The following is a 112,094-nucleotide window of genomic DNA, read 5'->3' on the forward strand; positions in this document are numbered from 1 at the left end:
AGGACGGGGCGACAATTGCGGAGACGAAAATGACCCAGAAAATCGCCATCCTCGGGGCTTCGGGCTACACCGGAGCCGAGCTTGCCCGCATCATCGCGACCCATCCCGAAATGGAGATCGTCGCGCTTTCGGGCGACCGAAAGGCCGGGATGCGCATGGGCGAGGTGTTTCCGCATCTGCGCCACATGGGGCTGCCCGATCTGGTGAAGATCGAGGATATCGATTTTTCCGCCGTCGATCTCGCTTTCTGCGCGCTTCCGCATGCGACCTCGCAGGCGGTGATTGCCGAGCTGCCGCGCGATCTGAAGGTGGTGGACCTTTCCGCCGACTTCCGGCTGCGCGACGCGGCGGAATATGAAAAGTGGTATGGCAAGCCGCATGCGGCGATGGATCTGCAGGCCGAGGCGGTCTACGGGCTGACCGAGTTCTACCGCGAAGAGCTGAAAACCGCCCGGCTCTGCGCGGGCACGGGCTGCAACGCGGCGGCGGGGCAATATGCGATCCGCCCGCTGATCGAGGCGGGGGTGATCGACCTTGATGAAATCGTCATCGACCTGAAGGCGGGCGTTTCCGGTGCCGGGCGCTCGCTGAAGGAAAACCTTTTGCATGCGGAGCTTGCGGGCGGCACGATGCCCTATTCGGCGGGTGGCAAGCACCGGCACCTGGGCGAATTCGATCAGGAGTTTTCCAAAGTCGCGGGCCGCGAGGTGCGGGTGCAGTTCACGCCGCATCTGATGCCCTTCAATCGCGGGATTCTTGCCACCGTCTATGTCCGCGGCACGCCCGCCGACATCCACGCCGCGCTGGCCAAGCGCTATGAAAACGAGGTGTTCCTCGAGGTGCTGCCCTTTGGCCAGCTCGCCTCGACCCGCTCGATCGCCGGGTCGAACTTCGTCCATGTCGGCGTGATCGGCGACCGGCTGCCGGGCCGCGCCCTCGTGACCGTGGCGCTTGACAACCTCACCAAGGGCTCCTCGGGGCAGGCGATCCAGAACGCCAACCTGATGCTCGGGCTGCCCGAAACCATGGGGCTGATGCTGGCCCCGGTCTTCCCGTAACTTAGGGCCAGGACGATGAAGAACCTGAAAAAAACGCGGCGCATCCAGATTCTGGCGGTGGCGGGGGTGGCCCTGGCGCTTTCGACCGCGCTGATCGGCTATGGCATGCGCGACGGCATCAACTTCTTCCGCGCGCCGAGCCAGGTTCTAGCCGAGCCGCCGAAACCGGGCGAGGTCTTCCGTCTGGGCGGTCTGGTCGAAACCGGGACGCTGGTGCGCGGGCAGGGCGAGGACATCACCTTCAAGGTCACCGATGGCGGGGCCTCGGTTCCGGTCAAGTTCACCGGCGTGCTGCCCGACCTCTTTGGCGAAGGCAAGGGCATGGTCGGCACCGGCGAGATGCAGGGCGATACCTTCATCGCCAGGGAAATCCTGGCCAAGCATGACGAAAACTACATGCCCAAGGAAGTGACCGACGCGCTGAAGGCGCAGGGCGTCTATCGCGACCCGGCCAAGCCCGAGGGCTGAGCGCGCCCGCTTGCGCCGCCGTTAACCTGATTTCGCGAGGCTTTCCCCGGCAGCCAAGGGGAGAGCCATGAAATCGGTGACTGACATTGCCCGCGAAATCGTCGCCCGTGAGGGTGGCTATGTGAACGACCCCTCCGACCCCGGGGGGGCGACGAAATACGGGGTGACGCTCGCGACGCTGCGCGGGCTGGGCCTTGATCTGAACCGCGACGGGGTGGTGAGCGCGCGCGACTTGCAGCTGCTGACCTCCGATCAGGCGGCCGAGATCTTTGTCTCGCAGTATTTCAAGGCGCCGAAACTCGATCAGCTGCCCGCGGCGCTGCAGGCCTCGGTCTTCGACATGCAGGTGAATGCGGGGGCGCATGCGATCCGCATCCTGCAGGAGTTGCTGGGCCGGATGGGGCATGCGGTGGCGGTCGATGGCGTGCTGGGGCCGCAGACGATCGCGGCGGCGCAGGCGGCGGCTGCGGGGGATCCGCAACTCTTTGCCGATGCCTACGGGATTGCGCGGCGCAACTATTACTACGATCTGGCCGACCGCCGCCCGGCCAGCCGCAAATATGCGACGACGCGGGCGGGCACCAAGGGCGGCTGGATCCTGCGTGCCGAGGAGTTCATCTCGCCCCGCTTTCATCTGAGCGCGGCGCAGCACCGGGCGCGGGTGGCGAAATGGGGCTGATCGGGGCGCTTCTGGGCTCGCCCGCGGCGACGGGGGCGATCGGCACGGCGGTGACCTCGATGGCCGAGGTCTTCACCCCCAATGCGACGAAGAAGATGGAGGCCGATGCAGCGGTTTGGCAGGCGGCGCTCGCGGAACACGGGAGCGAGTTTCAAACTGCACAGCCGGGGCTGTTCGATCGCGTCGTCAACGGCCTTAACCGTTTGCCACGGCCGATGCTGGCCTTGGGCACGCTCGGGCTCTTCGTTTATGCGATGATCGATCCGGCGGGGTTCGAGGATCGGATGGTGGGGCTGAATGCCGTGCCCGAGCCGCTCTGGTGGCTTCTCGGCGCCATCGTCAGCTTTTACTTCGGCGCGCGGGAGTTTCACTACAGCCGCGCGCAGGCGGCCTCCGCCCCGGTTCCGGTTGCGGCGCTCCCGGCACCCGATGAGAATGGCGCCCTGACCGAGTTGCTGGCGAAAGGCGCCGCCGGGGCCGCGCCCGCCACGTGATCAATGCATCCGGGTGGGCCGGTCGAAGACCTTCCGGCCCATCAGCGAGGCGACCAGATCGACCATCAGCTCGGCCGTCCGCCCGCGCTCGTCGAGAAACGGGTTCAGCTCGACGAGATCGAGCGAGCTGACCAGCCCCGACTCGTGCAGAAGCTCCATCACCAGATGCGCTTCCCGGAACGTGGTGCCGCCCGGAACCGTGGTGCCCACCGCGGGCGCGATCGAGGGGTCGAGAAAATCGACATCCAGCGAGACATGCAGCAGCCCGTTCTCGGCCCGGACCTTGGCCAGAAATTCGCGCAGGGGGGCACCGATGCCGCGCTCATCCAGCACCCGCATGTCGGCAATCTCGATCTCGGCCGGGATCAGCGCGGCTTCCTCGGCATCATCGACGGAGCGGATGCCAAGCATGCAGATGCGGTGATGCGCCACCGGCGCAGGGAAGGGCGGGAAGGCATCGAAGCCGGGCCGCCCGGCGATATAGGCGACCGGGGTGCCATGCAGATTGCCCGATTGCGTGCTCTCAAGTGTGTGGAAATCGGTATGGGCATCGAGCCACAAAAGGAAGAGCGGTCGCCCGACGCTTGCCGCATGTGCTGCGACACCCGCGACCGAGCCGAGCGAGAGCGAATGATCCCCGCCCAGAAAGATCGGAAAGCCCTCGGCCGCGGCAGCTTGGCCTGCCTGCGCCAAGGCTTCGGTCCAGCCGACGGTCTCGGCCAGATGATGCACCGCCGGGTTCGGATGCGGCATCGGCGGATGGGCGACGGGCGCGACATCGCCGCGGTCGATCACCTGATGACCCAGCCCGGTGATCGCTTCGGCCAGCCCCGCGACGCGATAGGCGGCCGGGCCCATCAGACAGCCCGCACGCTTCTGCCCGGTATCAACGGGGGCGCCGATCAGGATCACTTTCTGGGACATGGCGGGTTCCTTTCGATGCGAAGGCGAAGGGGGCTGTCTGCCCCCTCTTCGGGCTGCGCCCGAATTCACCCCCGAGGATATTTCAAGCAAGATAAAGGACGATGACTTTATCTTGCCAAAAATATCCCGGGGGAGCCCCGAAGGGGCGGGGGCAGCGCCCCCGTCTTACTCCCGCCGACCGGCGAAGCGTTTCGCCCAGTCTTCGCGCTCTTCGTCGGTGATCTTGCGGAAGAGGTTCTCCGGCACCGTGAAGGCATGGCCCGCGGGCAGAACCGTCAGCGCGGCGTCGAGATCCTCGGGCCAGGCCCAGTCTTCGCAGTCGAGCGATGCCATGATCGCTTGCGCCGCATCCGGGATGAAGGGGCGCGATAGCACCGCGTAAAGCCGGATCAGATGCAGCGCGAAGGCGATGATGCCGCGCGCGGCTTCCTCGTCGGTCTTCACCACGCTCCAGGGCGCGGCGGCTTGCAGATATTCGTTGCCAAGCACCCAGAGCGCGCGCAACTCCTCGGCGGCGCGGCGGACGTGGATTTCATCCATCGCCTTTTCGTAAGCCGCCAGACCTTCGCGGAACTGCGCCATCAGCGCGGTCTCGCGTTCGGTCATCACCACCGCGGCGGGCACTTCGGTGCCGAATTTCGAATTGCAGAACTTCGTCACCCGGCTGACGAGGTTGCCCAGAACGTCGGCCAGATCCTTGTTCACCGAAGCCTGGAAATTCTCCCAGGTGAATTCGGCATCCGCGCTTTCGGGCGCGTGCGACAGCAGCCACCAGCGCCAGTAATCCGAGGGCAGGATGCCCAGCGCCTGATCCATGAACACGCCGCGCCCGCGCGAGGTCGAGAACTGGCCGCCGTCATAGTTCAGATAGTTGAAGGACTTGATGTAATCGACGAGCTTCCACGGCTCGGCCGAGCCAAGGATGGTCGAGGGGAAGCTGAGCGTGTGGAAGGGCACGTTGTCCTTGCCCATGAACTGGGTATAGGTCACGTCGCCCGCGCCCTGATCGAGCCGCCACCAGCGCGCCCAGTCGCCGCCGGTCTTCTCGGCCCATTCCTGCGTGCCCGCGATATATTCGATCGGCGCGTCGAACCAGACGTAGAAGACCTTGCCATCCATGCCCTGCCACGGCGCACCGTCGAATTGCGCCGGAACGCCCCAGCTCAGATCGCGGGTGATGCCGCGGTCCTGCAGCCCCTCGCCATCGAACAGCCATTTCTTCGCGATCGAGGTCGAAAGCACCGGCCAGTCGGTCTTGCTGTCGATCCAGGCGGCCAGCTTGTCCTTCATCGCCGATTGGCGCAGGAACAGGTGCTTCGTCTCGCGCATCTCCAGATCGGTCGAACCCGAAATCACCGAGCGCGGGTTGATCAGATCGACCGGGTCGAGCTGCTTCGTGCAATTGTCGCATTGATCGCCGCGGGCGCTTTCGAAGCCACAGTTCGGGCAGGTGCCCTCGATGTAGCGGTCGGGCAGGAAGCGGCCGTCGGTCACCGAATACATCTGTTTCTCGGTGACTTCGCGGATCAGCCCCTGATCGGCCAGCACCTTCGCGAAATGCTGGGTCAGGGCGCGGTTCTGCGGGCTCGACGAGCGGCCGAAGTGATCGAAGCTCAGCCGGAAGCCGCCCGCGATCGCCGCCTGCACGTCATGCATTTCCGCGCAATAGTCGGCGACGGGCTTGCCCGCCTTCGCCGCGGCGAGTTCCGCGGGCGTGCCATGTTCGTCCGTCGCACAGATGAACATCACCTCATGGCCGCGCCCGCGCAAATAGCGCGCGTAAAGATCGGCCTGCAGCTGGCTGCCCACGAGGTTGCCCAGATGCTTGATGCCGTTGATATAGGGAATCGCCGAGGTGATGAGATGACGCGCCATGACCCTTGCCCGCTTGCCGCAACTGCAGCCCTTTAGCGTGGCAGGCCGTCGCTGGCCAGAGGCTTTCGCCCTTTGGTCAGCGGAAGCTGCGACAGTCCGTCAGACAAAAAGACACAATCTCGTGCTTGCGCAACTGAACGAAGCAGTGCACAACTGAAGCGTGTGACGGCCCCTCCCCGTTACCATGCAGCGGACTCCAGAATGGACTATTCCTGGCCTACCCGCGGGGCGCCGGAAGATGGCGTCGTCGCAATCGATGCGCAAGGCCGTATCGATTACCTCAACGGTGCTGCGGCAGCGTTGTTCGGATATGACCATGGCGTCCTGCTTGGACAGGCGCTGGAGGTGCTGATCCCGCGGCGCCAGGTGCAATTGCACATGCAATTGCGGCGTGCCTTTGACGCGGGAAAGGTGCCGCTGGCCATCGGCCGGATGCGCTCGGTCACGGGGCTGCGGCGCGATGGCACGGAGATTGCGTTGCAGGTGATGCTCAAGCGCGATGCCGATGCCGGGCGGGTCTTCGCCTTCCTGCATCCGCTCGATCGTCCGGGGGCATCGCGCCATGAAAGCCGCGAGCCGGGAGAGGATGCGCTGACCGGCCTGCCCGATCGCCGCGCGCTGCGCTTTGATCTGGATGCGCTCTTGACCCGGGTCGATCCGGCGCAGGGGCGGGTCTGTCTTCTGTTCGTCGAGATCGATCCTTTCGCGGGCAATCGTGCGGCCTTTGAACCGGCGCATCATGATGCGCTGATCCGGGCCTGCGCTGATCGGCTGGAGGGGCTCGAATCCGATGATGTCCGGCTCTACCGGTCCGGCGAGGATGGCTTCGTCTTCCTGATGATGCAGGGCGCCGAACCCATGGTGCCGGGTCCGCAGCTTGCCCGGGTGATGACTCTGTTGCGCGCGCCCTTCGAGATCGGGGGCCATCCCCTGCATCTCGAATTCGGCATCGGCCATGCCTCGGCGCCCGAGCACGGAGCCCATGCCGGAGAGCTGATCGCCAATGCGGCGCTGGCGCTCGCAGCCTCCAAGGTGGCGTTCAACCGGCCCACGGGCTATGACGAAAGCCTGCGCAACCGGGTCGAACACCGGCACAGGCTGTTGCGGGATCTGCGCGCGGCGGTTGAGCGGCGTGAGTTCGAGCTTTATTATCAGCCGCAGGTTGATCTGGTGAGCGGCCGGATCGTGGCGCTGGAGGCGCTTCTGCGCTGGAGACATCCCGAATGGGGGTTGCTTCTGCCGGGGGCCTTCATGGAGGTTCTCAGCTCTTCCGAGCTCTCGCTGGCGGTTGGGGATTGGGTGCTGCGCGAGGCCTGCGCGCAGGTGGCGATCTGGAACATGAGCCGCGAAGCTCCCCTGACGGTGGCGGTGAATGTCTTTCCGCGCCAGTTCGACCGGGACATTCTGCCCGCTTCGATCACCCGGGCTCTGGCCGAGAGCGGCCTTCCTCCGGCGCTGCTCGAGATCGAGATCACCGAAAACATCGTGATCGACCCCGCTGCCCACAGTTCCGAAGTCTTTGAAGCCTTGCATGCGCTGGGGGTCGGTCTGGTTCTGGATGACTTCGGCACCGGCTATGCCTCGCTCACCTGCCTTGCCCGCCATCCGGTGCAGAAGCTCAAGATCGACAAGAGTTTCGTTGCGGGGATCGACACTGGCCCGGGATATCGGGCGATCCTGAAATCCCTGCAGGCGTTGGCGCGTGCCCTGGGGTTGGGCACCGTGGTCGAGGGGGTCGAGACCGAGGATATCGCGGCGCTGATGCGCGAATTCGGTTTTGAGATCGGTCAGGGGTTCCTCTGGAGCAAGCCGATCCCGCGCGAGGATTGTGCGCGGGTGCTTGGTCTGATCGGACGCGTCTCTTGCTCAGAAAGAAGCGTTTAATTGATTGGCCGATCAAAAACGACTTTTTGACTAGCAAAAGCGACTATGTTCTTGATGTTTCCCGATGGGTGCCACAACGTGCCCGCGAATTTGATTCGATCCACAGAGTGTCGGAGGAAGGTCTCGGGATGCACACGGACGCGATTGCTCGCAGCTACAAGCGCTGGGCGCCGATCTATGACAGAACCTTTGGCAAGATCACCCATGCGGGGCGCCACCATGCGGCGCGGGAAGTGAATTCGGCGGGCGGGGCCGTGCTGGAGGTGGGGATCGGCACCGGGCTGGCGCTCGATCTCTATGAGCCTTCGAAAGTGGCGGTCACCGGCATTGATCTGTCGCCTGACATGCTGGCCAAGGCGCAGGCCCGGGCCGAGGCGCAGGGGCTGCGCAATGTCGCCGGGCTGCACATCATGGATGCGCGCGAGCTGGCCTTCGAGGATGAGAGCTTCGATCATGTCGTCGCGCTGCACATCATGTCGGTGGTGCCCGAGCCGCGCCGGGTGATGGCCGAGATGGCGCGGGTCTGTCGTGTCGGCGGTACGGTGCTGATCACCAACCACTTCGCCCGGGAAAAGGGGGGCTGGGGTGTGGCCGCGAAGCTTGCCGCGCCGATGGCCGATGCTCTGGGCTGGCATTCCGACTTCGCCCGTGACGAGGTGATGTCCGAGCCGCGGCTGAAACTGGTCGAGGAAACTCGCCTGCCACCTTTCGGCCTGATGACCTATCTGCGTTTCCGCCGCGTCGCGTGAATCACCGGCCCTGCTTTCAGGGCAGGGCCAGGATCACATGGCTCGATTTGATCAGGGCCGTGGTCTCGTTACCGGGGCGCAGCTCCAGCATCTCGGCGCTGTCGCGGGTGATCGTCGCGGTGATCGTTTTGCCGCCGCCCAGATCCAGCGTCACCTCGCTGGAAAGCGGTGCGTCGATCCGGTCGATCACCCGGCCCTTCAGTCGGTTGCGCACCGAAAGGCGCTCGGGCACGCCCGCGCCCGCCAGCATGACGAAATTCGATTTCACCAGCGCCAGAACCTCGGACCCCGGCGCCAGCCGCATCTCGGCAGCCGAGCGCGCGGTGATCACCGCCGTCAGATCCTGTCCCTCGCTCAGATGCATCCGCACCTGTGCGGCAACATCATCGGCGGCCACGGACCACACCTTGCACAGCCAGGCATTCCGCGCCGAGGTCCGCAGCGTCAGCCCGCGCAGCACTTCGGCCGGATCGAGGTTCAGGCTTTTCTCGAAACTCGCCAGCAGCTTCGCGACGCCCTCCTCCATCGCGCTATAGGCGGCGATCAGTTTTTCGCCTGTGGGGGTCAGGACCGCGCCGCCGCCCGCCTTGCCGCCTGGCGCCGCGGTGACGACGGGGGTCGAGAACAGGTTGTTCATCGCCTGCACCCCGTCCCAGGCCGCCTTGTAGGACAGCCCCACCTCGCGCGCCGCCGCCGAGATCGAGCCGGTGCGCCCGACCGCTGCCAGAAGCGCCACCCGCTCGGCGCCCATGCGCGAGCCTGTCCGTTCCAGCACCAGTGCCCCGCGTAGCCCGTCCGTCATTTTTGCCTCCGTTTTCCCCGTCGCCATTGTGGCGCAATTCGGCCCCGGCGACCACCTCCGCCTGCGCGAAGACGACTCATGTGACGGTGCGAAAGGGCCAAAATTGTTCCTTTGGCGCCTTTGTATTGGGCAATGTTCCGAAAACAGCTCAATTCGGCGCCACTTGGCATGGGATGTGAAGTCGTAGGTGATAACGGGCGCCAATGCGACCGATAAGCCTCTGCCGCTCTTGAGAAAGCGGCGCTATTAGCGTTACATACATAACGAACCGCTTCGAGACCCGCCATGAACGAACAACCCCTCACCGCCGCCCTGAGCCTGCAGCGTGCCGGTGCGCCGCGGGTGGGCGGCGACCGGATCCGTTTGCTGGAGGCGATCGCCCGTCACGGAACCATCGCGGGTGCCGCGCGCGAGGTCGGGCTGTCCTACAAAACCGCCTGGGATTCGGTCGGCACGCTCAACAACCTGTTTGAGCAGCCGCTGGTCGAGGCTGCTCCGGGCGGACGCACGGGCGGCAATGCCCGTGTGACCGAAGCGGGGCATGCGTTGATCGCGGGGTTCGATTTGCTGGAAGCGGCGCTTGGCAAGGCGCTCGGCGTGCTGGAAGGCGGCGTCGCGGCCCCCGAGAAAGCCCTCAACACGCTTTGGAGTCTGACGATGCGCACGTCGAACCGCAACACCCTGCGCTGCACCGTCACCCGCGTCACCCTTGGCGCGGTGAATGCCGAGGTGGAACTGGCGCTGACCGATGGCCACAGCCTGACCGCCGTCATCACCGAACGCTCGGCCACCGAAATGGGCCTCGCCCCGGGCGTCGAGGTCTTCGCACTGATCAAGGCCAGTTTTGTCATGCTGGCGGCTGGGGGGGATCCGGGCCGGATTTCCGCCTGCAACCGTCTGACCGGCATCGTCGCTGCCCGCACCGACGGGCCGGTGAACACCGAGATCATCCTTGATCTGGGCAATTGCAAATCGATCACCGCCGTCATCACCCACACCAGCGCCGATGCGTTGGGGCTGGCTCCCGGTGTGCCCGCGACCGCGCTTTTCAAGGCCAGCCACATCATTCTGGCAATGCCCTGAGCCCTCTTCCCTGACAGAAAGGATCCCGACATGACCAAGTTCTCGCAAACCCTGCGCGCAGGATCGACCGCGCTTGCTCTCGTGATGGCGCTTGCCCTGCCCGCCGCCGCGGGCGAGGTGATCGCCGCCGTCGCCGCCAACTTCACTGAACCGGCGAAGGAAATCGGCGCGCTCTTCACGCAAAAAACCGGCCACACCGTCACCTATACCTTCGGCCCCTCGGGCCAGTTCTACACCCAGATCAGCCAAGGAGCCCCCTTCGAGGTCTTCCTGTCGGCCGATGCCTCGCGTCCGAAGAAGGCGATCGAGGAAGGCTATGCGGTCAAGGGCACCGATTTCACCTATGCGGTGGGCAAGCTTGTGCTCTGGTCGGCCGATCCGGCCAAGGTCGATGACAAGGGCGATGTGCTGAAAACCGATCTCGACCATGTGGCGATCGCCGATCCGAAAGCGGCCCCCTATGGCGCGGCCGCGATCGAGGTGATGCAGAAGCTCGGCGTTTACGAGACGCTTGAACCGAAGCTGGTCACCGGCAAAAGCATCACGCAAGCTTACGAATTTGCCGCCACCGGCAATGCGCCCGTGGGCTTCGTCGCCTATTCGCAGGTGATCGGCAAAGAGGGCGGCTCGATCTGGATGGTGCCGCAAGATCTCTACAAACCGATCAAGCAAGACGCGGTGCTGCTGAAGACCGGCGCCGAGGATGAGGCGGCAAAAGCCTATCTCGACTTCCTGAAATCGCCGGAAGCCCTCGAAATCATCAAGAAATACGGCTACGTCACCGAATAAGGCTGATGACGGAGGGGATTCTGTTCGACGCGGCAATGTTCGAAACACTGGCGCTGACGTTGAAACTGGCGACGGTGACGACAGTGCTGCTTCTGGCTGTGGGAACCCCTCTGGCCTGGTGGCTTTCGCGTGGCGGCGGTCTTTGGAAAGAGATCGTCGCCACGCTTGTCTCGCTGCCGATCGTGCTGCCACCGACGGTGCTGGGCTTTTATCTGCTGATCGCGATGGGGCCGAGTTCGCCGCTGACGGCGCTTTTGGGTTTCAAGCTGTCCTTCACCTTCGCGGGGCTTGTCGTCGGCTCGGTTGTCTATTCGCTGCCCTTCGTGGTGAACCCGATCCGCAATGCCTTCACCGCGATGGGGTCGCGCCCGATGGAGGTGGCCGCGACCTTGCGCGCCTCGCCACTGGACGCGTTCGTCACCGTCGCACTGCCGCAGGCGCTGCCCGGGCTGATCACCGGGGCGATCCTTGGTTTTGCCCATACGGTCGGCGAATTCGGTGTCGTGCTGATGATCGGCGGCGGCATTCCGGGACGGACCAAGGTGCTCTCGGTCACCATCTTCGACTATGTCGAGACGCTCGAATGGGACAAGGCGCATGTGCTCGCTGGCGGGATGCTCACGATGTCCTTCGTGGTGATCCTTGCGATGATGCTGATCGAGCGCCGCTTCGGCACCGGGGCGCGGCGATGATCTCGGCGCATTTCACCGGGCGGCAGGGCGATTTCACCCTCGATGCGGCCTTCGAGGTGCCGGGGCAGGGGGTGACGGCCCTCTTTGGCCCCTCGGGCTGCGGCAAGACGACGGTGCTGCGCTGCATGGCGGGGCTGGCGCGGTTGCCGGGGGGGCATCTTGTCGTGAACGGGGTTACCTGGCAGCAGGGGCGCCAGATCACCCCGCCGCATCGCCGCGCCGTCGGCTATGTGTTTCAGGAGGCGAGCCTTTTCACCCATCTTTCGGTGCGCGAAAACCTGATCTACGGGCTCAAGCGCGCCCGCGGCCCGCTGCGGATTTCCGAGGAGGAGGTGACGCATCTGCTGGGCATCGATCCGCTTCTGCGCCGCCCCACCGCCACGCTGTCCGGGGGGGAACGCCAGCGCGTCGCCATCGGCCGGGCGCTTCTGTCGCAACCGGAACTTCTCTTGATGGACGAGCCGCTGTCCGCGCTGGACCGGATCTCGCGCGACGAGATCCTGCCCTATCTCGAACGTCTGCATGCGAGTTTGCAGATGCCGGTGATGCTGGTCAGTCATGACCTGTCCGAGGTCGAACGGTTGGCCGATACGCTGGTTCTGATGGAGGCGGGCCGGGTCCGGGCCGCCGGTCCCATCGCCGCGATGCAGGCCGACCCGAGCCTGCCGCTCATTCATCGCCCCGACCTTGCCGCAGTGATCGAGGGGGTGGTGGTCACGCTTGACCCCGCTTATGGGCTGAGCACCTTGCAGGTGCCGGGCGGGCAGATCGTCGTGCCGGGCAATCTTGGCCCGGTCGGCATGCTGCGGCGGCTGCGCGTGCCTGCGACCGATGTCAGCCTGGGCCGCCATGCGCCCTCCGATACCACGATTCTGAACGCCCTGCCCGCGGTGATCCTTGGCGCCGAGGCTGCCGAGGGCTATCAGATCACCGTGCGGCTGGCGCTGGGGGCTGCGGGCGAGGGGGCGAGTCTTCTGGCCCGGGTGTCGCGCAAGTCCTGGGACGGGCTTGCGTTTCAGCCCGGCGAAAAGGTGGTGGCGCGGCTCAAGGCGATGGCGCTGAGCGCGCCTGCGCAGACCGGAGGGTAAGGGATGTTCCTGATCGACGACACCGCGCTGATGGCGCTCATTCGCGAAGACGTGCCCGCGGGCGATCTGACGACGCGCAGTCTGGGGCTGGCCACCGAGGCGGGCGAGCTGACGATGCGGGCGCGGGGCCCGATGACCGTCGCCTGTTCGGAAGAGGCCGTGCGGATCCTGCAGCTTCTGGGCGCCGAGGCCTGGATCGCCACCGCCTCGGGCCGCGCGGTCGAGGGCGGCGAGATGCTGCTTTTCGCGCGCGGTCAGGTCGAGGCGCTGCTGGCGGGCTGGAAAGTGGCGCAAAACCTGATCGAATGGGCCTCGGGGCTGGCCAGTTCGGCGGCAGAGATCGTCGCGGCGGCGACGGCGGTGAACCCCGCGGTGACCATCGCCTGTACCCGCAAATCGGTGCCGGGCACGCGGGCTCTGTCGCTGCGTGCGGTCACTTTGGGCGGGGCGACGGTGCATCGCACCGGCCTGTCGGACAGCGTTCTTTTGTTTGCCGAACACCGCGCCTTTGGGGGCGAGGACGCCTTGGCGGCGCAGATCGCCCGGCTGCGCGCGACATGCCCCGAGCGCAAGGTGGTCGTGGAAGTTGCCAATGTCGCCGAGGCGCTGGCGGCGGCACAGGCCGGGGCCGAGGTGCTGCAGCTGGAAAAATTCCCGCCCGCGCAGGTGGCGGACGTTGTCGCCGGTCTTGGCCCGAACTGGCGCGGGCACATCGCGGCGGCGGGGGGCATCACGGCGGCAAACGCCGCTGCCTATGCGGCCGCGGGGGCGCAGGTTCTGGTCACCTCCGCCCCCTTCGCGGCACCGCCGCGCGATGTTGCGGTCTGGATCGGCCCGGCCTGATCCTCAGGCGCTCTGGGCTTGTTTCTGGGCCATTTTTTCGCGGTAGAGGGCGAGGACGGCGGGCTCGATGTAGTCGTGCGCCCAATCGTCTCTGGCGGTGATGCCGGTGGCGGCGAGGCCCTCGCGCGGGCAGTCGCCGATCTTCGCCACCAGAACCGTGTCGATGCCGTCGAGCGTCGCGATCACGCGCTCAAGCCGGTCCTCCTCGCCGCCGCCATCGACGCAATAGTTGTCGCAGCGGCGGTGGAAGGCGAAGCGCACGCCCGTCGCGTCGGCCTCGAAGACCTGGAATTCCGTCGCATGGCCGAAGTGCTGGTTGATCCGCCCGCCGCCCTGCGTCGTCACCGCGACGAGGAGTTTCGGCGAGCTCGCCGCCACCGCGGCTTCGGTCGCGGCTTGCGCGGCTTCGGCCGCGGCACGGCGGTCTTCGCGTTCGGCCACGACCCAGTCGCGATAGGTTTCGCGCGCGGCACCGTCATAGACCGGGGCCTCGGGCACGAGGTCGAGGGTGAATTCCTGACCGCGATCCTCGCCAAGCAACCCCACCGCATCGGCGCGGCATTGGCGGCAATGCTTCATCAGATTGGCCCCCCCCGCGCAGGCCTCCTGCACCGCCAGAAGCTCGGCCGCGGTGGGCCCGCGTTGCCCGGTCAGGCCGAAATGCGTGCCGTGCTCGGGCGCGGAAATCAGCGGCATGATGTTGTGCAGGAACGCGCCGCGGCGTTTGACTTCCTTGTTCACCTCCAAGAGATGCGCGTCGTTGATCCCCGGGATCAGCACCGAGTTCACCTTGACGAGGATGCCGCGGGCCACCAACCCATCCAGCGCCTCCATCTGCCGTTCATGCAGGATCCGGCTCGCCTCGACGCCATAGATCCGTTTGCGGTTATAGAAGATCCAGGGGTAGATCTGCGCCCCCACCTCGGGGTCGATCATGTTGATGGTGATCGTGACGTGATCGACATTCATCTCGACCAGTTCATCCAGATGATCGGGCAGCGCGAGACCGTTCGACGACAGACACAGCTTGATGTCGGGGATCTGCTCGGTCACCAGCCGGAAGGTCTCTTTCGTCTTCAGCCAATCATAGGCGCTGTCGCCCGGCCCGGCGATGCCCAGAACCGAAAGCTGCGGCACCTCGTTCGCCACCGCAATCACCTTGCGCGCGGCCTCGACCGGCGTCAGCCGTTCCGACACGACGCCGGGGCGGCTTTCGTTCGAGCAGTCGTATTTGCGGTTGCAGTAATTGCACTGGATGTTGCAGGCGGGCGCCACGGACACATGCATGCGCGCGAAATAATGATGCGCTTCCTCGGAATAGCAGGGGTGATCCTTCACCTTGGCCCAGGTCGCCGGGTCCATGTCTTCGGGTTTTTCCTTGGAGCCACAACCGGTTGCCGATGTGGTCGAGGAACAGCCGCCGGAGGCCAGCGCGGCCGAGAGGCTCTCCTTCGAGCCGATCGAAAGGGTGCCAAGGGCCACGACATTGTCCGACATGCTGCTCTCCATGCTCTGCCCGTTCGGGGGGTCATGGGGGATGCAGCAAGAACCGTGCCAGCCGCGTGGCGGGGCGATTGGCACAAACCCTGCGCTTTTGTCGGGAATGCGACACGGGTCGACAGGGGGGGGGCCAAAACAAAGACCCCGGCCGAGGCCGGGGCCAGTCTCCGCGTCCAACCGCCGTCAGATCTTGCGCACCTCGATCTCGAATTTCTGCAAAGCATAGGCGATCTGGCGCGGCGTCATGCCCAAAAGCCGCGCCGCTTTCGCCTGCACCCAGCCTGCACTTTCCATCACCCGCACCAGTTCCTCGCGGCTCAGCTGCGCGGTCTTGGTGCGCAGCTGCACCTCGTCCTTCGCGAGCGGCTCGGGCTCTGGCATCGGCTCGGGCGCCACCGCCGCGGGCGGCTCGACCGGCGGCGCAGAAACGCGCACGGTGGGGGTGATCATCCGCCCGACGGCCAGGCCACCGATCGGCGACGCCCCGTCCTGCAGCCGGAAAAGTTCGGCCGAAAGGCACGCGCCCTGCCGACAGGCCAGCTCTTCGGCCAGAACCACCACACCATCCGAGAGCGCCGCGGCCCGGTTCACGCAATTCTCCAGCTCGCGGACATTGCCCGGAAACTGGCAGCGGCAGATCTGGTCAAAGGCATCGCTGGCGAATTTGACGTTGGTGCCGTTCTGCTTGTTGAAGCGATCGAGGAAGAGCTGCGCCAGAGGCTTGATGTCGCTTTTGCGGTTGCGAAGCGGCGGCAGGACGATCGGCACGACGCAGATGCGGAAATAAAGATCGGCGCGGAACTGGCCGCGCGCGACGGCATCTTCCAGATCGCGGTTTGTCGCGGCGACGATGCGGGTGTCGACCTTGATCGTCTTCGCGCCGCCGACGCGCTCGAACTCGCCCTCCTGCAGCACGCGCAGCAGTTTCGACTGGAACGCCGGGCTGATCTCGCCGATCTCGTCCAGGAAAAGGGTGCCGCCATCGGCCAGTTCGAACCGGCCCTTCTTCAGCGCATTGGCGCCGGTGAAGGCGCCTTTCTCATGGCCGAAAAGTTCCGATTCCAGAAGGGTTTCCGAGAGCGCCGCGCAGTTGACGCGGATGAACGGGCCCTTGGCGCGGGGCGACTGGGCGTGGACCGCGCGGGCGAAGAGTTCCTTGCCGGTGCCGCTTTCGCCGCGCAGCAAAACCGGCATCCGCGTGCTGGCGACGCGCTTGATCTGGGCGATCACCTCGGCGATGGCGGGGCTGGAGCCGACGATGCCATCCAGGCTGACCGGGATCGCCGGGCCGCGGCTTTCCGCGACGGTTTGCAGCATGCGCCGTGTGTCTTCGAGCGCGCGTTCGCGGTCGCGCGCGATGCGGCGGCGGAAGCGCAGCGCCTGTTCGAGGAGCGAGGCGACCATGGTCAGCACCCGCACATCGGCATCGGAAAAGCCGGAGCGGTTGTGGTCGTGGCTGCGATAGGCGGCCAGAACGCCGAGCACGAAATGGCTGCGCTCGGGGTCGCGCAGCGGCACGGCGATGAGGGTCTGGCCCGCATCGCGCAACCGCTTCGGCACGGCGGTCTCGCCGAATTCGGCGGCAAGATCGAAGCTGACAAAGGGCACACCGGAGCGAAACACGATCCGCGCCACGGCATCGGGGATGACCTCCGACGCGGGCGCCTCGGGCGAGCGCTGAAAGGCGGTGGCGGCGATGACGTAGGGATTGACGCCGACCCCCTCGCCCGGTTCGGCGAGCAGGGCAAGCACGCCATGGCGCAGGTCGAGAAACGACGACAGCACGTTGAAAATCTGCGGAACCTCCGCCACAGGATCCGGCGCCGAGGCAAACGTCTTCGCAATCTCGTAAAGCGCGTCCAAAGCCAGACGGTCGGCCGTGGCCCGCGCCGAACGATGCTTTTCCTGCGGCTTGGGGACGAGACGTTCCCGAATGTCGATCATCACTGTTCTCCCTCGCTGGCCGAGGCACCGGGGCGTCGAAAACGACATTCACCCCCTCCCATGGGGTGCCGCAGTCTTCGCTGCGTGGATCGTCTTGGGCGCAAGTGGGTGCCGTGGCGGACACTTCGAGACTTGGTCAAGCTTGCGCCCGGATGCACGGCGCAAACAGCCACAAGTGCCAATATGTCGCGACTTTGGGGTGATTGAGAAACCGTTAAGCACAACTTCAGGGCGATACCGCCCGGAGTGCCGAAAAAAATGGCGCTTCCGGTGCGGCAAAGGTCGGTTTTGACAGACTCAGCGCGCGGCGGCGGCGCGACGGCGCTCGTAAGACGAGGCGAGGCCGAGCGTCGAGCGATATTTGGCCACCGTCCGGCGAGCGATGCGCAGCCCGGCGCGCTCGGCCAGCGACACGATCGCATCGTCCGAGAGCGGGTTTTGCGGGTCTTCGCCGCCCACCGTGCGCTGCACGAAATCAAGGGCGCTGTCGCGCGAGACCGCCTCGCCGCCGCCCTGGGTCGAGACTGCCCGCGAGAAGAAGGCGCGCAGCGGCAGCGCCCGGGTCTGGGTCTGGATCATCCGCCCCGACACCGCGCGCGAGATCGTCGAGGCATGCAGGCCAAGTTCCGAGGCCACGTCTTCGAGCGTCAGCGGCACAAGGAATGCTGGCCCCTTGTCGAGGAAGGCGGATTGCCGGGCGACAAGCACAGCCGCGGTGCGCAAGAGCGTATCCCCGCGGCGTTCGAGGGCCTGCGCCAGCGCGCGGGCTTCGGCCAGCGCCTTGCGCCGTTCCGCGCGGGCTTTCGCATCGGCGGTGCCATCCGCGAAACGGTCCTCGCGCACGGTGATGGTGGGCGAGGTGGCGCGATTGAGTTCCACCGTCCAGCCCTCGGCGCCGCGCACGGCGATCAGATCGGGCGGGAAGACCGGCGTCGGCTGATGATCGAAGGCAAGACCCGGCTTCGGGTTCAAGTGCCGGATCTGCTTGAGAATATCGGGAATGTCGGTGACGTCGCAATCGCACAGGTCCGCCAGATCCGCGAGCCGGTTTTCGGCGATCAGCGGAATGTTGCGGATCAGTGTTTCGACTTCCCAGGTCAGGATGTCGGCCTCGCGCGCCTGCAGGATCAGACAATCCGACAGATCGCGGGCGAAAAGGCCGGTGGGCTCGAAGCCCTGCAGGACGGCGAGCACCGTTTCGGCGCGGGTCATGTTCACGCCCGCCGCCAGCGCGATGCTCTCGACGGTCTGACCCAGCCAGCCGCTCGGCTCCAGCGCCTCGGCAAAGCGCAGCGCCAGCAGACGGTCGGTGCTTTCGGCGAATGCCATCTCGATCTGATCGACGACATGGGCCATCAGGCTCGGCTTGTGCGCCGCGACCGCGGCCACGGCGTCGAAATCCTCGCCGCCGCGGGCGATGAAGGCGGGTGGGGCGCGATAGGTCAGGAAGGGGTTCGACGTCGCCTGTTCGGTCAGATGCTCGGACAAATCCTGTGACGACATTCCAAGGATGGCGAGGGAATGGAGCATCTGCCCCGCCATCTGCATCGTCTGTCTTTGGGAAAGCGTCTGCGCGAGTTCCATGGGGACAACCTATCTCAAACTCGGGTCATTGCGTGGGGCGGCAGGGCGCCGCAGGGCGAAAAAGGGGTCGGTGCCGAAATCTGCGCCGCGCCACCCTGGGTTGTGCCGTGTTTTTGGGCGGAGCGGCGGGCGTTCATCTCAGTGCCGGATCTCGGGGACCACCCGGACCGGGCGGCCAAGGGTTTCGATGAGCTGGTGCTGCACCGTCGAGAGCGTGCGCGCCGACATCATGCAGCCCGCGCAGCTGCCCGAGAGCCGCACCTGCACGGCATTGCCGGTGATGCCGACCAATTCGATGTCGCCGCCGTCGCGCTGAAACATCGGGCGCATCTCGGCGATCAGATCGGCGACCACCTCGGGTTCTTCCTCGGGCGAAAAGAGCGGTTTGGCCGGAGTTTTCGGCGCGGCGATCTCGCCGATCTTGACGAAGTTGGCCAGAAAGGCCGCGGTGTCGGGGGCCGCGCCGCCCGCGGCCTGGCGCGCGGCAAGGGCGGCGGCAGCCGGGGGGGCGGCGGGGCGTTGCGGCGCCGGGGCGGAGGCGAGCGCGCGGGTTTCGTCGAGCAGATCCTTCATCGCATCCCCCTCAGCAGATTGACTTTTCAAAGACAAAGCGGGCTCCCGCGACCGAGGCGACGAAATCGACTTTCGTGCCCGCGAGATGGGGGCGGGTCTCGGGATCGATCAGCAGGGTCACGTCGCCGAAAGTCAGGGTTTCGTCCGCGGGATCGGCCTTGCGCTCGACCAGCATGCCGTAGGTTGGCCCGGCGCGACCGCCCGTTTCGACCAGCAGCCGCAAACCGGCCACCGGTTGCCCTGCATTGGCGATGGCGGACCGGATCGCATCCTTGGCGGGCTGGGTGATCTCGATCATGACGCTCTCCTGCTTGGTTGAGGCTTCATGAATGTCCCAGCAAGAAGCGTGCCAAGCGTTTCGGCCGCTTCCTGCAAGCTTCGGGCCGACATTGGGGGGATTTGCGACAGACATTGTTGTAAATGACGGATTTGCCCTGTTCCGACAGGTCGAGGCCCGGTTGCGACGCCGGGAATACGAAAAAAGCCGGCAGCCAAAGCTGCCGGCCCAGGTCGAGGGAGTGTCTTTGCCTCAGCGGGTGAGGTCGAAGCTGATGTCGGTCTTGCCCCATTCACCGGCGCGGGTGTCGGCCTTGACGAAGATCGCGTCGAGGATCTTCACCAGAACCGTCAGGCCGCCCTGATAGCCCCAGGTCGGGAAGCGGTGGTGGTGGTGACGGTCGAAGATCGGGAAGGTCAGACGGATCAGCGGGATGCCGGTGTCGCGTTCCAGATATTTGCCGTAGGACGAGCCGATCAGGAAATCGGTCGGTTCGGTCATCAGGAACGAGCGCATGTGCCACAGGTCCTTGCCCGCCCAGACCTGACCTTGCTTGCCGAAGGGCGAAGCGGCCAGAACGGCTTTCATCTGCTCGGCCCATTTCTTCGAGCCGTTGGTGGCGAGGCAGTGCACCGGTTCGCCGCCCATCTCCATGATGAACTTCGCCATGCCCAGAACGAAGTCCGGGTCGCCGAAGATCGAGAAGGTTTTGCCGTGCAGATAGGCCTGGCTGTCGGCGATGGCGTCGACCAGACGGCCGCGTTCCAGCTTGATGCTGTCCGGGATCGCCTTGCCGGTCAGCTCCGAGACTTTCATCAGGAAGCTGTCGGTGGCGCCAACGCCCATCGGGTAGTTGAAGGTGGCGGTTTCCTGCCCGGTGGTCGCGACATATTCCAGCGTCTTCGGCGAGCAGTATTCCTGCATCGAGAGCGTCGCCTTGGCGTTCACCGCGGCTTTCGCGTCTTCGAGTTTGGTGCCGCCCGCATACATGCGGTAGTGGCCGTCCGAGGGGGTGTCATAGACGTCCGACACATCCGACAGGAAGGTGAAGCCGACGCCCATCGTATCAAGCAGGCGCTTGATTTCGCGGTTGTTCGCCACGGCATAGCCGTCGAAACCCGGGATGATGTTCAGGGTCTCGTTGGCAACGCGCTCGGCACCGGCCCAGAACAGCGACAGGATGCCTTTTTGCGTGTTGTCGTAGCCGTCCACATGGCTACCGACAAAGGCCGGGGTGTGGGCGAAGGGCACCGGGAAATCGACCGGCACGCTTTCCGCCTCTTTCGCCTTGATGATGAACGAGCTGAGGTCGTCCCCGATGACTTCGGCCATGCAGGTGGTCGAAACGGCGATCATCTTCGGCTTGTAAAGCGCATAGGCGTTGGCAAGGCCCTCGACCATGTTGGTCAGACCGCCGAACACGGCCGCATCTTCGGTCATCGAGGACGAGACCGCCGCCGAAGGCTCCTTGAAGTGGCGCGACAGGTGCGAGCGGTAGTAAGCGACGCAGCCTTGCGAGCCATGCACGAAGGGCAGGGTGCCTTCATAGCCTTGCGCGGCAAAGACGGCGCCGACGGGCTGGCAGGCTTTCGCCGGGTTCACGGTCAGGGCTTCGCGGGCGAGGTTCTTTTCGCGATAGTCCCACGAGGCCGTCCAGTCACCGATCTGGGCGAGGGTTTCGGCAGAATGGCCGCATTCGAAAGTGGCCTTCTTGTTCGCGAGCATTTCCTTGTATTCGGGCTCGAAGAACAGCTTGGAGTGGTCGAGCACCTTGTCAGCCGACTGGGGCATGGGTCAAATCCTTGTCATAGGCCGTCCGCATTCCGGGACGCACCGACGGGGGGAAGGGGAGGTTGGGGGCGGCAGCGCACCGCCCCCGGAGGACTCACTCGGCGGCGATGGGGGCCTTTTCCCAGGGCGCGTCGAACAGGCCCCAGACGGGGTTGTTGATCGCCATGTCCATGTCGCGCGCGAAGATCGCGAAGCCGTCGTAGCCGTGATAGGGGCCCGAGTAGTCCCACGAGTGCATCTGACGGAACGGAATGCCCATCTTCTGCACCGGATACTTCTCCTTGATGCCCGAGCCGACGAGGTCGGGACGGATCTTCTCGATGAACTTCTCCAGCTCGTAGCCGGTGACGTCGTCGTAGATCAGCGTGCCTTCCTTGACGTAATGGCCGGTGCGTTTGTAGTCGTCGTTATGGGCGAATTCGTAGCCCGTCCCGGCGATTTCCATGCCCAGATCGTCATAGGCGGTGACGACGTGGCGCGGACGCAGGCCGCCGACGTAGAGCATCACGCGCTTGCCTTCGAGCCGCGGCTTGTATTTCGCCAGCACGCCATCGACCAGCGGACGATACTTGGCGATGACTTTTTCGACATTCGCCTGGATCGTTTCGTCGAACTTCGCCCCGATGGCGCGCAAGCTGGCTTCGATCTGCGTCGGCCCGAAGAAGTTGTATTCCATCCAGCCGATCGAATACTTTTCTTCCATGTAACGGCAGATGTAGTTCATCGACCGGTAGCAGTGGATCAGGTTCAGCTTGGCTTTCGGAGCGCGCTCCATCTCGGCCAGCGTCGCATCGCCCGACCAGCAGCCGATCACGTTCAGACCGATTTCTTCCAGCAGGATGCGCGAAGCCCAGGCGTCGCCACCGATGTTGTAGTCGCCGATGATGTTGACATCATAGGGACCCGGCTCGAAAGCCTTGGTGTTTTCGCTTTCCGGCTGTTCGAAGATCCAGTCGCGCACGGCGTCGTTGGCGATGTGGTGGCCGAGCGACTGCGACACGCCGCGGAACCCTTCGCAGCGCACCGGAACGATGGTCTTGTTGATTTCCTTGTTCTTCTTCTTCGAGACGGCTTCGATGTCGTCACCGATCAGACCGATCGGGCATTCCGACTGGATGGTGATGCCGTTCGCCAGCGGGAAGAGCGTGTTGATCTCGTCGATCGTCTTTTCCAGCTTCTTGTCGCCGCCGAAGACGATGTCCTTTTCCTGGAAGTCGGTGGTGAACTGCATCGTCACGAAGCTGTCCACGCCGGTTTTCCCGGTGTAGTAGTTGCGGCGCTGGCTCCACGAATAGTGACCGCAGCCGACCGGACCGTGCGAGATGTGCACCATGTCCTTGATCGGACCCCAGACCACGCCTTTCGAACCGGCATAGGCGCAACCACGGATGGTCATGACGCCCGGGACCGACTTGATGTTCGATTTGACGGTGTCGCATTTCGACGCGATGCCGGTGACCGCATCCGCGTCATCCTCGGTGGCACCGGCCACCGACAGGTGCTTGACGCGCTTCTTCTGAGCTTTCGCCGGATAGGCTTCAAGAACTTCCTTGATGATGTTCTCGAGGTCTTCCGGACCGCCCGCGTGATCTTTGGCCATTCTTTTGGCTCCCTCACTTCAGCGTTTGGATCAAGGTGGGCAAGCTGCCCACCCGCAAGTTCGGAAGGCCTCAGGCCTTCATCGCGGCTTCCATCTCGGCGATCTGCTTTTCGCGATCTTCTTCCGATTGCATGATGCCGAAGTCCATGAGCATCTCTTCGAGCTCTTCCATCGTGATCGGGGTCGGGATCACGCCTTTGCCCGAGTTCTCGTGGATCTTGCGGGCAAGTTCGCGGTATTCCTGCGCTTGGCTGCAGTTCGGATCGTATTGGATCACGGTTTCGCGGCGCAGTTCGGCGTGTTGCACGACGTTGTTGCGCGGCACGAAGTGGATCATCTTGCAGCCGAGCTTGGCGGCCAGCGCTTCGGCGAGTTCGAGTTCGCGGTCGGTTTTGCGCTCGTTGCAGATCAGCCCGCCCAGACGCACGCCGCCCGAGTTCGCATATTTCAGGATGCCCTTGGCGATGTTGTTGGCGGCGTAAAGCGCCATCATCTCGCCCGACATGACGATGTAGATTTCCTGGGCCTTGTTTTCACGGATCGGCATCGCGAAGCCGCCGCAGACCACGTCGCCGAGCACGTCGTAGGACACATAGTCCACGTCGTCATAGGCGCCGTTTTCTTCGAGGAAGTTGATCGCGGTGATAACGCCACGGCCTGCGCAGCCAACCCCCGGCTCCGGACCACCGGCTTCGGTGCATTTGATGCCCTTGTAGCCGATCTTCACAACGTCTTCGACTTCCAGATCTTCGACCGAACCGGCTTCGGCGGCGAGGTGCAGCACGGTGTCCTGCAGCTTGGTGTTCAGGATCAGGCGGGTCGAGTCAGCTTTCGGGTCGCAGCCGACGATGAGGATCTTCTGACCCATCTCGACCAGCGCGGCCAGGGTGTTCTGCGAGGTGGTCGACTTGCCGATACCACCTTTGCCGTAGAAGGCGATCTGACGGAGTTTGCCCATGTGTGGCTCCCTTGGGGGTTGGTGCTTCACGAATATCGAGACGGTTCGTAACCGGGCTCACAGCTTCTACAGCAGCCTTCGTGCCAACTGCTTTTTTCCTGAATATTCATTCAAAAACAGAAACTTGCAGATTTTGTTCGAAATGGAACACTCCCGACAAATTGTAGGGCCTCCGGCGCGGGGCGCGGTTTTGTCGGGGCCGCATTGTCGGGACGGCCTGTCCGACAGACATGAAAAAACCCCGCCGACGCGCGGCGGGGTTTCGGGGTATGGGGCGATCTCAGACCGAGCCGCCGGGGGTGCCGGTGAAATGCACCATCACGTCTTCGTCGCGCGGGATGAACTGGCAGGCGAGACGGAACTTCGGCGGCACGTCGCTGACTTCGGCGGCTTCGATCTCCTCAGGGGTGATCATCTGCAGCTCTTTCAGACGCGCCTTCTCTTTCTCGGTCAGCATCATCGCCATCGCGGGCTTCTTGTCGAGATGGGTGACCTCGATCAGGCAGGACGCACAGTCGCCGTCACCGCATTCGAACGGGATCTGGATCGCGTGTTCCTTGGCCAGCGCGAGGATCGTCGCGGTGTTGCCCGCCACCGCGTAGATCGTCTTGTCTTTCTTCATGATGGGCGAAGTGAAGGTGATGTTCGGCATCGCAGTCCTCTTGGTTGTCGTTGAGGGAAAGGTCCCGCAAGCTGCGCAGCAAGGGCCATGCCAGTGCCGCCGGGCGGGCTTGCCGGGGGGCGGGCAGGGGCCTAGCCTTGCGCTGTTGTCCTTTGCACCAAAGCCCGATGCCCCCGCCTCCGCCCGCCTCATCCGACTGGATTTCCCGCCTCGAAGGCGGTCTGCGCCGCCGTTACGGCGCGGGCGAGATGATTGCCCGGCCCGATGCGCCTTCGGATCGGCTGATCCTGATCGAAAGCGGCACGGTGCGGTTGAGCCTGACCGGGGCCGGGCGCGAGGTGACGCTGGCGCATCTGCGCGCGGGCGGGCTTTTCGTCACCCATACGCGGGTCTGGGTCGAGGCGGTCGAGCCCGCGCAGGTGCTCAGCTGGCCGGTGGCCGAGATGCTCGAACTGGTGACGCGGCACCCGGAACTGGGCGTCGCCGCCTTTCGCGAGGTGGGGCAGATCCTGCGCGGGGCACTGGATCTGATCGAGGATCTGGCCTTCCGCCCGGTTGAGGCGCGGCTCGCCCGCCATCTTCTGACCGAATTACAGGCGCAGGGACGCGACACGATCCGGCTCGTCGGCCCGACCGAAGCGCTGGCAACCGCGCTTGGCACGACGCGGCAGACCCTTTCGACGCTGATCAACCGGCTGATCCGCGAGGGCGTGCTGTCGCGGCCGGGGCGGCAGCTGATCTGTGTGCACGATCCGGGCCATCTGGCGCGGCTGGCCGAAGTGTCGTCCAGCTGACAGAAATTGCGCCGCTCCGCCCCTATGACACGACGGAAGACAGCCGAGGAACCCCGCGATGAACGACCAGACCCCCGACCGTTACGTGACCTTCATGGGCATCGCCTGCGACACCAATGCCGACCGTCTGTGCGAGATGCTGGCGGCGCGGATGGCGGGCAATGACTCGCGCTGGGTCGCCTATTTCGAAAAGAAACTGGCCGAGAATGCGCAGATGGGCCATGACCGGCTGCGCTTCATCGGCGCGCAGGTGAATGCGCTGATGTCCTTCTTCGAGGAAGAAGAGGATGAAGAGGCGCTCGCCCTGCTGTGGCACATCGAGCACCACTGCCTCTGACGCCCCTTCGTTCGCGCCGGATCAGAACAGCAGCTTGTAGGTGTTGCCGTGCGTGTCGGTCACGGTGCCGGTGCCGCTTTGCGTGCCCGAGCCCATGATGAACGTGCCCTGCAGACGGGTGCCGTCCTTGCAGACCGCATAGACCTCGCCGGTGTTCACGCCGCCCACGTCCTTGGTCGAATTCTTGTAACTGCCGCCAAGGTCGCGCAGCTTGAGCGAAAGACCGCGCTCATGCGTTTTCTCGCGCGGCTGCAGGCTCGACCAGGTGCCGCTGCATTTCGTCTTGTTGGGCTTGGGCAGCTTGAACCAGATCTGGCCCGAGGTTTCGCTGTCTTCCGTGATCGAGATCGGAATCGACTGCGCCGGGTTCTGATCCGCGATCGGCCCGCTCAGCGGATAAAGCCGGAACGTGTTGTCTGCACCGCAAGCGGTCAGGGCGGCAGTGGCGAGAAGGGCGAGCACAAGGCGCGAGGTCACGAGGTTCACTCCAGAGGCGAGCGACCGGGCAGGGGCGGCTGCCGCTGCGGATCGGTCATGTCTTCCATCGCAAGGCGGGCAACCGAAACGCCTGACGGAATGCGGCTGCCGACCGCGCGCCTTAGAAAGGATTTGGCCGCAGCCGTCAACCCGGCATCTGCCGGGCAGACGGTCTGGTGCGATCACACGTTGACGAGCGTGCCAAGTTCCACCACGCGCGAGGCCGGGATGCGGAAGTAATCCGACGACCGTGTGGCGTTGCGGGCGAGGTAGAAGAAGAACAGGCTTTGCCAGGCGGGCATCCGGCGTTGCCCCGAGAGTTTCAGCGAGCGTTGCGACAGGATGAACGAGGTTGCCATGATGTCGAACTTCCAGCCCAGCTTGCGGCACTGAAGCAGCGCCTTCGGCACGTCGGGTTCCTCGGCATAGCCGAAGCGCAGCTCGACCCGGCGGAAGCGCTCGTTCAGCTCTTCCATCATCACCCGGTTTTCGTTCGGCACCCGCGGCACGTCCTCGGTGACGATGGTCAGGATCACGATATGCTCGTGCAGCGCCTTGAAGTGCTTGAGGCTGTGCAGCATCGCCGCCGGAACCATGTCGGGCGTGCCGGTCAGATAGATCGCCGTGCCGGGCACGGTCGAGATCGATTTCGAATCCATCTGCCGGAAGATCATGTCGAGCGGCACGTCGTTTTCGCGTTCGAGCTTGAGGATGATCGCCGCCCCGCGCCGCCAGGTCCACATCAGGAGGATCATGCCCGCGGCAATTGCCAGCGAGACATAACCGCCCGAGAAGATCTTCATCGAGTTCGCCCCGAAGAACACCAGATCGAGGGCCAGGAAGGGCAGCATCATCGCCACGGCAAGCAGCAGCGGCATCTTCCAAAGCTTGTGCGCCACCACCATGACCAGGATCGAGGTGATGCACATCTCGCCGGTGACCGAGATCCCGTAGGCTGCGGCCAGTGCCGAGGACGAGCCGAAGATCACGATCAGCATCAGCACGCCGAGCATAAGCCAGAAGTTCACCTCGGGCATGTAGATCTGCCCCTGCTGGGTTTCAGAGGTCTGGCGGATCCGCAGCCGCGGGATCAGACGCAGCTGCACGCCCTGTTGCGTCAGCGAATAGGCGCCCGAAATCACCGCCTGCGACGCGATCACGGTCGCTGCGGCGGCCAGAACGATCATCGGCAGAAGTGCCCATTCCGGGTAAAGCCGGAAGAACGGGTTTTCGATCGAGGCGGGGTTGCTCATCACCAGCGCCCCCTGCCCGTAGTAGTTCAACAGCAGCGAGGGCATCACGACAAAGAGCCACGAGACGCGGATCGGCGTGCGTCCGAAATGACCAAGGTCGGCATAAAGCGCCTCGGCCCCGGTCACGGCAAGAAAGGCGGCGCCAAGGATCGCGAGGCCGAGCGGCCCGTTCGAGACCACCAGTTCCGCCGCGCGGATCGGGTTCAGCGCTTCAAGCACCACTGGCGCCTGAATGAGATTCATCACCCCGCCCACAGCCAGACAGGTGAACCAGACCATCATCACCGGGCCGAAGAACTTCGCCACCGCCGAGGTGCCCTTGCTCTGAAAGATGAACAAGACCACGATGATCACGACCGCAAGCGGCACGATGAAGGGCTCGAAGGCGGGGGTCACCAGCTTCAGACCCTCGATCGCGCCCAAAACCGACACGGCGGGTGTCACCGCGGCGTCGCCGTAAAACAGCCCCGCCCCCAGCATGCCGAGCGCCAGGATGATCGGCGTCGGCCGTCCCATGGCGCGCTGCACCAGCGCCAGAAGCGAAAACGTCCCGCCCTCGCCGTCATTGTCGGCCAGCATCAGGATGATGACGTATTTGATCGTGACGACGATGATCAGCGCCCAGGTGATCACGGAGAGAACGCCCAGAACATGCTCTGGGTCGACTCCACCGCCATGCGCACCCGACGCCACCATCGCTTCGCGATAGGCGTAAAGCGGAGAGGTGCCGATATCGCCATAGACGACACCGATCGCGGCAAGGGAGGTCATCACGAGGCCACTCTTGCCGTGGCCCTGATTGTGATCTCCCTGGTCGGGGATCTCGGATTCGTTTTTGGTCATGCAGTTGTGACTCGGGTCACCGGAACGTGATCTCCGGCCTAGGCTTATTAACGCTGCGCGGCGGCATGCGCCACCGGATTCGTATCTGCCCCCACGTCGCCCGAAAACCGGTGCGCGAAAAAATGGAAAAAATGTCGCACCTGGGGGGTTGAAGTCTCTCTGGACGGTTCCAAGATATGGGGAGCGGGCCGGGCCCCTCTGGCGTCGGAAGTTCCTCCAAGCTTCCACGTGATGTCGGACCGCATCGACACCCGCTCGATGGTCATGCCCGGCAGACGGTCTGTAGTCAGCCGGGCGACCAGACGGCGGCAAACCGCAAGAGGTCGCCCGTGGAACTGCTTCTCCTCTCCTTTCTTGGCCAGCCGCTGTGGATGTGGCTTGTCTTCGTCGGTCTTGTCCTGACCCTCCTCGCGCTCGATCTGGGCGTGCTCAACAAGGACGATCATGAGATCGGCATCGCCGAGAGCCTGAAGCTCTCGGCGATGTATATTGCGCTTGGCCTTGGCTTCGCCGGCTTCGTCTTCTGGCAGATGGGGGCGACGGCGACCGCGCAATATCTGACCGCCTTCGTGGTCGAGAAATCGCTCTCGATCGACAACATCTTCGTCATCGCGCTGATCTTCGGCTTCTTCGCGGTGCCGCGGCAATATCAGCGCCGGGTGCTGTTCTGGGGCATTCTGGGCGTGATCGTGCTGCGCGGGCTTATGATCGGCCTTGGCGCGACGCTCGTTGCCGAATACCACTGGCTGCTTTACGTTTTCGCCGCCTTCCTGATCGTGACCGGCATCAAGATGCTGTTTTCGGCCGACAAGGACCACGAAATCACCGAAAACGGCCTGATCCGGTTCCTGCGCCGCGCCCTGCGCGTGACCGACGGCCCGCGCGGCCATGCCTTCTTCGTGACCGAACCCGACACCAAATCCGGTCGTCTGGTCCGTCATGCGACGCCACTTTTCCTTGCGCTGGTGATGATCGAACTGGCCGACCTCGTGTTCGCGGTCGACTCGGTTCCCGCGGTCTTCACCATCACCACCGATCCCTACATCGTCTACACCTCGAACATCTTCGCGATCCTCGGCCTGCGGGCGCTCTACTTCGCGCTTTCGGCAATCCTCGCCCGCTTCGCCTATCTGAAATACGCGCTTTCGGTGCTTCTGGTGTTCATCGGCTCCAAGGTCTTCGTGGCCGAGGCGATGGATTGGGACAAGTTTCCTCCGGCCTGGTCGCTTGGCATCACCTTTGCCATCCTTGCCGCAGGTATCCTTTTCTCGCTGTGGAAGACGGGCACAGCGGGGGGGCCGGCTCATCCGGCTGAATGAAGACGTCCCCGTCAATCCTCCAAAACTGAGAACGCGGTGCCCCGATCCTCCGGTCGGGGCATCGCACTTTCGGGGCCATCCGTCGCCTTGATCCGGCCGGGTCTTGCCGCACATTAAGGGGCATCAGGTTTTCCCGAGGTTCCCGTTGCGCCATCCCCGCCGCCATCTTGCCACCTTCGCCCTTGCCCTGTTGCTGATCCTGACCTCGGTCTTCATGCTGGAGCGCGACCGGGCGGGGCTCGTCATCCGCGATTTCAGCGTCGGCGTGACCCCGGTGACGCTCTATGAACAGCCCGGCGCCACCGGCCCGGCCGTCGTCATCGCGCATGGCTTTGCCGGGTCACGGCAGATCATGCAGGCCTATTCCTTGCGTCTGGCACAGGCGGGCTATCGGGTGCTGGCGTTTGATTGCGAGGGCCACGGCCGCAACCCGCAGCCGATGCGGGGGGATGTGACGAAGATCGACGGCACGACGGTGTTTCTGGTGGCCGAGGTGCGCCGGGTGATCGCGGCCGCTCGCGCGCTGCCCGGAGTGACCGGCGTTTCGCTGCTCGGTCATTCGATGGCGACCGACATTCTGGTGCGTGCCGCCAATCAGGAGGCCGCGACCGGGCATCCGGTCGATGCCGTCGTGGCGATCTCGATGTTCTCGCAGGCGGTCACCGCCACCGAGCCGCCGCGGCTGCTGGTGATTTCCGGCGAATGGGAGGGTGGCCTGCGTGGCTTTGCGCTCAACTATGTGCATCAGGTCGATCCGACGAAGGGCGAGGGCGAGCTGGCCACGGCCGGGCCGGTCGAGCGCATGGCCGTCGTCGCCCCGCATGTCGAGCATGTCGGCGTGCTCTACAGCCCGACCGCGGTCAAGGCCGCGCGCGACTGGCTCGATGCCATTTATCACCGCGTTTCGGGCGGCGACGTGTCCTCGATGGGCGTCTGGATTCTGGTGCTGCTGATCGGCATCGTGCTGGCGGTGCATCCGCTGGCGGTGCTGCAACCGAAACGCGCCGATCCCGCGTCGGTGCCGGTGGGGCGGTTCCTGCTCGCCTCGATCCTGCCCGCGGTGATCGTGCCGGTCGTGCTGACGCGGTTTCGCATCGACTTTCTGCCGGTGCTGGTCGCCGATTACCTGATGGTGCATCTGGCCTGTTACGGCGTCTTGCAGATCACGCTGTTGCGTGGCTGGCGCAGCCTGCGGGACGGGCTCTCGATCACGCCGGTGGTGCTGTTCCTGATCTGGGGGCTCGGCGCTTTTGGCATCGCCCTCGACCGTTACGCCGCCAGCTACTGGCCCTCGCCCGAGCGTCTGGTCCTGATCGCCGTTCTGGCCCTTGGCACCGTCCCCGCGCTGATCGCCGATGCGCAGCTGACCGAGGCCGGGCATGCGAAGCTCTGGCGTCGGGTGGTGGGACGGTTCTTCCTGTTCGGGTCGTTCGCTCTGGCCGCGGCGCTCGACTTCGACCGGCTGATGTTCCTTTTGATCGCGCTGCCGCTGTTGCTGCTGTTCTTCTCGGTCCACGGGCTGATGGGCCGCTGGATCGCGCGGCGGTCCGGGGCGACGGTGGCGGGCCTTGGTCTTGGCCTCTGCCTCGCCTGGGTGCTGGGCGTCTGCTTCCCGCTGTTCAGCCCGTAACGCTCAGCCCCGCCGCGCCAGATAGGCTTCGAAGGCCTTCAGCGTCGCCTCGGACACATGATGTTCCAGCCCCTCTGCGTCGATCTCGGCGGTTTCGGGCGGCACGCCCACGGCGATCAGCAGATCGACCACGACGCGGTGGCGCATCCGCACCCGCGCTGCCATCTCGGCGCCAAGCTCGGTCAGGAACACGCCGCGATAGGGGCGCGAGACCGCCAGCCCCTCGCGCTTGAGCCGCGCCACCGCCTTCGTCGCGGTCGGATGCGTCACCCCCATCCGCGCCGCAATGTCGGTGATCCGCGCCTCGCCCATCTGCTTCGCCAGATCGTCGATCATCTCGGCGTAATCTTCGAGCACCGCCATGCTCTGCGCCTCCCTTGCCCGGGAAAAGCGCATCGTCGTCAGATCGGCAGGGGCGGTGTCTTCGGGCATCGAGGGTCCTTTTGCCGCCATTTTAGCGCCTTGGGCCAGATTTGGAAACGCCCCGCAGCGCGCGCAGCCAAGCCTGCTTCACTTTGTCGGCAAGCCGCTTGACAGAAATGTAGCCAGGGCTACACTTTGCAGCAAGAGGTTCCGAGGCCAGAGCATGATCCAGGAAAATTCCATGTCGGGGCGGACGCGCGCGACGATGGCGGCGGTGATCGGCGGCGAGCGGCGCGGCCCGCTGGCGATGCTGGCTTTCGTCGGCCCCGCGGTGATCGCCTCGGTCGCCTACATGGACCCGGGCAATTACGCGACGAACATTCAGGCGGGGGCGGGCTATGGCTATGCGCTGCTGTGGGTCGTGCTCGTCGCGAACCTGATCGCGATGCTGTTTCAGGCGCTCTCGGCGCGGCTTGGTATTGTCACCGGGCGCAATCTGGCGGAGCTGAGCCGCGATCACCTGCCGCGCCCGCTCGTCTTTTGCATGTGGGCGGTCAGCGAGGTGGCCGCGATGGCCACCGATCTCGCCGAATTTCTGGGCGGCGCCATCGGGCTGTCGCTGCTTCTGGGCATTCCGCTGATGTGGGGCATGGCGCTGACCGCGGTGATCACCTATGCGATCCTGCTGTTCGAGGCACAGGGCTTCCGGCCGATGGAGATTGCCATCGGCACGATGGTCGGCATCATCGGCCTGAGCTATCTGGCCGAAGTCCTCATCGCGCCCATTGACTGGGGTCAGGCCATCGGCGGCCTCACCAGCCCGAGCCTGCCCGATCAGGGCGCGCTGACTATCGCCGTCGGCATCATCGGCGCCACCGTGATGCCCCATGCGATCTTCCTGCATTCCGGCCTGACACAGAACCGCGCCATCCTTGGCAATGACGCCGAGCGGCGGCGCATGGTCCGGTTTTCCAACGTCGAGGTGGTGGTCGCGCTGGCGGGGGCGGGGCTGATCAACATGGCGATGGTGATGATGGCGGCCTCGGCCTTCCACAACGGCCATGCCGAGGTGGCGGAAATCGAGACCGCCTATCACACGCTGACGCCGCTTCTGGGCGGCTTCGCGGCGGCGGCCTTCCTGCTGTCGCTGATCGCGTCCGGGATTTCTTCCTCGGTGGTCGGCACGATGGCGGGGCAGATGATCATGCAGGGCTTCCTGCGCGTCGGCCTGCCGCTCTGGCTGCGCCGGGCGGTGACGATGGCGCCCGCCTTCATCGTCGTCGCGATGGGCGCCAATGCCACCGATGCGCTGGTGATGAGCCAGGTCGTGCTGTCGATCGCGCTGCCGGTGCCGATGCTCGCGCTCTTGTGGCTGATCCGCAAACCCGAGGTGATGGGCGATTTCGTTCCCAAACAAACCACACGGGCCGCCGCAGCGATTGGCGCGGGCCTCGTGCTGTCGCTCAACATGGTCCTGCTTCTCGGCGCCTTCGGGGTCGAGATGCCCTTCCTGTCCTAACTGCCCCGTTTCTTGCGTGTCTTCGGGGCGGCCACGGGCACGGGCGGCATCCAGCCCAGCCCGGCTGTCGTCGTCAGCTTCGGCGTATAATCCGCACTCACCCAGCCCGCATAGCCCGCGGCTTCGAGGCGGCTCAGGAACCCGGTGACGTCCCAGCCATCCGATCCCGGCTCCGCCCGATCCGGTACTGAGGCCAGCGAGACATGGCGCAGATCGGCGCCGAACCGTTCCAGCACCGCCTCGGGCGTGCTGCCCAAGGCCGCCGCTGTCGCCGTATCAAGGCATAGGCCCAGATTGTCCGCCCCGACCTCCGCCAGCACCTCGGCCAGCTGATCGTAGCTTTGCAGAAAACTGCCCTCGGGGCGCGGGGCGAGGGTGAAAAGGCGCTTTGGCGCCTCGGCCGTCGCCCACCGCAGGTTGCGCAGCAGAGTTTCGGGATCGCCCTCGGGGCCGGTCAGAATTTCGATCGCCCCGGGCTTGAGCACATCAGCGTAGCGCAACATGCGCTTGAAATCGCGCTGAAACCGATCCTCGCCGCCCGTCGTCGCGGCAAAACCCTGTGGTGCGCCGGTGTAATTCGGTGGCGGCGCCACCATCGCCGCAAAGGAAAGTCCCGACAGCACCAGCCGGTCGCGCAGCTCCTGCACCGGCCCGTCATAGGGCGAGACCAGGCTCACCCCCGCAAAGCCCGCCGCCTGCGCCGCCGAAAACCGTGCCGCAAGAGGCAGTTCCTGAAACAGGGTCGTCAGATCGGCGGCCAGTTTGATCATGAAATCTCCGCCATGCGCTGGATCGGAAAGAACACCCCGCCCGAGCGCAGCCCGAGCCATGCTTCGCCCGCATGCTCCTCGGGTTTGGCCAGATCGACAAGCCGGTAGAAGGTCTTGCGGTCGATCCGCGCCTCAAGGCCGCGGCGCACATGCAGATAGGGGCGCGGCTCGCCATCTTTGGCGATCTGCACCCGGATCGGGTGCTCCGGCCCCGCCACGACCGTATCGCCCACATTGGTCACGAAGCGCAGATCCCCCGCCTCGGCCGTGCAATCGACGGCGATGAAGGGCGCGTCCTGCACGCGGATGCCCACCTTCTCGACCGGGGTGACCAGATAGAACTTGCCGTCTTCGCGCTTCAGCACCGATGCGAAGAGCCGCACCAGCGCCTCGCGTCCGATCGGCGTGCCGAGATAAAACCACGTCCCGTCGCGGCGGATCTCGATGTCCAGATCGCCACAAAACGGCGGATTCCACAGATGCACCGGCGGCGGCCCCTTGGCCCCCGCCTGTCTCACGGCTGCGGCGATCCCCCTCGGCCGTCGTCGGCTTCACGGCGATTTGTGGCGCGGCTTTCTCGGTCATCTTCTCTTTGCGGTTGGGCTGCGGCGGTTTATCTGTTTCTCTACCCGTATAACGCGCAACCGGAGCCCTGTCATGACCGAGACCGACACCCTGCTGACCGAGATCGAGCGGCTGGGCACGAAACTGGGCGCGGCCCGTGCCTCGGTGAACCGCCGGTTCATCGGGCAGGAGCGCGTGGTCGAGCTGACCTTGGCGGCGCTTTTGTCGGGCGGTCATGCGCTCTTGGTGGGCCTGCCGGGTCTGGGCAAGACGATGCTTGTTGACACGCTGGCGACCGTGATGGGCTTGGCGCCTGCGCGGATCCAGTTCACGCCCGATCTGATGCCCGCCGATATCCTCGGCTCCGAGGTGCTGGAAACCGCCGCCGATGGCACGCGGGCGTTTCGCTTCCTTGAAGGGCCGATCTTCTGCCAGCTCCTGATGGCCGATGAAATCAACCGCGCCAGCCCGCGCACGCAATCGGCGCTCTTGCAGGCGATGCAGGAGCGCGAAGTGACGGTGGCGGGCGTGCATCGTCCGCTTGGACCGCCCTTCCATGTGCTCGCGACGCAAAACCCGATCGAGCAGGAGGGGACCTATCCGCTGCCCGAGGCGCAGCTCGACCGGTTCCTCGTGCAGGTCGATGTCGAGTATCCGACCCGCGCGACGGAACGCGACATTCTTCTGGCGACGACCGGGATCGAGGCCGCCAATGCCATCGCCGTCTTCACCCCGGCCGAGCTGATCGCGGCGCAGCAGCTTGTCCGCCGCATGCCGGTCGGCGATCGCGTGGTCGAGGCGATCCTTGATCTGGTCCGCGCCTGCCGCCCCGGCGAGCCCGAGGCGCTGCCCGTCGTCCGCGACAGCCTCGCCTGGGGCCCCGGTCCGCGCGCGGCGCAGGCGCTGATGCTGACGGTGCGGGCCCGCGCGCTGCTCAACGGTCGGCTTGCCCCCGGCATCGATGATGTGGCCGCGCTCGCCCGTCCGGTGCTCAGCCACCGCATGGCGCTGACCTTCGCCGCGCGCGCCCGCGGTGAAACCCTGTCGGCGATCATCGCCCGCGCCGTGACCGAGGTTCTTGGCACGGATGCCGAGGCCGCCGCGTGAGCGAAGCCCGTCCCGACGAGGCGGCGCGCGATCTGCGCCGGGCGGCCGAGGCGGAAGCCGCGGCGCTGCCCGCACTTTTGATCGCGGCCGAACATCTCGCCAACACCGTGCAGATGGGCGGCCATGGGCGTCGACGCGCGGGCGCGGGCGAGGAATTCTGGCAATACCGCCCGGCCCATTCCGGCGATGCCGCCCGCTTCGTCGACTGGCGCCGCTCGGCCCGCTCCGACAGCCAATTCGTCCGAGAACGCGAGGCGCAGCTGGCGCAATCTCTCTGCCTTTGGGTCGATCCGGCGGCCTCGATGCGCTTTTCTGGCGCCGAGACCGGCCGCAAGGCCCGCCCCGAGAAATTAGCCCGCGCCCGGCTTCTGGCGCTGTCGCTGGCCATTTCCGCGCTGCGGGCCGGGGAACGGGTTGGGCTGACGAGCCCGCTCGCCCCGCCGCGTCCGGGCAAGGCGCAGCTTCTGACCCTTGCGCAGGCGCTGATGGCCGAAAGCTCGGCACTCGATTACGCCGCCCCCGATCTGTCTGCCGTCGCCCCGCAGGCGCGGGTGGTGGTGCTCTCCGATTTCTTCGCCGATCCTGCCGGGCTGGAAACCGCGCTTCTCGGCGCGGCCGAGCGCGGCGTGAGCGGCGTGCTGCTGCAAGTGCTCGATCCTGCCGAGGAAGACTTTCCCTATGACGGTCGCACCGTCTTCACCTCGATGGCGGGCGGGCTGCGCTTTGAAACCCGCGAGGCGGGCGATCTGCGCGCCCGCTATCGCGCCCGGCTGGCGGAACGACGCGACCGCATCGCCCGCATCGCCGAGCGCGCGGGCTTCGCCTTTTCGAGCCATCACACCGGCGTTCCCGCACAGACCGCGCTTTTGTGGCTGCACGGCGCCCTTGCGGGGGGCTGGCGATGACGATGCTTGGCCCGCTTGGCTTCAACGCGCCGTGGTTGCTGCTTGGCCTCGTCGCCCTGCCGCTGCTGTGGTGGTTGCTGCGCGCCACCCCGCCCGCGCCGATCCGGCGCCGCTTCCCCGGGGTCGCGCTGCTTCTGGGCCTCGCCGATGAAACGGTGCAGGCCGAGCGCACGCCCTGGTGGCTCTTGGCCCTGCGGATGCTGGCGCTCGCCGCTGCGATCCTTGGGTTTGCCGGGCCGATCCTGAACCCCGAGCCGGTCGTTCCCGGGCGCGGGCCGCTTCTGATCGTTGAGGATGGCAGCTGGGCCTCGGCCGCCGATTGGCCGCGCCGGATCGAGCGGCTCACCCGCGCGCTGACCGAGGCGAGCGCCGCGGGCCGTCCGGTCGCGCTTATTTCGCTCGCCGATCCGCCGCCCGCGGCCCCGCCTTTCACCGAGGCCGCCGATCTGATCGACACCCTGCCCGGGGTGCAGCCGAAGCCCTGGGAGCCCTCAATCGACCTTGATCCGGCAAAGCTTCTGCCCGCGGGGCGCTATGACACGCTTTGGCTTTCGGATGGGCTTGACCGTGCAAGCCGCGCGCCGCTGGTGAAGGCGGTGCAGGCGCATGGCACGCTGAAAGTCTGGCAGCCTGCGGTGCCGGTGCTGGCGCTCGGCTCGGCCACGGTCGACGGCGCAAAGTTGAAGCTGCCGCTCTCAGCCTCGGCGCCGCTCAGTCGCACCTTTGAAGTCGCCGCGCTGGGCGCCGATCCCTCGGGGCTCGAACGCGAACTCGCCCGTCAACCCGTCACCCTGAAGGACGCCGCGCAGGCCGAGGCGATCTTCGATCTGCCCCCCGAATTGCGCAACCGCATCACCCGCTTCGAGATCTCCGGCCTGCGTTCGGCCGGGGCCGTCAGCCTGACCGACGATGCGCTGAAGCGGCGCAAGGTGGCGCTGATTTCCGCCAGCTCCGCCCGCGAGGGGCTCGAGCTGCTCGCCCCCACCCATTACCTGCATCAGGCGCTTGCCCCCTCGGCCGATCTGATCGAGGCGACCCTGGCCGATGCCCTGCCGGTGAAGCCCGATGTGATCATTCTGGCTGATGTGGGCGAGGTCGCGGAAAGCGCCGAGTTGCAGGACTGGGTCGAAAAGGGCGGCATGCTGATCCGGTTTGCCGGGCCGCGGCTGGCGGCGGTCGACACTTCGGCCGATCCGCTGCTGCCGGTGCGTCTGCGGCAGGGCGGCCGCTCGGTCGGTGGCACGATGAGCTGGGGCGAGCCGCGCAAGCTGGCGCCCTTTGCCGAGACCTCGCCCTTTGCCGGGCTGGTGGTCCCCGACGAGGTCACCGTTCGCGAACAGGTTCTGGCCGAACCCGACCCCGATCTGGGCGCGCGCACGATTGCGGCGCTGGCCGATGGCACGCCCCTGGTTACCCGCAAGACGATGGGGCAGGGGGCAGTCGTGCTTTTCCACGTCACGGCGAATGCCGAATGGTCGAATCTGCCGCTCTCGGGGCTTTTTCCGCAGATGCTGGAGCGGCTTTCGGTCTCCGCCCGTCCCGCCGCCCCCTCGGCCGAGGATCTGGCCGGGCAGACCTTTACGCCTTTGAAACGCCTCGACGGCTTTGGCCTTTTGACCGCGACCGAGGCGGAAGCGGGCGTCAAGGGCGAGGATCTGGCCGAAGGCCCCCCCGGCCCCGATCTGCCGCCCGGGCTTTACGGCACCGAAGATCAGGTTCTGGCGCTGAACACCCTGCCGCGCGGGCGCCAGCTGACCCCTGCGCTCTGGCCCGCAGGTGTGGCGATCGAGGGCGAGGCCGCGCCGAAGCAGATGTCGCTCGCCGGGTTTGCGTTGGCTGCCGCGCTCGTCGCTTTGCTGCTCGACATTCTAGCGACGCTCGCGCTTTCGGGGCGCTTGCGCGGCCCGCGCGCGGCGGCGGTGATTGCGCTGGCCGCGCTGCTGATGCCGAGTCCACCGCAGGCCGAGACCATGCCCGAGGCCCGGGCGATCGAGGCCGCCTCGAACGTCGTCTTTGCCTATGTGCCGACGGGCGATGCCGCGATCGATCAGGTCTCGATGGCCGGGCTGCGCGGCCTGAGCCAGACCTTGACCCGCCGCACCACGGTCGAGCCGTCCGAGCCGATGCAGCTTGATCTGGCAACCGATGATCTGGCGCTGTTCACCCTGATCTACTGGCCGGTCTCCGAAACCTCGCCCACGCCCTCGCCCGCGGCTTACGTCAAGCTCAACCGCTATCTGCGCGGCGGCGGCATGATCCTGTTTGACACCCGCGACGCCGATCTCGCGGGTATGGGCGCGGCCACCGAAACCGGGCGGCGGTTGCAGGCGCTGGCCGCGCCGCTTGATATTCCGCCGCTCGAACCCCTGCCGCGCGATCATGTGCTGACGCGCAGCTTCTATCTGCTGCAGACCATGCCCGGCCGCTACGATGGCCCGATCTGGGTCGAGGCCGCGCCCGCCGATGCCGAACAGGCCGAGGGGATGCCGTTTCGCAACCTCAATGACGGCGTGACCCCGATGGTGATCGGCGGCAACGACTGGGCCTCGGCCTGGGCGGTCGATGACGTGGGCCAGCCGATGTTTCCGATCGGCCGCGGTCAGGCGGGCGAGCGCCAGCGCGAGATTGCCGATCGGTTCGGGGTCAATCTGGTCATGCATGTGCTGACCGGGAATTACAAATCCGATCAGGTGCATGTGCCTGCGCTTCTGGAAAGGCTCGGGCAATGAACGGGGTCTCGGTCGTTTTCGCGCCGCTCTTGCCCTGGCCGGTGCTGGCTGTCTTGGCCGCTCTCGCAGCGCTGCTGATCGCAGTTGCGCTTTGGCGCGGGCTGCGGGGCTGGGCCCTGCGCGGGCTGGCGGCTTTGGCGCTTTTGGGCGGGTTGGCGCAGCCCTCGGTCCAGCACGAGGAAAAGACGCCGCTCTCGGATATCGTGCTGCTGGTCGATGACCGCTCCGCCTCGCAGACGCTGTCGGACCGCACCGCGCAGACCGATGCGGCGCTGACCAAGCTTTCGGCCGAGATTACCGCGCTGCCCAATACCGAGCTGCGCCGCGCCACCGTGCCGGATGGGGCGAAGAACGCGGGAACACAGCTTGGCGCGGTGCTGTCGGAAGCGCTGGCGGCCGAGCCGCGCGGGCGCGTCGCGGGGGTGATCGTGCTCTCGGATGGCCGCTTGCACGACCCCGAAACGCTGCCCGATCTGCCCGCGCCGCTGCATCTTCTGCGCACCGGCCATGCGCGCGACTGGGATCGTCGGCTTCTGATCGAGACCGCCCCGGCCTTTGGCATCATCGGCGAGGAAACGGTGCTCCGCCTGAAGGTCGAGGATACGGGTGCCGTTCCGGCCGCGGCGGGATCGACGGCGCGGCTGTCGATCTCGATCGATGGCGAGGTGCCGCAGGACTATCCGGTGACGGTCGGGCAGGATCTGGAGCTGCCGCTGAAGCTGGAGCACGGCGGGCAGAATGTCGTGCAGTTCCGTCTGGACCCCGCGCCGGGGCAGCTGACCGCCCGCAATGACAGCGCCATCGTCAGCATCAACGGCGTGCGCGATCGGCTGCGGGTGCTTCTGGTCTCGGGCCAGCCGCATGCGGGCGAGCGGACCTGGCGCAACCTGCTGAAATCCGATGCCGGGGTGGATCTGGTGCATTTCACCATCCTGCGGCCGCCGGAGAAACAGGATGGCACGCCTGTCTCGGAACTGTCGCTGATCGCCTTTCCGACGCAGGAGCTTTTCCTCGACAAGATCGACGAATTCGACCTGATCATCTTCGACCGCTATGCCGAGCGCGGCATTCTTCCGGCCGGGTATTTCGAGAATATCCGCGATTATGTCGAACGCGGCGGGGCGGTGCTGGTCTCGGCCGGGCCGGAATTTGCCACGGTGGAAAGCCTGTGGCAGACGCCCTTGGGTGACATCCTGCCCGCGCGGCCGACGGGGCGGGTGCTGTCCGAAGCCTATCTGCCGCGCCCGACCGAGCTTGGCCTGCGCCATCCGGTGACGGCGGGGCTTGAAGGGGCGCCGCCGCCCGAGGGCGATGCGGGCGTGACCCATTGGGGCCGCTGGCTGCGGCAGATCGAGCTGACCGGCGCGCGCGGCGAGGTGGTGATGAAAGGCGCGCAAAACGCGCCGCTGTTGATTCTTGACCGGGCGGGCAAGGGGCGGGTGGCGCTTCTGGCGTCCGATCACGCCTGGCTTTGGGATCGCGGCTACGAGGGCGGCGGGCCGCAACTCGAGCTTTTGCGCCGCATCGCGCATTGGGCGATGAAGGAACCCGACCTTGAGGAAGAAGCGCTGCAGGCCGAGGTCGATCCGGGCAGTCTGTCGGTCACGATCACCCGGCGCACGATGAAGGACACGGCAAGCCCGGTGCAGATCACCCGGCCCGATGGCACGGTCGAAAGTCTGACCCTGCCGCAGGTCGAGCCGGGGCGGTTCGCGCAAAGCTGGACCGCGCCCGCCGAGGGGCTTTATCGGCTGAAACAGGACGATCTGGAGCGCGTGATGGCGCTGGGGCCTGCGAGCCCGCGCGAATATGAAACCCCGGTTGCCTCGGGCGAGGCTCTGGCGCCCGTGATCGCCGCCTCGGGCGGGTCGGAACAGGCGCTGGAGGACGGCATTCCTGATATCCGGCAAGTGCGCCCGGGCCGTGTGGCCGCGGGCCGGGGCTGGATCGGCGTCACCCCGCGCGAGGTTTCGGCCACGACCGACATCCGGCTGAGCGCGCTTTTGCCGGGCTGGGCCTGGCTTCTCGCCGTCGCGGCGCTGGCCCTCGCCGCCTGGCTGATCGAGGGACGGCGGCGGGGCGCTCAGCCGAGCTGATCGGCAAGGCAGCGCAGGAACAGGGCCGCGCCGACCGGGATCAGGCTGTCGGGGAAATCGTAATCGGAATTGTGCAGCCGGGGGCTATCCTCGCCCGCGCCCAGAAGCAGCATCGCCGAAGCGGCGACCGCGTCGAAACGGCCGAAATCCTCTGACGCCCGCATCGGCACTTCGGTCTCGGCCTCGGGGATCGCCTCGGCCGCCATCGCCGCGCGCAGGATCGCCACCGCTTCGGGCGCATTGGTGCAGGCGGTGAAGATGTCGTGATAGCTGATCGCAACGCCGAGGCCCGTGGCGGCCTCGGCCACCGCGCCCTCGGTTGCGGCCACAAGCGCCGCCATGCCCGCGTCGGTCTGCGTGCGCAGCGTCGCCCAAAGCTCGGCCTCGGCGGGGGCGATGCCGAAGGCGGGCTCGCCCAGCCGGGCATGGGTGATGGTCACCAGCGAAAACGCCGGGTCGGTGACCGGGCCGCCTTTGCCCAGAGGCGGCAGGCGCTCGATCAGCCGCGCAAGGGCGGGGGCGGGGGAGAGCCCCGTCTCTGGCTGCGCGGCATGGGCGGTCCGGCCGGTGAGCCGGATCCTGATCCCGCGCGAGGCGCAATTGGCAGGTCCCGGCTGCACCACGCCGTGGCCAAGCGCGAGGCCCGGATAATTGTGCAGCGACAGCGCGATGTCGGGGCGGATCTGGGCAAAGCGCGGATCGGCGATCACCGCCGCCGCCCCCGATCCGTCTTCTTCGGCGGGTTGGAACAGCAACACCGCACGGCCCCGCTGCGGTTTCTGCCGCGCAAGCCCGCGGGCCACCCCCGCCAGAATTGCCATATGGCCATCGTGGCCGCACAGATGCGCCTTGCCCGGCACCTCCGAGCGATGCGCGACGGTTCCGGTTTCGACGATCGGCAGCGCGTCGAGTTCGCAGCGGACCAGCACCGTCGGCCCGGGCTCGCCCCCCTCCCAGATCGCGGCGACGCCGTGACCGCCAAGGCCGGTCAAGAGCCGGTCGGGGCGGGAGGCCGTCAGTTCCGTCACGACGGCCTGCGCCGTCTGCGCCTCCTCGCCCGAAACCTCGGGGACGCGGTGCAGCGCCCGGCGCCAGGCGGTCAGTTCGATCACATCGGCATTGCTCAGGCGCGTCTGCATCAGCGCAACCCGATTTCGGCGAGCGCGGCCTGCAGATCGCGGGGCAGGGGGTCTTCGCGCTCGCGCCCGGCAACCAGATCGTGCGGCACATCGGCGGCGGCGAAGTAGCGCCAGCCCTGAAACGGCCGACGCGGCATCGCCTCGGTGCGGATCACTGCATTCTCCAGCACCAGCGCACAGCGCGAAATACCGTCGCTGCCAGTCACCTGCTGCAGGTCCAGAATCCGCTGCCGCGCCAAGATCACGCCCTTGATCACCCAATACAGCGATCCGCCCGCCAGCACTTCCTCGGCCCGTTTCGGCCACATCCGCGTGACATGCTGTGCCGGACCTGAGCCGAAATGCACCCGCTGCCAATCGATCAGATCCTCGACGCTTTCCGCGCCGACACAAAGCTTGAGGATATGCAGCGGTTGTGTCATTGCCTTCTTTCCTGTCCACAGCGCTTGGACCATTTGGTCGAAAATCGCTATAAGTGGTCTTCCGTTTCCTGTCATGCCACAATATAGAGTGCTTCGCTCGAGGGCAACGCGGTTGACCCGATGTTCTCGTCAACGTATCTTTAACCCTCTTCCCGCCCCCCTGCCGCTGCCAAAGGATATCTCATGACCCGTTTTGCCGCCCCCATTGCCGAACAGATCTGGGACATGAAATACCGCCTGAAAGACGGTAATGGTGCGCCTCTGGATGCGACGGTCGAAGACAGCTGGCGGCGGGTAGCGCGCGATCTGGCCTCGGTCGAGGCGGATCCCTCGCATTGGGAGCCGCGCTTTTACGCCGCGCTCGAAGATTTCAAATTCCTGCCCGCGGGGCGGATTCTGGCGGGCGCGGGCACCGGCCGGGCGGTGACGCTCTTCAACTGCTTCGTCATGGGGACGATCCCCGATTCGATGGGCGGCATCTTCGACATGCTGAAGGAAGCCGCGCTGACGATGCAGCAGGGCGGCGGCATCGGCTATGATTTCTCGACGATCCGGCCGCGCGGCGCGGCGGTGAAGGGGGTGGCGGCCGATGCCTCGGGGCCGCTCTCGTTCATGGATGTCTGGGATGCGATGTGCCGCACGATCATGTCGGCCGGGTCGCGGCGCGGTGCGATGATGGCGACGATGCGCTGCGACCACCCCGATATCGAGGCCTTCATCACCGCCAAGCAGGACTCGGCCCGGCTGCGGATGTTCAACCTGTCGGTGCTGATCACCGATGCCTTCATGGAAGCGGTAAAGGCCGACGGCCCGTGGGAGCTGGTCTTTGACGGCAAGGTCTATCACACGCTGAACGCCCGTGATCTGTGGAACAAGATCATGCGCGCGACCTATGATTTCGCGGAACCCGGCGTGATTTTCATCGACCGGATCAATGCGATGAACAACCTTGCGTATCTGGAGCAGATCGCGGCGACGAACCCCTGTGGCGAGCAACCGCTGCCGCCCTATGGCGCCTGCCTGCTCGGCTCGGTCAACCTTGCCCGGCTGGTTACGGCGCCCTTCACCGACAAGGCTGCGCTGGATCTGGCGGCTTTGGATGAACTCGTGCGCACCTCGGTGCGGATGATGGACAATGTCGTTGATGCGAGCCGCTTCCCGCTGCCGCAGCAGGAGGCGGAGGCGACGAACAAGCGCCGGATCGGGCTGGGGGTGACGGGTCTGGCCGATGCGCTTCTGATGCTGGGCCTGCGCTATGGCGACGACAAGGCCGCGGCGCAGACCGAAGCCTGGATGAAGGCGATTGCGCGGGCCGCCTATCTCGCCTCGGTCGATCTGGCGAAGGAAAAGGGCGCTTTCCCGCTGTTTGACGCCGAGAAATATCTGAACAGTGGCAACATGTTGCAGATGGACGAGGACGTGCGTCAGGCGATCGCCACGCATGGGATCCGCAATGCGCTGCTCACCTCGATCGCGCCGACCGGGACGATCTCGCTTTATGCGGGCAACGTGTCTTCGGGCATCGAGCCGGTCTTTGCCTATGCCTACACCCGCAAGGTGCTGCAAAAGGACGGCTCGCGGACCGAGGAAGAAGTGGTCGATTACGCGGTGAAGCTGTGGCGCGACATGAAGGGCGACGTGGCTCTGCCCGCGTATTTCGTCAATGCCCAGACGCTGGCGCCGATGGATCACGTCAAGATGCAGGCGGCGGCGCAGAAATGGATCGACTCGTCGATCTCGAAGACGATCAACTGCCCGGTGGACATTTCCTTTGACGACTTCAAGGACGTCTACATGGCGGCCTTCGAGAGTGGCTGCAAGGGCTGCACCACCTATCGGCCGAACGATGTGACGGGTTCGGTGCTGACTGTCTCCGAGACCTCGGAAAAGACCCCCGAAACCGACAAGGGCGCCGAGGTGGTCTATCTGACCGAACCGCTCGATCGGCCCGCGGCGCTCGAAGGGGCGACCTACAAGCTGAAATGGCCGGGATCGGAACATGCGATCTACATCACGGTGAACGACATCGTGCAGGGTGGGCATCGCCGCCCGTTCGAGGTCTTCATCAACTCGAAGAACATGGAGCATTACGCCTGGACGGTGGCGCTGACGCGGATGATCTCGGCGGTGTTCCGGCGCGGTGGCGATGTGAGCTTCGTGGTAGGCGAGTTGAAGGCGGTCTTCGACCCGCGCGGCGGGGCGTGGATGGCAGGGCAATACATCCCCTCGATCCTCGCCGCGATCGGCGGCGTGATCGAGCGCCATCTGGTGGCGACAGGCTTCATTGCGGGCGAGGGAATGGGGCTGAAAAGTGATCCCCGGGCCGAGGTGATGGAGATGGGTGAGGCCCCGCGGGGCGAGTCCTGCCCGTCGTGTGGAAGCTATGCGATGCGCAAGGTGGAAGGCTGCCAGACCTGTGCGGACTGCGGTCATTCCAAGTGTTCCGGCTGAACAGGGACGCGGTGCTGCGGGCGATGAAGGATCATCCGATCTCTCAACGCCGTGCCTGCGTCCTGATCGGTGTCGATCCGAAGACGGTGCGGCGCGAGAGGCCGCCCGATAACCCGGAAATCCGTGATCTTCAGGCGCTGCGCAGCCGACGCAATATCGCTCCAGTCATGCATGGGTACGTAAATCGGTGTGGCGCCAGTCAGCAAGCCATCGATGAAAGATCGCCCGGCCTGAATATCCCAAAGCGGCTTGTGCCCGGCCCCGCCCAGGGTCGGCGCAAAATATCCGTCCTGTCGCAGCAGGTCGAACTGTGACCGTGAGATCGAGAGCTTCTCACGCAATTCCGGGGCATTCGCCCCGGAGCGGAACGAGCGGATGGCGGTGGTGGAGGCAGATGGTCGCCGGGCGAAGCATCCAGTGGCCGCGGAGGGCCATGGCCTCAGGGGCGGGACCGTCGGCGCTCTCCGAGTCCTGGCGCAGGCAAATCGGACACCCGCGCACCGTGGTTTCTTTCACGGCCTTGAGGGCATTGCGGGAGATGGCTATCTGTTCGAGGTGACCGGAGCCTTCGTAGAGGGCGGTTTGCCGACGGCGATGTTGCGACATTGCACCCGCGGCAATCTGCGATAGCCGCTATTGGTGGATCTAATGGTGGACGACGCAACGCGCAATTTGCGGACATCGCGCATTGGAAGACGCGCTCAAAGCGACTCTATGAGCTCGGCCAACGCGGAAGATCCGCCGCCGCTGTTCGTCCTGCCTAACCTGCCGTTGACGCAAATCGCAGCGGTGTGATCGAGCACGCAAATTGTCTCGATTTGCAACGTGGTCAGATTTCGATGGCGGGGTTGCGCAAACGATGCATTTGCCCTGGGGGGCGCCATGTGTGCTCTGCTTCCTCGGGCAATTTTGCAAAGCTGTAACGCCTTGGTTAACGCGCTGTCACAGTTCGGTCGCAGGGTCCGCGCAACCTTGCAACCGGAGTGACCCATGTTCAGAACCGCTTCCTTCGTCACCCTGCTGACCGCGCTCGGCACGACCACGGCCTTGGCCCAGACCGAAATCACTTGGTGGCACGGCATGGGCGGGCGCAATGGCGAAGTGATCAACGAAGTTGCGCAGAAGTTCAACGATGCGCAAACCGCCTGCCACCTGACGCCGCTCTCGAAAGGCACCTACGAGGAAGCGCTGGCCGCCGGCATTGCCGCCTTCCGCTCGCGCGAGCAGCCCGACATCCTGCAGGTCTTCGATGCGGGCGCCGCCACGATCATCGCCGCCAAGGGCGCCACCATCCCGGCCGAGGATCTGCTGACCCAGGCTGGCAAGCCCTTTGACCGCAACGCCTTCATCCCCGGTGTGCGCAGCTTCTATGCCGACGCCTCGGGCAAGTTCATCGGCATGCCGTTCAACTCCTCGGCGCCGATCATGTATGTCAACACCGATGCTCTGGCCAAGGCGGGTGTCACCGCGCCGAAAACCTGGGAAGAGTTCGAGCTGATCGCGCCAAAGCTGAAGGAGGCGGGTTACATTCCGCTGACCGCCTCGCAGCTGACCTGGCAATTCGTCGAGAATTTCAAGTCGCGCAACAACCAGCAGTTTGCCAGCAACGGCAACGGCTATGACGCGACCGAGGGCACCGAGATCATTGTCGATGACGCCAATACGGTGATGATGTTCGACAAGCTCAAGGCCTGGGCCGATGCGGGCTATTTCGGCTTTTACGGCGCGGGCTGGGCGGATAACCAGAAGCCCTTCGAGGAAGGCAAGGCCGCGCTTTGGATCGGCTCGTCTGGCAGCTTCGGCGGCCTTGCGAAGACCGCCACCGCGCCGTTTTCCGCCGATTTCCTGCCCTATTGGCAATCGCTTGGCGAGGGCAAGCAAAGCTTCATCGGCGGTGCGGCGCTGTTCGCGATGGCAGGCAAACCGGCCGAGAACAATGCCTGCACGGCCGAGTTCTTCAGCTTCCTGACCCAGCCCGAGGTGCAGAAATTCTACCACGAGTCGACGGGTTACGTGCCGATCACCACCGCGGCCTATGAGCTGGCGAAATCCGAGGGTTGGTATGAAAGCCACCCGGTCGCCGAGGTGGGCATCAAGCAGCTGATGCTGCCCGCGGGCGAATGGACGAAGGGCTACCGGATGGGCTTCTTCCCGCAGATCCGCACCATCGAGGAACGCGAGTTCAACCGCATCTTCTCGGGCGAGGTCGCGCCGAAAGACGCGCTGGCCACGATCCAGACCGAGGCGAATGCGCTGCTGGCGAAATTCGCCAAGACCGCGAACTGAGCCGATCGACCGACACGCGGCCCCGGGGCGGATCGCCCCGGGGTCGTCCTGCAACGAAAGGCGCCGCATGACTGCTTCCCACCTTGCCGCCCGCTCGCGCCACTGGTTTGCCCGGCGGGCCGAGCCCCCTGCGAAACAGGCGCAGTTCGACCGCAAGCTGACGCCGTGGCTCTTTGTGGCGCCGCAACTGCTGATCGTGGCGATCTTTTTCTACTGGCCCTCGGTGCAGGCGGTGACCTCGTCCTTTTACCTGGAAGACCCGTTCGGCTTTGGCGCCTCCTTCGTTGGGCTCGACAATTACCGCGATGCGCTGGGGTCGGCCGAATACCGCCAGATCGCTGGCTTCACCGCGTTTTTCGCCGCCACCGTCACTGCGCTGGCGCTGGGGCTGGGGTTGCTTCTGGCGGTCAAGGCCGATGCGGTGTTGCGCGGCGCGGGCGCCTACAAGACCGCGCTGATTTCCGTTTATGCGATTGCCCCGCCGGTGGTCGGGCTCATCGGCATGATGCTGTTCGACATGCATATCGGCCCCTTCACCCGCGCCGCCGCGCTGATCGGCTGGGATCTGAAGGTGGGCATCGACTATTGGGACACGGCGATCGCGCTGATCACCGTCGCGGTCTGGAAGCAGATCCCCTACAATTTCATCTTCTTCCTGTCGGGGCTGCAGGCGGTTCCGGCCGCGGTGCGCGAGGCGGCGCTGATCGACGCGATCTCGGGCTGGCGGCGGTTTCGCGATGTCACGCTGCCGCTTCTGGCGCCCACCGCGTTCTTTCTGCTGGTGATCAACATCACCTATGCGCTGTTCGACACCTTCGGGATCATCGACGTGATGGTGAAGGACAAGCCCGCGAACAATCCCGTAACGCTCGTCTACAAGGTCTATCTGGACGGCTTCAAGGGCAACGACATCGGCGGCTCTTCGGCGCAATCGGTGATCCTGATGATCGTTGTCGCAACCCTCACCCTCGCGCAGTTCCGCCTGATCGAGCGGCGCGTGCATTACGGGTGATCCATGCGACGGTTCCGACCCCTTGACCATCTGATCCTTCTTCTGGGCGCGGCCTTTCTGCTGGCGCCGGTCCTCATGGCCTTTCTGTCCTCCACCCATGCGGCGGCAGAGATTCACATGAACGGGCTTTATCTGACCCCCGGCACCGAGGGGCTTGCCACCTACGAAAAGGTGCTGACGCAGCAGGGCGGCTTCACCGGCGAGGTGACGGGTGCAAGGATGGCGATGAATTCGATGATCCTTGGCCTTGGCTTTGCGCTTGGCAAGCTCGTCGTCTCGATGCTTGCCGCTTACGGGCTCGTCTATTTCCGCTTTCGCTTCGCCACGCCGATCTTCTGGGTGATCTTCACCACGCTGCTTTTGCCGCTCGAAGTGCGGATCATGCCGTCTTACCAGGTGATGAGCAGCCTTGGCGCGCTCAACAGCTATTGGGGGCTGATCGTGCCGCTTCTGGCCTCGGCCACCGGCACGTTCTACTTCCGGCAGTTCTTCAAATCCGTCCCCGATGAGCTTCTGGAAGCCGCGCGGATCGACGGCGCGGGGCCGTGGCGGTTCTTTTTCGGCATCCTCGTGCCGCTGTCGCGCCCGATGATGGCAGCGATCTTCATCATCATGTTCGTTTACGGTTGGAACCAATATCTCTGGCCGATGCTGATGACCACCGACGAGCGGTTCTTCACCCTGATGCGCGGGATCAAGACGATCCTTCAGGTCTGGGTGGGCAGTCAGATCCCCGATTACAACGAAGCCTTCGCCCTTGCGGTGCTGGCGATGCTGCCGCCTCTGGGCGTGGTGATCGTGTTCCAGCGCCTGTTCATCAAGGGCCTGACCGAAAGCGACAAATGATGGCGGCAATCACCCTTGAAAGCGTGGGCAAGACCTATGCGGGCGGCACGACAGCGGTCAGCGAGGTGTCGCTGTCGGTGACGGACGGCGAATTCATCGTGCTTGTCGGCCCCTCGGGCTGCGGAAAATCGACGCTATTGCGGATGGTGGCGGGGCTGGAGGAGATCACCACCGGCACGGTGACGATCGGCGATCGCGTGGTGAACCGGTTGGAACCGGCCGAGCGCGACATCGCGATGGTGTTTCAGAATTACGCGCTTTATCCCCATATGAGCGTGCGCGAAAACATGTCCTGGGGGCTGAAGAACCGCCGGATCCCCGCGCCTGAAATTGCCGCCCGGGTCGAGGAAGCGGCGCGCATGCTGGAATTGCAGGCCCATCTGGACCGCAAGCCGCGCGCGCTTTCGGGCGGACAGCGCCAGCGCGTCGCGATGGGCCGCGCTATCGTACGCCAGCCTGCGGCGTTTTTGTTCGATGAGCCGCTCTCGAACCTTGATGCAAAGCTGCGCGTCACCATGCGCGGCGAGATCCGCAGACTGCAAAAGCGCCTTGGCACCACTGCGCTTTATGTCACCCATGACCAGCTCGAGGCGATGACACTGGCCGACCGGCTTGTGGTGCTGAACGGCGGCAAGATCGAGCAGGTGGGCCGCCCGCTCGATGTCTATCACCGCCCGGCCTCGACCTTTGTCGCGGCCTTCATCGGTGCGCCCGCGATGAATCTGCTCGACGCGCGGATCGAGGCGGGGCGGCTCGCGCTGGCTGGCGTCGATCTGGGTGCGATCGACAGTGGCCCGCGCATGGTCACGCTTGGCATCCGGGCCGAGGATCTGCGGCTGCGCACCTCGGGCGGGCTGCCCTTTCACCTCGACCTGGTCGAGGATTTGGGGGCCGCCCGGCTGGTGCATGGCTTCGTCGAGGGGCAGCCGCTTTGTCTTTCCCTGCCCCCGGGAAGGGAACTGCCCGCGGTTCTGTATCTTGGGGCGGATATCGGCGCCTGGCATATCTTCGACACGATAACTGGGCGGCGGTTGTCGCTGGCGCTGCATCCGGGCGCGCGGGTGCTGGCATGATCTTTCTCACCATCGACCGGATACCGGACCCGCCGCGCGCGCTGCTTGAGGGGCCGCAGCCGGACCCGCGGACGCTTGACGCGCATCACGGGCTTTGCGCCGATCTGCCCGCGCTCTCCTGCCTCGAAACCGGCGGCCTGACGGGAGACGCGCCGCTGCCCCTGCCGCTGCGGGTCGCGGCCTGGAACCTCGAACGCTGTCTGTTCCCCGAGGCCTCGGCGCTGGCGCTTCAGGGCGCCGATGTGGTGCTTTTGTCCGAAATGGATGTGGGCATGGCCCGCACCGCGCAACGCCACACCCCCGTCGAGATCGGGCGCAAACTGGGCATGGCCCATGCCTTCGGGGTCGAATTCGTCGAGCTTGGGCTCGGCTCCGAGACCGAACGCAGCTTCTGCCTTGACGATTTCAACACCCGGGGCTTTCACGGCAATGCCGTGCTGGCGAAAGCGCCGTTGATCTGCCCGTTCCTTTTGCGTCTGCCCGGACAGGGGCGCTGGTATCTGGACGCGGGCCAGCCCCGCCTTGGGGGACGCATCGCGGTGGGGGCCCGCATCGAGACCAGCGCAGGGCCAATTGTCTTCGTCTCAACGCATCTCGAAAGTGCCTGTGAGGCCGATCACCGGGCGGCGCAGATGCAAGCGCTGATCGGGGCGCTCGACATCGCCTTTCCGGGTCTGCCGGTGCTGATCGGCGGTGATCTGAACACCGGCAACCACACCGGAGGCGATTGGCGGGCGGAACCCCTGTTCGAGATCGCCGCTGCGGCCGGTTTCACCCGGCACGGCGGCCCCGAGGACCAGCCGACCACCCGCCCCAGCCTGATCACCCGCTTTCCGGAACGCGAGATGAAACTCGACTGGTTTCTGGCCCGTGGCCTGACGCTGGGCGATACCTACATCCGGCCCAGCCTGGATGCGGCAGGCCGTCCGCTTTCGGACCACGAACGGATCGAAACCACGGTTCTCGGGGTCGTGCCCGCTATGCTCTGAACCTGCCCGCGGGGGCCGGAGCGCCCCGCGTTTCCACCCGCAGGCGCGCCTTGTGCTTTCTGGCAAGCGATTTCAACGTGGTCAGGATGCCCCGGCGCGCAAGCTGATGACGGCATCCTCGCGCATCGGTGCGACGGCTTCGGGGGTCAGCGTCTGAACGGATTGGACCAGGCGCGACGCCCTGCGGCGTCGATGAGCGTCACCCGCAACCACGGAGAGGCAGCGAGCCGGACATCCAGGTCAATCCGCGCCCGCGTCATCGAGGCGCCGTGCCGCGCCACCGCGGCCGAGGCCTGCCCCTGCACGATCACGCTGACGACGGCGCTGCTGTCGACCTCGATCGCGGCGCCGTCAAAACGGATGGCGCGGAACTCTGGCCCCTGCGAGGCATAGAAATGCCCCGCCTTCAGCGCCGCCAGAAGCGCCTCGGGGGTGTTTTCGGGCGCCTTGACCATCACCCAGCCGCCGAAATGATCGGGCTCGGTGAAATGGGCGTCGTCGGTGGCGATGAGGGTCATCCGGTGCCCTTCGGTCAGCAAAAGATCGGCGATCACTGCACCATCGCCCCGGTCCGCGCCCATGGCGCAGCCATGGTTGTAGATCTCGACCGCATGGACGGCGGCAAGGCTGCGTGCATCGGCAAGGCTCAGCCCCGACCAATGCGGATGGGCGATCGCGACGAAAGCCCCCGCCGCCAGCGCCCGCGCGGCCAGGTCTGGCCCGGTTTCCTGACCTGCGACCGGCTTGAAATCGGGGCTGTTCGAGGGCGTGAAATCGGCGGGCAGGCCGACCGCAAGGATGTGCCACAGCTCGCCGTTTTCCAGCGCGCCGGAATGGAGTTCCGCGCCAAGTAGCGTGGTGAAATGCGCGCCGCGGAAGGCCCGAGTATCGGTGATCGGATAGCCGTAACGCCCGACGAAATGATCGGTCAGCGCCAGAAAATCATAACCCTCGGCGGCATAGCGGCGGCAGACTTCCTCGGGCGGAAGCGCCCCATCGGAGCGGTCGGAATGGCAGTGCAGATTGCCGCGCCAAAACCGGCCGGGGGCGGTGAAAGTGTCGATCATGGTCATGCTCCCTCGGCCTTGCGGCCCTCGCGTTGTTTCAGGATGGCCCAGATCACGGCGCAGACGACCGTGACCAGAATGACAAGGATACCGATGACATTGACCACCGGCGAAAGCCCGAACCGCATCCGCGAACCGATTTCGGTCACCAGCGTGTGCTGGCCGCCGATGGCGAACATGGTGGTGTTGTAGTTCTCGAAGCTTTGCAGGAAAGCGATCACCGCCGCCGAAAGCAGCGTCGGGCGCAGGAAGGGCAAGGTGATGCGGCGAAAGGCCTGAAACGGCGTCGCCCCCAAATCGCGGGCAGCTTCTTCAAGGCTGGCGTCTTGCCGTTGCAGCCGCGCGGTGACCATCAGCATCGCATAGGAGGCAATGAAGGTCGTCTGCGCCAGAATGGCGGTGAAAAGCCCGCCCGCAACGTCGAAATTGCGCCAGAAGATCACCGTCGAAACCCCCAGCACGATCCCCGGCGTCAAGAGCGGTGAAACCATCGCGGCATAAAGCAGCCCTGCGCTGCGCTCGGACAGCCGCCCCAGCAGCAGCGCCCCGGCCAACCCCATCGGCAGCGACAGCGCGATCACCGCCGCCGCGATCAGGATCGAATTGCGCAGCCCCGACCACATCCGCGTGTCGGACCAAAGCTCGGCAAACCAGTGCAGGGTGAAGCCCTGCCAGACCGTGACCGAAGGCGGCGAATAGGCGTTGAACCCGGCCGCCACCATCAAGATCAGCGGCAGGAACATGTAGGCGAAAAAGAGCCCCATGTAGAGCCGCAGCACCAGCCCGCTGCCCGAGGTTTCCGGTGCCGCGCTCATCGGGCGATATCCTTCAACCGCACCCGCAAAAGCTTCATCATCAGAAAGACGAAGCCGGTGCAGACGGCGAGCAGGCTGAAGGCATAGGCCGCGCCGACGTTCCAGTTCGTCGCCTGAAAGAAGCGGTTGTAGACGAGTTGGGTGAACCAAGGCTCGGCGGTGCCGCGCGTCATGATGTAGGGCACGGCATAGGATCCGGCCGAAAGCATGAAGGTCATGATTGATCCGACCGCAATGCCGGGGCGGGCATGGGGCAGTACGACACGCCAATGGATCTGCCACGGCTTCGCTCCCAGATCGCGAGCCGCCTCGATCTGGTTGGTGTCCAGCGTCTCGATCACGTTCACCAGCGGAAACACCATGAACAGGACATAGGCATAGACCATCGCCACAAAGACCCCCGCGCCGCTTTCCAGAAATGGCACCGGCGCAATGCCGATCAGGCCCAGCAGCGCATTGAGCGGCCCGCCGGTGTTCAGGATCATCTGCCAGGCAAAGACCCGCAGCAACTCGTTGATCGCATAGGGAATGACCAGCGCCAGCATAAGCAGCCCGGCGCGCTTGGGCGGTTCGAGCTTGGCGATGGCATAGGCGATCGGATAGCAGGTCACGAAGGCCAGCACCGTCACCGCAAGCGAGGCAAGGATGGTGCGGGCAAAGATCCACAGATGCGCCCTGCCCATCTGCGCATAGTTCGACAGCGTCCAGGTCTTGACCGGAGTGCTTTCGGCGGCCTCCAGCCGGGCGATCTCGGCCTCGATCCCGGTCTTTTCAGCGTCTATTTTCGCAAGGGCGTCCCCCAGCCCCGAAGGCGTCTTCAATTGCTGGGCCGCCACCCGATCCAGCGCCAGCACATCAAGCCGGTTGTAAAGCGCGTCGATCTGCACCGACAACTCGACCGCGCCTGCCGGGCGTTGAAGCGTCCAGAGCGACTTTTCCACCATGATCAACTGCGGCAAGGCGATCAGCCCCAGCACCCAGACGCCGGTCAGCATCACGATGAGGGCGGCGAGAGGCGTGCCAAAGGCGCGGCGCAGGTCAATCATCCGCCATCTCTCCCCCCGGCAGGATCACCGCCGCCGTTTCGGCAAACCCGAGCCGCAGCACCCCGTCCAATGCCGCGCCGATGCCGCTGTTGACCTGTTGCAGCTTGACGCGGCCCTGTGCGGTCTGGATCACCAGTGTCGAAAACGCCCCTTCCATGTCGCGCCGCAAAAGCCGCCCCTGCAGCGTGTTGCTTGCAGTTTCGCCAGCCTCCAGCACTCGGAGCCGCTCGGGGCGCAAGAACAGCACCGCCTCGGCACCGGGCGGAAGGTCCGAGGGGTTTTGCGCCCGAAAACGCCCCTCGGCGGTGGCGATCTCGGCCAGCCCCGCCTCGCTGCGCGTCACCGTGCCGACAAAGCGGTTGGTTTCGCCGACGAAGGTGGCGACGAAGGCATTTTCCGGCCGGTCGTAAAGCGTATCGGCCGATCCCACCTGCACGATCCGGCCGCGATGCATCACCGCGACGCGATCGGACATCGTCAGCGCCTCGCCCTGATCATGGGTGATATAGACGAAGGTGATGCCGGTCTGTTGCTGCAACTGCTTCAGTTCGGCGCGCATGTGCTGGCGCAGCTTCAGATCAAGCGCCGAAAGCGGCTCGTCCAGCAGAAGCACCGCCGGTTCGACGGCCAGCGCGCGCGCAATCGCCACCCGCTGTCGCTGTCCGCCCGACAATTCCGCGGGCAGCTTTTCGCCCTGACCCGCAAGCGCCACCAGATCCAGCAATTCGAAGGCCCGCGCCCGGCGGCGCGCCTTTGGCCAGCCGCGCATCTCAAGCCCGAAAGCGACGTTTTCCCAGACCGTCATCAGCGGAAACAGCGCCAGATTCTGAAAGATCAGCGCGGTCGGACGGTCAGCCGGTGCAATGCCCGCCATGGGCCTGCCACCGATCGACACCGCCCCTTCCGAGGGAGACAGAAAGCCCGACAAGAGCCGCAGCACAGTGGTCTTGCCGCAGCCTGAGGGGCCGAGGATCGAAAAGAATTCACCCGCATCGATCGTCAGATCGGTGGGATGGACGGCCTGAAAATCGCCAAAGCGCACGGCAGCGCCATGCAACCCGATCTCCATTCCGCGCAGGGAAAGGGTCATGGGACAGCTCCCGAAAAAACGGCGCGGAGACGATCTCCGCGCCGGTCCCGCCTGATCAGGCGTTGGTCAGTTTCTCGACATATTCCTCGCGCACCGCCGAGAACCACGGGGTGAACATCGGCCACCACCAGAGTTTTTCGATCGCATCGCCCGGATACGCGAAGGCGAAGGCTTCCTTGTTGGCCGCGCTCAGATGCTCGGCCGAGCCGACCGCCGCCGAATTGTAGCCGGTGGCATTGGCGAACATGCCGCCGATCTCAGGCGTCATCAGGAAGTTCAGGAATTCATAGGCCTGATCGACGTTTTCTGCCCCCGACGGGATCGCCGCGGTATCCATCCAGGCGAGCGCCCCTTCCTTCGGCGCGCCGTAACGCCACTTTGGGGCCACACCAGTATGCAGCTTGATGCCGGTGGTGTCCCAGGTCTGACCGATGACACAGCCGCCATCGGTGAAGGCCGCGGTCGCCTCGGTCGCATTGTTCCAGAACGCGCCGATGTTGCCTTTGTGCTTTTTCACGAAGGCCACGCAGGCATCGAAGATGCGGCGGTTGTCGGCTTCGGACTTGTAGACATCCATGCCGCGGTTCGAGGGCTCCTCGCCAATCGCATCCAGATAGATCGCAAGGCTCGTCAGCACTGATTTCTGCCGCATCGCCACCTTGCCGGTCAGGCCCTCGCCCCAGAGATGGGCATAGGAAAGTTCGCCCGGCTTCACATCGAGCGCCGAGGAATCCCAGGTGATGCCTTCGGTGCCCCAGTCGAAGGGCACCAGATAGCGCTTGCCGCGATGCGCCGCCCCAAGTTCCAAGGACGAGCGCCACAGCGCCGGTTCGATCCGGTCGACCTTCAGTTTCGTCTCGTCGATCTCGGCCAGCAGGGCGCCCTCGTCGTAGTTCGGGCGGGTATCGACCGAGGGGAACAGGATGTCGAAGCCCTTGCCGCCCGCGGCGCGCAGCTTCGAGGCAGCTTCCTCATTGGCACCATAGGTCGAGACATTGACCTTGATGCCGGTCGCCTTGGTGAAGGCTTCGGGGATCTTGCCGTCCTGGAAGTAATCGCCCCAAGCGAAGACGTTCACTTCGCCTGATGAGGCGAGCGAACGGCGAGCAATCAGCGGCGCGGCCAGCGCTGCGGCGCCGGTCGCCAGCACCATGCGGCGGGTCATCGGGAAAACGGTCTTTGTCATATCGCATCTCCTGCGCGGAATGGCTCGGAGCCGAACCTCGCGCGGGCGGACCGATCGACGGGTCACGGCCAGAGCGCGAAGGGGCATGACCGGCATAGCGTGGCGACGTGACAGTCATGTGGAGATGGTAAACGCGGCAAGAAAGACCGTCAGGCGTCAGCCCCTCCCCGGATGTCCTTCTGGTGGCTGCGCAAAAGTTGCACCATTTTCTTCGCGGAAATCCGACCGCCGCGCTTGAGTTCGACGATCATGCATTCAGTTTCGTCAAGCGCCGCAGCCTCTTCCCGAAGCCGAACCTACATGCCGACCGCATCCTCTCCAGTCGCTGCAGTGGTATCGAATTTCGTAATCTGCACAAAACGCGCGACAAGCGCTGCAACCTTGGGCCGTTTCCTTGTCATCTGAACCCCGCAAATTGAACCGAACGGTTTTGTCGCTCTCGCGGAAATCCTAAGTCGACGGCCAAGATTCTGTCCACCTTGCTCACGCGAGATATCGGCCACACATGCTTGGACCGCCAGACAGACCCTCAAGATACCGAGAAATCGGCAATTTCTCATTGGTCATAGGATCTGCACGCCTATCAGTTGCGTTCAAACGCCTTCCTTTGCGTTTTTTTTGACTCGTTTGCCGAGACCGGGCGCAACTGCCCCCGTCTCTGAAGGTGTCGAGGTCTTGGCGGCTTCGGCAGAAGGCGTCATCTCGGGTTGCATAACCTCGTGTCCCTCGTCGGGAGCATCAATGACCACTTCGGCGTCGTCGGCTTTGCTCTTTGCAGCCTTTCGGGCCTGCTTCGGCGCAACGACAGCGTCTTCCTCGGCCTCTGCCATGGCAGCTTTCGCAGCGACGAAGGCGCGCATGAAACGACGCACTTCTCGCCCGGCGCTGGTGTCGAGCGCCTCGCACAACGCAAGGAAAGCGGTCTTTTCCGCCTTCTCGACCCGGATCACCAACTGGCTTTCCTTCTTCTTTTCCTTGCTTTTGCCCATCGCGGCCTCCTGCAAATGTAACGACAATGTGACAACGCAATTCCTTGCCGCAACGGGATTAGTGTAACGCCTTCATGACTGTCCGATGACGGTTGCGCCCCTGCGTGCGCGGTTGCGCCGCGGCCTTGCGTCATCTGATTGCAACAAAACGATGTCCCCCTTGCCCCGCATGCCGCGGATCGAACGAGGACAGGATGACAAGGATCAAGGCGGTCGTCTTTGACTGGGCCGGAACGATGGTCGATTTCGGCTCTCTGGCGCCGATGGGGGCTTTCGTGCGGGCCTTTGCTGAATTCGGCGTCGCGGTCAGCGTCACCGATGCGCGCAAGCCGATGGGGCTACGCAAATGGGACCATATCGCGGCGATGCTGGCCGAGCCGCATATCGCCGCCCGCTGGCAGGCGGCGCAAGGGGACACCCCCGATGCGGATGCGGTGCAAAGGCTGCATGATGTTTTCGTGCCGATGAATGCGGCGGTGGCGGCCGAACATGCGTTGCTGGTGCCCGGGGCGCTGGAAACGGTAGAGTGGTTGCGCGCCCACGGCATCAAGATCGGTTCGACCACCGGCTATACCCGAGCGATCATGGCGCAGGTCAGCCCGGCCGCCGCGGCACAGGGCTATGTGCCGGACACGCTCGTGTGCGCCGACGACCTGCCCGAGGGGCGGCCCGGTCCTTTGATGATGTACAAGTGCTTCACCGATCTGGCGGTGCATCCGCCCCGCGCGGTGATCAAGGTCGACGACACCGAGCCCGGCATTGCCGAGGGGGTGGCGGCAGGTTGCATCACCGTTGGCGTGACGCTGTCGGGCAATCACGCGGGGCTGACGGCGCAGGAGATGGCGGCCCTGCCCGAGGCACGGCGCAACGAGATCCGGCGCCGCGCAAGGGCGGCGCTGAAGGCCGCGGGCGCCGTGCATGTCATCGACACCGTGGCCGACTTGCCGTCGCTGATCCAGACCTTCGAAACCCGAGAGAGCGCATGAAAGACATTCCCCCCGCCGAGCCGATCCTGCTGACACCCGGCCCCCTGACCACCTCGCGCGCCGTTCGGGCGGCGATGCTGCGGGACTGGGGCAGCTGGGATGACGATTTCCGCGCCATGACGCGGCAGTTGCGCGCCGATCTGGTGGCCCTGCTCGGCGCGGGCCGCGAGGATTACGACTGCGTGCCAATGCAGGGCTCGGGCAGCTATCTGGTCGAGGCGATGCTGGGCACCTTCGTGCCTTGGCATGGCAAGGTTCTGGTGCTGGCGAATGGCGCCTATGGGCAGCGCGCGGCGCAGACGCTCGATGTGTTGGGTCTGCCCTTTACGCTGATGGACAAAGGAGATTTCCTGCCACCTCGCGGCGAGGATGTCGCCGCGGCGCTGGCCGCCGACCCCGAGATCACCCATGTTCTGGCGATCCATTGCGAGACCTCCTCGGGCATCCTGAACCCGCTGGCCGAGATCGCAACGGCGACGCAAGCGGCGGGACGCAAGCTTCTGATCGACAGCATGTCGGCCTTCGGTGCGATCCCGATCGACCCCGCGTGGTTGCCGTTCGAGGCGCTTGTCTCCTCGGCCAACAAATGCCTGGAGGGCGTACCGGGCTTTGGCTTCGTGCTGGCACGGCGGACAGCGCTGGCCGAATGCGCTGGCAACAGCCCTTCGCTGGCGCTTGACGTGCATGCGCAATGGGTCAGCTTCGAGCAGACCGGGCAATGGCGCTTCACGCCCCCCACCCATGTCGTCGCGGCCTGTGTGGAGGCGCTGGCGGGACACGCGGCCGAGGGCGGCGTGGAGGCCCGCGGCGCGCGGTATGCGACGAACCGCGACCGGCTGGTGGCGGGGATGCGGCAGCTCGGTTTCGAGACGCTGCTCCCCGAGGCCTGGATGTCGCCGATCATCGTCACCTTCCTGTCGCCCGCCGATCCGGCCTTTGACTTCGCGCGTTTCTATGCGGCGATGAAGGCGCGCGGCTTCCTGATCTATCCGGGCAAGCTGACCGTGGTCGAAAGTTTCCGCATCGGCTGCATCGGACAGATCGACCCCGAGGTGATGAGCCGCGTGGTGGTGGCGGTCGAGGAAGCGCTGCAGGAGTTGGGCGTGCGCTCGGCCGCCCCGTCGCCCGAGGCGTTGGCGCAGCGGATGCCGGGCTGATCAGCGCCCCCGCAGCCGGTCGAGCCAGGCGGTGAGGCAGGCCAGTGCCACCGGTTCGTCCAGAAACGGGATATGGCCGCGGTCGGGCACTTCGGCAAAGAGCATGTCGGGGCGGCGGTGGCGCATCTCGGCCGCCGTCGCTGCCGAAAGGACATCCGAATTCGCGCCGCGGATCAGGGCAAACGGCAGGCCCGCGCAGGCGTCAAAGAGCGGCCAAAGGTCGACCGCAGGCGCGGCCATCGCTGTCTCGAAGGCCTGGCGCAACGCGGGATCATAGGTCAGCCCGACGCTATCGGGCTCCTGCAGATAATGCCGGACGGCTTCCTCGGCCCAACGCGAGGGCGGCACATGGGCGAAACCGGGCATCGCCGCCGCCATCCGGTCGGCGACCTCCTCGAGCGTCGGCACCGTCGGGCGCAGGCCGATATACTGGCCGATCCGCTCCAACCCCGCGCGTTCGAGCACCGGGCCGACATCGTTCAGGCAAAGCCCGCTCAGCCGCCCCGGCGCAGTCGCCGCCAGCACCATCCCCAAAAGGCCCCCGCGCGAGGAGCCGATCACCGCCACCTGCGGCAGATCGAGGTGGTCGAGCAGCGCCAGCACGTCGCGGGCTTCCTGCGCCACGGTATAACTAGCCGCCCCGGTCCAGTCCGAGGCCCCCCGGCCACGACTGTCGAGCCGGATCAGTCGCACGTCGTCCGGTAGATGATGCGAAAGATAGTCGAAGTCATGCCCATCGCGGGTCAGCCCCGCCAGCGCCAGAAGCGCGATCCCGTCGCCCTCATCCCGATAGGCCAGTCTTGCGCCGTCTTCGGCCCGAAACTCCCGCATCACCCCTCCCGGCGTCGCATCCCTTGCGCATCCTCGAAGCGAAGCGGCCCGGTGTCAATGCGCCGTCCAGCCCCCGTCGATCGGCAGGGCGGCACCGGTGATCTGGCTTGCAGCCGCCGTGCAGAGATAAGCCGCGAGCGCCCCGATCTGACCTGGCCGGACAAAGCTGCGCGTGTGTTGTGCCGCCAGAAGCACATCGCGGATCACTTCCTCCTCGGTCATGCCGCGCGCCGCGGCGGTTTCGGGGATCTGTTTCTCGACCAGCGGTGTCATCACATAGCCGGGACAAATCGCGTTGACGGTAATCTCGTGTTCGGCGCCTTCCAGCGCCAGCGCCTTTGTAAGGCCGACAAGCCCATGCTTGGCCATGACATAAGCCGATTTGCAGGGCGAGGCGACCAACCCATGCGCCGAGGCGATGTTGATCACCCGCCCCCAACGCTGCGCCTTCATTCCCGCAAAAGTCAATCGACAGGCATGCCAGGCCGCCGACATGTTCACCGCGATGATCTGATCATAGCGATCGACCGGAAACTCCTCGATCGGTGCGACGGTCTGGATGCCGGCATTGTTCACCAGAATGTCGATCCGGCCGAACTGCGCCTCGGTGGCGTCGACCAGATCGACGATCTCGTCGGGGCGGGACATGTCCGCGTCATGATAGCCGACCGGTGCGCCGGTTTCGGCTTCGATCTGCGCCCGCAATCTGTCGATTTCAACGGGGTCGCCAAAGCCGTTGAGCATCACCGCATGGCCCGCCTCGGCAAGGGCATGGGCGACGGCAAGCCCGATCCCCGAGGTGGAGCCGGTGACGATGGCAGTGCGGAAATCGGTCATGAAAGCCTTACTCCAGATCCATTTCGGGAATGTGGTCGGGGACGATCAACGCCGCCTCCGTCGCCGCCAGAATCTCGGCAACTTCAACGCCGGGGGCGCGTTCACGCAGCAAAAGCCCCGCCTCGGTCGGTTCGATCACTGCCAGATCGGTCACCACCAGATCGACCCGGCGCAGCGCGGTCAGCGGCAGGGTGCAGCGCGGCACGATCTTCGATTGCCCCCGCGCCGCATGCTGCATCGCCACCACGACCCGCGCCGCCCCGGTGACAAGATCCATCGCCCCGCCCATGCCCGGCACCATCGCGCCCGGCACCTTCCAGTTCGCCAGTTGCCCGGCTTCGTCCACCTGCAGCCCGCCGAGCACCGTCATGTCCAGATGCCCGCCCCGGATCAGCCCGAAGCTCATCGCGCTGTCGATCGAGGCCGCGCCGGGCACCGCCGAGACGAAGCCGCCGCCCGCATCGGTCAGATGCGCATCCTCCATCCCCTCGGGCGGATGCGCGCCAAGCCCGATCACGCCATTTTCGGCCTGAAAGAACACGCCCGCATTGGCCGGCACGAAGCCCGCCACCAGCGAGGGCAGGCCGATGCCCAGATTGACCAGCATCCCGGGCCGGATTTCCTGCGCCACGCGGCGCGCGATCAGCTCTTTCGCGTCCATCCCATCCCCCTTACCTTGCCCGCACCAGCAGATGATCGACCAGAACTCCGGGCGTGCGCACCGCATCGGGCGGGATCACCCCCACCGGCACGATGCTTTCGGGCTCGGCAATCACCGTGTCGGCGGCCAGTGCCATCACCGGGTTGAAGTTTTGCGCGGTGAATTCATAGGTCAGATTGGCGACGTGATCGGCCTGCCAGGCGCCGATCAGCGCGAAATCGGCGCGCAGCGGCAATTCGAGCAAATAGGACAGGCCCTCGATCTCGAAGATCTGCTTGCCGTCCTCGACCTCGGTGCCAAGCCCCGTGGGCGTCAACACGCCCCCAAGCCCCATGCCGCCCGCACGGATCCGCTCGACCAGCGTGCCCTGCGGCACGAGGTCGACCGCGATCCGCCCCGCATTCATCCCGGCCTGCGTTTCGGGGTTCAGCCCGATATGCGAGGCGATCACCCGCGCCACGCAGCCCGCCGAGATCAGCATGCCGATGCCAAGCCCCGGCCGTGCCGTGTCATTGGCGATCACCGTCAGATCGCGGGCCCCGCGCGCCACCAGCGCATCGATCAACCGCAGCGGCGAGCCCACCGCGACGAAGCCGCCGATCATCACGCGCGCGCCATCGGGAATGCGGGCGGCCGCCGCCTCGGGGGTCAGGGCGCCTTTCATGCCACGTTCCTTTCGCCGATGCCCAGAGCCGCCCGCGTCGCGCGGGCGATCACCAGCTCTTCGTTCGTCGGCACCACCATCACGGTGGTGCGGGCCAGTTCCGAGGAAATCACCGTCGCGTTTTCGCTGTTGCGGGCGTGGTCGATCTCGATCCCCATCCAGCCCAGCCGCTCGCAGATCCGCTCGCGCACCAGACGCGAGTTTTCCCCGATGCCGCCGCAGAAGACGAGCGCGTCGATGCCGCCCAGCGCCGCCGCCATCGCCCCCACCTCGCGCTGAGCGCGGAAGACGAAATAGTCTATCGCCTGTCGCGCCTCGGGCGTGTCCGCGGCTTCCAGAACGCGCATGTCGCTGGAAAGCCCGGAAAGCCCCAGAAGCCCCGAGCGACGATAGAGCATGTCGGCGATCTCGTCGGCGCTCATGCCGCGATGCTGCATCAGGTAAAGCAGAACCCCCGGGTCGATCTGGCCCGAGCGCGTGCCCATCGGCAGCCCGTCGAGCGCGGTGAACCCCATCGTCGAGGCGACCGAGCGGCCATCTTGCAGCGCGCACATCGAGGCGCCATTGCCCAGATGCGCCACCACCACCCGCCCCGCGGCCAGATGCGGCGCAAGCTCGCGCAGGCGCGTGGCGACGTAATCATAGCTCAGCCCGTGAAAGCCGTAGCGGCGCACGCCCTGATCGTAAAAGGCCCGGGGCAGGGCGAAGGCATCGTTGACCCAAGGGTGATGGCGGTGAAAGCCGGTGTCGAAACAGGCCACCTGAGGCACGCCCGGAAAGGCCGCCATCGCGGCGCGGATGCCGGCCAGATTGTGCGGCTGATGCAGCGGCGCGAAAGGGGCGAGCGGATCGAGCAGGGCCAGCGTCTCGGGGGTCACCGTCACCGGACCCGAGAAATGATCGCCGCCATGCAGGACGCGATGCCCGATGCAGGCGAGCGTCAGATCGGGATGCGTGCCGCGCAGGCTGGAAACGACGGTCTGCAGCGCGCTTTCATGGCTGGACAGATCGCCCGCGACCGTGGGCAGTTCCTGCCCGAACGGCCCCTTGAGGTGAAAGACGCCCGCGGGGCCGATCGCATCGACAAGCCCCGTGGCCATCGGCCTCTCGCCGCTCAGCGGATAAAGCGCGAGCTTGAGCGAGGAGGAGGATCCCGCATTCAGCGTCAGGATCGCCTGCGTCATTGCTCGCCCTCCCGCGGGGCAGCCCCGTTCGGCCCGCGCCGCGGCGTGCGACCCGGACGCGGGATCGGCGCCAGCCCGGGCAGATCCGGCGCCGGGGCGGGGGGGGCGGCAGCCGCCAGCTCGGGTTGCGGCTCCGCTTCGGGCTGCGGCAGCGGTACAAGATCGACCGGGGGGTTCCGGCGCGGGCGGCTGTTCGGGCAAGCCGGGCAGCGGCTCAGTCGCGAAATCGGGCGCGAAATCGGGCGCAGGCTGCCAGTCCGGCACCGCTCCGCTCAAGGCTTGCGGCACGGGGGCAAGCGGGTCTTCGGTCACATCCGCGGTGGCGGGCGCGATACCAAGCACGGTTTCGAACCGCGCCAGCATCGCCTGCGTTTCGGGCGACATTTCCGCGATCGCCCCGGGGATGTAGCGCACGACGGCCAGCGCCGAGGCCCGCTCCTGCGGATCGCGCAGAAGCTGCGGCAGGGTCTCGATCGCGCGCTCGGGCTCGAAGGTCGCGATCAGCGTCTGCTGATGGATGATCATCGCCCGCCGTTCGGCCCCGAGCGCGCGGAACGGCGCGTCCCAGCTCAGCACCCGGGCCGAGCGTTCCAGCCGGTCCCGCCGCACCTGCCCGCGGTTTTCCGCCAGAAGCACCAGCATCCGGATCACCGCCTCGACGAAGCCGCCCTGTTCGATCGCAAAAAGCGCCGCCGTCACCTCGGGCAGGGCCCGCAACTCGTCGATGCTTTTCAGCGTGCGGCGCGATTCGTGCTTGGCGCCGAAAGCCCGCGCCCAAGGATTGCCCCAGAGGCTGTGGAAGGCGAGTTCCGTCATCATGTCGCGACTGTCGCGCCAGAAGTCGATCATCTGTTCGGTGCCTTGCACCCAAAGCGCCTCGGCCGCCAGAAACGGATTGTCGGGAGGCGCCTTGGTGCGGACTTTGCGGACCTGTTCTGCCGCCTGTTGCAGCGGCGCCATGGCCGGATTGCGCGAGGAGATCAGCGCCCGCGACAGCCGTTCGGGGTGCAGCGCGCGGCTGAGTTCCGCCGAGGTTTCCGTGACAAGGCTGCGCAGAACCGGGCGCAGGAGGGTTTCGTAAAGCTGCGCCTGCACCTCGGAGACCCGCGCCACCGCCGCAAAGGGGCGCTCGTCGGCCTGCCCGTCGTCAAGCGCGCGGATGTCATCCAGCGTGCGTTCGCAAAAACCCACGGTGAAATGCTTGCGCCCGTCGGTTTCGGTGACATCCTCGATGGTCATTTCGTAGAGCCCGGGCGCCAAGGCCTCGATTGTCTTCAGGGTCGAGGCGACCTCGGAATGTTCGCGATTGGCAATTTTCGAGGACACGAAGATCCCCAGATGACCGACTTCCTCATGCACCATGTAGACGATGCGCTGGCCGCGGATGCGAATCTCGGCAACGTCGGCATAGGTCGCGGCGATCCAGTTCAGCGCCTGTTGCGGGGGGGTGATCGTGTCGCCATGGCTGGCAAAGACGATGATCGGCGCGCGGATCGCCTTGAGATCGACCGGGCGGCCGGGCTCGATCCGGGCCTCGTTCTTCACCAGCCGGTTGCCGACGAAAAGCTGCTCGACGATCCAGCGGATTTCCGGCTCGGCCAGCAGGAAGAAGCCCCCCCACCAGCGTTCGAAATCGAGGAAAGCGGCCTCGGCCGTGTCGATGTCGCGGAAAAGGTCAGTGTATTTGCGAAAGAGCGTGCGCGACGGGTTGAGCAGTTCGAAATTCGCCACCAGATGCGCGCCGTCGAACAGCCCGCCGCCCAGATCGGACAGCATCAGCGGAATCCAGGTGCCCCCCGCCAGCCCGGCATTGTAGCGCATCGGATTTTCGCCGACGCGGCCCGACCAGGTGGCGACCGGGGCGCCGTTGATGACGACGGGGCCGGTCAGATCGGGGTTCATCGCGGCCAGAAGCAGGCTCGCCCAGCCGCCCTGACAATTGCCGATCACCACCGGACGGGCGCTCTCGGGATGCAGGCGCATCACCTCGCGCACGAAGGCGGCCTCGGCCCGGGTGACGTAAGACAGGAACTGCCCCGGTTCCGGGGCGCGGCGGAAGGCGACGAAATAGACCGGATGGCCTTCGCGCAACGCGACGCCCACCTGACTGTCGGTCTTGAAGCCGCCGATGCCCGGTCCATGCCCGGCGCGCGGATCGATGATCACATAGGGGCGGCGACGCGGGTCGATCTGCACGCCCGCGGGCGGCAGGATCCGCAACAGCATGTAATTCGAGGGCAAGGGCAGATCCCGCCCGTCCATCACCAGTTCGGTCGCATAGGCCAGGACCGGCGGGCAGCCCTCGGTCTCATGCTCAAGGAAGATGTCGCCGCGCTGGCGCAGTGCATCGAGGCTCAGCACCAGCCGCTCGGCGGCGTCGCGCTGATATTCCACCCAGGCTTCGAAGCTGGAGCGGTTCTCGCGGTCGTCGTGAAAGGCGGCGATCATGGCTTCGGCCTGTTTCATCGCCGTGTTGAGCCGCGCCGAATGGCTGGCGATGATGCGGCTGCCATGCTGCTGCAGCGCCGAGGCAAGGAGGCCCGCGGTTTCCACCGTCCCCTCGAGCTCGACGCTCATCGCATCGATCTTCTGGCGCCCGAGGCCGAGCAGATCTTCTGCCGGACCGGGCAGATCGGCGGCGCGGGAGGGATCGGTGTAATCAAAGACGCTGACCATGGCGGCCCCCTTACGCGGTGATGGAATAGCCGCCGTCGATCTCGTGGATCCCGCCGGTCAGGTTCTTCGCTTCGGGTGCGGCCAGAAAGGCGGCCATCGCCCCGATATCCTCGATCGTCGCCAGATGATGGGTGGGCGCGCGCTCGGCCGCCTCGGCCATCATCTCGTCGAAATGGTCGATGCCGCTTGCGGCGCGAGTGGCCAGCGGCCCGGGCGAGAGCGCATGCACCCGGATGCCCTTTTCGCCCAGTTCCGCCGCGGCATAGCGCACGGCGCTTTCCAGCGCGGCTTTCACCGGCCCCATCAGGTTGTAATGCCGCACCACCCGGGTCGAGCCGAAGAAGGACACCGAAAGACAGGTGCCGCCCTCGGTCATCAGCGGTTCGGCCAGATGGATCATCCGCAGGAAGGAATGCACCGAGGTGTCCATCGCCAGCGCGAAGCCGCCCGCCGAGCAATCGACCACCCGCCCGTGCAGATCGGCACGCGGCGCAAATGCGATGGAATGGACGAGCGTATCAAGCTGTCCCCAGCGATCCTCGATCCGCTCGAACACCGCCGCAAGCTGATCGGGCTGCGCGACATCAAGCGGCATCATGATTTCGGCCCCAAGCGCCTCGGCCAGCGGACGCACATGCGGCTCGGCCTTGTCATTGAGCCAGGTAACGGCAAGATCGGCGCCCTGCGCCCGCAAGGCCCGGGCAATTCCGAAGGCGATCGAATGTTCGTTTGCAATTCCGACGACGAGCGCCTTTTGTCCTTCCAAAGAAAACATCGGCGAACCTTTCCGTTCAGAGTTCGGCCTCACGGTGCGCCCGGGTCGTGACGGGAAAATATCGAAGCGGTGACAGAAATGTTTCTGCGGTGCGGCAATTTCGGCAGCACGGACGATTCGGGAGGATCGCGCGGGGAGACCGGCTTGCGAGGATCTCGAAAGTCTCGCCCGAGCTCTGTCATCGAACCGCAATCTGCGTGTCATCCCGCCGTTACGTGCACCGCAGATCGTCCGCGCGACGCAATTTGACAGGATGATCCCGATGACCTTCCGTAGCCTGTGCCTGACTTCGGCGCTTGCGCTTGCCACCGCTTTCCCGGCCAACGCAGAGCAAAGCTTCAACCGCATCGCCGCCTTCGCCACGCCGCGCAATTCGAGCGGCGCGGCAGCCGCGAAACCTTCCTCGGCCGAGATCATCACCGCGACCGAAGACGGGCAGAAGCTGATCTATTCCGACAGCCCGCTGGGCGCGCTGGGGCTGATCGACATCGCGGACCCCGCCGCGCCGAAGCCGCTTGGCACGGTGGACATGGGCGGCGAGCCGACGACGACGGTGGTTCTGGGCGGGCTCGCCTTCGCCGGGGTGAACACCTCGGAAAGCTATGCCAAGCCCTCGGGCAAGCTGGTGACGGTCGATCTGGCCACCCAGAAAATCGTGGCGGAATGCGACCTTGGCGGGCAGCCCGATTCCGTCGCCAAGGCCCCGGATGGCAGCTTCCTGGCCGTCGCTATCGAAAACGAGCGCGACGAAGAAGTGAATGACGGTGACCTGCCGCAGATGCCCGCGGGCTATCTGGTCAAGCTGCCGCTTTCGAAGGGCGCGGTCGATTGCGCCGGGCTGCAGAAGATCGACCTGACCGGGCTTGCTGCGGTGGCGGGCGAGGATCCGGAGCCGGAATTCGTCGCGATCAACGCGGCGGGCGAGATCGTCGTGACACTGCAGGAAAACAACGAAATCGTGGTGGTGGGTGCCGATGGCAAAGTCGCTGCGCATTTTTCCGCGGGCACGGTCGATCTGACCGGCATCGACACGAAAAAGGACGGCAAGCTCGATTTCACCGGCACGAAAGAGGGCGTCGCGCGCGAACCTGACGGGGTGAAATGGATCGACACCGATCATTTCGTCACCGCGAATGAAGGCGACTGGAAGGGCGGCTCGCGCGGCTTCACGATCTGGAAGAAGGACGGCAGCGTGGTCTTCGAGGCGGGCGCCAGCCTTGAACGCGAGATGGCTGCGCTTGGCCATTACCCCGACAAGCGCAACAAGAAGGGCGTCGAGATCGAGTCGGTCGAAGTGGCCGATTTCGACGGGCGCAAGCTGCTGTTCGTCGCCTCCGAACGGGCCTCGCTCGTCGGCGTCTACGATCTGACCGATCTGGCGGCGCCGAAGCTTTTGCAGATCCTGCCCTCGGGGATCAGCCCCGAAGGTCTGGTGGCGCTCCCCAAACGCGGGCTTCTCGCCACTGCGAACGAGGTCGATCTGCGCGAGGACGGCGGACCGCCCGCGCATGTGATGCTTTATGCGTTGGGCGATGCGGCGCCCGCCTATCCGACGATCACCAGTGCCGGCACCGAACCTCTGGTTGGCTGGACCGCGCTGTCGGCGCTCGCCGCCGATCCGGGCAAACCGGGGCATCTTTTCGCCGCCTCTGACAGTTTCCTGTCAGCGGCACCGACGATCTACACCATCGATGCGACGCAGAAACCGGCGAAGATCACCGCCGGGCTGACCGTCACGCGCGGCGGTGATCCGGCGCAGTTGATGGATATCGAAGGGCTGGCCACCGATGGCGCGGGCGGCTTCTGGCTCGCCACCGAAGGGCGGACCGACAAGATGATCCCGCATGGGATCGTTCATCTGGATGAAAAGGGGGCCATCGATCAGCAGATCGGACTTCCGGCCGAGCTTTCCGCGCATGAGATCCGCTTCGGCTTCGAGGGGATCGCGGTTGCGGGCGATACGCTCTGGCTGGCGATTCAGCGCCCGTGGAAAGACGATCCGAAGGGGATGGTCAAACTGGTCGCCTATGATCTGAAAGAAGAAAAATGGGGGGCGGTGCAGTATCCGCTCGACGCGGCGCCCGAAGGCGGCTGGGTTGGCCTGTCGGAAATCACGCTGAACGGTGATTTTGCCTATCTGCTCGAGCGGGACAATCAGTCGGCCGACAAGGCAACGGTGAAGCGGCTTTATCGGGTGGCGCTCGCCGATCTGAAACCGGCCGAACTGGGCGGGCCGCTGCCGGTGGTGAAAAAGGAACTGGTGCGCGACCTGCTTCCCGACCTTCAGGCCACCAAGGGCTACACGCTTGAAAAGGTAGAGGGCTTTGCAATCGATGCGGCGGGCGAGGGCTTTTTCGTGACCGACAATGATGGCGTCGATGACAGCTCGGGCGAGACGCAGTTCTGGTCGATCGGCAAAGTCGAGTAACCTTTCAATCCAGCAACCAGCCCCGGACCGCAAGGCCCGGGGCTTTCTTGTTCCCCGATAGCGTTACCGAAGCTTTAATGAACTGCCATGCCGCTGTTGCCCGAAGCAGCGATGACTCCCCGGAACCGAAAGGCGGGGTGGGGGCAGATGCTGGAACTTCGGAAGCTGACGCGGGAGTTTGGCGCCCGAAAGGCCGTGGACAGCGTGTCGCTGTACTTCGACCGGCCCGCCTTCGTCGGCATCATCGGCCGCTCGGGCGCGGGGAAATCGACGCTGCTGCGGATGATCAATCGTCTGACCGATGTCAGTGCGGGGGAAATCCTGTTCGAGGGGCGCAATGTTGCCGCGCTGACGGGTCGCGAAAAGCGGGAATGGCAAAGCCGTTGCGCGATGGTGTTTCAGCAATTCAACCTCGTGCCGCGGATGGATGTGGCCTCGAACGTGCTGCATGGCCTTCTGGGCCGCCGCCCGACGTTGGCCGCGATCTTCGATTTCTGGTCCGACGCCGACATTGCCCAAGCGCTCCAGATCCTTGACCGGCTCGGCATCGCGGAGCAGGCATCGAAGCGCGCCGAGGCGCTGTCGGGCGGGCAACAGCAGCGCGTCGCCATCGCCCGCGCGCTGATGCAGGATCCGGCGATCATCCTTGCCGACGAGCCGATCGCCAGCCTTGATCCGATGAATGCGCAGATTGTCATGGACACGCTCAAGCGGATCCAGACCGAGGACGAGCGCATGGTGATTGCGAACCTGCACACGCTCGACACCGCGCGGCGCTATTGCGACCGGGTGATAGGGATGCGCGATGGCCGCGTGGTCTTCGATGGCCGCCCCGATCAGCTGTCAACCGGCGTCGCGCGCGAGATTTATGGCGCCGATGCCAGTTTCAACGAGGCCGCGACCTCGACCGCGATCCCCGCCGACACAAGCGCCGACGAGAGCTACGCCACCGCGATGCTTGGCGCGTAACCCCTTTCCCGGCCGGGGTGGCCGGGGTCAACCGGAGACGACCATGAAGATCCTTCCCGCCGTTCTGGCCGCCACGACGCTTCTTGCCGGTGCCGCCCATGCCGAGGGCATCACCCAGTTCAACATCGGCCTTCTGGGCGGTGAAAACGCGCAAGACCGGCTGAATTCGAACGAATGCTTGCGCAAATACGCCGAAGACACCCTCGGTGTGCCGGTGAAGCTCTTTGCCCCCGCCGATTATGACGGCGTGGTGCAGGGGCTTCTGGGCGGCACCATCGACATGGCCTGGCTTGGCGCCTCGGCCTATGCCAAGGTCTATCTGACCGACCCGAAAGCGGTCGATGTGGCGCTGGTGAAGACCAACCTCGACGGCTCGTTCACCTATCATTCGATCGGCATCGCGCGGAAGGACAGCGGCATCACCAAGCTGGAAGACGCCAAGGGCAAGGTCTTCGGCTTTGGCGATCCGAACTCGACCTCGGGCTATCTGATCCCCTCGGTCGAGATCCCGAAAACCCATCCCGAGATCACCCGCGCCGATCTGGCCGATGGCGCGTCGAGCTATTTCAAGACGGTGAAATTCACCGGCGGGCATGAACAGACCATCGTCGCGGTGGTGAATGGCGACATCGACGCGGGCGTGACCTGGGCCGATGGGCAGGGCAACTGGGAAGACGGCTACAACTCGGGCGCGCTGCGCAAGGCGGTCGATGCGGGTCTGGTGAACATGAACGACCTTGTGGAAATCTGGAAATCCGAGCCGATCCCGGAAGGCCCGGTGGTGCTGCGCCACGCCCTGCCCGACGATGTGAAGGCGAAGATGACCGATCTGGTCAAGGGGCTGCAGGCGAAGGACAAGGACTGCGCCTATGGCGTGGCGGCGGGCGACACCGCGGGCTTTGCGCCGATCACCGCCGATTTCTACGATATCATCGTGGAAACCCGGCGCGCGACGCAGGGGAACTGATTTCAGCACCGGTTGATTTCGACAGTTCGGGCGGGGGCTCCGGCCCCCGTCCCCTTTCCCGAAAGGCGCAAGATGACGTCAGCCCTGCCCATGACCGCGGAGTATCTGGCGCTGGTGCGCCGTCGGCGGCTCTATGGCGGGCTGATCCTTGTGCTCTTTGTCGTTCTGATGGCCTCGGGCTGGCGCACAGCGGATGCCCGCAATGCCGGCAGCTTTATCGATGGCATCGCGCATATCTTTGACTTTCCAGTCGAAATCCTCTCCGAGGCGGCGCGCGACTGGCGCAACTTGCCGGGCTATCTCGGCCAATACCTGCCCTCGTTGATCGAGACGCTGAACATCGCCGCCGTCTCGACGCTTTTGGGCGGGCTTTTCGCCTGCCTGTTTGCCGTTCTGTCGGCCCGGGCGCTGGCGCCCGTGGCCCTGATCGTGGCCCCGGTCCGGCGCTTGATGGATGTGATGCGGGCCATGCCCGAAATCGTCATCGCGCTGGTGCTGATCTTTCTGCTCGGCGGCGGCCCGGTGCCCGCGATGATCGCGATCACGCTGCATACCGCGGGCGCGCTGGGAAAACTCTTCTCCGAGGCGTCGGAAAACGCCGATCTGAAACCGCTCGAGGGGCTCGCCTCGGTCGGTGCCGGATGGCTGGCGCGGATCTGGTTCGGCATCCTGCCCCAGGTGGCGCCGAACTGGTCCTCCTATGCGCTGTTGCGGTTCGAGATCAACATCCGCGCCTCGGCGATCCTTGGCTTCGTCGGCGCGGGCGGCATCGGTTACGATCTGCGCACGACGCTGCAATGGGGACAGGGGCGCTACGATCAGGTGGTGGCGATCTTTGCGCTTCTCTTTCTGACCATCGTCGTCGTCGATGCCCTGTCCGACCGCGCCCGGATGCGTCTTGTCAAAGGGGGGCAGGCGGCATGACTGCCCCGATGCTGCTGATCGCCGAGACCGAAATCCGCCGCAGCCTCGGGCGGCGCCGCGCGGTGATGCTGGCCGCGCCGCTGCTGCTGCTCGCCTATCTGACGACGATCTTCTTCAGCTTCGATCTGCCGGGCATCGCGGCGCGGATCCGGCCCGACAATGCGGCAACACTTCTGGGCGATTTCTGGAGCTACAAGACCCATGTCAGCCGCGATCTGCGAAAACCGGGGCTGGAGGTCGCGATCGAGGGCGAGGCGAAAGGCCGTTACGCGCCCGAGCAATTCCCGAGCTGGGTGCAGGACGGCACAACCCCTGTCATCGACCTGCCGGGCGGGGGGCGCGTGACCTACACCGCCAGCGGCGCCCGGATCGACCGGACAGATTTTGGCCGGATCGAGGTAACGCGGAGCGGGCGGCGCATCGCGGTGACACTGCCCGAAGGAGCCGTCACGCCCGACTGGCTCTCGGCCTCCTCGACCCGGGTCGATATCCGCGGCCCGTGGTGGCGCTTTTCGATGACACCCCAGCGCACCGAGACTTTCCGCTATCAACCCGGCTGGGAGCTTTTCTTCTTCGACCTGCAAAGCCCGTTTCACGGCAAGGGTCCGGGCGAGTTGGCGGCGCTTGCGCTGTGGGAGCCGCGCCTTGACCCCGCGCGGGCCAACCTTGCGGGAATGCTCCATGACTTCTGGCATAACCGGATGTGGCGTCATGGCGACGTGGTCTGGGCTTTGGGCGAGACGGTGCTGATGGCCTTTCTTGGCACGCTCGGCGCGGCGCTGATCGCGGTTCCGCTGGCGTTCCTCGCCGCCTCCAATTTCGCGCCGGGCCGGGCGGTGCGGTTCGGCCTGCGCCGCTTCTTCGATCTCTTCCGCGGCATCGACGGGCTGATCTGGACGGTGATCCTCAGCCGCGCCTTCGGGCCTGGGCCGCTGACCGGAGCGCTGGCGATCTTGATGACCGACACCGGCACCTTCGGCAAGACCTTCTCCGAGGCGCTTGAAAACATCGACGAAAAGCAGCGCGAGGGGATTGCCTCCACCGGCGCGAGCGGCGCGCTGCAAGCCCGTTTCGGTGTCGGCCCACAGGTGGCGCCGGTGATCCTCAGCCAGGTGCTTTACTATCTCGAGAGCAACACCCGCTCGGCCACCGTCATCGGCGCGCTGGTGGGGGGCGGTATCGGGCTTTTGCTGACGCAGGCGATCCAGACCCAGAAAGACTGGGAAGAAGTCAGCTATTACATCGTCCTGATCCTCCTCATGGTGATGGCGATGGACAGCCTCTCGGGTTGGCTGCGCACACGCTTCATCAAGGGGTAGACCATGGCGAAATTGCATCCCGTCACACCGCTGATCGCGCCCGATTGCGAGATCAGCAATGCAAGCTTCGGCGCCTATGTCGAGATCGGTCGCGGGGCGCGGCTGACCAATGTGGAGATGGGCGATTATGCCTATTGCGACCGGCTGGCCGACATCGCCAACACCACGGTGGGCAAGTTTGCCAATATTGCCGCGATGACACGGATCGGCCCGACCGACCATCCGTTCCGCAACGCGGCGCAGCACCATTTCCTCTATCGCTCGCATTACTACTGGGACGATGTGGGCGATGACGCCGCCTTCTTCCTGCACCGCGCCGCGCGCCGTATCAGCCTTGGCGCCGATTGCTGGATCGGGCATGGCGCGATCATCAAGCCCGAGGTGACGGTGGGCATCGGCGCGATCGTCGCCTCGGGCGCGGTGGTGACGAAGGATGTGCCCCCCTTCATGATCGTTGCGGGCTGCCCCGCCGTGCCGCTGCGGATGCGGTTTCCCGACCGTGTGGCCGAGCGACTTCTGGCACTCGCCTGGTGGGACTGGGATCATGCGACGCTGCGCGAGCGGCTGGATGATTTTCGCACCCTTCCCGCGGAAGAGTTTCTCGATCGCTACGAAGAAGTGCCTGCCTGACCCGTCTTCGGCGGGCAGGCCGGGAAGCCGCCCTCCTCCCTCCCCGATGCGGGGGCGGCTTCCCATCACTCAGCCAGTCGTTGCCACGGTCAGCGCGACGCGATCGCCTGCAAACCAGGTCAGCCCGTATTCCACGGGCACCCCTGTGGCATCGACATTCACCGCCTCTGTGCGCAACAGCGCCGCGCCCTCGGGCAGATGCAGCAACGCCGCCCGCGGTCCACGCGCCAGTTTCGCGGTGATCCGGGTCGAGGCGCGGGTGTAATCGCTCACCCCCATCTCGGCCAGTGCCGCCGTCACCGAGCCAAGCCGGGCCAGCGCTTCGGGCAAGGTTGGGAAACGGTCCGCCGGAAAAGCGGAGCGGAACTGCGCCAGCACCACCCCGTCGGCCAGCGATAACCCCTCGTAGAGATGCACAAGCGCAACCCCCAGCGCGGCGCGTTCCGCCGCCTCGGCGGGGCGGGTCTCCAGCCGCAGCACCTGCCGCGACGGCGTGCGCCCCGAGGCGAGGACGTTTTCCTGAAACCGCACCCGCCGCCCGAGCGCATAATCCGTGGGCGGGCTTGCCGCGACGAACACCCCCGAGCCGCGCCGCGCCCGGAGCAGACCTTCCTCGGCAAGGGCTGCCAGCGCATGGCGCAGGGTGTGGCGGTTGACACCGAACCGCGCCGACAACGCCGCCTCGGTCGGCAACTTCGCGCCGGGCGGGCAGGCGCCCGAGGCGATCTCGGCGCGCAGGATTGCGGCAATCGCCGCCCAGACGGGATCGCGTTTTGTCATGCAAACTTCATTGGCGGAATCGACCTCTGCGGCGCAATATTTGTCTAGTTGTATACTTATCTGGACAAATCCGCAAGATGTCTGCCCCGGTCTCCAACGCTGCTTTCGACACATCGGCCCGCGCGGCGACCCTGTCGCTTTTGGCCCGCGCCCCCGGCGCGCGTCTCGCCACCCTGCTGCCAGACCTCCCGCCGTTCGACTGGTTGCGCCGTCCAGAGGTGGGGGCGGTGATGGTGCGCGGGCGCATGGGGGCGGGCGGTGGGGCGCCGTTCAACCTTGGCGAAATGACGGTGACACGCTGCGCGCTGCGTCTGGCCGATGGCAGGGTCGGACATGCTGCCGTGCAGGGCTGCGACAAGGGCCATGCGACGCGCGTGGCGGTGATCGATGCGCTGATGCAGGGCGAGGAAGAGGAAGCGGCGCGGATCGAGACCGCGGTGCTTGCCCCCCTGCGCGCCGAAGAGGCCACCCGGCGCCGTATTCGCGCCGAAAAGGCCGCGGCCACCAAGGTCGAATTCTTCACGCTGGTCCGGGGAGAGGATTGATGGAGATGCACGCTCTTTCCGGCGGTTTCGCCGATCCCGCGATCGATGCGGCGCATGCCTTCCGCGCCGCGCTTGAAGCGATGGCGCGGCCCGGCCGGATCGCGCGCCTTGCCGGGGCCTGCCCGCCTGCGCCGCTGTCGCCCGCGGCCGGGGCACTGGTGCTGACGTTGTGCGATGACACGACGCCGCTTTTCGTTTCCCCCGCGCTGCTCACGCCTGCGCTTGTCGACTGGATCGCCTTTCACACCGCGGCGCCCCTGTGCCCGCCCGAGGCGGCGGTCTTTGCCCTTGGTCGCTGGGAAGATCTGCCGCTTGACCAGTTCCGCATCGGCACGCCCGATTACCCCGACCGCTCGGCAACGCTGATCGTCGAAATGGCCGCCCTGACGCCCCCCAATGCGCGGCTGCGCGGCCCGGGGATCGAGACGCATCAGGACGCCCGCTTGCCTGCCATTGCCCCGTTCACCGCCAACCGCGCCCGCTTTCCGCTTGGATTCGATTGCTATTTCTGCGCGGGTGACAGCGTTGCCGCCCTGCCGCGCTCGACCCGGGTGGAGGCGCTCTGATGTATGTCGCAACCAAAGGTGGCGAGCGGGCGATTGACGCCGCCCACGCGTGGCTGGCCGAGGAACGCCGGGGCGATGCTGCGGTGCCGGAGCTGAGCGTGGAGCAGATCGGCGAGCAGCTGACCTTGGCGGTCAATCGCGTGATGGCAGAGGGCTCGCTCTACGATCCCGACCTGGCCGCGCTGGCGATCAAACAGGCGCGCGGCGATCTGATCGAGGCGGTGTTCCTGATCCGCGCCTATCGCACGACACTGCCGCGCTTTGGCGCCAGCCTGCCCGTCGACACCGCGGCGATGCAGATCAGCCGCCGGATTTCCGCCACCTTCAAGGATGTGCCGGGCGGGCAGGTGCTGGGGCCGACCTTTGACTACACGCATCGGCTGCTCGATTTCGCGCTCGCCGCAGAGGGGGCGCCGCCGCCCGCCGCGCGCGTTCCCGCCGACGCGGCGCCCGCGCCGCATGTGCTGGGGTTGCTCGATCGCGACGGGCTGATGGAGCCACTGACGGCTGGCCCTGAAACGCCGCCCGATCTGACGCGCGAACCGCTGGAGCTGCGCGCCGCCCGCGCGACGCGATTGCAGGCGCTGGCACGGGCCGACGAGGGCTTCGTGCTGGGCCTCGCCTATTCGACGCAGCGCGGCTACGGGCGCACCCATGCCTTTGTCGGCGAATTGCGCATCGGGCTGTGCGCGGTGGAGATGGAGATCCCGGAACTCGGGTTCTCGATCGAGATCGGCGAGGTCGAGCTGACCGAATGCGAAACGGTGAACCAGTTCACCGGCTCGAAAACCGAACCACCGCAATTCACCCGCGGCTATGGCCTTGTCTTTGGCCAGTCCGAGCGCAAGGCGATCTCGATGAGCCTCGTCGAGCGCGCCCTGCGCTGGGAGGAGTTGGGCGAAGACGCCACCGGCGCCCCGGCGCAGGATGCGGAATTCGTGCTGAGCCACTGCGACAACATTCAGGCGACGGGGTTTCTCGAGCACATCAAGCTGCCCCATTACGTCGATTTCCAGTCGGAACTGGAACTGATCCGGCGCCTGCGCCGCGAGGCGGCAGGGGGCGCGAAATGACCTTATTCAGTGCCATCGCGCGGGGTGTCGTCTTCGTGCCGGGCGGATTTCGCCTCCTTGCCCCCGGTCAGATTGCGCAAGAGCGAGCCCACGAGGAACGCCCCCGCCACGGTGAAGAAGATCCAGTGCAGCATCGTTTCCGTCCTTGTTTGGGAGAGCACCATGTCTGAGGGCTACAGTTTCGCCTATCTGGACGCCGCCACCAAGCGGATGATCCGTCGCGCCCTTCTGAAAGCGCTGGCGGTGCCGGGCTATCAGGTGCCCTTCGCCAGCCGCGAAATGCCGATGCCCTATGGCTGGGGCACTGGCGGCGTGCAGGTGACGGCGGCGTGCCTCGTGCCCGAAGACGTGCTCAAGGTGATCGATCAGGGCGCCGATGACACCACGAACGCCGTCTCGATCCGTCGCTTCTTCGAGCGCACGGCGGGGGTGGCGGTGACCACCCGCACGACCGAGGCCACGCTGATCCAGACCCGCCACCGCATCCCCGAAGCGGCGCTGACCGAGGGGCAGATCCTTGTCTATCAGGTGCCGATCCCGGAGCCCTTGCGGTTTTTGGAACCGCGCGAGGCCGAGACGCGCCGCATGCATGCGCTCGCCGATTACGGGCTGATGCATGTGAAGCTTTACGAGGACATCGCGCGGCACGGGGCGATTGCGACCTCCTATGCCTATCCGGTGCAGGTCGAGGGCCGCTATGTGATGGACCCGAGCCCGATCCCGAAATTCGACAATCCGAAGCTGTCGGGCTGTCCGGCGATCCAGCTTTTCGGCGCCGGGCGCGAGGCGCGCATTCACGCGCTGCCGCCCTATTGCGAGGTGGTCAGCCTCGATTTCGACGATCATCCGTTCGAGCCCAGCAAGGCCGAGGCGGCCTGTGATCTCTGCGGCGCCGAGGCGAGCTATCTGGACGAGGTGATCACCGACGATGCCGGCGGGCGGATGTTTTGCTGTTCTGACACCGATTTCTGCGCCGGGCGTCGCGCGACGGGGCATGCGGGGCGATTGTCGGAGGGGGACGCATGATGGACGGCGCGCAAGGGCGTATTTGGACCAAGAAAAAGCCGGATCCGGAAGCGGGGTCGCTGTTGCAGGTTGAGGGTCTGGGCAAGTTTTGGGGCGCGCGGATCGGCTGTGCCGAGGTTGATTTCGATCTTTGGCCGGGCGAGGTGCTGGGGATTGTCGGCGAAAGCGGCTCGGGCAAATCGACCCTGCTTGGCTGCCTTGCCGGTCATCTGAGCGCGGATGCCGGGCGGATCGTCTATCGCGGCCGCGATCTGCGGATGGTGGGCGAGCCGGAGCGGCGGCATCTGGCGCGCACCGAATGGGCCTTCGTGCATCAAAACCCGCGCGACGGGCTGCGGATGGGGGTGACGGCGGGCGCGAATGTGGGCGAGCGGCTGATGGCGGTCGGCGCGCGGCATTACGGGGCAATCCGGGCGGAGGCGCGCGACTGGCTTGGCCGGGTCGAGATCGACCCCGACCGGATCGACGACCGGCCGCGCGCCTTTTCGGGCGGCATGCAGCAGCGGCTGCAGATCGCGCGCAATCTGGTGACCGGGCCGCGGTTGGTCTTGATGGACGAGCCGACCGGGGGGCTCGATGTCTCGGTGCAGGCGCGGCTTCTGGACCTGTTGCGCGAATTGGTGCGCGAGATGGGGCTTGCCGTGATCATCGTCACCCATGATCTCGCCGTGGCGCGGCTTCTGGCCGACCGGCTGATGGTGATGAAAGACGGCCGGGTGATCGAGGCGGGCCTCACCGATCAGGTGCTCGATGATCCACAGGCGGCCTATACCCAGCTTCTCGTTTCCTCTGTCCTGCAGGTCTGAACCGATGATCGAGATCAAAAATCTGTGCAAAAGCTTCACCTTGCACAACCAGGGCGCGGCCGTGCTTCCGGTGCTTGCCGGGGCCAGCCTGCATGTGGGCCCCGGCGAATGTGTGGCGCTGACCGGGGCTTCGGGGGCGGGAAAATCGACGCTGATGCGGATGATCTGGGGCAATTACCGCGCCGAGACGGGGCGGTTGCGCGTCGACGGGACCGACCTTGTCAGCGCCACGCCGCGCCAGATCATCGCCCTGCGCCGCGACCGGATGGGCTATGTCAGCCAGTTCCTGCGCGTCGTGCCGCGGGTGCCAACACGGCGTGTCGTCGCCGAACCGTTGCTCGACACGGGCGCCCCTGAGGACGAAGCCTTCGCCAGGGCCGAGGCGCTTTTGACCCGGCTCAACATCCCGGAACGGCTCTGGTCGCTGTCGCCCACCACCTTTTCGGGCGGCGAGCAGCAGCGGGTCAACATCGCCCGGGGCTTTGCGCATCCGTTCCCGGTGCTGCTGCTCGACGAGCCGACCGCGTCGCTCGATCCGGTGAACCGGGCGGTGGTGCTGGAGCTGATCTGCGAGGCCAAGGCGCGCGGCGCTGCCATCCTCGGCATCTTCCATGACGAGGCCGCGCGGGCCACTGTGGCCGATCGCGAAATCGATGTGACGGCCTTCACCCCCGCGAGGGCGGCATGAGCGGGCGGCTTTTTGCCATCGTCGGGCCTTCGGGCGCGGGCAAGGATACGCTGATTTCCGGGCTGATCGCGGCGCGGCCCGAGATTCACCGCGCGCGGCGCTCGATCACCCGCCCGGCGGCGCCAAGCGAAGACTTCGAAAGCCTTTCGGCCTCGGAATTCGCCGCCCTGCATGGCAACGGCGGCTTTGCGCTCTCATGGCTGGCGCATGATCTGGGCTATGGTCTCCGGCACGCCGAACTAGCACCGCTCGCCGAGGGGCGCGACGTGATCTTCAACGGCTCGCGCGCGGCGCTGCCGGAATGTCTGGCCGCCTTCCCGCAGCTGCAGGTGATCGAGATTGCGGTCTCGCCCGGCATCTTGCAGGCGCGGCTACAGCGGCGCGGGCGCGAAGATGCGGACGAGATCGCGGCGCGGCTTGAGCGGGCGGCGCTGCCTTTGCCGCGGGGCCTTGACGGCTGTCGCATTCTCAACGATGGCGCGCCCGCGGCGGGCATCGCCGCGCTGATCGCGGCGCTTCAGCCGGAAAGCGCGTGAGCGGCCAGAAGATGAAACCGACCCGTGTCATCCTCGCCAAAGAGACAGAGCCGGTCGAGCGCCACCGGCTGCGCCAGATGCGGCGCGAAGAAGGCCTGCGCGAGCGGCGCAAGGCGGGCGATTTCCTCCGGTTCCAGGCCGCCGGTCAGCGACATGTGAAAACGGAATTCCTCAAGCACGAAAGGATAGCCGTAGCTGTCGAGAAGCTCGCGCTGCCGCGCGCTGAGCCGGTTCGGCTGCCGCCGCGTGATCTCCGTTTGAGTCAGGGGGGCTCGGAACGGCTCGAAACGGGTCACCACCTCGGCGGCCAACTGCGCAAGGTCCGGTCCGCGGGGCTCGGGCGTCAGGGCAAGGAAATCGCCAAGCGCGCGCACGGCAAGACCGGGCAAGGCGGCCGGGGCCAAACCCGCCGCCACTTCTGCAACGGCCTCGCGCAGCGTTTCCGGGCTTTGCCCGAGGGCGAGCCGGAACGGCGCCTTCAGCGTGGCGTGAAAGCCGTATTTTCGTGCGGTTGTAGTTGCTTCGGAAAGCCCCGCGATGCTGGGCTGACCGACCGGACGGCCGGTGCAGGCATCCCATCCAAGCCAGTCCGACCCGGCCCGCCAAAGCCCCGCATCTGCCGGGGCGAAATAAAGTGCGTAACGTTTGATCATCATGGCCCCGCTTTCGCACCGATCCGTCACCGCAATGTGACACTCGCCTTCCAAAACCCTGTCTGCAAACCAAAATCCCGGAGAACCGGATGACCGAGACGATCCTGGCCAATGCCACTCTTGTGCTGCCCGATGATGTGATGACGGGGCATCTGGTGCTGCGTGACGGTCTGATCGCCGAGATCGGCGCGGGCCGCGCGCTGCCGAAGGGCGCGCTCGATTGCGAGGGCGATCTGCTGGCGCCCGGGCTGATCGAGCTGCACACCGACAATCTGGAGCGCCACATCGAGCCGCGCCCGAAGGTGGCTTGGCCGCATACCGACGCCATCATCGCCCATGATGCCGAGCTGTGTTCGGTGGGCATTACGACAGTTTTCGACGCGCTGCGGGTGGGCTCGATCGGGCCGTCGGGGGCGCGCTCGGATTACCGCGAATACGCCCGCGCGCTGGCCGATGAAATTCTGGGCATGCGGGCGCGCGACGGCTTTCGGATCTCGCATTACCTGCATCTGCGCGCCGAGGTCTGTTCGGAAACCCTGCTCGACGAGCTGGCGAAATTCGGCCCCGAGGATCGGGTGGGGATCGTGTCGCTCATGGACCACACCCCCGGCGAGCGGCAGTTTCGCGACCTCTCGAAGCTGCGCGACTATGTGCGCAAGAAGCATGGGCTGAGCGAGGCGGAATTCCTGGCCCATGTGGAGCACGAAAAGGCGCTGAAAGCCCGGCACGGCGCGGCGCATGAGGCTGGCACGGTCGCGGCTGCGTCGCGGCTGGGCGCGGTTCTGGCCAGCCATGACGACACGACGGCGGAACAGGTTGCCGTGTCGCGCGGCCACGGGGTGCGCTTTGCCGAGTTCCCGACCACTTTCGAGGCCGCCAAGGCCTGCCGCGAGCAGGGCATCGCGGTGATGATGGGGGCGCCGAACCTGATCCGCGGCGGCTCGCATTCGGGCAATGTGGCGGCGCAGGCCCTGGCCGAGGCGGATCTGCTCGACATCGTGTCTTCTGACTACGTGCCCGGGTCACTTCTGTCGGCGGCTTTGATTCTGGGCGACATCTGGGATGACCCGGCGCGGGGGATCGCCACGGTGACCTCGGCCCCGGCCAAGGCGGTGGGCTTGAACGACCGTGGGGCGATTGCTGTCGGGCTGCGCGCCGATCTGATCCGGGCGCATCGGGTAGAGCGCAGCGCTGCCCTGCGCGGTGTCTGGGTCAAAGGAAAACGCGTCGGCTGACCGCATTTGTGCCGCGCCGATGCCGAGTTGCAGTTTGGCGACTTGGCGTTCACAGTGACCACACAAAGAAACGGCACTGTGGCGCGGCATTGGCCATCACTGACGAGCAAACCCCGCGTGCCGACGAACGTTTGAATTTCTCGTGGCTCGGCCAAAGCCTGCACATTGGCCAGAGTCCTGGAAGAATCCCAATGACAGCTTTCAGGCATTCTTCATCGGCGATGCCGAAGCATGAGAAGTGGCTCCTTGCTCCGTCGTCAAACCTTCCGCGGCGCCCTGAACAAAGGTCGGTTCAGGGCTGGATGGACCTCGTCGCTGCGGAGCGCTCGAGCGGCCGCTTCGGAGGCCTGCGCCGTGAGGATCGACCGGCCGGTAAGGGCCGAGCGCGTTGGTCAGGTCGCCCGAATAAGGGGGATGGGAGCGGCGCGTAAAGTTGCTGCATCGCATCCGCGGCGAAAAGCGAAAGCCAGCATTCGCGGGGAGATTCGCGGGCGAGGCAGGCCACGACGCAGGCCCGGGCTACCTCAGGGGGGCAATCCGCCGGAGCGGATTCCGGCAGCCCCGGGCCTCAGCCAAAATGCGTTTGCTGCGGCGATGATCTTCAGGAACACGCAACTTCAATGGCGAAAGCCATCACTTGCACTCATACTCAACCATCAACAGGCATCACGAATAAAGGCCGGGATGTCCGAGACCTCTCGGAGTAGCCTGCCGGTCGATGATGGCGGTGTGGCAGCGGCGGCTTCCGATTGCAGTGCGACCGGCGGTGTCGGGGGCGCGACGGGCGTGGCGAAGCGCGGGAAACCGAGATCGCACCCGATCCAGCCGCGCGGGCCTCACCGATCCCTGCCCTGCCAGAACCACGGCCGGCATTCGGCGCGGCGGTAGGCCTCGCTCAGCCCCATGTCGTCGAGCGCCTCTGAATGGCTCATTGGCTGGACCAGTTCGTCGTGCGATGGCGGGCGGGGGATGACTTGCTCACGAAGGCCGTCCAACCACATGGATTCACAATGTGAATCCTCGATAGTCAGAGTTTTGCATCGACGCCGTGTGGCGCGGGCGGCGGTCTTGCAATATCCATAAAACAATCATATGATTGATTTATGGCGGAGCACTCTCCACCCCAACACTATCTGCGGCACGAGATGATCGCGGCGGCCGCCATTGCGCTGCGGCCGAGCCGGTAAACTACCTCGTCATCGAGGCCGCCCGCAGTCGCGTGGAGGCCAAGATGCCCTCGCCGGTTCGCTCGAACCGGTGGCGCTGAACCTGCTCGACCTGAAGGCTTTCGGTGAGCGCATCGCCGCGAGGGATCCCGATCGCCAAACCGTCGAAATCCACATTCGGGTCGCCCTCATCAATCGCTTCAATGCGCTCGGCACTGCCGAGGTCGTCCGCGTGGCATGAACCTGAACGGGAAAGGGAAAGGGAAAGGGAAAGGGAAACTCACGCCTCAGGCCACCTTTCTGCAACAACGCCGAAGAAGACCATGATTTACTGGTTCAACCGCAGCTTCGGCGTCACTCCATCCAAGCTGCGGCGAACTTACGAGGATATTGGGGTTACCTAGGTGTTGGCAAAAGGAAAATTCAGGCGGCCGAGACACCTGAGCCACGATCTGGTTCAGGGATGAGCCATGACCGCTGTCAGGGCTGCAGCCATTCGTCCTGCTGTTTCGCGAAAGGTCGCCAGATGCGGGGCCACTTCTGCGGCAAGGCCCGCCGCGCGGGTTTCGCCCAGAGCGGTGCGCAGGCTCGCCGCATAGGCGGGGATCTCCTGCCAGTCCGCGACGGTGGTTTCGGTGATCTCGACATGGAACTGCATCCCCCAGGCGTGCCGTCCCCAGCGGATCGCCTGCGTACCGCAGGCCGGGTTTTCGGCCAGCACCGCAGCGCCTTCGGGCAGGGTCACGATCTCGGCGCCGTGCCACTGAAAGGTCTGCATCCGATCCGTCAGAACGCCAAAAAGCGGGTCTGCGGCGCCCTCTTCTGTGCGGGTCACTTCGCATAGACCCACCTCGGGCGCGGCCATTGGCCCGACTTTGCCCCCCAGCGCCTCGGCCAGCAATTGATGGCCCAAGCAGATGCCCAGATAGGGCCGCCCGAGATCCTTCACCCAACGCCGGATCGCGGCCAGCTCCGCCTGCATCCAGGGCAGTTCGTCCTTCTGCCACAAATCCTGCGGCCCGCCCATCGCCACCATCAGATCGAACCCGTCAAGCGGCGGGATCGGTGCGCCCGCATCCAGTTCGATCGTGGTCAGTCGATGCCCCGCTGCCGCCCAGATATCGCGCAGGGTTCCGGGGTGTTCAACGGCAAGATGCTGAAAGACAAGGATGTTCATGGGGCCTCCGGGGCGGTCAGGCACGGACAAGGTGCAATGAGGGGTGGGGAAAGCGGGCTGTGCTCAGCCGTCCGGCCTCGAGTCGCAGCACGCGGTCGGCCAGACGCTGCGCCTCGGCCGGGTCGTGGCTTGTCATCAGCGTCGTGGCGCCGAAATGAGCATGCAAGCGGCGCAAATCGGTTTGCAGGCGGGCGCGGGTGTCGGGGTCAAGCGCCGAGAGCGGCTCGTCGAGCAAAAGCAGTTTCGGGCGTCGCGCCAACGCCCGCACCAGCGCAAGCCGTTGTCTCTGCCCGCCCGACAACTGCGCCGGAAAGGCGTTGGCAAGCCCCGCAAGTCCGGCCAGATCCAGCATTTCGGCCACCCGATCCGCCCGGTCGCGCCGGGGCACATCATGCAGCGCAAAGGCGATCTGCCCCGCGGCCGTCATGTTCGGGAACAAGGCGTAGTCCTGAAACACGAAACCAAGCGACCGGGCGCGGACCGGCAGATCGATCCCGCGTGCGGTGTCGCTCCAGACCTGCCCGGCCATCGCGACCGCGCCGCGCAAGGGGCGTGCCAGACCGGCGATCAACCGCATGAGAGTTGTCTTGCCCGCCCCCGACGGCCCTGTCAGCACCACGAATTCTCCCGCAGCCACGCTCAGATCGACTTCAAGCTCGAACGGACCATCTGGCCCCGAAAGCCGGGTTTCAAGCGTGACGGCAAGAGGGGCGACACTTGGCACGGTGTTTGTCCTGCGACGGAACGGGGCAATTGACCTGATCGATATAAGGCCTGACTACATAGCGAAGGGCGGCACTTGTCCAGCCCGCAAAACCGACAGGAGTTCCCCATGCGCAAAAGCCTTGCCATCTCGGCCGTTCTCATTCTTTCCGCCTCTGCCAGCTTTGCCGAAGATCTCGTGATTGGCGCGGGGGCGGGCTATCGCCGCCCGATGGCCGAGGCCGTCGCCGCCTATGAGGCGCAAAGCGGCAAATCTGTGGGCGAGGTCTATGGCAACATGGGGCAGGTGCTGGGGCAGGCGCGCGAAAGCGGCAAGATGGCGATGGTCTGCGGTGACAAGGCCGTGCTCGCCAAGGCCGAGGGGCTGGCATTCGAACGCTTCCTGCCGATGGGCACGGGCAAGCTTGTCGTGGCCTTCCGCAAGGGAGTGTCCCTTGCCGATCCCGCCAAGCTGGCCGGAGACAATATCACGAAAGTCGGGATTCCTGACGAGAAATCAGCGATCTACGGCAAGGCGGGGCGGCAATATCTGGACCATGCCGGGCTTGCCGCCAAGGTCGATCCGAAGCTGGTGACGGTGGCGACGGTGCCGCAGGTGACGGCCTATCTGGCCACGGGCGATGTCGATGCGGGCTTCCTCAACATCACCGATGCGATCGGTGCCAAGGACGATCTGGGCGGCTGGGTCGAGGTCGATCCGAGCCTTTATCAGCCGATCGACATCACCTGCGGCGTGCTCGACGCCTCGGCCGAGGGCTTTGCCGCCTTCCTTGCCACGCCGCCCGCGCAAGAGATCCTGCATCATTACGGGCTTTGACACATGGAGGCTGTCGCCGCCGTGCTGGGCGATCCGGGCCTGGCCTTTCCGCTGGGGCTCAGTCTGCGGATCATGGCGGCGACGCTTTGCGTGCATGCGACGCTGGGGGTGGCGCTGGGCTGGGCGCTGTCGAAACGGCACTGGCCCGGCCGCACCGCGCTTGATGTCGTGGTGACACTGCCGATGGTGTTTCCGCCGATCGTGTTGGGCTTCGGCCTTCTGATGCTTCTGGGCCGCCGGGGCTTGGGCGGCTGGATCGAAGCAAGTTTCGGAACTAGCTTTATTTTTTCTGAGGCGGGGGTGCTTCTCGCCTCGGTTATCGTCGGGCTGCCGCTCGTCGTGAAACCCGTCGAGGCCGCCATCGCGGCGCTTCCGCCGACCTTGGCCGAGGCGGCCCGCACGCTGGGCCACACCGAAATGTCGATCTTCGCCCGGGTGATCTTGCCCAATATCGCGGGGGCTCTGGGCGCGGGGCTGCTCATGGCCACGGCGCGCTCGCTCGGCGAGGTCGGGGTCACGCTAATGCTGGGCGGCAATATCCTTGGCCGCACCAATACGATCTCGCTCGAGATCTACAACGCGGTTTCCGTGGGCGAATTTCGCCGCGCGCTGGTGCTTTCGGCGGCGCTGGGGCTGTTTTCGACGCTGGTGCTGATCGTGCTGCGCCGCCGTGCCGTGTCGCTTCCCTGAGCCCTTCCCAAAGCGCCTTCGGAGGGCGCAGGCTTGCCTGAATATCGGGCAGGCCCGGCTTTCTGATCCGCGCCGCTGCACAGATATGGCCGCATCGCTTGGATTGGTGCCCTTGTGCTGCGCAGCCTAGCGTTATATGGAATCACTACATAGCGGAGTCGACCATGTTCGGCGATGATCAAGTCGAGGCGCTCGAACTCGGGCAGGCCAGCCCCGAGGATGAATTCGGCCAATGTTTCACTGGCGAATGCCGGGTGAACCTGTTGCCGACGCTCTACCGGCTCAATGCGGTGATCTCGCAATCGCCCGATCTGGGCGAGAGTCTGGGCATGATCCTCAAGACCATGCGCAGCGAAATGCGGATGGAGCGGGGCACTGTCTCGCTGATGGATCGCCGCCGCGGACAGGTCTTCATCCACCAAAGCTTCGGCCTGACCCCGGAGGAGGAAAGCCGCGGCGTCTATGCGATGGGCGAGGGGATCACCGGCAAGGTGGCCGAGACCGGCCGGGTGATCATCGCGCCGCGGCTGCACGAGAGCCCCGATTTCCTCGACCGCACCGGGGCACATGCGAACGAGGCCCGGCGCAAGGTCGCCTTCGTCTGCGTGCCGATCATGCTGGGCCAAAAGGTTCTGGGCACCATTGGCGGCGAGCGCAGCTATCTCAATCAGCGGCTCCTGAAGCAGGACGCCGAATTTCTGGCCGCGATCGCGCTGATGATTGCGCCGACGGTCGAGCTTTACCTGATCGCCAATGTCGAGAAGCTGGAGCTGGAACGCGAGAACCGCGAGCTGCGCGATGCTCTGCGCGAGCGCTTCAAGCCCGGCAATATCATCGGCAATTCCAAGGCGATGATGGCCGATGTCTATGATCTGATCGGCAAGGTCTCGAAGACGCGGGCGACGGTGCTGATCCTTGGTGAAAGCGGGGTGGGCAAGGAACTGGTCGCTTCGGCCATTCATTATTCCTCGGACCGGGCGGCGAAACCCTTCGTGCGGTTCAACTGCGCGGCCATTCCCGAGACGCTCGCGGAAAGCCTGCTCTTCGGCCATGAAAAGGGCGCGTTCACCGGGGCCGTCGCGCTGCGCAAGGGGCTGTTCGAGCAGGCCGATGGCGGCACGCTGTTTCTCGATGAGTTGGGGGAACTGAGCCTTTCGGTGCAGGCGAAGCTTCTGCGCGTGCTGCAGGATCGCACGCTGGAACGGGTGGGCGGCACGACCCCGGTGCAGGTCGATGTGCGGGTGATTGCGGCGACGAACCGGGAACTGGTGCGAATGGTGGCTGAGGGGCGCTTCCGCGAGGATCTGTTCTATCGTTTGAACGTGGTGCCGATCACCGTGCCGCCTTTGCGCGAGCGCGGCTCGGACATCATCCTTCTGGCCGATCATTTCGTCGCCAAGGCCTGCGCCGCGATGGAGAAATCGGTCAAGCGGATCTCGACGCCCGCGCTGAACATGCTGATGGCCTATCACTGGCCGGGCAATGTGCGCGAGCTTGAGAATGTGATCGAGCGGGCGGTGATCCTGTCGGATGACGAGGTGATCCACGCCTGGAACCTGCCGCCCTCGCTGCAGACGGCGCGCGAAAGCGGCACGACGCTGGGCGTGGGGCTGGAGGAAAAGGTGCGGCTGGTGGAAAGCGAAATGATTGTCGAGGCGCTGAAGACGACGCAGGGCAATATCGGTCAGGCGGCGGAGGTGCTACAGGTCTCGCGCCGGGTCTTGGGCCTGCGAATGGGGCGGCTCGGCATCGACCCGCACCGCTATCGCGCTTCGGCCTGATGGCGGCCAATGACCGAATACCGGCCCCGCTTCGGCGGGGCTTTTTCTTTGCTGCAGCCCGTTCGGAATTCCGTTTACCGAACGGTAATCGGTTACATAACGGTAAGGGATTCCTGTCGGGCAGCAGGGCGCATACATTCATAAAATATCTTTTTATATCATGGAATTGAGGGCAAATTTCCGCCCGAAAATCACCTTGGCACGGGGGCTGCTCTATAAGGTTCAGACGGCAGCGAAACACCGTCGCGAGACAACCCTTCCCAAGGAGCGACCCATGACCCGCAAGATCGCCATTTACGGCAAAGGTGGTATCGGCAAATCGACGACCACCCAGAACACCGCCGCAGCCCTTGCTTATTTCCACGAAAAGAACGTCTTCATCCACGGCTGTGACCCCAAGGCCGACAGCACCCGTCTGATCCTCGGCGGGCTGCCGCAGCAGACGGTGATGGACACGCTGCGCATCGAGGGCGCCGAGCGCGTCACCGTGGACAAGGTCGTGAAGACCGGCTTCAAGGACATCCGCTGCGTGGAATCGGGCGGGCCGGAGCCGGGCGTGGGCTGCGCCGGTCGCGGCGTCATTACCGCCATCGACCTGATGGAAGAAAACGAAGCCTATAGCGAAGACCTTGATTTCCTGTTCTTCGACGTTCTGGGCGACGTGGTTTGCGGTGGCTTCGCCATGCCGATCCGCGACGGCAAGGCCGAGGAGGTCTACATCGTCGCCTCGGGCGAGATGATGGCGATCTATGCCGCCAACAACATCTGCAAGGGTCTGGCGAAATACGCCCGGCAATCGGGCGTGCGTCTGGGCGGGATCATCTGCAACAGCCGCAACGTCGATGGCGAAAAGGAATTCCTGGAAGAATTCACCAAGGCTATCGGCACGAAGATGATCCACTTCGTGCCGCGCGACAACATCGTGCAAAAGGCCGAGTTCAACAAGCAGACCGTGACCGAATTCCAGCCCGAGGCCAATCAGGCGCAGGAATATCGCGAACTCGGCCGCAAGATCATCGAGAACGAGGATTTCGTGATCCCGAAACCGCTCGCCATGGATGAGCTGGAAGCCATGGTCGTCAAATACGGCCTGATGGACTGATCCAAGGACAGCCGAGGGCGCCGCGCCCGGCGCCCTTTCCCCCTCCCTTCCATGGAGTTTGGCCGATGCCCTACCATGAGTTTGAAGTCTCGAAATGCATCCCCGAGCGGCGCGAGCACGCGGTGATGAAGGCAGCGGGCGAGGATCTGACCTCCTGCCTGCCGAAAGGCTACCTGAACACGATCCCCGGCACGATTTCCGAACGCGGCTGCGCCTATTGCGGCGCGAAACACGTGATCGGCACGCCGATGAAGGACGTGATCCACATTTCCCACGGCCCGAACGGCTGCACCTATGACACCTGGCAGACGAAGCGCTACATCTCGGACAACGACAACTTCCAGCTGAAATACACCTTCGCCACCGACGTGAAGGAAAAGCATGTCGTCTTCGGCGCCGAAGGCCTGCTGAAAAAGTCGATGCACGAGGCCTTTGACGCCTTCCCGAACATCAAGCGCATGACGGTCTATCAGACCTGCACCACGGCGCTGATCGGCGATGACGTGGACGCCATCGCCAAGGAGGTGATGGAAGAACGTGGCGATGTGGACGTGTTCGTCTGCAACTCGCCCGGCTTCGCGGGGCCCAGCCAATCGGGCGGCCACCACAAGATCAACATCGCCTGGCTGAACCAGAAAGTCGGCACGGTCGAGCCTGAATACCTGGGCGAACACGTCATCAACTACGTGGGCGAATACAACATTCAGGGCGATCAGGAAGTGATGATCGACTATTTCAACCGCATGGGCATTCAGGTGCTGTCGACCTTCACCGGCAACGGCAGCTACGACAGCCTGCGGATGATGCACCGCGCGCATCTGAACGTGCTCGAATGCGCGCGCTCGGCGGAATATATCTGCGACGAGTTGCGGGTGCGCTACGGCATTCCCCGGCTCGACATCGACGGCTTCGGCTTCGAACCGCTGGCCAATTCGCTGCGCAAGGTCGCGCTGTTCTTCGGCATCGAAGAGCGCGCCGAGGCGATCATCGCCGAGGAATATGCGAAATGGAAACCGCAGCTTGACTGGTACAAGGAGCGGCTGAAGGGCAAGAAGGTGTGCCTCTGGCCGGGCGGCTCGAAGCTGTGGCACTGGGCGCATGTGCTTGAGGAGGAGATGGGCGTCAAGATCGTCTCGGTCTACACCAAGTTCGGCCATCAGGGCGACATGGAAAAGGGTGTCTCGCGTTGCGGCGAAGGCGCCTTGGCCATCGACGATCCGAACGAGCTGGAATCGGTCGAAGCCATCGAGATGCTCAAGCCCGACATCATCTTCACCGGCAAGCGCCCGGGCGAATTCGTCAAGAAACACGGCGTTCCCTATCTGAACGCCCATGCCTATCACAACGGCCCCTACAAGGGCTTTGAAGGCTGGGTCCGCTTCGCCCGCGACATCTACAACGCGATCTATTCGCCGATGCGTCAGCTGGCGGCGCTCGACATTTCGGCCCCGGATGCGCCGATCACCTCGGGCTTCCGCACCGCCAAGATGAACGCCGATCTGACCGTCTCGGATGCGGTGAAGTTCAGCGAGGTGCTGCACGAATACACCGGCAAATACGACTCGATTGCCGAGATCCGCGCCCGCAATCAGGCCTATGCCGCCGAGCAGAAAGCGCTCCGCGACGCCGCCCAGACCGCTGCCGAGTGAGGACATCATGACCGATATCAGCGAAAAACTCGATCCGCTCGTCGATTACATCATGAAGAACTGCCTGTGGCAGTTCAACTCGCGCGGCTGGGACCGGCTGAAGCAGAACGCCGGAATCCTGTCGCAGACCTGCGAGATCCTCTGTGGCGAGGAGCCAGTGCATGAAACGCCGCTTGACCGCTGCTACTGGGTCGATGCGGTGATCCTGTCGCGCGCCTACAAGGCCCGCTTCCCCTGGCTGATGGCCATGACCAAGCCCGAGATCAAGAGCCTGTTCAAGGCGCTTCACGAAAAGATCGACCATCTCACCGTTCACGGCTCGCTCAATACCGAGCTGACCGTCCCGCATTATTGAAAGGATCAGACCCATGACTTGCCAGGTCACCCAGAAGGCGCGGGAAGGCACGATCAACCCGATCTTCACCTGCCAGCCCGCCGGGGCGCAATTCGCCTCGATCGGGATCAAGGACTGCATCGGCATCGTTCACGGCGGCCAGGGCTGCGTGATGTTCGTGCGGCTTCTGATCTCGCAGCACATGAAGGAAAGCTTCGAGATCGCCTCGTCGTCGGTGCATGAAGACGGGGCCGTCTTCGGCGCACTCGACCGTGTCGAAACAGCGGTCGAGGTGCTGCTGACGCGCTACCCCGATGTGAAGGTGGTGCCGATCATCACCACCTGCTCGACCGAGATCATCGGCGACGACGTCGACGGGCTGCTTTCGAAGCTGGAAGATGAACTTCTGCCGACCAAATTCCCCGGCCGCGAAGTGCATCTGCTCACCGTGCATTGCCCGAGCTTCGTCGGCTCGATGATCACCGGCTATGACAAGGCGGTGCATGATTTCGTGAAGAAATTCGCGACGAAGGACGAACCCAGCGACAAGATCAACCTGATCACCGGCTGGGTGAACCCGGGCGATGTGAAGGAGCTGAAGCACCTTCTCGAGGTGATGGAGGTCAAGGCCAATGTGCTGTTCGAGGTCGAAAGCTTCGACAGCCCCTTAATGCCCGATCTGGAACACCATTCGCACGGCTCGACCACGATTGACGATCTGCGCGACACCGCGAATGCGAAAGGCACCATCGCGCTGAACCGCTATGAGGGGATGAAGGCCGCCGATTACCTGAAGAAGAAGTTCAAGGTGCCCTCGGTGATCGGCCCGACCCCGGTCGGCATTCGCAACACCGATGCCTTCCTGAAAGCGGTGTCCGAGATGACCGGCCAGCCGATCCCGGCGAAGCTGGTCGAGGAGCGTGGTCTGGCACTGGATGCCATCGCCGACATCGGCCACATGTTTCTGGCCGACAAGCGGGTGGCGATCTATGCCAACCCCGATCTGGCCATCGGCCTGACCGAGTTCTGCCTTGACCTCGAAATGAAGCCGAAACTGCTGCTTCTGGGCGATGACAACTCGGGCTATGTGAAAGACCCCCGCGTTCTCGCGCTGCAGGAAAACGCGCCGGATCTGGAAATCGTCACCAACGCCGATTTCTGGGATCTTGAAAGCCGCATCCAGCAGGGCCTCGAACTCGATCTGATCCTTGGCCATTCGAAAGGCCGGTTCATCTCGATCGACTACAAGGTGCCGATGGTCCGGGTGGGCTTCCCGACCTACGACCGGGCGGGGATGTATCGCCATCCGGTGCTTGGCTACGGCGGCGCGATGTTCCTTGCTGAAACGATGGCCAACACGCTTTTCGCCGACATGGAGGCGAAGAAGAACAAGGAATGGATCCTCAACGTGTGGTGAGGGCATCGCCGCGCAACCTGCCGGGCCGCCCGTGTGGCCCGGCCTTTTCCTTCCCGTCAGGAGCTTCCCATGCAGATCGCGCTATTCCTTGGCGACACCGGCGCGCCGGTCAGCCTGAACGCCCCGGGTCGGCTGTTCCTTTATGAAGGCCGCGGCACCGACTGGACCCTGATCGAGGAGTGGCCGCTTGCCCTTCCACGCGAGGGCGGCATTCCGGCCGTGCGTGCTGCCGTCGAGCGCATGGTCTTCGCGCTTGCCCCCTGCACCGTGCTGATCTCGGCCGAGGTGCGCGGCTATGTCTATTCGCTGCTGCAGGAACAATACGGGTTCAGCGTCTGGCGCTCGACCGGCGCGGTCGAGGCGATGCTCGCCTCGGTCTGCGCGGGCGAGGAGGAACGGGCGCGTGAGGCCGCCTGCTGCGACACGAAACCCGAGGCCGGTTGCGGCTCTTGCGGCGGCAAGGTCACTGCGATTTCCCCGCCGCCCGAGGTGATCGCCGAGGACCGCCCCGACGGCAGCCGCTTCGTCGATCTGGCCGCGGTTCTTGCTTCGGACGCGCGGCACAATTCGCGCTCGGTCCTGGGCCCGATCCTTGCGGACGAGCCGTTCCGACCGCTCTCGATCCGCATGGATCACCAACCGCGCTGGTTCGCCCGCACCGTCCGCGCCATGGGGCTGACCTTCACCGAAGAGCGCCGCGAGGGGGCGCTGTTTCTCACCGTCACGGCTCAAAAGGTTCCCGCGTGATGAAACAGGTTCTTGTCTTTGCCTATGGGCTTGATCTGCACCCCGAGGAAATCACGCGCCTTTGCCCCTCGGCGAAGCCCCTGGCCCGGGCCACGGCCAAGGGCTGGCGGATCGGCTTCTTCGGTCATTCGCGCGTCTGGGACGGCGCCGAGGAAAGCCTGATCCCCGACCCGGATGCCCATGTGCCCGGCGTGCTTTACGCCCTTGCGCCGTCCGAGGCCGAGATGCTGGAGGCCGCGCGCGGCGTGAAGCTGAACGGCACCGGGCGGTATTTTCACACCCCCATCGACGTGGTGACCGAGGATGGCCTATCCTTGGGCGCGGTGGCGCTGATCAAGACCGAACGACGGGCGGAAAAACCGCCAAGCCGCCCCTATCGCGACCGCATCGCCGAGGGGGCGGAGCGCCACGGCCTTGACCCCGACTACATCGCCGCGCTGCGTGCGCTGCCCGCCACCGAGCCCGCCTATCCGGTGCCGATGGCGATCCAACTGCCGATCTTTGCCGGCTCCTGCTGCTGACCCGAAAGGAAAGATGATGACCGAGACCCAAGCGCCCTCCGAGCGCACCCGCGTCAAGCGGTTTCACTGGCTCGCCGCCTATGACCGCCCGACGATCGATGCGATCATCGATGCCGCGCTGGTGTGCCAGATCGGCTATGTGGTGGACGGCGCGCCGATCGTGACGCCGACCTGCCATTGGCGGATGGGCGATTACGTCTATTGGCACGGGTCTTCCGCCAGCCGGATGTTGCGCAATCAGGAAAGCGGTGTGCCGGTCTGCTTCTCGGTCACGCATCTGGACGGGGTGGCGTTCTCGCGCGCGGCTTTCGATCACAACATCCTGTATCGCTCGGTCATGGCCTTCGGTAAAACCGAACTGGTCGAGGGCGAGGACAAGAAGGTCGCGCTGGAAGCCTTTGTCGCCCGTCTCGCGCCGGGGCTCTGGGACTATGCCCGCCTGCCGACCGAGCAGGAATGGAAGGCGTCAAAAGTGATCCGGATGAAGTTGGACGAGGTTTCGGCCAAGGTTGCCGCCGGTCTTCCCGATGAAGATGAAGCCGATCTGGCGCTGGATCTTTGGGCCGGGCATGTGCCTGTGCGGATGGTGACCGAGGCCCCGGTGCCCGATCCGAAGCTGCGGCCCGGGATTGCGATGCCTGATTTCGTCCGTGCCTTCCGGCTCTGACAGGCCCGCATTCTGTCGGGGCGCGTCCGAGCTCGCCGAACCCGTGCTCAACGAGGGGGCCGCGGCTCCCTCGACATCTTTGTCTGGAGCCTTTGGCCACGCGTTTCCCGTTTGACGACCTATCGTTCCGTGTTCTGTCCAACGGTCAGCATCCGCTCCGTGAAGACGTTCAGGTCCTTGAGGCGCTTGCAAGCAGGGTGCTTTGGGGTATTCCGATATTTGCGGCAAGCGCGACCGTCTCACTCATATCCCGATCGCCGTTCAACTTCCTCGGCGTGAATTTCGAGACTATCTGAGCCTCGCGAATTGGGGTTTGCTCTTTGGTTCGCCGAACCTGCGCGAACCCGTTTCGCTTGCATTTCGCCAGGTTCAGCGCTGTGAGAACGTGGCGTTTTGCGGTTGAGCCGTTGTTCTGCGCACGGTGGCGCCCCCTCCAAAGGGGTGGCGTTTGGGGGCGCGGCATGCGCGAATCCGCCCCGCAGAACGGAACGGAAGCAAAATCGGAATGTTGAGAACCGTGTTGAGAGCGCTTCCGACGGATCGGCTAAGTGCTTGGAGGCGGGTACCGGAATCGAACCGGTCTTCACGGATTTGCAATCCGCTGCGTAACCTCTCCGCCAACCCGCCGCCGTGAGGTGTATTCCAACTACCCAATCAGAAGAGCCCGTGCAAGGGGTCTTGCAGGCACAATCCACCTTGTTCCGTGCACCATGGTATGCAAAACCGCGCAAAGCCTGCCGCCGACCGTTGCTCCCTTGCGACTTCTGTGGCAAAACCGCGCAACGCAACGCCCAGACGGAAGAGTTCCCCCATGCCGGATTTCGCCGCCCGCCGCACCATGATGGTCGACACGCAGGTTCGCCCCAATGACGTGACGAAATTCCCGATCATCGAAGCGATGCTCTTTGTTCCGCGCGAGGCCTATGTGCCCGAGGCCCGCCGCGAAGCCGCCTATGTCGGCGAAAACGTCGATCTGGGGCAGGGGCGCTGGCTGCTCGAACCGCGCAACTTCGCCAAGATCCTCGATGCGGTGGATGTTCAGCCGGGTGACCGGGTGCTCGATATCGGCTCGGGCATGGGCTATTCGGCCGCCGTTCTGGCGCGGATGGCGAAAGAGGTGATCGCGCTTGAGGAAGGCGCGCTGGCGGCTTCGGCCGAGGCACATCTTTCGGTGCATGACATCGACACCGTCACCGTGGTCGAGGGCGCGCTGGCCGTCGGCGTGGCCGCCGAGGCCCCCTATGACGTGATCGTGATCGAAGGTGGCGTCGAACATGTGCCCGCGGCGATCGAGGCGCAGCTGAAGGAAGGTGGCCGGATCGCGGCGATCTTCATGCAGGGACAGCTCGGCACGGTGCGAATCGGCCGCAAGATCGATGGCGTGGTCGCTTGGCGCGATGCCTTCAACGCGGCGGCGCCGGTGCTTCCGGGTTTCACCTGCGTAAAAGAATTCGTCCTCTGATTGCCTTTTCTGCTGAGATGGGGTGATATCGGCGGAAATGAATGTCACCGCCGTTGAACGGCGGGACAGCCGCCGGGCAGTGGTTCAGCAAGAGGACATGAGGCATGACTCGCAGACAGTTCAAACCCCTTCTTCTGGCCACTGTCGCCGGCCTCGGCCTGTTGGCAGGGACGATCTCGGCCTCGGCCGAGACGCTCGCAGATGCGCTGGTTTCGGCCTACAAGGTCTCGCATCTGCTGGAGCAGAACCGTGCCACGCTGCGGGCGGCGGATGAAGATGTGGCGACGGCCGTGGCGGCGCTGCGTCCGGTGGCAACCTGGGGGGCAGAGTTCTCGAAAAGCCGCTGCAACATGCCGTCAACCTTCCTGACGACCTGCGACGGCCATTGGAGCGACTTGTCGGCGACGCTGGCGCTGACCCTTGACTGGACGCTGTTCGACTTCGGTCGCAATCGTCTGACCGTGGATATTCAGAAAGAGACCGTCCTGGCCACGCGCGCGGCGCTTTTGTCGACCGAACAGGATGTGCTCTTGTCGGCGGTCAAGGCCTATGCCGATGCCAAGGCCACGGCCGAACAGGTGTCGATCACCGAAAACTCGGTGCGGGTGATTTCCGAACAGCTGAAAGCCGCGCAAGATCGTTTCGACGTGGGCGAGGTGACGAAGACGGACGTCTCGCAGGCGGAGGCTTCGCTGGCCGGGGCGCGGGCATCGCTGGCGGCAGCGCAGGGCGAGTACAAGGCCGCGCGGGAGGCCTACAAGGCGGTGATCGGTCATTATCCCGAGCATTTGTCGAGCTTGCCGAAGGCGCCGAAGCTGCCGAAGACGACTGCCGAGGCGAATGAGACGGCGCTGCGGTTGCATCCCGCGATCAAGCAGGCCCAACATCTTGTGTCCGCGTCGGATCTGGGCGTGCAGCTCGCCCATGCCCAGCATCTGCCGACGGTGACCGGAGAGGCCCAGTTGGCAGATCCGAAGGATACCGGACGCAAGTCCACCCTCACACTTTCGATCGGACAGACGATCTATTCGGGCGGCTCCATCGCTTCCGCCAATCGCAAGGCCGTTGCCAATCGGGACAAGGCCCGGGCCGGGCTGAGCCAGACCGGAGTGGAGGTGGCGCAAGCCGTGGCCAATGCCTTTGCCGCGATTGATGTCTATCGCGCACAGATCCGCGCCTATGATGAACAGATCCAGGCCGCCGATCTTGCCTACAAAGGCGTGAAGGAAGAGGCGACGCTTGGGGCTCGCACCACGCTTGATGTGTTGAACTCCGAACAGGATCTGCTTGATGCAAAAGCGTCGCGCATTTCTGCGGAAGCCTCATTGCAGGTAGCATATTATCAACTTTTGTCCGCTATGGGACTCTTGACGGTAGAAAACCTCAAGCTCGGGATCCCCACCTATGACCCCGCAGCCTACTACAATGCGGTGCAGAACGCGCCTCTCAGCGATCAGGGCAAGGCCCTTGATCGTGTCTTGCGCGCGATCGGCAAGAACTGAGTTCTTGTGCATCTCATGGCTGTGATTGGGTGTGACCCGGCTTCCCACGGACGAAGTCCTGCGGAAGGGGGAGTCTGCTTCATCGAAACAGCCGGATCTTCGACCGGCGAGATAGCAGGATTGGTGGCATGATGTCTGAACCCGAAACGAAAATCGAAATCGAAGACGTGCTGTCATCGATCCGTCGTCTGGTATCGCGCGATGCCGGGGCCGTGCGCACGATGCCGGTGGCGATGTCGGCCACGCCGCGCGCCGCTGTGCCTGTCGCCGCACCCGTGCCTGCGCCGCAACCGGTCGAGGCCGAATGTCTCGTGCTGACCCCTGCCTTGCGGATCGAGGACGCCGAGGAAGAGGTCGCGCTGATGGCGCCGCCGATGCCGGAACCCGAGGTCGCGCCGTTTGTCGCCTTCGAAACGCCTGAGCTGGTCGAAGCGGCCGAGGCCGTTGCCGAAGCCGAGATCGTGGCCTTCGAGCTGCAGGATCTGGCGGATCCCGCGGCCGATGATTTCGAAGCCTTTACAGAGGATCTGCCGGACGAAGCGGAGGCTGCGGAGGACGCGGGCCCGCTCCTGCTCTCTGAAGCGGAACCGACCTTCGCGCCGGATGTCTTTGACGAGACCGCGCCGCTTCTTCTGCAGCCCTCCGAGGTGGTGGTGGCTCCGGCCGAGATCCTGCCCTTCGTGCCCCCGGCCCCGCCGCGCGTGATGACCGAGGCGGAGATTCTGCTGGCCGAAGCCGAGGCTGCGCTGATGGAAACCGGAGCGGTGCTTGACGACGCCTCGAACGCCATCGACGCAGCGGGCGAGACCGAGGAGCCGACCGAAGTCGAGAGTGAGGCGCCGCGCGCCTCCATCGATCTGGGCGACGAGCTTTCGCGTCTGGAAAGCACGATTGCCGAGCTTGAAGCCGCAGTCGCCGAAAGTGGTTTCGAGTTTGAGCCGGAAACCGGCCATCCCTTCGAGGTGAGCGCGACCGGGACTGCAGACGAGCTGCCCGAAGCCTTTGAGGCCGAGGTGCGCGAGGCGCTCGAAGCGCCGCTGACCGATGATCTGCCGATGCCGGAGAGCGTGGCGGTTGCGCAAGAAACCACGGCCGAGCTGATCGATGAGGTTCCGCTCGCCCCCGTCGCCGAAGTTGCGGCCTCGGCAAGTGCCGAGGCGTGGGCCGAGGATGCCGCAGAGGATGCGGCCGAAGCCCTCGACACCAGCGCGGAAGCCTGGGCCGAGGAAGAGGACATGGCTCTGGCGCAACAGGAATTCGCCGCGGCCGCGCAGGCCGAGATGATCGATCCCGAAGAGGGGGCGCAGCCGGTGGCCGAAGACAGCGGTGTCGGCATGGATTGGGCCGAGGCGACGCTGAACCTTGCCCGTCGGACCCCGCCGCGGCGTCTTGCGGTCTCGGATGCCGAGGAGACGGTGCAGACTGCCGCCACGATGCGCTCGAGCTACGAAGAGCTGCGTGACGAGCTGAGTGACGACATGGCGGCCCCGGAAACGCTTTACAGCGAAGATCTGGTGCCATCTTACGAAGACGGTCTCATCGATGAGGCGGTGCTGCGTGACATGGTGGCTCAACTCGTGCGGGAAGAGCTGCGGGGCAGCCTGGGCGAGCGGATCACCCAGAATGTGCGCAAGCTCGTGCGTCGCGAGATCCAGCGCGCCCTGACGGGGCAGGATTTCGAATAAGGTCCGGCCGGGCCTGAGCCCGGCTCGCAAACCGGCTGGCCTGAGCGGCGGATCTGAGCCGCAGCCACGCGGGGATGCCAGACAGGCCTGCAGGCCCCCTGTCGGCGGAACGGTTGCCGTGTGACGCGCAAGCATGCGACACGAAAACACATGAAACGAAAACGGCGCGCCCTTGGCGCGCCGTTTTTGCATCCGATCCTGCTCGGCTGCGGCGGTGGGACCCTCAGGCCGCCTCCGCCTCTTCCGCCGCGATCCGGCGTTCGCTTTCTTCGCGCGACAGCGCCACCGAAGTCCGCACGCCTTTCGAGACGAATTCCATCAGGCCCTTGACCACGCGTTCGTTCGGGTCGATTCCGGCGCAGGACAGCACCTCGCGCCCATCGCGCGACCGTGCCCACCGGGCGATCTGCTCGGGGCCGTTGCCGTATTTCTTGTCATCGGCAATCGCATCATCCAGAGCGGCCAGAACGACTGCGGCAAACAGCTTGCGCGCCCTCTGACCTTGCTCATAGTTGAATGCGGAGCCGTCAACGAAATCGCGCATTATTCCGTCCTTTGTTATTGCTCTTGCGTTTGCTGGCGTGGCGGCCATCTAGGCCCCCTGCCCACCGATTCGATATGCCCTGAAAGGCATGCCTGACATGCAGCCGATGCATGGCTTGCCGCAACAGCCCCCGTATTTAGGTGCCGTTAACGGCAACACCCGCGGATATATGGTTACCAAACCGTTGCGTTCAAGTCCGCAGCGTGCAAAACAAGGGCCATTGCGTGTTGCTGCCTTTTTGTGCTGCGAGCGCACATTAACGCTTGTCCTTTGGGCGCCCTGCAAAGCGGAGCGTCACGATCACGGGCTTGTGATCGTTTCGGTCGCCCGCAACTGCGCCTCGCCCGCCTGCATCGGTCCCCCCAACGCCTCTAGCCGCAGATGCGCCAGCGCAAGGCCTCCCGATTGCGTGTAAAGCGTGCCGATGCCCTTGCCCTCGGCCGTGATCGGCGTGCCGACGGGCGCCGCCCCCTCGATCGCCAGCCGTACCAGCCCCTTGCGCAGTTCGGTCTTGTGCTTCATCCGCGCGGTGACCTCCTGCCCGACATAGCAGCCTTTGCGGAAATCGACGCCGTGGAGCGGCTCGAACCCGGCTTCGAGGATATAGGTCTCGGGCGTCAGTTCGATCCCGGTCGCCGGGATCAGATGCGCGACCCGGATCGCGTCCCAGTCGCTGCCATCGTCGCCCGCCTGCGCGCCATAAAGCCGCCAGCCCATCGCCGGATGGCGCGGATCCGTCACCGCCCCCTCGGGCGCGGGACCGGTGCCGCAAAAGACTGACAGCGCCGAAGGCGTGATCGCCACCTCGGCGCGCAGCCGATACATGTTCAGCCGCGCCACGGTCGCCTCGGCAAGCGTGGCGTCGATGTCGAGCAGGATCGTCTCGCCCCGCGCGATCAGGAAGAAATCCGCCAGATATTTGCCCTGCGGCGTCAGCAGGGCGGCGTAAAGCGGGCCTTCGGCCAGCCGCCGCACGTCATTCGTCACGAGCCCTTGCAGGAAATGCTCGCGGTCCTTGCCGGTGATGTCGAAAATCTTGCGCATGACGTCCCCCTTTTTCCCCATTATGGGGCGGCGGGCTCATTCCACAAGCTGCATCCGGCACAGGTTGGCATAGGCGCCACCACGGGCGAGCAGATCGTCATGGCTGCCTTCCTCGACGACCTGGCCCTCGACGATCACCACGATCTTGTCGGCATTGCGCACGGTCGAGAGCCGGTGCGCGATCACCAGCGTCGTGCGGCCCTGCGACAGCTCGGTCAGCGCCTCGGCCACCTTCGCCTCGGAAGCGGTGTCGAGCGCCGATGTCGCCTCGTCCAGAAGCAGGATCGGCGCATCGCGCAGCACCGCCCGGGCGATGGCGACGCGCTGGCGCTGCCCGCCCGACAGCGCCGAGCCACGCGGCCCGGCGGGGGTATCAAGGCCAAGCGGCATCGCCTCGACGAACTCGCGCACATGCGCGACCTCGATCGCGCGGGCCAGCACCTCGGGCGAGACATCGGTGCGGCCGAGAAGAATGTTTTCGCGGATGGTCTCGTCGAACAGCGCGGCATCCTGCGTCACCATCGCGAAAAGGCTGCGCAGCACCGCGGGATCAAGCGCGGTGATCGGCACGCCGCCCAAGCTGATCGCCCCCGATTGCGCCTCGACCAGACGGGTGAGCAGGTTGAAGACGCTCGATTTGCCCGCCCCCGAGGGGCCGACGAGGGCGGTGGTCTTGCCCGCTTCCGCGGTGAAGGAAAGCCCGCGCAGCACCGGTTTCGCGCCATAGGACAGGCCGACCTGATCGAAGCGGATCAGGGTGGTTTCGGGCCGTGCGGCGGGGATGGCGGGGGGGCGTACGCCGGGCGCGATATCCAGCACCTCATAAAGCCGCTCGAGGCTCGCGCGCGCCGATTGCCAGGTGCCCGCCAGCCCGCCCAGACGGCGCAGCGGTTGGAAGGTCAGGGTCATGGCGGTGAAGAAGGACATGAACTCGCCCACCGTGCGCGCGCCCGAAGTGATTTCGGGGGCGGCCATCAGCAGCACGGCAAAGAAGCCAAGCCCGGTCATCACGTCGATCAGCGCGGGCACGATCGATTGCGAGAAGCTCATCTTCACCATCGCGCGGCGGATCCGGTTCACCAGCCCGGTGAACCGGCCGAGCTGATAGTCCTCCATCTGGTAGAGCTTGACCGCGGCGATGCCGTGAAACACCTCGTCGAGCCGTGTCGCGCGCTGGCCGGATTCGTTGCGCATCTGCTTCGTCTTGCGGCGAATGTAGCGCTGCGCCATTGCGGTGGGGGCAATCAGCAGCGGGGCCCCGATCAGCGCGGCCAGCGTCCAGCGCCAGTCGATCGCCAGCGCGACGACGAAGAGCGAGACAAGCGAAATCGCATCGCGCCCGGCCCCCGAGACGAAAACCGTCCAGACGCCTTGCACCGCCTGGGTGTCGCCCTGCACCCGGTCGATCAGCGCGCCCGGCGGGTTGGCCTGAAAGAAGCTCTGGTCGAGCCGCAGGATATGGCGGACGATGTCGATCTGCATCGCCGTCGAAGACCCCTGCGCCACCGTCGTCAGCAGCGTCTTTGACGCGACCGAGGTGATCGCGCGGACCACAAACAGCCCGAGGATTGCAGTGCCGACCCACATCACTGCACCGCTCTGGCCCTGAGCGAAGACCCGGTCGAACAGCGGTTCGATCATCCAGCTGAGCAGGCCGAGCGTCGATCCCTCGACCATCAGAAGCAGCATCGCCACCGCCATCAGCGGCCATTGCTTGCGCAGATAGTCGCGCCAGACCCGCGCGAAGATGCGCTGCGAGGAGGGGGCGGAGGGGGAAGAACTGGTCACGCGGTCCTCGATCTTTGCCTGCGGCATTGCGGTTCGATAGCGTGAAAGCCGGGGCGTCACAAGCTGCGCCCGGCTTTGTGACGGTTACAAGCCCGGCCGTTGACCCAGGGGATGCGCTTCGCTACCCCGGTCCGGTGCAATCGGAGAGACCGTATGAGCCTTGCCCAGGGACGTTCCTATCTTGCCATTCCCGGCCCCTCGGTGATGCCTGACCGGGTGCTGAATGCGATGCACCGTGCGGCGCCGAACATCTACGAAGGCGATCTGATCGATCTGACCGCGCAGGTGATGGCCGATCTGCGCCGCGTCGCGATGAGTTCGGGGCATGTGGCGATCTATCTGGCGAACGGGCACGGCGCCTGGGAGGCGGCGATCTCGAACCTGTTTTCGCGCGGCGACACGGCGCTCTCGCTGATCACCGGGCGCTTTGGCGTCGGTTGGGCGCATCATGCCCGCGCGCTGGGGGTGACGGTCGAGACGATCGATTTCGGGATCAAGGCGCCGGTCGATCCGGCCCGGGTCGAGGCGGCGCTGCGTGCCGATACCGGGCGCAAGATCAAGGTCGTGCTGCTGACGCATGTCGACACGGCGTCCTCGGTGCTCAACGATGTGGCGGCGGTGCGGGCGGCGATCGATGCCGCGGGCCATCCGGCGCTTCTGGCCGTCGATTGCATCGCCTCGCTTGGCTGCGATGAGTTCCGCTTCGACGACTGGGGCGTCGATGTGATGGTGGCCGCGAGCCAGAAGGGGCTGATGGTGCCGCCGGGCCTTGGCATCGTCTGGATCTCCGACAAGGCGGTCGCGGCCTGCAAGGGCGCCGATCTGGTCACGCCCTATTGGGATTGGACGGCGCGGATCTTCGCGCAGGAATACTGGCAGCAATTCGGCGGCACGGCGCCGACGCATCACATCTTCGGCCTGTCGGAATCGCTGAAGATGATCCTTGACGAGGAAGGCCTGCCGCAGGTCTGGGCGCGGCACCGCACGCTCGCCCGCACCGTGGCGGCCGCTTTCGAGGCTTGGGGGCAGGGTGGTGATATCCGGCTGAATGTGCCCGTTGCGGCGCATCGCTCGGGCGCGGTGACGGCGGCGCGGATCGGGCAGGGCGGGGCCGAGCGCCTGCGCAGCTGGTGCGAAACGCAAGCGGGGGTCACGCTCGGCATCGGCCTTGGCATGGCCGCACCCGGCACGCCCGAGGCGGGGGATTTCCTGCGCGTGGCCCACATGGGCCATGTGAACGCGCATATGACCCTTGGGGCGCTCGCGGTGATGGAGGCCGGGCTGCAGGCGCTGGCCATTCCGCATGGCACCGGCGGCATTCAGGCCGCGGCGGCGGTCATCGCCGGGGCCTGAGCCTTACTTCGGCGCGTGGGTTTCAAGCCATTTCTGCATCCAGTCGATCTCTGCCGTCTGTGCCGAGATCACGTTTTGCGCCAGCTTCCGCACCTCGGGATCGGAGCCGTTTTCCAGCACGATCTTTGCCATGTCGATGGCGCCCTGATGGTGGCCGATCATGCCGCGCACGAAGTCCACATCGGCGTCGCCGGTAAAGTCGATCGCCATCGCCTGATGCATCTTGGCATTGGCGGCGATGTAGGCGGTGGTCGAGGGAGCGGCATCGGCGGTGGCGGCTTCGGTGCTCATCATATGGCCGGAATGCCCCTCCATCGCCTGTTCGGCATGGGCGGTGACGGCGATGGGCAGTGCCAGCGCAAGGCCAAGCGCGGTGACGACAAGAAAACGGGGAATGCTATGCTTGTTCATGGGCGCCTCCTGAAGCGGAATGCCCTACAGTCGGACAGAATCCCGGCCCGCGCAATTCAAGGCTGCGCGCATTTGCGTGAGTGTCAACGCGCCCGGGCGCGGGCCAGCGCACCGGGCAGGGCCGCGGCCAGCGCCACCATCTCGGGCTCGGGCCCGCAGGAGATGCGGATGCAGCGGTCCATTGGCGGCACCGCCGGTTTGCGCACGAAAATGTCGGCTGCGGTCAGTTCCTCCAGCACGGCGCGGGCGAAGGTCGCGTCGGCACCGCAATCGACGGCGACGAAATTCGTGGCCGAGGGCAGGGCGGTCAGATCGTTCTCTGCCGCAATCGCCGTGATCCGATCGCGCGAGGCGACGACAAGGCGGCGCATATAGACCTGCCAAGTGGTGTCGGAAAGTGCGGCCAAGGCCCCCGCCTGCGAAATCCGGCTGATGCCGAAATGGTTGCGGATCTTGTCGAAAGCCGCAATCAGCGGCGCGGCCCCCAGCGCATAGCCCACCCGTGCTCCCGCCAGCCCATGCGCCTTGGAAAAGGTGCGCATCCGGATCACCCGGGGATCGTCGGCGGCAATCGGTGCCGCGGTGCCCTCGGGGGCAAGCTCGACATAGGCTTCGTCAAGCACCATCAGCGTGCCCTCGGGCAGATGATCGAGCATCGCGGCGATGACCGTGCCCGGATGGTGGCTCGCCATCGGATTGTCGGGGTTGGCGATATAAAGCAGCTTCGGCCGGACTTGATGGGCCAGCGCCAGAAGCGCCTCCGGGTCTTCGGCGTCGTTGCGGTAGGGCGCCTTGTGCAGAACGCCGCCAAAGCCCGCGACATGGAAGTTGAAGGTCGGATAGGCCCCGTCCGAGGTCACGACCGCATCGCCCGGTTCCAGAACCATCCGGCACAGACACCCCAGAAGCCCGTCGATCCCCTCGCCCACGGTGACATTCTCGGGGCCGCAACTATGCGCGCGGGCCAGCGCCGCCTTCAGATCGTGATTTTCGGGGTCGCCATACATCCAGGCCTCGCCCGCCGCCGCCGCCATCGCGGCAATCGCGCGGGGGCTTGGCCCGAAGCCGTTTTCATTCGCGCCAAGCCGCGCCCGAAACGGGCGGTTGCGGGCGCGCTCCTGCGTTTCGGGGCCGACGAAGGGCACGGTGGCGGGCAGGCTGGCGACAAGGGGGGTGAGGCGCGTTTGGGTCATGCGACATGGCTAGGGGCTTTGCGGCGATGCGTCCAGCCTGTTTCGCAGCGTCATGCAGGCGCGGGCGCGCGGGATGTGGTTTCATTCTGCAAACCGGCGCAAACGGGAGGAATGCGATGGAACGGGTGACGTTGCAACGGGTCGAGGGTGTGGCAGTGGTGACGCTGAACCGCCCCGACAAGATGAATGCGGTCGATTTCCCGATGATCGACGAGGTGATCGCGGTGGCCGAGCAACTGGCCGCCGAGCCGGGCCTGCGCGCCGTGGTGCTGCGCGGTGAAGGCCGGGCCTTTTGTGCTGGCCTCGATGTGGCGAATTTCTCGGCCTTGGCGCTTGGCGATCCCGAGGCGCTGATCGCACCGCGCAGTCACGGGGCCGCCAATCGGTTCCAGCAGTTTTCGCTGGCTTGGCGGGCGCTGCCGGTGCCGGTGATTGCGGCGTTGCACGGGGTGGCCTTCGGCGCCGGGCTGCAACTCGCCGCCGGGGCCGATATCCGCATCGCTGCGCGCGGCACAAGGCTTGCGGTGATGGAGATGAAATGGGGTCTGGTCCCCGACATGGGAGGCATGGTGACCCTGCCCGAGCTGCTGCGCGCCGATGTGCTGCGGCGGATGACCTACACGGCCGAGGAAATCCCCGCGGAAGAGGCGCTGCGGTTGGGGCTGGTCACCGAACTGGCCGAGGATCCGCTGGTCCGGGCACTTGATCTGGCGCGTGCGATTGCCGGGCGCTCGCCCAGTGCCATTCGGGCGGCGAAACGGCTGGTCAGCGCCGCCTATGCCGCGCCTGCGGCAGAGGTGCTGGCGCTTGAAAGCCGCGAGCAGATCGACCTGATCGGCAGGCCCGATCAGATGGAGGTGATCGCCGCCAACATGGCGGGCCGGGCGCCGAAATTCGGCTGATCAGATCGAGAGTTTCTTGAAGATCGGCTCGGGGATGTGACAGATCACCCGCATGATCAGGAACCAGATCTTCGCCGTGTAGATCTCGTTGCGGCGTTTCGCGATGCCTTGCAGGATATCTTCGGCCACGGCCTCGGGCGTCGTCATGAAGGGCAGCTTCATCCCCGCGGTCATCCGGGTTTCCACGGGGCCCGGTTTCACCGTCATCACATGCACGCCCTTCCGCCCAAGCCGGTTGCGCAGGCCGGAAAGATAGGTCGCAAAAGCCGCCTTCGCCGCGCCGTAGACATAGTTGCCAACGCGCCCCCGGTCGCCCGCGACCGAGCCGACACCGACGACGACGCCCGTGCCCCGCGCTTCCAGAACCGGGGCAAGCAGGCTCAGGAAGGTTGCAGGTCCGGTGAAATTGTCGGCAATGACCCCGGCAATCAGACCGGGGTCCGCATCAATCGCCGCCTGATCCGGCATCGAGCCAACGAAAGAGGCCGCGTTCAGCACGCCCTCGCAAGCGGCCAGCCGGGCCACGAGCGCCGGATAGCCGGAGGCATCGCGGGCATCGAACGCCACGACCTCGGCCGAAGCCGCGCCCCGCAGACGCAGATCCTGCGCCAGCACCTCAAGATCGGCGGCATTGCGACCGGCCAGAAACAGGCTTGCGCCCTCGCCCGCAAGGCGGCGCAGGAAGGAGCGGGCCATGTCGGATCCGGCGCCCAAAACAACCCAATGTTGCATGATCCAGTTCTGCATCTCAGGCATTCCTCAGGTTCAGCCGGCGCACAAGGTCGGTCTCATAGGCCCGGGCGGGATCGGCTTTCGCCACCTCCTGCTGCCAGGCTGGCAATTCGGGATACATGGCGCGGATACGCGCGCCCTCGGCCAGCGCATCCTTGGCGAAATAAAGCCGCCCGCCCGCTTCGGCGGTGTCTGCTTCCAAAGCGCGGATCAGATCACGCGCCGCGGCCCGGTTCGGAAAATCGACGGCAAGGGTGTAGCCCTCCATCGGGAAGGAGAGATACCCGGCCCTCCCCGGCCCCATCCGCTTGAGCACGGCAAGGGGCGAGGCCAGCCCCGAGGTTGCAATGCGGTCGAGCATCGCCCGCAGCGCGCCCGCTGCCCCCAGCGGCACGACGCATTGGAACTGATGAAAGCCGCGCTTGCCGTAAAGCCGGTTCCAGTCGAGGATCTTGTCGAGCGGAAAGAAGAAATCCGCCATCGGCCGCACCACCGTGCGCCCGGCCGCGGGCACACGGGCGTAATAGGCCGCGTTGAAGGCCCGCACGATCGGCGCCGAGAGCGCGAAATGCGGCGCATCCAGCGGCACTTTCGCCGGTTTGGCCCGTTTCTTCACCAGACCGCGGGCGACCTCGCCCTCTTCGACGATGCCGCGGCCAAGGCTGGCCCCGGTGGCGGTCGCATCGATCCAGCCCACCGTATAGGTCGCGGTCGAGCTGTCGAGAAGGCTCAGGTGATGGTCCCAGTCGCGGGCGCGCCGCTCGGTCACCAGCATCACCGTGCCCTTGCAGGGCGCCAGCCGCAGCTTCGCGCTGACGATGGCGCCGGTCTGTCCCAGCCCGCCGACGGTGGCGCGGAACAGGGGCGTGCCCGGCAGCACGGTGACAAGGGTGCCGTCCTGCCAGAGCGTGATCTCGGCCACATGCGCGCCGAAACTGCCCGCGTGATGGTGGTTCTTGCCGTGCACATCCTGCGCGATGCAGCCGCCCACCGTGGCAAAGCCGGTGCCCGGCATCACCGCAGGCAGGAAGCCGCGCGGCGCGAAGGCCTCGGCCACCTCGCCGATGCGGACCCCGGCTTCAAGCTCGAGAATGCCGGTCTCGGCGTCGAAGGCAAGGAAGCGGTCAAGCCCGCTCATGTCGATGGCGCGGCCACCGTGGTTCAGCGCCGCATCGCCATAGGATCTCCGCATGCCGAAGGCAGGGGCGGGATCAAGGGAGGCAAGCGCGCTGCTGCGATCGGGCCGGGCCACCGCGCCCGAGGCCCGCAGCGCCCGTCCCCAGCCCGCATAATCGGTGTGTTTGAAGGACATGATCGCCCCCTATGCCCCGGCCCGGACCGAGGCGCGCTCGGCCATCGGAAAGACCGCCAGACCGATGGCGATGGCAAACCAGAGCGTGGTGAGCCGGATCACCGCCGTCGCCGGAACCGAGATTTCCAGCGGCACGCCATCCAGCGACAGCAGCGCGACCATCGCCGCCTCGGCGCCGCCAAGCCCGCCGGGCGCGCCGGTCAGCCCGCCCGCGAGCGTCGAAAAGACAAAGATCGAGAGGGCCTTCCACAGGCCAATATCGGCGCCCATGAAGCCTAAAAGCAGGTGGAAGGCATAACCCTCGGCCAGCCAGCCGATGAACCCGAGCGCCAGCACCAGCGCGAGCGTCGGGCCGTGGCTGAAGCGCGAAAGCAGCCGCGCGGCGGCGCGGGCGCGGGCAAAGAGGCGCGGAAACCGGCCAAGAGCGCGGTAAAGCAGGGTGACAAGTGCCGACAGCAACCGCGGCCGCGTCGCGACGATGGCGGCGGCCAAGGCAAGCACGACCACCGGCACCGCCCCCGCGATTCCGCCCGAAGCCAGCGTCAGACCCAGCGCCAGCAAGAGCGCCATCACCGCCAGATCACCCGCCCGGTCCATCAGGGCCAGCGGCGCCGTGCGCTCGATCGCCCAGCCGGTCTCGCGCTTCAGCCAGCGCATCCGCACCAGCTCGCCCAGACGCCCGGGTGTCACCGACATGGCAAAGCCGCCCAGATAATGCCGCAGGTTCTGCGCCAGCCCGGTCGGCAGGCCGAGCCGCCGCGCCAGCCCGTGCCAGCGCAGGCTGCGCAGCAGGTAGTTCCCGGCCGACAGCGCCAGAAGCGCCGCCACCTGCCAAGGCTGCAACCGCGCCAGCTGTGCGCCGATCTCGGCCCAGCCGGTGGCCGATCCCACGCCCCAAAGCCCGAGCAGCGCAAGGCCGATCAGGGCGGGCACCATGATCCGCTCGCGCCAGGAGCGCGTTTCAAGGGGGGCAGAAAGGTCGGGTGTCTGGCTCATCATTCCCCGCGGCCTAATGGTTAATTGGGGCAGCAAGATGACGTTGTCGCGAAACAAGGGACAATATTAGGGAAAGGTTAAGGGGCGCTGCCCCTCGCGGCTTTGCCGCTCACCCCGGCGTATTTCGACCAAGAAAAAGACCCGCTGTTTTTTTCTTGGTGCAAATACGCCCTTCGCGCCGCAGGCGCAAAGCCCCGCCCGAAGGCGGGGCCTGACGTTTCAATCGACGATCGTTGCCTCGGTGGCCGCACGCAGCTCCGCCTCGGTCACGCCATCGGCCAGTTCGACGATCTTGAGGCCCCCCGGCACCACATCCAGAACCCCGAGGTTCGAGATGATCCGGTCCACCACCGCCTTGCCGGTGAGCGGCAGCGTGCAGGCATGCAGCACCTTCGACTCGCCCGCCTTGTTGGTGTGATCCATGACGACGACGACGCGCTTCACCCCGGCCACAAGGTCCATCGCGCCGCCCATGCCCTTGACGAGCTTGCCCGGAATCATCCAGTTCGCCAGATCGCCCGTTTCCGACACTTCCATCGCGCCCAAAATCGCCATGGCGATCTTGCCGCCGCGGATCATCCCGAAGCTGGTGGCAGAGTCGAAATAGGCGGTCTGCGGCAGTTCGGTGATCGTCTGCTTCCCCGCGTTGATCAGATCGGGGTCTTCCTCGCCCTCGTAAGGGAAGGGCCCCATGCCGAGCATGCCGTTTTCCGATTGCAGCGTCACCGAGACGCCCGCGGGGATGAAGTTCGGCACCAGCGTCGGGATCCCGATGCCGAGGTTCACATAAGTCCCGTCTTTCAGTTCCTTGGCGGCCCGTGCCGCCATCTGGTTGCGATCCCACATGGCTCAGGCCTCCCGCTTTCTGGTGGTGCGTTGCTCGATGCGCTTCTCGTGTTGGCCCTGAATGAGCCGGTGCACATAGATCCCGGGCAGGTGGATCGTGTCAGGGTCAAGGCTGCCCAGCGGCACGATTTCCTCGACCTCCATCACGCAGATCTTGCCACACATCGCGGCCGGCGGGTTGAAGTTGCGCGCGGTTTTCCGGAACACCGCATTGCCCGAGGGATCGGCCTTCCATGCCTTGACGAGCGACACATCGGCGACGATGGCGCGTTCAAGGATGTAGGTCTCGCCGTCGAATTCCTTGTGCTCCTTGCCCTCGGCGACGACGGTGCCGACGCCGGTCTTGGTGTAGAACCCGGGAATGCCGCAGCCGCCCGCGCGCATCCGTTCGGCCAAGGTGCCTTGCGGGTTGAATTCGAGTTCCAGCTCGCCCGACAGATACTGGCGCATGAATTCGGCGTTCTCGCCCACATAGGACGAGATCATCTTCTTGATCTGCTTGGTATCGAGCAGCTTGCCCAGGCCAAAGCCGTCGACGCCGCAGTTGTTCGAGGCGATGGTGATGTCCTTGACGCCGCTTTCAACGAGCGCATCGATCAGCATTTCGGGGATGCCGCAGAGGCCAAAGCCCCCCGCCGCCAGCATCATCCCGTCGGAGAGAAGCCCGTCAAGGGCCTCCTTCGCCGAGCCGTAGATCTTGTTCATGAAACCCTCCCGTTACCTTGCGCAAAGCTTCGCAAGGCCGAGGGGCCAAGTCAATTGCCGCGTTGCGGCGAGGGGTCAGTCCTCGACCACATCCTCGGCGGCCGCGGCCTTTTTCGGGGCGGCTTTCTTGGCGGCGGGCTTCTTTGCGGCCGTGGTTTTCGCGGTTGCCTTCTTCGCCGGGGCTTTCTTCTCGGCGGCGGGCTTGGCGGCCTTTTTCGGCGCCGCCTTCTTGCCGCCCTTCGAGGCCTTGGCCTCCAGCAGCGGCAGCGCCTCTTCCAGTGTCATCGCCTCGGGTTCGGTGCCCTTGAGCAGCGTCGCATTGACCTTGCCCCATTTCACATAGGGGCCGTAGCGGCCGGGCATCACCTGCACCACGCCGCCGTCCGGGTGTTCGCCCAGCTCTTTCAGCGGTTGCGCCGCAGCGGCCGAGCCACGGGCGCCGCCGCGGGCCAGTTTCTGCGCCAGCACCTCGACCGCGCGGTTCATGCCGATGGTGAAGACCTCCTCGACATCGGGCA

The 112,094-nt window shown here is 65.5% G+C and carries 105 protein-coding genes, 1 tRNA gene and 3 pseudogenes (1 of these 109 cut by a window edge); 60 read left to right on the forward strand and 49 right to left on the reverse strand.

Going from position 1 to position 112,094, the window contains the following annotated elements; translation table 11 throughout:
- The first annotated feature begins 29 nt into the window (after positions 1-29).
- The 4 genes from argC to ACTTAI_RS03810 all read left to right on the forward strand — a co-directional run bounded on the left by argC (position 30) and on the right by ACTTAI_RS03810 (position 2,699).
- Positions 30-1,058, forward strand: a complete 1,029-nt coding sequence (gene argC / locus ACTTAI_RS03795; RefSeq protein WP_444454442.1) for an N-acetyl-gamma-glutamyl-phosphate reductase — start codon at positions 30-32, stop codon at positions 1,056-1,058.
- Between the two features lie 15 nt (positions 1,059-1,073).
- Positions 1,074-1,526, forward strand: a complete 453-nt coding sequence (gene ccmE, locus ACTTAI_RS03800) for a cytochrome c maturation protein CcmE (protein WP_444454444.1) — start codon at positions 1,074-1,076, stop codon at positions 1,524-1,526.
- 67 nt (positions 1,527-1,593) lie between these two features.
- Positions 1,594-2,205 (forward strand): holin-associated N-acetylmuramidase, encoded by a 612-nt coding sequence (locus ACTTAI_RS03805; RefSeq protein WP_444454446.1) that lies wholly within the window; start codon positions 1,594-1,596, stop codon positions 2,203-2,205.
- Complete coding sequence (locus tag ACTTAI_RS03810; protein ID WP_444454448.1) at positions 2,196-2,699, forward strand: holin family protein; 504 nt, start codon at positions 2,196-2,198, stop codon at positions 2,697-2,699. Before ACTTAI_RS03805 ends, ACTTAI_RS03810 begins: the two co-directional genes overlap by 10 nt.
- Here the strand turns inward: ACTTAI_RS03810 and rocF are convergent, their stop codons facing one another.
- Positions 2,700-3,623, reverse strand: coding sequence for an arginase (gene rocF, locus ACTTAI_RS03815; protein WP_444454450.1), 924 nt, complete (start codon positions 3,621-3,623; stop codon positions 2,700-2,702).
- Between the two features lie 165 nt (positions 3,624-3,788).
- Complete coding sequence (gene metG, locus ACTTAI_RS03820; protein ID WP_444454452.1) at positions 3,789-5,498, reverse strand: methionine--tRNA ligase; 1,710 nt, start codon at positions 5,496-5,498, stop codon at positions 3,789-3,791.
- 201 nt (positions 5,499-5,699) lie between these two features.
- On the opposite strand from metG, the gene ACTTAI_RS03825 reads away from it, so the two are divergent.
- Together ACTTAI_RS03825 and ACTTAI_RS03830 are read left to right on the forward strand one after the other, a co-directional pair.
- Complete coding sequence (locus tag ACTTAI_RS03825) at positions 5,700-7,382, forward strand: putative bifunctional diguanylate cyclase/phosphodiesterase (protein ID WP_444454454.1); 1,683 nt, start codon at positions 5,700-5,702, stop codon at positions 7,380-7,382.
- 128 nt (positions 7,383-7,510) lie between these two features.
- Positions 7,511-8,131: a class I SAM-dependent methyltransferase gene (locus tag ACTTAI_RS03830; protein WP_444454455.1), complete on the forward strand. Its 621-nt coding sequence runs from the start codon at positions 7,511-7,513 to the stop codon at positions 8,129-8,131.
- A gap of 16 nt (positions 8,132-8,147) precedes the next feature.
- On the opposite strand, the pseudogene ACTTAI_RS03835 reads toward ACTTAI_RS03830, so the two are convergent.
- Positions 8,148-8,970, reverse strand: a pseudogene (locus tag ACTTAI_RS03835) (TOBE domain-containing protein).
- 248 nt (positions 8,971-9,218) lie between these two features.
- Between ACTTAI_RS03835 and mopA the strand changes: the two are divergent.
- From mopA to modD, 5 genes are read left to right on the forward strand one after another with little or no spacing between them, the layout of a single operon-like run.
- On the forward strand, positions 9,219-10,016 hold the full coding sequence (gene mopA, locus ACTTAI_RS03840; protein WP_444454457.1) for a molybdenum-pterin-binding protein MopA: 798 nt from the start codon (positions 9,219-9,221) through the stop codon (positions 10,014-10,016).
- 30 nt (positions 10,017-10,046) lie between these two features.
- On the forward strand, positions 10,047-10,805 hold the full coding sequence (gene modA, locus ACTTAI_RS03845; RefSeq protein ID WP_444454459.1) for a molybdate ABC transporter substrate-binding protein: 759 nt from the start codon (positions 10,047-10,049) through the stop codon (positions 10,803-10,805).
- Positions 10,806-10,810: 5 nt separating this feature from the next.
- Complete coding sequence (gene modB, locus ACTTAI_RS03850; protein WP_444454461.1) at positions 10,811-11,497, forward strand: molybdate ABC transporter permease subunit; 687 nt, start codon at positions 10,811-10,813, stop codon at positions 11,495-11,497.
- On the forward strand, positions 11,494-12,585 hold the full coding sequence (modC, locus tag ACTTAI_RS03855; protein WP_444454463.1) for a molybdenum ABC transporter ATP-binding protein: 1,092 nt from the start codon (positions 11,494-11,496) through the stop codon (positions 12,583-12,585). The genes modB (ACTTAI_RS03850) and modC overlap by 4 nt, the downstream gene beginning before the upstream one ends.
- A 3-nt stretch (positions 12,586-12,588) precedes the next feature.
- Positions 12,589-13,428, forward strand: coding sequence for a ModD protein (gene modD / locus ACTTAI_RS03860; protein ID WP_444454465.1), 840 nt, complete (start codon positions 12,589-12,591; stop codon positions 13,426-13,428).
- Positions 13,429-13,431: 3 nt separating this feature from the next.
- Here the strand turns inward: modD and nifB are convergent, their stop codons facing one another.
- From nifB to fdxD, 9 genes are all read right to left on the reverse strand, one after another.
- The gene (gene nifB / locus ACTTAI_RS03865; RefSeq protein WP_444454467.1) at positions 13,432-14,925 is read right to left on the reverse strand and encodes a nitrogenase cofactor biosynthesis protein NifB; all 1,494 of its coding nucleotides are present in this window, start codon (positions 14,923-14,925) and stop codon (positions 13,432-13,434) included.
- A gap of 186 nt (positions 14,926-15,111) precedes the next feature.
- Positions 15,112-16,872: a nif-specific transcriptional activator NifA gene (gene nifA / locus ACTTAI_RS03870; protein WP_444454469.1), complete on the reverse strand. Its 1,761-nt coding sequence runs from the start codon at positions 16,870-16,872 to the stop codon at positions 15,112-15,114.
- Positions 16,873-17,169: 297 nt separating this feature from the next.
- Positions 17,170-18,456: an RNA polymerase factor sigma-54 gene (gene rpoN, locus ACTTAI_RS03875; protein WP_444454471.1), complete on the reverse strand. Its 1,287-nt coding sequence runs from the start codon at positions 18,454-18,456 to the stop codon at positions 17,170-17,172.
- A gap of 138 nt (positions 18,457-18,594) precedes the next feature.
- A complete protein-coding gene (locus ACTTAI_RS03880) occupies positions 18,595-19,029 on the reverse strand; it encodes a NifU family protein (RefSeq protein ID WP_444454473.1) in 435 nt (144 codons plus the stop codon).
- Between the two features lie 10 nt (positions 19,030-19,039).
- Positions 19,040-19,327: a HesB/IscA family protein gene (locus tag ACTTAI_RS03885; protein WP_444454475.1), complete on the reverse strand. Its 288-nt coding sequence runs from the start codon at positions 19,325-19,327 to the stop codon at positions 19,040-19,042.
- A gap of 231 nt (positions 19,328-19,558) precedes the next feature.
- On the reverse strand, positions 19,559-21,097 hold the full coding sequence (nifK, locus tag ACTTAI_RS03890) for a nitrogenase molybdenum-iron protein subunit beta (RefSeq protein ID WP_444454477.1): 1,539 nt from the start codon (positions 21,095-21,097) through the stop codon (positions 19,559-19,561).
- Positions 21,098-21,191: 94 nt separating this feature from the next.
- Complete coding sequence (nifD, locus tag ACTTAI_RS03895; RefSeq protein ID WP_110806936.1) at positions 21,192-22,697, reverse strand: nitrogenase molybdenum-iron protein alpha chain; 1,506 nt, start codon at positions 22,695-22,697, stop codon at positions 21,192-21,194.
- A 70-nt stretch (positions 22,698-22,767) separates the two neighbouring features.
- The gene (gene nifH / locus ACTTAI_RS03900) at positions 22,768-23,655 is read right to left on the reverse strand and encodes a nitrogenase iron protein (protein ID WP_110806937.1); all 888 of its coding nucleotides are present in this window, start codon (positions 23,653-23,655) and stop codon (positions 22,768-22,770) included.
- Between the two features lie 280 nt (positions 23,656-23,935).
- Positions 23,936-24,307, reverse strand: coding sequence for a ferredoxin FdxD (gene fdxD / locus ACTTAI_RS03905; RefSeq protein ID WP_444454479.1), 372 nt, complete (start codon positions 24,305-24,307; stop codon positions 23,936-23,938).
- Between the two features lie 137 nt (positions 24,308-24,444).
- Between fdxD and ACTTAI_RS03910 the strand changes: the two genes are divergently transcribed.
- Both ACTTAI_RS03910 and cowN read left to right on the forward strand, forming a co-directional pair.
- Complete coding sequence (locus tag ACTTAI_RS03910) at positions 24,445-25,071, forward strand: Crp/Fnr family transcriptional regulator (RefSeq protein ID WP_444454481.1); 627 nt, start codon at positions 24,445-24,447, stop codon at positions 25,069-25,071.
- A 58-nt stretch (positions 25,072-25,129) separates the two neighbouring features.
- Positions 25,130-25,408 (forward strand): N(2)-fixation sustaining protein CowN, encoded by a 279-nt coding sequence (gene cowN, locus ACTTAI_RS03915; protein ID WP_444454483.1) that lies wholly within the window; start codon positions 25,130-25,132, stop codon positions 25,406-25,408.
- 21 nt (positions 25,409-25,429) lie between these two features.
- Here the strand turns inward: cowN and ACTTAI_RS03920 are convergent, their stop codons facing one another.
- A complete protein-coding gene (locus ACTTAI_RS03920; RefSeq protein WP_444454485.1) occupies positions 25,430-25,885 on the reverse strand; it encodes a hypothetical protein in 456 nt (151 codons plus the stop codon).
- 182 nt (positions 25,886-26,067) lie between these two features.
- Positions 26,068-27,981, reverse strand: a complete 1,914-nt coding sequence (locus tag ACTTAI_RS03925) for a potassium transporter Kup (RefSeq protein WP_444454487.1) — start codon at positions 27,979-27,981, stop codon at positions 26,068-26,070.
- A gap of 329 nt (positions 27,982-28,310) precedes the next feature.
- Here ACTTAI_RS03925 and ACTTAI_RS03930 point away from each other — a divergent pair, with 329 nt between their 5' ends.
- Positions 28,311-29,300 carry a TerC family protein gene (locus tag ACTTAI_RS03930; RefSeq protein ID WP_444454489.1) on the forward strand — a complete coding sequence of 330 codons (990 nt, stop codon included), beginning with the start codon at positions 28,311-28,313 and terminating at the stop codon, positions 29,298-29,300.
- A 145-nt stretch (positions 29,301-29,445) separates the two neighbouring features.
- On the forward strand, positions 29,446-30,930 hold the full coding sequence (locus ACTTAI_RS03935) for an alpha/beta hydrolase (protein WP_444454491.1): 1,485 nt from the start codon (positions 29,446-29,448) through the stop codon (positions 30,928-30,930).
- A 3-nt stretch (positions 30,931-30,933) separates the two neighbouring features.
- Here ACTTAI_RS03935 and mntR read toward each other — a convergent pair whose 3' ends face one another.
- Positions 30,934-31,362: a manganese-binding transcriptional regulator MntR gene (gene mntR, locus ACTTAI_RS03940; protein WP_444454492.1), complete on the reverse strand. Its 429-nt coding sequence runs from the start codon at positions 31,360-31,362 to the stop codon at positions 30,934-30,936.
- Positions 31,363-31,534: 172 nt separating this feature from the next.
- On the opposite strand from mntR, the gene ACTTAI_RS03945 reads away from it, so the two are divergent.
- Positions 31,535-32,812 (forward strand): Nramp family divalent metal transporter, encoded by a 1,278-nt coding sequence (locus ACTTAI_RS03945; RefSeq protein WP_444454494.1) that lies wholly within the window; start codon positions 31,535-31,537, stop codon positions 32,810-32,812.
- Here the strand turns inward: ACTTAI_RS03945 and ACTTAI_RS03950 are convergent.
- Both ACTTAI_RS03950 and ACTTAI_RS03955 read right to left on the reverse strand, forming a co-directional pair.
- Positions 32,809-33,582 (reverse strand): TIM barrel protein, encoded by a 774-nt coding sequence (locus ACTTAI_RS03950; protein WP_444454496.1) that lies wholly within the window; start codon positions 33,580-33,582, stop codon positions 32,809-32,811. The two genes, ACTTAI_RS03945 and ACTTAI_RS03950, sit on opposite strands and share 4 nt — an antisense overlap.
- Positions 33,579-34,100, reverse strand: a complete 522-nt coding sequence (locus tag ACTTAI_RS03955) for a DUF1285 domain-containing protein (RefSeq protein ID WP_444454498.1) — start codon at positions 34,098-34,100, stop codon at positions 33,579-33,581. Before ACTTAI_RS03955 ends, ACTTAI_RS03950 begins: the two co-directional genes overlap by 4 nt.
- A 139-nt stretch (positions 34,101-34,239) precedes the next feature.
- On the opposite strand from ACTTAI_RS03955, the gene ACTTAI_RS03960 reads away from it, so the two are divergent.
- The 4 genes from ACTTAI_RS03960 to ACTTAI_RS03975 are packed head-to-tail and all read left to right on the forward strand — an operon-like array spanning position 34,240 to position 40,983.
- Positions 34,240-35,253: an AAA family ATPase gene (locus ACTTAI_RS03960; protein ID WP_444454500.1), complete on the forward strand. Its 1,014-nt coding sequence runs from the start codon at positions 34,240-34,242 to the stop codon at positions 35,251-35,253.
- Positions 35,250-36,158: a DUF58 domain-containing protein gene (locus ACTTAI_RS03965; RefSeq protein WP_444454502.1), complete on the forward strand. Its 909-nt coding sequence runs from the start codon at positions 35,250-35,252 to the stop codon at positions 36,156-36,158. Before ACTTAI_RS03960 ends, ACTTAI_RS03965 begins: the two co-directional genes overlap by 4 nt.
- The gene (locus tag ACTTAI_RS03970; RefSeq protein WP_444454504.1) at positions 36,155-38,887 is read left to right on the forward strand and encodes a DUF4159 domain-containing protein; all 2,733 of its coding nucleotides are present in this window, start codon (positions 36,155-36,157) and stop codon (positions 38,885-38,887) included. Before ACTTAI_RS03965 ends, ACTTAI_RS03970 begins: the two co-directional genes overlap by 4 nt.
- Positions 38,884-40,983 carry a hypothetical protein gene (locus ACTTAI_RS03975; RefSeq protein ID WP_444454506.1) on the forward strand — a complete coding sequence of 700 codons (2,100 nt, stop codon included), beginning with the start codon at positions 38,884-38,886 and terminating at the stop codon, positions 40,981-40,983. The genes ACTTAI_RS03970 and ACTTAI_RS03975 overlap by 4 nt, the downstream gene beginning before the upstream one ends.
- Here the strand turns inward: ACTTAI_RS03975 and ACTTAI_RS03980 are convergent.
- Positions 40,971-42,122, reverse strand: a complete 1,152-nt coding sequence (locus ACTTAI_RS03980) for an amidohydrolase (RefSeq protein ID WP_444454508.1) — start codon at positions 42,120-42,122, stop codon at positions 40,971-40,973. The two genes, ACTTAI_RS03975 and ACTTAI_RS03980, sit on opposite strands and share 13 nt — an antisense overlap.
- Entirely contained in the window at positions 42,122-42,544 is a 423-nt protein-coding gene (locus ACTTAI_RS03985) for a DUF1489 family protein (RefSeq protein ID WP_444454510.1), read from the reverse strand. Before ACTTAI_RS03985 ends, ACTTAI_RS03980 begins: the two co-directional genes overlap by 1 nt.
- 183 nt (positions 42,545-42,727) lie before the next feature.
- On the opposite strand from ACTTAI_RS03985, the gene ACTTAI_RS03990 reads away from it, so the two are divergent.
- Together ACTTAI_RS03990 and ACTTAI_RS03995 are read left to right on the forward strand one after the other, a co-directional pair.
- Positions 42,728-44,995, forward strand: coding sequence for an adenosylcobalamin-dependent ribonucleoside-diphosphate reductase (locus tag ACTTAI_RS03990; protein ID WP_444454512.1), 2,268 nt, complete (start codon positions 42,728-42,730; stop codon positions 44,993-44,995).
- A gap of 2 nt (positions 44,996-44,997) precedes the next feature.
- A pseudogene (locus ACTTAI_RS03995) lies at positions 44,998-45,123 on the forward strand (IS3 family transposase); the annotation flags it as partial.
- Positions 45,124-45,328: 205 nt separating this feature from the next.
- On the opposite strand, the gene ACTTAI_RS04000 reads toward ACTTAI_RS03995, so the two are convergent.
- Entirely contained in the window at positions 45,329-45,601 is a 273-nt protein-coding gene (locus tag ACTTAI_RS04000) for a TniQ family protein (protein WP_444454514.1), read from the reverse strand.
- Positions 45,602-45,985: 384 nt separating this feature from the next.
- Here ACTTAI_RS04000 and ACTTAI_RS04005 point away from each other — a divergent pair, with 384 nt between their 5' ends.
- The 5 genes from ACTTAI_RS04005 (at position 45,986) to ACTTAI_RS04025 (ending at position 51,201) form a co-directional block, all read left to right on the forward strand.
- Complete coding sequence (locus ACTTAI_RS04005; RefSeq protein ID WP_444454516.1) at positions 45,986-47,281, forward strand: extracellular solute-binding protein; 1,296 nt, start codon at positions 45,986-45,988, stop codon at positions 47,279-47,281.
- A gap of 67 nt (positions 47,282-47,348) precedes the next feature.
- A complete protein-coding gene (locus ACTTAI_RS04010) occupies positions 47,349-48,293 on the forward strand; it encodes a carbohydrate ABC transporter permease (RefSeq protein WP_444454518.1) in 945 nt (314 codons plus the stop codon).
- A 3-nt stretch (positions 48,294-48,296) separates the two neighbouring features.
- Positions 48,297-49,139 carry an ABC transporter permease subunit gene (locus tag ACTTAI_RS04015; RefSeq protein ID WP_444454520.1) on the forward strand — a complete coding sequence of 281 codons (843 nt, stop codon included), beginning with the start codon at positions 48,297-48,299 and terminating at the stop codon, positions 49,137-49,139.
- Entirely contained in the window at positions 49,139-50,212 is a 1,074-nt protein-coding gene (ugpC, locus tag ACTTAI_RS04020) for a sn-glycerol-3-phosphate ABC transporter ATP-binding protein UgpC (protein WP_444454521.1), read from the forward strand. The genes ACTTAI_RS04015 and ugpC overlap by 1 nt, the downstream gene beginning before the upstream one ends.
- A complete protein-coding gene (locus ACTTAI_RS04025) occupies positions 50,209-51,201 on the forward strand; it encodes an endonuclease/exonuclease/phosphatase family protein (RefSeq protein WP_444454523.1) in 993 nt (330 codons plus the stop codon). Before ugpC ends, ACTTAI_RS04025 begins: the two co-directional genes overlap by 4 nt.
- A gap of 146 nt (positions 51,202-51,347) precedes the next feature.
- Here ACTTAI_RS04025 and ACTTAI_RS04030 read toward each other — a convergent pair whose 3' ends face one another.
- The 5 genes from ACTTAI_RS04030 to ACTTAI_RS04050 are packed head-to-tail and all read right to left on the reverse strand — an operon-like array spanning position 51,348 to position 56,405.
- Entirely contained in the window at positions 51,348-52,268 is a 921-nt protein-coding gene (locus tag ACTTAI_RS04030; protein WP_444454525.1) for a CehA/McbA family metallohydrolase, read from the reverse strand.
- Between the two features lie 2 nt (positions 52,269-52,270).
- Entirely contained in the window at positions 52,271-53,083 is an 813-nt protein-coding gene (locus ACTTAI_RS04035; protein WP_444454527.1) for an ABC transporter permease, read from the reverse strand.
- Complete coding sequence (locus ACTTAI_RS04040; RefSeq protein ID WP_444454529.1) at positions 53,080-54,129, reverse strand: ABC transporter permease; 1,050 nt, start codon at positions 54,127-54,129, stop codon at positions 53,080-53,082. Before ACTTAI_RS04040 ends, ACTTAI_RS04035 begins: the two co-directional genes overlap by 4 nt.
- Positions 54,122-55,219 carry an ABC transporter ATP-binding protein gene (locus ACTTAI_RS04045; protein WP_444454531.1) on the reverse strand — a complete coding sequence of 366 codons (1,098 nt, stop codon included), beginning with the start codon at positions 55,217-55,219 and terminating at the stop codon, positions 54,122-54,124. The genes ACTTAI_RS04040 and ACTTAI_RS04045 overlap by 8 nt, the downstream gene beginning before the upstream one ends.
- Before the next feature lie 55 nt (positions 55,220-55,274).
- The gene (locus tag ACTTAI_RS04050) at positions 55,275-56,405 is read right to left on the reverse strand and encodes an extracellular solute-binding protein (RefSeq protein WP_444454533.1); all 1,131 of its coding nucleotides are present in this window, start codon (positions 56,403-56,405) and stop codon (positions 55,275-55,277) included.
- A 182-nt stretch (positions 56,406-56,587) separates the two neighbouring features.
- On the opposite strand from ACTTAI_RS04050, the gene ACTTAI_RS04055 reads away from it, so the two are divergent.
- Entirely contained in the window at positions 56,588-56,824 is a 237-nt protein-coding gene (locus ACTTAI_RS04055; protein WP_444454534.1) for a hypothetical protein, read from the forward strand.
- A 174-nt stretch (positions 56,825-56,998) separates the two neighbouring features.
- Here ACTTAI_RS04055 and ACTTAI_RS04060 read toward each other — a convergent pair whose 3' ends face one another.
- The gene (locus ACTTAI_RS04060; RefSeq protein WP_444454535.1) at positions 56,999-57,394 is read right to left on the reverse strand and encodes a hypothetical protein; all 396 of its coding nucleotides are present in this window, start codon (positions 57,392-57,394) and stop codon (positions 56,999-57,001) included.
- A 194-nt stretch (positions 57,395-57,588) separates the two neighbouring features.
- Here ACTTAI_RS04060 and phnX point away from each other — a divergent pair, with 194 nt between their 5' ends.
- Positions 57,589-58,380, forward strand: coding sequence for a phosphonoacetaldehyde hydrolase (phnX, locus tag ACTTAI_RS04065; RefSeq protein ID WP_444454536.1), 792 nt, complete (start codon positions 57,589-57,591; stop codon positions 58,378-58,380).
- Complete coding sequence (locus ACTTAI_RS04070; RefSeq protein WP_444454537.1) at positions 58,377-59,537, forward strand: 2-aminoethylphosphonate--pyruvate transaminase; 1,161 nt, start codon at positions 58,377-58,379, stop codon at positions 59,535-59,537. Before phnX ends, ACTTAI_RS04070 begins: the two co-directional genes overlap by 4 nt.
- On the opposite strand, the gene ACTTAI_RS04075 is transcribed toward ACTTAI_RS04070, so the two are convergent.
- The 6 genes from ACTTAI_RS04075 to fabI are packed head-to-tail and all read right to left on the reverse strand — an operon-like array spanning position 59,538 to position 67,165.
- A complete protein-coding gene (locus ACTTAI_RS04075) occupies positions 59,538-60,371 on the reverse strand; it encodes an alpha/beta fold hydrolase (RefSeq protein WP_444454538.1) in 834 nt (277 codons plus the stop codon).
- Between the two features lie 51 nt (positions 60,372-60,422).
- The gene (locus tag ACTTAI_RS04080; protein ID WP_444454539.1) at positions 60,423-61,205 is read right to left on the reverse strand and encodes a 3-hydroxybutyrate dehydrogenase; all 783 of its coding nucleotides are present in this window, start codon (positions 61,203-61,205) and stop codon (positions 60,423-60,425) included.
- Between the two features lie 7 nt (positions 61,206-61,212).
- Complete coding sequence (locus ACTTAI_RS04085; RefSeq protein ID WP_444454540.1) at positions 61,213-61,866, reverse strand: 3-oxoacid CoA-transferase subunit B; 654 nt, start codon at positions 61,864-61,866, stop codon at positions 61,213-61,215.
- A gap of 10 nt (positions 61,867-61,876) precedes the next feature.
- Positions 61,877-62,530, reverse strand: coding sequence for a CoA transferase subunit A (locus ACTTAI_RS04090; RefSeq protein WP_444454541.1), 654 nt, complete (start codon positions 62,528-62,530; stop codon positions 61,877-61,879).
- The gene (locus ACTTAI_RS04095) at positions 62,527-66,390 is read right to left on the reverse strand and encodes an acetate/propionate family kinase (protein WP_444454542.1); all 3,864 of its coding nucleotides are present in this window, start codon (positions 66,388-66,390) and stop codon (positions 62,527-62,529) included. Before ACTTAI_RS04095 ends, ACTTAI_RS04090 begins: the two co-directional genes overlap by 4 nt.
- A gap of 10 nt (positions 66,391-66,400) precedes the next feature.
- Complete coding sequence (gene fabI, locus ACTTAI_RS04100) at positions 66,401-67,165, reverse strand: enoyl-ACP reductase FabI (RefSeq protein WP_444454543.1); 765 nt, start codon at positions 67,163-67,165, stop codon at positions 66,401-66,403.
- A gap of 262 nt (positions 67,166-67,427) precedes the next feature.
- Here fabI and ACTTAI_RS04105 point away from each other — a divergent pair, with 262 nt between their 5' ends.
- The 6 genes from ACTTAI_RS04105 (at position 67,428) to ACTTAI_RS04130 (ending at position 74,402) form a co-directional block, all read left to right on the forward strand.
- Entirely contained in the window at positions 67,428-69,593 is a 2,166-nt protein-coding gene (locus tag ACTTAI_RS04105; RefSeq protein ID WP_444454544.1) for an esterase-like activity of phytase family protein, read from the forward strand.
- A 147-nt stretch (positions 69,594-69,740) separates the two neighbouring features.
- Positions 69,741-70,562 (forward strand): phosphonate ABC transporter ATP-binding protein, encoded by an 822-nt coding sequence (gene phnC / locus ACTTAI_RS04110; protein WP_444454545.1) that lies wholly within the window; start codon positions 69,741-69,743, stop codon positions 70,560-70,562.
- A gap of 43 nt (positions 70,563-70,605) precedes the next feature.
- A complete protein-coding gene (phnD, locus tag ACTTAI_RS04115) occupies positions 70,606-71,529 on the forward strand; it encodes a phosphonate ABC transporter substrate-binding protein (RefSeq protein ID WP_444454546.1) in 924 nt (307 codons plus the stop codon).
- 72 nt (positions 71,530-71,601) lie between these two features.
- The gene (gene phnE / locus ACTTAI_RS04120) at positions 71,602-72,453 is read left to right on the forward strand and encodes a phosphonate ABC transporter, permease protein PhnE (protein ID WP_444454547.1); all 852 of its coding nucleotides are present in this window, start codon (positions 71,602-71,604) and stop codon (positions 72,451-72,453) included.
- The gene (phnE, locus tag ACTTAI_RS04125; RefSeq protein WP_444454548.1) at positions 72,450-73,772 is read left to right on the forward strand and encodes a phosphonate ABC transporter, permease protein PhnE; all 1,323 of its coding nucleotides are present in this window, start codon (positions 72,450-72,452) and stop codon (positions 73,770-73,772) included. Before phnE (ACTTAI_RS04120) ends, phnE (ACTTAI_RS04125) begins: the two co-directional genes overlap by 4 nt.
- A 3-nt stretch (positions 73,773-73,775) precedes the next feature.
- The gene (locus tag ACTTAI_RS04130; protein ID WP_444454549.1) at positions 73,776-74,402 is read left to right on the forward strand and encodes a chloramphenicol acetyltransferase; all 627 of its coding nucleotides are present in this window, start codon (positions 73,776-73,778) and stop codon (positions 74,400-74,402) included.
- Between the two features lie 69 nt (positions 74,403-74,471).
- On the opposite strand, the gene phnF is transcribed toward ACTTAI_RS04130, so the two are convergent.
- The gene (phnF, locus tag ACTTAI_RS04135) at positions 74,472-75,182 is read right to left on the reverse strand and encodes a phosphonate metabolism transcriptional regulator PhnF (protein ID WP_444454550.1); all 711 of its coding nucleotides are present in this window, start codon (positions 75,180-75,182) and stop codon (positions 74,472-74,474) included.
- 77 nt (positions 75,183-75,259) lie between these two features.
- Here phnF and phnG point away from each other — a divergent pair, with 77 nt between their 5' ends.
- The 3 genes from phnG to ACTTAI_RS04150 are packed head-to-tail and all read left to right on the forward strand — an operon-like array spanning position 75,260 to position 77,366.
- A complete protein-coding gene (phnG, locus tag ACTTAI_RS04140; protein ID WP_444454551.1) occupies positions 75,260-75,727 on the forward strand; it encodes a phosphonate C-P lyase system protein PhnG in 468 nt (155 codons plus the stop codon).
- A complete protein-coding gene (gene phnH / locus ACTTAI_RS04145; protein ID WP_444454552.1) occupies positions 75,727-76,293 on the forward strand; it encodes a phosphonate C-P lyase system protein PhnH in 567 nt (188 codons plus the stop codon). Before phnG ends, phnH begins: the two co-directional genes overlap by 1 nt.
- A complete protein-coding gene (locus ACTTAI_RS04150; protein ID WP_444454553.1) occupies positions 76,293-77,366 on the forward strand; it encodes a carbon-phosphorus lyase complex subunit PhnI in 1,074 nt (357 codons plus the stop codon). The genes phnH and ACTTAI_RS04150 overlap by 1 nt, the downstream gene beginning before the upstream one ends.
- Positions 77,367-77,368: 2 nt before the next feature.
- Here the strand turns inward: ACTTAI_RS04150 and ACTTAI_RS04155 are convergent, their stop codons facing one another.
- A complete protein-coding gene (locus ACTTAI_RS04155) occupies positions 77,369-77,500 on the reverse strand; it encodes a hypothetical protein (protein ID WP_444454554.1) in 132 nt (43 codons plus the stop codon).
- A 28-nt stretch (positions 77,501-77,528) separates the two neighbouring features.
- Here ACTTAI_RS04155 and ACTTAI_RS04160 point away from each other — a divergent pair, with 28 nt between their 5' ends.
- Genes ACTTAI_RS04160 through ACTTAI_RS04175 form a run of 4 tightly spaced genes read left to right on the forward strand, consistent with a single transcriptional unit; the run spans position 77,529 to position 80,422 of the window.
- The gene (locus ACTTAI_RS04160; protein ID WP_444454555.1) at positions 77,529-78,392 is read left to right on the forward strand and encodes an alpha-D-ribose 1-methylphosphonate 5-phosphate C-P-lyase PhnJ; all 864 of its coding nucleotides are present in this window, start codon (positions 77,529-77,531) and stop codon (positions 78,390-78,392) included.
- Entirely contained in the window at positions 78,392-79,198 is an 807-nt protein-coding gene (gene phnK / locus ACTTAI_RS04165) for a phosphonate C-P lyase system protein PhnK (RefSeq protein ID WP_444455692.1), read from the forward strand. The genes ACTTAI_RS04160 and phnK overlap by 1 nt, the downstream gene beginning before the upstream one ends.
- Before the next feature lie 4 nt (positions 79,199-79,202).
- Positions 79,203-79,886 (forward strand): phosphonate C-P lyase system protein PhnL, encoded by a 684-nt coding sequence (gene phnL, locus ACTTAI_RS04170; protein WP_444454556.1) that lies wholly within the window; start codon positions 79,203-79,205, stop codon positions 79,884-79,886.
- Entirely contained in the window at positions 79,883-80,422 is a 540-nt protein-coding gene (locus ACTTAI_RS04175; protein ID WP_444454557.1) for a phosphonate metabolism protein/1,5-bisphosphokinase (PRPP-forming) PhnN, read from the forward strand. The genes phnL and ACTTAI_RS04175 overlap by 4 nt, the downstream gene beginning before the upstream one ends.
- Here the strand turns inward: ACTTAI_RS04175 and ACTTAI_RS04180 are convergent.
- Complete coding sequence (locus ACTTAI_RS04180) at positions 80,404-81,078, reverse strand: DUF1045 domain-containing protein (RefSeq protein WP_444454558.1); 675 nt, start codon at positions 81,076-81,078, stop codon at positions 80,404-80,406. The two genes, ACTTAI_RS04175 and ACTTAI_RS04180, sit on opposite strands and share 19 nt — an antisense overlap.
- Before the next feature lie 86 nt (positions 81,079-81,164).
- Between ACTTAI_RS04180 and ACTTAI_RS04185 the strand changes: the two genes are divergently transcribed.
- Together ACTTAI_RS04185 and ACTTAI_RS04190 are read left to right on the forward strand one after the other, a co-directional pair.
- Complete coding sequence (locus ACTTAI_RS04185; RefSeq protein ID WP_444454559.1) at positions 81,165-82,310, forward strand: alpha-D-ribose 1-methylphosphonate 5-triphosphate diphosphatase; 1,146 nt, start codon at positions 81,165-81,167, stop codon at positions 82,308-82,310.
- 1,278 nt (positions 82,311-83,588) lie between these two features.
- A pseudogene (locus ACTTAI_RS04190) lies at positions 83,589-83,717 on the forward strand (IS5/IS1182 family transposase); the annotation flags it as partial.
- Between the two features lie 216 nt (positions 83,718-83,933).
- On the opposite strand, the gene ACTTAI_RS04195 reads toward ACTTAI_RS04190, so the two are convergent.
- A complete protein-coding gene (locus tag ACTTAI_RS04195; RefSeq protein WP_444454560.1) occupies positions 83,934-84,653 on the reverse strand; it encodes a type 1 glutamine amidotransferase in 720 nt (239 codons plus the stop codon).
- 16 nt (positions 84,654-84,669) lie between these two features.
- Positions 84,670-85,377: an ABC transporter ATP-binding protein gene (locus ACTTAI_RS04200; RefSeq protein WP_444454561.1), complete on the reverse strand. Its 708-nt coding sequence runs from the start codon at positions 85,375-85,377 to the stop codon at positions 84,670-84,672.
- Positions 85,378-85,485: 108 nt separating this feature from the next.
- Between ACTTAI_RS04200 and modA (ACTTAI_RS04205) the strand changes: the two genes are divergently transcribed.
- The 10 genes from modA (ACTTAI_RS04205) (at position 85,486) to ACTTAI_RS04250 (ending at position 95,101) form a co-directional block, all read left to right on the forward strand.
- Positions 85,486-86,193 (forward strand): molybdate ABC transporter substrate-binding protein, encoded by a 708-nt coding sequence (gene modA / locus ACTTAI_RS04205; RefSeq protein ID WP_444454562.1) that lies wholly within the window; start codon positions 85,486-85,488, stop codon positions 86,191-86,193.
- Between the two features lie 3 nt (positions 86,194-86,196).
- A complete protein-coding gene (gene modB / locus ACTTAI_RS04210) occupies positions 86,197-86,883 on the forward strand; it encodes a molybdate ABC transporter permease subunit (protein ID WP_444454563.1) in 687 nt (228 codons plus the stop codon).
- Positions 86,884-87,047: 164 nt separating this feature from the next.
- Positions 87,048-88,664 carry a sigma 54-interacting transcriptional regulator gene (locus tag ACTTAI_RS04215; RefSeq protein WP_444454564.1) on the forward strand — a complete coding sequence of 539 codons (1,617 nt, stop codon included), beginning with the start codon at positions 87,048-87,050 and terminating at the stop codon, positions 88,662-88,664.
- Positions 88,665-88,938: 274 nt separating this feature from the next.
- Complete coding sequence (gene nifH, locus ACTTAI_RS04220) at positions 88,939-89,766, forward strand: nitrogenase iron protein (protein WP_444454565.1); 828 nt, start codon at positions 88,939-88,941, stop codon at positions 89,764-89,766.
- A gap of 65 nt (positions 89,767-89,831) precedes the next feature.
- Positions 89,832-91,415, forward strand: a complete 1,584-nt coding sequence (gene anfD, locus ACTTAI_RS04225) for a nitrogenase iron-iron protein, alpha chain (RefSeq protein ID WP_444454566.1) — start codon at positions 89,832-89,834, stop codon at positions 91,413-91,415.
- Between the two features lie 7 nt (positions 91,416-91,422).
- The gene (gene anfG, locus ACTTAI_RS04230; RefSeq protein WP_444454567.1) at positions 91,423-91,770 is read left to right on the forward strand and encodes a Fe-only nitrogenase subunit delta; all 348 of its coding nucleotides are present in this window, start codon (positions 91,423-91,425) and stop codon (positions 91,768-91,770) included.
- 13 nt (positions 91,771-91,783) lie between these two features.
- A complete protein-coding gene (gene anfK, locus ACTTAI_RS04235) occupies positions 91,784-93,166 on the forward strand; it encodes a Fe-only nitrogenase subunit beta (protein ID WP_444454568.1) in 1,383 nt (460 codons plus the stop codon).
- A 69-nt stretch (positions 93,167-93,235) separates the two neighbouring features.
- Positions 93,236-93,913, forward strand: a complete 678-nt coding sequence (gene anfO, locus ACTTAI_RS04240) for a Fe-only nitrogenase accessory protein AnfO (RefSeq protein WP_444454569.1) — start codon at positions 93,236-93,238, stop codon at positions 93,911-93,913.
- On the forward strand, positions 93,913-94,434 hold the full coding sequence (locus tag ACTTAI_RS04245) for a gamma-glutamylcyclotransferase family protein (RefSeq protein ID WP_444454570.1): 522 nt from the start codon (positions 93,913-93,915) through the stop codon (positions 94,432-94,434). The genes anfO and ACTTAI_RS04245 overlap by 1 nt, the downstream gene beginning before the upstream one ends.
- A gap of 16 nt (positions 94,435-94,450) precedes the next feature.
- Positions 94,451-95,101, forward strand: a complete 651-nt coding sequence (locus ACTTAI_RS04250) for a pyridoxamine 5'-phosphate oxidase family protein (RefSeq protein ID WP_444454571.1) — start codon at positions 94,451-94,453, stop codon at positions 95,099-95,101.
- Positions 95,102-95,654: 553 nt separating this feature from the next.
- On the opposite strand, the gene ACTTAI_RS04255 is transcribed toward ACTTAI_RS04250, so the two are convergent.
- A tRNA-Cys gene (locus tag ACTTAI_RS04255) sits at positions 95,655-95,728 on the reverse strand.
- Between the two features lie 184 nt (positions 95,729-95,912).
- On the opposite strand from ACTTAI_RS04255, the gene ACTTAI_RS04260 reads away from it, so the two are divergent.
- The 3 genes from ACTTAI_RS04260 to ACTTAI_RS04270 all read left to right on the forward strand — a co-directional run bounded on the left by ACTTAI_RS04260 (position 95,913) and on the right by ACTTAI_RS04270 (position 99,750).
- Complete coding sequence (locus ACTTAI_RS04260; protein ID WP_444454572.1) at positions 95,913-96,563, forward strand: protein-L-isoaspartate O-methyltransferase family protein; 651 nt, start codon at positions 95,913-95,915, stop codon at positions 96,561-96,563.
- A 104-nt stretch (positions 96,564-96,667) separates the two neighbouring features.
- Positions 96,668-98,065, forward strand: coding sequence for a TolC family outer membrane protein (locus ACTTAI_RS04265; RefSeq protein WP_444454573.1), 1,398 nt, complete (start codon positions 96,668-96,670; stop codon positions 98,063-98,065).
- Between the two features lie 128 nt (positions 98,066-98,193).
- Positions 98,194-99,750 carry a hypothetical protein gene (locus ACTTAI_RS04270; RefSeq protein ID WP_444454574.1) on the forward strand — a complete coding sequence of 519 codons (1,557 nt, stop codon included), beginning with the start codon at positions 98,194-98,196 and terminating at the stop codon, positions 99,748-99,750.
- A 223-nt stretch (positions 99,751-99,973) separates the two neighbouring features.
- On the opposite strand, the gene ACTTAI_RS04275 is transcribed toward ACTTAI_RS04270, so the two are convergent.
- The 3 genes from ACTTAI_RS04275 to ACTTAI_RS04285 form a co-directional block, all read right to left on the reverse strand.
- On the reverse strand, positions 99,974-100,294 hold the full coding sequence (locus ACTTAI_RS04275) for a DUF6280 family protein (protein WP_013068809.1): 321 nt from the start codon (positions 100,292-100,294) through the stop codon (positions 99,974-99,976).
- 300 nt (positions 100,295-100,594) lie between these two features.
- On the reverse strand, positions 100,595-101,338 hold the full coding sequence (ygfZ, locus tag ACTTAI_RS04280; protein WP_444454575.1) for a CAF17-like 4Fe-4S cluster assembly/insertion protein YgfZ: 744 nt from the start codon (positions 101,336-101,338) through the stop codon (positions 100,595-100,597).
- A gap of 36 nt (positions 101,339-101,374) precedes the next feature.
- Positions 101,375-103,153, reverse strand: coding sequence for an ABC transporter ATP-binding protein (locus ACTTAI_RS04285; protein ID WP_444454576.1), 1,779 nt, complete (start codon positions 103,151-103,153; stop codon positions 101,375-101,377).
- A gap of 126 nt (positions 103,154-103,279) precedes the next feature.
- Between ACTTAI_RS04285 and ACTTAI_RS04290 the strand changes: the two genes are divergently transcribed.
- Positions 103,280-104,479, forward strand: a complete 1,200-nt coding sequence (locus ACTTAI_RS04290; protein WP_444454577.1) for a pyridoxal-phosphate-dependent aminotransferase family protein — start codon at positions 103,280-103,282, stop codon at positions 104,477-104,479.
- A 3-nt stretch (positions 104,480-104,482) separates the two neighbouring features.
- Here the strand turns inward: ACTTAI_RS04290 and copM are convergent, their stop codons facing one another.
- Both copM and ACTTAI_RS04300 read right to left on the reverse strand, forming a co-directional pair.
- Positions 104,483-104,890 (reverse strand): CopM family metallochaperone, encoded by a 408-nt coding sequence (copM, locus tag ACTTAI_RS04295; protein ID WP_444454578.1) that lies wholly within the window; start codon positions 104,888-104,890, stop codon positions 104,483-104,485.
- An 83-nt stretch (positions 104,891-104,973) separates the two neighbouring features.
- A complete protein-coding gene (locus ACTTAI_RS04300; RefSeq protein WP_444454579.1) occupies positions 104,974-106,083 on the reverse strand; it encodes a pyridoxal phosphate-dependent aminotransferase in 1,110 nt (369 codons plus the stop codon).
- 116 nt (positions 106,084-106,199) lie between these two features.
- Here ACTTAI_RS04300 and ACTTAI_RS04305 point away from each other — a divergent pair, with 116 nt between their 5' ends.
- The gene (locus ACTTAI_RS04305) at positions 106,200-106,985 is read left to right on the forward strand and encodes a crotonase/enoyl-CoA hydratase family protein (protein WP_444454580.1); all 786 of its coding nucleotides are present in this window, start codon (positions 106,200-106,202) and stop codon (positions 106,983-106,985) included.
- Here the strand turns inward: ACTTAI_RS04305 and ACTTAI_RS04310 are convergent, their stop codons facing one another.
- The 6 genes from ACTTAI_RS04310 to topA form a co-directional block, all read right to left on the reverse strand.
- Positions 106,986-107,717 (reverse strand): SDR family oxidoreductase, encoded by a 732-nt coding sequence (locus ACTTAI_RS04310; protein ID WP_444455693.1) that lies wholly within the window; start codon positions 107,715-107,717, stop codon positions 106,986-106,988.
- Positions 107,718-107,733: 16 nt separating this feature from the next.
- Entirely contained in the window at positions 107,734-109,029 is a 1,296-nt protein-coding gene (locus ACTTAI_RS04315; RefSeq protein WP_444454581.1) for an FAD-binding oxidoreductase, read from the reverse strand.
- Positions 109,030-109,038: 9 nt separating this feature from the next.
- Positions 109,039-110,025 carry a lysylphosphatidylglycerol synthase transmembrane domain-containing protein gene (locus ACTTAI_RS04320; RefSeq protein WP_444454582.1) on the reverse strand — a complete coding sequence of 329 codons (987 nt, stop codon included), beginning with the start codon at positions 110,023-110,025 and terminating at the stop codon, positions 109,039-109,041.
- 219 nt (positions 110,026-110,244) lie between these two features.
- Complete coding sequence (locus ACTTAI_RS04325) at positions 110,245-110,871, reverse strand: 3-oxoacid CoA-transferase subunit B (protein WP_444454583.1); 627 nt, start codon at positions 110,869-110,871, stop codon at positions 110,245-110,247.
- A 3-nt stretch (positions 110,872-110,874) separates the two neighbouring features.
- The gene (locus ACTTAI_RS04330) at positions 110,875-111,576 is read right to left on the reverse strand and encodes a CoA transferase subunit A (RefSeq protein WP_444454584.1); all 702 of its coding nucleotides are present in this window, start codon (positions 111,574-111,576) and stop codon (positions 110,875-110,877) included.
- Between the two features lie 75 nt (positions 111,577-111,651).
- Positions 111,652-112,094, reverse strand: the 3' portion of a protein-coding gene (topA, locus tag ACTTAI_RS04335) for a type I DNA topoisomerase (RefSeq protein ID WP_444454585.1). 2,188 nt of this gene lie beyond the right edge of the window; the window shows 443 of its 2,631 coding nt (coding positions 2,189-2,631); the start codon falls outside the window, past its right edge; the stop codon is at positions 111,652-111,654.

This window comes from Rhodobacter capsulatus, from assembly GCF_052363175.1.
In the GTDB taxonomy this organism is placed as follows: Bacteria; Pseudomonadota; Alphaproteobacteria; order Rhodobacterales; family Rhodobacteraceae; genus Rhodobacter; species Rhodobacter capsulatus_D.

Coding starts and splice junctions, on each gene's coding strand:
- argC (WP_444454442.1), top strand. CDS start 30: ATGACCCAGAAAATCGCCATCCTCGGGGCTTCGGGCTACACCGGAGCC.
- ccmE (WP_444454444.1), top strand. CDS start 1,074: ATGAAGAACCTGAAAAAAACGCGGCGCATCCAGATTCTGGCGGTGGCG.
- ACTTAI_RS03805 (WP_444454446.1), top strand. CDS start 1,594: ATGAAATCGGTGACTGACATTGCCCGCGAAATCGTCGCCCGTGAGGGT.
- ACTTAI_RS03810 (WP_444454448.1), top strand. CDS start 2,196: ATGGGGCTGATCGGGGCGCTTCTGGGCTCGCCCGCGGCGACGGGGGCG.
- rocF (WP_444454450.1), bottom strand. CDS start 3,623: ATGTCCCAGAAAGTGATCCTGATCGGCGCCCCCGTTGATACCGGGCAG.
- metG (WP_444454452.1), bottom strand. CDS start 5,498: ATGGCGCGTCATCTCATCACCTCGGCGATTCCCTATATCAACGGCATC.
- ACTTAI_RS03825 (WP_444454454.1), top strand. CDS start 5,700: ATGGACTATTCCTGGCCTACCCGCGGGGCGCCGGAAGATGGCGTCGTC.
- ACTTAI_RS03830 (WP_444454455.1), top strand. CDS start 7,511: ATGCACACGGACGCGATTGCTCGCAGCTACAAGCGCTGGGCGCCGATC.
- mopA (WP_444454457.1), top strand. CDS start 9,219: ATGAACGAACAACCCCTCACCGCCGCCCTGAGCCTGCAGCGTGCCGGT.
- modA (WP_444454459.1), top strand. CDS start 10,047: ATGACCAAGTTCTCGCAAACCCTGCGCGCAGGATCGACCGCGCTTGCT.
- modB (WP_444454461.1), top strand. CDS start 10,811: ATGACGGAGGGGATTCTGTTCGACGCGGCAATGTTCGAAACACTGGCG.
- modC (WP_444454463.1), top strand. CDS start 11,494: ATGATCTCGGCGCATTTCACCGGGCGGCAGGGCGATTTCACCCTCGAT.
- modD (WP_444454465.1), top strand. CDS start 12,589: ATGTTCCTGATCGACGACACCGCGCTGATGGCGCTCATTCGCGAAGAC.
- nifB (WP_444454467.1), bottom strand. CDS start 14,925: ATGTCGGACAATGTCGTGGCCCTTGGCACCCTTTCGATCGGCTCGAAG.
- nifA (WP_444454469.1), bottom strand. CDS start 16,872: ATGATCGACATTCGGGAACGTCTCGTCCCCAAGCCGCAGGAAAAGCAT.
- rpoN (WP_444454471.1), bottom strand. CDS start 18,456: ATGGAACTCGCGCAGACGCTTTCCCAAAGACAGACGATGCAGATGGCG.
- ACTTAI_RS03880 (WP_444454473.1), bottom strand. CDS start 19,029: ATGAAGGATCTGCTCGACGAAACCCGCGCGCTCGCCTCCGCCCCGGCG.
- ACTTAI_RS03885 (WP_444454475.1), bottom strand. CDS start 19,327: ATGATCGAGATCACCCAGCCCGCCAAGGATGCGATCCGGTCCGCCATC.
- nifK (WP_444454477.1), bottom strand. CDS start 21,097: ATGCCCCAGTCGGCTGACAAGGTGCTCGACCACTCCAAGCTGTTCTTC.
- nifD (WP_110806936.1), bottom strand. CDS start 22,697: ATGGCCAAAGATCACGCGGGCGGTCCGGAAGACCTCGAGAACATCATC.
- nifH (WP_110806937.1), bottom strand. CDS start 23,655: ATGGGCAAACTCCGTCAGATCGCCTTCTACGGCAAAGGTGGTATCGGC.
- fdxD (WP_444454479.1), bottom strand. CDS start 24,307: ATGCCGAACATCACCTTCACTTCGCCCATCATGAAGAAAGACAAGACG.
- ACTTAI_RS03910 (WP_444454481.1), top strand. CDS start 24,445: ATGCCCCCGCCTCCGCCCGCCTCATCCGACTGGATTTCCCGCCTCGAA.
- cowN (WP_444454483.1), top strand. CDS start 25,130: ATGAACGACCAGACCCCCGACCGTTACGTGACCTTCATGGGCATCGCC.
- ACTTAI_RS03925 (WP_444454487.1), bottom strand. CDS start 27,981: ATGACCAAAAACGAATCCGAGATCCCCGACCAGGGAGATCACAATCAG.
- mntR (WP_444454492.1), bottom strand. CDS start 31,362: ATGCCCGAAGACACCGCCCCTGCCGATCTGACGACGATGCGCTTTTCC.
- ACTTAI_RS03945 (WP_444454494.1), top strand. CDS start 31,535: ATGTCGGGGCGGACGCGCGCGACGATGGCGGCGGTGATCGGCGGCGAG.
- ACTTAI_RS03950 (WP_444454496.1), bottom strand. CDS start 33,582: ATGATCAAACTGGCCGCCGATCTGACGACCCTGTTTCAGGAACTGCCT.
- ACTTAI_RS03960 (WP_444454500.1), top strand. CDS start 34,240: ATGACCGAGACCGACACCCTGCTGACCGAGATCGAGCGGCTGGGCACG.
- ACTTAI_RS03970 (WP_444454504.1), top strand. CDS start 36,155: ATGACGATGCTTGGCCCGCTTGGCTTCAACGCGCCGTGGTTGCTGCTT.
- ACTTAI_RS03975 (WP_444454506.1), top strand. CDS start 38,884: ATGAACGGGGTCTCGGTCGTTTTCGCGCCGCTCTTGCCCTGGCCGGTG.
- ACTTAI_RS03980 (WP_444454508.1), bottom strand. CDS start 42,122: ATGCAGACGCGCCTGAGCAATGCCGATGTGATCGAACTGACCGCCTGG.
- ACTTAI_RS03985 (WP_444454510.1), bottom strand. CDS start 42,544: ATGACACAACCGCTGCATATCCTCAAGCTTTGTGTCGGCGCGGAAAGC.
- ACTTAI_RS03990 (WP_444454512.1), top strand. CDS start 42,728: ATGACCCGTTTTGCCGCCCCCATTGCCGAACAGATCTGGGACATGAAA.
- ACTTAI_RS04000 (WP_444454514.1), bottom strand. CDS start 45,601: ATGTCGCAACATCGCCGTCGGCAAACCGCCCTCTACGAAGGCTCCGGT.
- ACTTAI_RS04005 (WP_444454516.1), top strand. CDS start 45,986: ATGTTCAGAACCGCTTCCTTCGTCACCCTGCTGACCGCGCTCGGCACG.
- ACTTAI_RS04010 (WP_444454518.1), top strand. CDS start 47,349: ATGACTGCTTCCCACCTTGCCGCCCGCTCGCGCCACTGGTTTGCCCGG.
- ACTTAI_RS04015 (WP_444454520.1), top strand. CDS start 48,297: ATGCGACGGTTCCGACCCCTTGACCATCTGATCCTTCTTCTGGGCGCG.
- ugpC (WP_444454521.1), top strand. CDS start 49,139: ATGGCGGCAATCACCCTTGAAAGCGTGGGCAAGACCTATGCGGGCGGC.
- ACTTAI_RS04025 (WP_444454523.1), top strand. CDS start 50,209: ATGATCTTTCTCACCATCGACCGGATACCGGACCCGCCGCGCGCGCTG.
- ACTTAI_RS04030 (WP_444454525.1), bottom strand. CDS start 52,268: ATGATCGACACTTTCACCGCCCCCGGCCGGTTTTGGCGCGGCAATCTG.
- ACTTAI_RS04035 (WP_444454527.1), bottom strand. CDS start 53,083: ATGAGCGCGGCACCGGAAACCTCGGGCAGCGGGCTGGTGCTGCGGCTC.
- ACTTAI_RS04040 (WP_444454529.1), bottom strand. CDS start 54,129: ATGATTGACCTGCGCCGCGCCTTTGGCACGCCTCTCGCCGCCCTCATC.
- ACTTAI_RS04045 (WP_444454531.1), bottom strand. CDS start 55,219: ATGACCCTTTCCCTGCGCGGAATGGAGATCGGGTTGCATGGCGCTGCC.
- ACTTAI_RS04050 (WP_444454533.1), bottom strand. CDS start 56,405: ATGACAAAGACCGTTTTCCCGATGACCCGCCGCATGGTGCTGGCGACC.
- ACTTAI_RS04060 (WP_444454535.1), bottom strand. CDS start 57,394: ATGGGCAAAAGCAAGGAAAAGAAGAAGGAAAGCCAGTTGGTGATCCGG.
- phnX (WP_444454536.1), top strand. CDS start 57,589: ATGACAAGGATCAAGGCGGTCGTCTTTGACTGGGCCGGAACGATGGTC.
- ACTTAI_RS04070 (WP_444454537.1), top strand. CDS start 58,377: ATGAAAGACATTCCCCCCGCCGAGCCGATCCTGCTGACACCCGGCCCC.
- ACTTAI_RS04080 (WP_444454539.1), bottom strand. CDS start 61,205: ATGACCGATTTCCGCACTGCCATCGTCACCGGCTCCACCTCGGGGATC.
- ACTTAI_RS04085 (WP_444454540.1), bottom strand. CDS start 61,866: ATGGACGCGAAAGAGCTGATCGCGCGCCGCGTGGCGCAGGAAATCCGG.
- ACTTAI_RS04090 (WP_444454541.1), bottom strand. CDS start 62,530: ATGAAAGGCGCCCTGACCCCCGAGGCGGCGGCCGCCCGCATTCCCGAT.
- ACTTAI_RS04095 (WP_444454542.1), bottom strand. CDS start 66,390: ATGGTCAGCGTCTTTGATTACACCGATCCCTCCCGCGCCGCCGATCTG.
- fabI (WP_444454543.1), bottom strand. CDS start 67,165: ATGTTTTCTTTGGAAGGACAAAAGGCGCTCGTCGTCGGAATTGCAAAC.
- ACTTAI_RS04105 (WP_444454544.1), top strand. CDS start 67,428: ATGACCTTCCGTAGCCTGTGCCTGACTTCGGCGCTTGCGCTTGCCACC.
- phnC (WP_444454545.1), top strand. CDS start 69,741: ATGCTGGAACTTCGGAAGCTGACGCGGGAGTTTGGCGCCCGAAAGGCC.
- phnD (WP_444454546.1), top strand. CDS start 70,606: ATGAAGATCCTTCCCGCCGTTCTGGCCGCCACGACGCTTCTTGCCGGT.
- phnE (WP_444454547.1), top strand. CDS start 71,602: ATGACGTCAGCCCTGCCCATGACCGCGGAGTATCTGGCGCTGGTGCGC.
- phnE (WP_444454548.1), top strand. CDS start 72,450: ATGACTGCCCCGATGCTGCTGATCGCCGAGACCGAAATCCGCCGCAGC.
- ACTTAI_RS04130 (WP_444454549.1), top strand. CDS start 73,776: ATGGCGAAATTGCATCCCGTCACACCGCTGATCGCGCCCGATTGCGAG.
- phnF (WP_444454550.1), bottom strand. CDS start 75,182: ATGACAAAACGCGATCCCGTCTGGGCGGCGATTGCCGCAATCCTGCGC.
- phnG (WP_444454551.1), top strand. CDS start 75,260: ATGTCTGCCCCGGTCTCCAACGCTGCTTTCGACACATCGGCCCGCGCG.
- phnH (WP_444454552.1), top strand. CDS start 75,727: ATGGAGATGCACGCTCTTTCCGGCGGTTTCGCCGATCCCGCGATCGAT.
- ACTTAI_RS04150 (WP_444454553.1), top strand. CDS start 76,293: ATGTATGTCGCAACCAAAGGTGGCGAGCGGGCGATTGACGCCGCCCAC.
- ACTTAI_RS04155 (WP_444454554.1), bottom strand. CDS start 77,500: ATGCTGCACTGGATCTTCTTCACCGTGGCGGGGGCGTTCCTCGTGGGC.
- ACTTAI_RS04160 (WP_444454555.1), top strand. CDS start 77,529: ATGTCTGAGGGCTACAGTTTCGCCTATCTGGACGCCGCCACCAAGCGG.
- phnK (WP_444455692.1), top strand. CDS start 78,392: ATGGACGGCGCGCAAGGGCGTATTTGGACCAAGAAAAAGCCGGATCCG.
- phnL (WP_444454556.1), top strand. CDS start 79,203: ATGATCGAGATCAAAAATCTGTGCAAAAGCTTCACCTTGCACAACCAG.
- ACTTAI_RS04175 (WP_444454557.1), top strand. CDS start 79,883: ATGAGCGGGCGGCTTTTTGCCATCGTCGGGCCTTCGGGCGCGGGCAAG.
- ACTTAI_RS04180 (WP_444454558.1), bottom strand. CDS start 81,078: ATGATGATCAAACGTTACGCACTTTATTTCGCCCCGGCAGATGCGGGG.
- ACTTAI_RS04185 (WP_444454559.1), top strand. CDS start 81,165: ATGACCGAGACGATCCTGGCCAATGCCACTCTTGTGCTGCCCGATGAT.
- ACTTAI_RS04195 (WP_444454560.1), bottom strand. CDS start 84,653: ATGAACATCCTTGTCTTTCAGCATCTTGCCGTTGAACACCCCGGAACC.
- modA (WP_444454562.1), top strand. CDS start 85,486: ATGCGCAAAAGCCTTGCCATCTCGGCCGTTCTCATTCTTTCCGCCTCT.
- modB (WP_444454563.1), top strand. CDS start 86,197: ATGGAGGCTGTCGCCGCCGTGCTGGGCGATCCGGGCCTGGCCTTTCCG.
- ACTTAI_RS04215 (WP_444454564.1), top strand. CDS start 87,048: ATGTTCGGCGATGATCAAGTCGAGGCGCTCGAACTCGGGCAGGCCAGC.
- nifH (WP_444454565.1), top strand. CDS start 88,939: ATGACCCGCAAGATCGCCATTTACGGCAAAGGTGGTATCGGCAAATCG.
- anfD (WP_444454566.1), top strand. CDS start 89,832: ATGCCCTACCATGAGTTTGAAGTCTCGAAATGCATCCCCGAGCGGCGC.
- anfG (WP_444454567.1), top strand. CDS start 91,423: ATGACCGATATCAGCGAAAAACTCGATCCGCTCGTCGATTACATCATG.
- anfK (WP_444454568.1), top strand. CDS start 91,784: ATGACTTGCCAGGTCACCCAGAAGGCGCGGGAAGGCACGATCAACCCG.
- anfO (WP_444454569.1), top strand. CDS start 93,236: ATGCAGATCGCGCTATTCCTTGGCGACACCGGCGCGCCGGTCAGCCTG.
- ACTTAI_RS04245 (WP_444454570.1), top strand. CDS start 93,913: ATGAAACAGGTTCTTGTCTTTGCCTATGGGCTTGATCTGCACCCCGAG.
- ACTTAI_RS04250 (WP_444454571.1), top strand. CDS start 94,451: ATGACCGAGACCCAAGCGCCCTCCGAGCGCACCCGCGTCAAGCGGTTT.
- ACTTAI_RS04260 (WP_444454572.1), top strand. CDS start 95,913: ATGCCGGATTTCGCCGCCCGCCGCACCATGATGGTCGACACGCAGGTT.
- ACTTAI_RS04265 (WP_444454573.1), top strand. CDS start 96,668: ATGACTCGCAGACAGTTCAAACCCCTTCTTCTGGCCACTGTCGCCGGC.
- ACTTAI_RS04270 (WP_444454574.1), top strand. CDS start 98,194: ATGATGTCTGAACCCGAAACGAAAATCGAAATCGAAGACGTGCTGTCA.
- ACTTAI_RS04275 (WP_013068809.1), bottom strand. CDS start 100,294: ATGCGCGATTTCGTTGACGGCTCCGCATTCAACTATGAGCAAGGTCAG.
- ygfZ (WP_444454575.1), bottom strand. CDS start 101,338: ATGCGCAAGATTTTCGACATCACCGGCAAGGACCGCGAGCATTTCCTG.
- ACTTAI_RS04285 (WP_444454576.1), bottom strand. CDS start 103,153: ATGCCGCAGGCAAAGATCGAGGACCGCGTGACCAGTTCTTCCCCCTCC.
- ACTTAI_RS04290 (WP_444454577.1), top strand. CDS start 103,280: ATGAGCCTTGCCCAGGGACGTTCCTATCTTGCCATTCCCGGCCCCTCG.
- copM (WP_444454578.1), bottom strand. CDS start 104,890: ATGAACAAGCATAGCATTCCCCGTTTTCTTGTCGTCACCGCGCTTGGC.
- ACTTAI_RS04300 (WP_444454579.1), bottom strand. CDS start 106,083: ATGACCCAAACGCGCCTCACCCCCCTTGTCGCCAGCCTGCCCGCCACC.
- ACTTAI_RS04305 (WP_444454580.1), top strand. CDS start 106,200: ATGGAACGGGTGACGTTGCAACGGGTCGAGGGTGTGGCAGTGGTGACG.
- ACTTAI_RS04310 (WP_444455693.1), bottom strand. CDS start 107,717: ATGCAACATTGGGTTGTTTTGGGCGCCGGATCCGACATGGCCCGCTCC.
- ACTTAI_RS04315 (WP_444454581.1), bottom strand. CDS start 109,029: ATGTCCTTCAAACACACCGATTATGCGGGCTGGGGACGGGCGCTGCGG.
- ACTTAI_RS04320 (WP_444454582.1), bottom strand. CDS start 110,025: ATGAGCCAGACACCCGACCTTTCTGCCCCCCTTGAAACGCGCTCCTGG.
- ACTTAI_RS04325 (WP_444454583.1), bottom strand. CDS start 110,871: ATGTGGGATCGCAACCAGATGGCGGCACGGGCCGCCAAGGAACTGAAA.
- ACTTAI_RS04330 (WP_444454584.1), bottom strand. CDS start 111,576: ATGAACAAGATCTACGGCTCGGCGAAGGAGGCCCTTGACGGGCTTCTC.